103 protein-coding genes, 2 pseudogenes and 2 riboswitches (1 of these 107 running past the window's edge) are annotated in these 113,166 nt (G+C 72.2%); of the genes and pseudogenes, 54 read left to right on the forward strand and 51 right to left on the reverse strand.

All coding sequences use genetic code 11. The annotated features are described in order from the left end of the window. On the reverse strand, window positions 1–244 hold the 5' portion of the coding sequence (locus ABZ818_RS02030; protein WP_361409295.1) for a hypothetical protein. It extends 482 nt beyond the left edge of the window; only the first 244 of its 726 coding nucleotides appear in the window; it begins with the start codon at window positions 242–244; the stop codon falls past the left edge of the window. A 140-nt stretch (window positions 245–384) separates the two neighbouring features. Beyond that, window positions 385–747, reverse strand: coding sequence for an arsenate reductase family protein (locus ABZ818_RS02035; RefSeq protein ID WP_361409298.1), 363 nt, complete (start codon window positions 745–747; stop codon window positions 385–387). A 265-nt stretch (window positions 748–1,012) separates the two neighbouring features. On the opposite strand from ABZ818_RS02035, the gene ABZ818_RS02040 reads away from it, so the two are divergent. After that, window positions 1,013–1,327, forward strand: a complete 315-nt coding sequence (locus ABZ818_RS02040) for a hypothetical protein (RefSeq protein WP_361409301.1) — start codon at window positions 1,013–1,015, stop codon at window positions 1,325–1,327. A 58-nt stretch (window positions 1,328–1,385) separates the two neighbouring features. Here ABZ818_RS02040 and ABZ818_RS02045 read toward each other — a convergent pair whose 3' ends face one another. The 4 genes from ABZ818_RS02045 to ABZ818_RS02060 form a co-directional block, all read right to left on the reverse strand. Further along, on the reverse strand, window positions 1,386–2,570 hold the full coding sequence (locus ABZ818_RS02045; RefSeq protein ID WP_361409304.1) for a winged helix DNA-binding domain-containing protein: 1,185 nt from the start codon (window positions 2,568–2,570) through the stop codon (window positions 1,386–1,388). A gap of 120 nt (window positions 2,571–2,690) precedes the next feature. Beyond that, complete coding sequence (locus ABZ818_RS02050) at window positions 2,691–3,275, reverse strand: hypothetical protein (RefSeq protein WP_361409307.1); 585 nt, start codon at window positions 3,273–3,275, stop codon at window positions 2,691–2,693. A gap of 2 nt (window positions 3,276–3,277) precedes the next feature. Continuing rightward, window positions 3,278–4,201 (reverse strand): zinc metalloprotease HtpX, encoded by a 924-nt coding sequence (gene htpX / locus ABZ818_RS02055; protein ID WP_361409310.1) that lies wholly within the window; start codon window positions 4,199–4,201, stop codon window positions 3,278–3,280. Between the two features lie 188 nt (window positions 4,202–4,389). Next, complete coding sequence (locus ABZ818_RS02060; protein WP_361409313.1) at window positions 4,390–4,647, reverse strand: hypothetical protein; 258 nt, start codon at window positions 4,645–4,647, stop codon at window positions 4,390–4,392. 372 nt (window positions 4,648–5,019) lie between these two features. Here ABZ818_RS02060 and ABZ818_RS02065 point away from each other — a divergent pair, with 372 nt between their 5' ends. Continuing rightward, window positions 5,020–5,304, forward strand: a complete 285-nt coding sequence (locus ABZ818_RS02065) for a hypothetical protein (RefSeq protein ID WP_361409315.1) — start codon at window positions 5,020–5,022, stop codon at window positions 5,302–5,304. A 66-nt stretch (window positions 5,305–5,370) separates the two neighbouring features. Here the strand turns inward: ABZ818_RS02065 and ABZ818_RS02070 are convergent. Further along, window positions 5,371–5,525: pseudogene (locus ABZ818_RS02070) on the reverse strand (glycosyltransferase family 2 protein); the annotation flags it as partial. A gap of 129 nt (window positions 5,526–5,654) precedes the next feature. On the opposite strand from ABZ818_RS02070, the gene ABZ818_RS02075 reads away from it, so the two are divergent. Next, window positions 5,655–6,854 carry a PP2C family protein-serine/threonine phosphatase gene (locus ABZ818_RS02075; RefSeq protein WP_361409318.1) on the forward strand — a complete coding sequence of 400 codons (1,200 nt, stop codon included), beginning with the start codon at window positions 5,655–5,657 and terminating at the stop codon, window positions 6,852–6,854. Between the two features lie 180 nt (window positions 6,855–7,034). On the opposite strand, the gene glnA is transcribed toward ABZ818_RS02075, so the two are convergent. Then, entirely contained in the window at window positions 7,035–8,444 is a 1,410-nt protein-coding gene (gene glnA / locus ABZ818_RS02080; RefSeq protein ID WP_361409321.1) for a type I glutamate--ammonia ligase, read from the reverse strand. 208 nt (window positions 8,445–8,652) lie between these two features. Here glnA and ABZ818_RS02085 point away from each other — a divergent pair, with 208 nt between their 5' ends. Further along, a complete protein-coding gene (locus ABZ818_RS02085; RefSeq protein WP_361409324.1) occupies window positions 8,653–9,120 on the forward strand; it encodes an RDD family protein in 468 nt (155 codons plus the stop codon). 97 nt (window positions 9,121–9,217) lie between these two features. Here the strand turns inward: ABZ818_RS02085 and ABZ818_RS02090 are convergent, their stop codons facing one another. The 4 genes from ABZ818_RS02090 to lipB form a co-directional block, all read right to left on the reverse strand. After that, entirely contained in the window at window positions 9,218–9,919 is a 702-nt protein-coding gene (locus ABZ818_RS02090) for a DUF4191 domain-containing protein (protein WP_361409327.1), read from the reverse strand. 93 nt (window positions 9,920–10,012) lie between these two features. Next, a complete protein-coding gene (locus tag ABZ818_RS02095; protein ID WP_141361545.1) occupies window positions 10,013–10,213 on the reverse strand; it encodes a hypothetical protein in 201 nt (66 codons plus the stop codon). A gap of 273 nt (window positions 10,214–10,486) precedes the next feature. Further along, entirely contained in the window at window positions 10,487–11,452 is a 966-nt protein-coding gene (lipA, locus tag ABZ818_RS02100) for a lipoyl synthase (protein ID WP_361409330.1), read from the reverse strand. Between the two features lie 119 nt (window positions 11,453–11,571). Next, complete coding sequence (lipB, locus tag ABZ818_RS02105) at window positions 11,572–12,369, reverse strand: lipoyl(octanoyl) transferase LipB (RefSeq protein WP_361409333.1); 798 nt, start codon at window positions 12,367–12,369, stop codon at window positions 11,572–11,574. 244 nt (window positions 12,370–12,613) lie between these two features. Between lipB and ABZ818_RS02110 the strand changes: the two genes are divergently transcribed. Continuing rightward, the gene (locus ABZ818_RS02110; RefSeq protein WP_361409336.1) at window positions 12,614–14,104 is read left to right on the forward strand and encodes a regulator; all 1,491 of its coding nucleotides are present in this window, start codon (window positions 12,614–12,616) and stop codon (window positions 14,102–14,104) included. A 583-nt stretch (window positions 14,105–14,687) separates the two neighbouring features. Here the strand turns inward: ABZ818_RS02110 and ABZ818_RS02115 are convergent. Both ABZ818_RS02115 and ABZ818_RS02120 read right to left on the reverse strand, forming a co-directional pair. Further along, window positions 14,688–16,112 carry an NAD(P)/FAD-dependent oxidoreductase gene (locus ABZ818_RS02115; RefSeq protein ID WP_361409339.1) on the reverse strand — a complete coding sequence of 475 codons (1,425 nt, stop codon included), beginning with the start codon at window positions 16,110–16,112 and terminating at the stop codon, window positions 14,688–14,690. Between the two features lie 203 nt (window positions 16,113–16,315). Continuing rightward, the gene (locus tag ABZ818_RS02120; protein WP_361409341.1) at window positions 16,316–17,212 is read right to left on the reverse strand and encodes a TIGR01777 family oxidoreductase; all 897 of its coding nucleotides are present in this window, start codon (window positions 17,210–17,212) and stop codon (window positions 16,316–16,318) included. A gap of 71 nt (window positions 17,213–17,283) precedes the next feature. On the opposite strand from ABZ818_RS02120, the gene ABZ818_RS02125 reads away from it, so the two are divergent. After that, window positions 17,284–17,772: a GNAT family N-acetyltransferase gene (locus tag ABZ818_RS02125; RefSeq protein WP_361409344.1), complete on the forward strand. Its 489-nt coding sequence runs from the start codon at window positions 17,284–17,286 to the stop codon at window positions 17,770–17,772. A 46-nt stretch (window positions 17,773–17,818) separates the two neighbouring features. On the opposite strand, the gene ABZ818_RS02130 is transcribed toward ABZ818_RS02125, so the two are convergent. Then, window positions 17,819–19,003 (reverse strand): MarP family serine protease, encoded by a 1,185-nt coding sequence (locus ABZ818_RS02130; RefSeq protein WP_361409347.1) that lies wholly within the window; start codon window positions 19,001–19,003, stop codon window positions 17,819–17,821. 170 nt (window positions 19,004–19,173) lie between these two features. Between ABZ818_RS02130 and ABZ818_RS02135 the strand changes: the two genes are divergently transcribed. Further along, window positions 19,174–19,983 carry a peptidoglycan recognition protein gene (locus ABZ818_RS02135; RefSeq protein ID WP_361409351.1) on the forward strand — a complete coding sequence of 270 codons (810 nt, stop codon included), beginning with the start codon at window positions 19,174–19,176 and terminating at the stop codon, window positions 19,981–19,983. A 345-nt stretch (window positions 19,984–20,328) separates the two neighbouring features. Here ABZ818_RS02135 and ABZ818_RS02140 read toward each other — a convergent pair whose 3' ends face one another. The 7 genes from ABZ818_RS02140 to ABZ818_RS02170 form a co-directional block, all read right to left on the reverse strand. Then, on the reverse strand, window positions 20,329–20,847 hold the full coding sequence (locus ABZ818_RS02140) for a DUF4240 domain-containing protein (protein WP_361409610.1): 519 nt from the start codon (window positions 20,845–20,847) through the stop codon (window positions 20,329–20,331). 56 nt (window positions 20,848–20,903) lie between these two features. Next, window positions 20,904–21,890 (reverse strand): WYL domain-containing protein, encoded by a 987-nt coding sequence (locus tag ABZ818_RS02145; protein ID WP_361409354.1) that lies wholly within the window; start codon window positions 21,888–21,890, stop codon window positions 20,904–20,906. 77 nt (window positions 21,891–21,967) lie between these two features. After that, window positions 21,968–24,670, reverse strand: coding sequence for a pyruvate dehydrogenase (acetyl-transferring), homodimeric type (gene aceE / locus ABZ818_RS02150; protein ID WP_361409357.1), 2,703 nt, complete (start codon window positions 24,668–24,670; stop codon window positions 21,968–21,970). A 260-nt stretch (window positions 24,671–24,930) separates the two neighbouring features. Further along, on the reverse strand, window positions 24,931–25,554 hold the full coding sequence (locus ABZ818_RS02155; protein WP_361409360.1) for a GntR family transcriptional regulator: 624 nt from the start codon (window positions 25,552–25,554) through the stop codon (window positions 24,931–24,933). Window positions 25,555–25,771: 217 nt separating this feature from the next. Beyond that, complete coding sequence (sucB, locus tag ABZ818_RS02160; RefSeq protein WP_361409363.1) at window positions 25,772–27,532, reverse strand: 2-oxoglutarate dehydrogenase, E2 component, dihydrolipoamide succinyltransferase; 1,761 nt, start codon at window positions 27,530–27,532, stop codon at window positions 25,772–25,774. 62 nt (window positions 27,533–27,594) lie between these two features. After that, window positions 27,595–28,983, reverse strand: a complete 1,389-nt coding sequence (lpdA, locus tag ABZ818_RS02165) for a dihydrolipoyl dehydrogenase (protein WP_141361564.1) — start codon at window positions 28,981–28,983, stop codon at window positions 27,595–27,597. Between the two features lie 244 nt (window positions 28,984–29,227). Beyond that, a complete protein-coding gene (locus ABZ818_RS02170; RefSeq protein WP_361409367.1) occupies window positions 29,228–30,766 on the reverse strand; it encodes a leucyl aminopeptidase in 1,539 nt (512 codons plus the stop codon). A 271-nt stretch (window positions 30,767–31,037) separates the two neighbouring features. Here ABZ818_RS02170 and ABZ818_RS02175 point away from each other — a divergent pair, with 271 nt between their 5' ends. Continuing rightward, the gene (locus ABZ818_RS02175; protein WP_361409613.1) at window positions 31,038–31,853 is read left to right on the forward strand and encodes an endo alpha-1,4 polygalactosaminidase; all 816 of its coding nucleotides are present in this window, start codon (window positions 31,038–31,040) and stop codon (window positions 31,851–31,853) included. A gap of 10 nt (window positions 31,854–31,863) precedes the next feature. Here ABZ818_RS02175 and ABZ818_RS02180 read toward each other — a convergent pair whose 3' ends face one another. Next, on the reverse strand, window positions 31,864–32,646 hold the full coding sequence (locus ABZ818_RS02180) for an adenosylcobinamide-GDP ribazoletransferase (RefSeq protein ID WP_361409370.1): 783 nt from the start codon (window positions 32,644–32,646) through the stop codon (window positions 31,864–31,866). 75 nt (window positions 32,647–32,721) lie between these two features. Here ABZ818_RS02180 and ABZ818_RS02185 point away from each other — a divergent pair, with 75 nt between their 5' ends. Continuing rightward, window positions 32,722–33,489 carry a hypothetical protein gene (locus ABZ818_RS02185; RefSeq protein ID WP_361409373.1) on the forward strand — a complete coding sequence of 256 codons (768 nt, stop codon included), beginning with the start codon at window positions 32,722–32,724 and terminating at the stop codon, window positions 33,487–33,489. Window positions 33,490–33,507: 18 nt separating this feature from the next. Here ABZ818_RS02185 and ABZ818_RS02190 read toward each other — a convergent pair. The 3 genes and pseudogenes from ABZ818_RS02190 to cobT all read right to left on the reverse strand — a co-directional run. After that, window positions 33,508–34,152: pseudogene (locus tag ABZ818_RS02190) on the reverse strand (hypothetical protein); the annotation flags it as partial. Next, window positions 34,149–35,945 (reverse strand): phosphatidylglycerol lysyltransferase domain-containing protein, encoded by a 1,797-nt coding sequence (locus ABZ818_RS02195; RefSeq protein WP_361409376.1) that lies wholly within the window; start codon window positions 35,943–35,945, stop codon window positions 34,149–34,151. The pseudogene ABZ818_RS02190 and the gene ABZ818_RS02195, both read right to left, overlap by 4 nt. A gap of 380 nt (window positions 35,946–36,325) precedes the next feature. Continuing rightward, window positions 36,326–37,480 (reverse strand): nicotinate-nucleotide--dimethylbenzimidazole phosphoribosyltransferase, encoded by a 1,155-nt coding sequence (gene cobT / locus ABZ818_RS02200; RefSeq protein ID WP_361409379.1) that lies wholly within the window; start codon window positions 37,478–37,480, stop codon window positions 36,326–36,328. A gap of 143 nt (window positions 37,481–37,623) precedes the next feature. On the opposite strand from cobT, the gene ABZ818_RS02205 reads away from it, so the two are divergent. After that, the gene (locus ABZ818_RS02205; RefSeq protein WP_361409382.1) at window positions 37,624–38,706 is read left to right on the forward strand and encodes a class I SAM-dependent methyltransferase; all 1,083 of its coding nucleotides are present in this window, start codon (window positions 37,624–37,626) and stop codon (window positions 38,704–38,706) included. Window positions 38,707–38,752: 46 nt separating this feature from the next. Here the strand turns inward: ABZ818_RS02205 and ABZ818_RS02210 are convergent, their stop codons facing one another. Then, window positions 38,753–39,964 (reverse strand): bifunctional adenosylcobinamide kinase/adenosylcobinamide-phosphate guanylyltransferase, encoded by a 1,212-nt coding sequence (locus tag ABZ818_RS02210; RefSeq protein WP_361409385.1) that lies wholly within the window; start codon window positions 39,962–39,964, stop codon window positions 38,753–38,755. Between the two features lie 240 nt (window positions 39,965–40,204). Here ABZ818_RS02210 and ABZ818_RS02215 point away from each other — a divergent pair, with 240 nt between their 5' ends. Continuing rightward, entirely contained in the window at window positions 40,205–40,423 is a 219-nt protein-coding gene (locus tag ABZ818_RS02215) for a hypothetical protein (RefSeq protein ID WP_361409388.1), read from the forward strand. A gap of 37 nt (window positions 40,424–40,460) precedes the next feature. On the opposite strand, the gene ABZ818_RS02220 is transcribed toward ABZ818_RS02215, so the two are convergent. The 3 genes from ABZ818_RS02220 to ABZ818_RS02230 all read right to left on the reverse strand — a co-directional run bounded on the left by ABZ818_RS02220 (window position 40,461) and on the right by ABZ818_RS02230 (window position 43,650). After that, the gene (locus tag ABZ818_RS02220) at window positions 40,461–41,555 is read right to left on the reverse strand and encodes a trypsin-like peptidase domain-containing protein (protein ID WP_361409391.1); all 1,095 of its coding nucleotides are present in this window, start codon (window positions 41,553–41,555) and stop codon (window positions 40,461–40,463) included. Window positions 41,556–42,256: 701 nt separating this feature from the next. After that, on the reverse strand, window positions 42,257–42,967 hold the full coding sequence (locus ABZ818_RS02225; protein WP_361409394.1) for a methyltransferase domain-containing protein: 711 nt from the start codon (window positions 42,965–42,967) through the stop codon (window positions 42,257–42,259). An 83-nt stretch (window positions 42,968–43,050) separates the two neighbouring features. Further along, on the reverse strand, window positions 43,051–43,650 hold the full coding sequence (locus ABZ818_RS02230) for a DUF3043 domain-containing protein (protein ID WP_361409397.1): 600 nt from the start codon (window positions 43,648–43,650) through the stop codon (window positions 43,051–43,053). Between the two features lie 283 nt (window positions 43,651–43,933). Between ABZ818_RS02230 and ABZ818_RS02235 the strand changes: the two genes are divergently transcribed. The 5 genes from ABZ818_RS02235 (at window position 43,934) to ABZ818_RS02255 (ending at window position 50,477) form a co-directional block, all read left to right on the forward strand. Then, window positions 43,934–44,731, forward strand: coding sequence for a PspA/IM30 family protein (locus ABZ818_RS02235; RefSeq protein ID WP_172632992.1), 798 nt, complete (start codon window positions 43,934–43,936; stop codon window positions 44,729–44,731). Between the two features lie 56 nt (window positions 44,732–44,787). Then, window positions 44,788–45,066 (forward strand): hypothetical protein, encoded by a 279-nt coding sequence (locus ABZ818_RS02240; protein ID WP_361409400.1) that lies wholly within the window; start codon window positions 44,788–44,790, stop codon window positions 45,064–45,066. Between the two features lie 172 nt (window positions 45,067–45,238). After that, window positions 45,239–46,459 (forward strand): histidine kinase, encoded by a 1,221-nt coding sequence (locus ABZ818_RS02245; protein ID WP_361409403.1) that lies wholly within the window; start codon window positions 45,239–45,241, stop codon window positions 46,457–46,459. Continuing rightward, window positions 46,456–47,139 carry a response regulator transcription factor gene (locus ABZ818_RS02250; RefSeq protein WP_361409406.1) on the forward strand — a complete coding sequence of 228 codons (684 nt, stop codon included), beginning with the start codon at window positions 46,456–46,458 and terminating at the stop codon, window positions 47,137–47,139. The genes ABZ818_RS02245 and ABZ818_RS02250 overlap by 4 nt, the downstream gene beginning before the upstream one ends. A gap of 218 nt (window positions 47,140–47,357) precedes the next feature. After that, on the forward strand, window positions 47,358–50,477 hold the full coding sequence (locus tag ABZ818_RS02255) for an efflux RND transporter permease subunit (RefSeq protein WP_361409409.1): 3,120 nt from the start codon (window positions 47,358–47,360) through the stop codon (window positions 50,475–50,477). Between the two features lie 101 nt (window positions 50,478–50,578). On the opposite strand, the gene nadA is transcribed toward ABZ818_RS02255, so the two are convergent. Continuing rightward, window positions 50,579–51,772 (reverse strand): quinolinate synthase NadA, encoded by a 1,194-nt coding sequence (gene nadA, locus ABZ818_RS02260; RefSeq protein ID WP_361409412.1) that lies wholly within the window; start codon window positions 51,770–51,772, stop codon window positions 50,579–50,581. Between the two features lie 323 nt (window positions 51,773–52,095). Here nadA and ABZ818_RS02265 point away from each other — a divergent pair, with 323 nt between their 5' ends. Then, window positions 52,096–52,452: an iron-sulfur cluster assembly accessory protein gene (locus ABZ818_RS02265; RefSeq protein WP_006135694.1), complete on the forward strand. Its 357-nt coding sequence runs from the start codon at window positions 52,096–52,098 to the stop codon at window positions 52,450–52,452. Between the two features lie 119 nt (window positions 52,453–52,571). On the opposite strand, the gene ABZ818_RS02270 is transcribed toward ABZ818_RS02265, so the two are convergent. After that, entirely contained in the window at window positions 52,572–54,584 is a 2,013-nt protein-coding gene (locus tag ABZ818_RS02270; RefSeq protein ID WP_361409415.1) for a hypothetical protein, read from the reverse strand. A gap of 487 nt (window positions 54,585–55,071) precedes the next feature. On the opposite strand from ABZ818_RS02270, the gene ABZ818_RS02275 reads away from it, so the two are divergent. Then, complete coding sequence (locus ABZ818_RS02275; protein ID WP_141361600.1) at window positions 55,072–56,046, forward strand: carbohydrate kinase family protein; 975 nt, start codon at window positions 55,072–55,074, stop codon at window positions 56,044–56,046. A 124-nt stretch (window positions 56,047–56,170) separates the two neighbouring features. On the opposite strand, the gene ABZ818_RS02280 is transcribed toward ABZ818_RS02275, so the two are convergent. Continuing rightward, complete coding sequence (locus tag ABZ818_RS02280) at window positions 56,171–57,553, reverse strand: aminotransferase class V-fold PLP-dependent enzyme (protein ID WP_361409418.1); 1,383 nt, start codon at window positions 57,551–57,553, stop codon at window positions 56,171–56,173. Window positions 57,554–57,895: 342 nt separating this feature from the next. Between ABZ818_RS02280 and coxB the strand changes: the two genes are divergently transcribed. From coxB to ABZ818_RS02300, 4 genes are all read left to right on the forward strand, one after another. Then, window positions 57,896–58,855, forward strand: coding sequence for a cytochrome c oxidase subunit II (gene coxB, locus ABZ818_RS02285; protein WP_361409420.1), 960 nt, complete (start codon window positions 57,896–57,898; stop codon window positions 58,853–58,855). Further along, window positions 58,852–60,588, forward strand: coding sequence for a cytochrome c oxidase subunit I (ctaD, locus tag ABZ818_RS02290; RefSeq protein ID WP_361409423.1), 1,737 nt, complete (start codon window positions 58,852–58,854; stop codon window positions 60,586–60,588). Before coxB ends, ctaD begins: the two co-directional genes overlap by 4 nt. Further along, window positions 60,585–60,983 carry a cytochrome c oxidase subunit 4 gene (locus ABZ818_RS02295; protein WP_141361606.1) on the forward strand — a complete coding sequence of 133 codons (399 nt, stop codon included), beginning with the start codon at window positions 60,585–60,587 and terminating at the stop codon, window positions 60,981–60,983. The genes ctaD and ABZ818_RS02295 overlap by 4 nt, the downstream gene beginning before the upstream one ends. Window positions 60,984–61,134: 151 nt before the next feature. Further along, window positions 61,135–62,394 carry an Ig-like domain-containing protein gene (locus ABZ818_RS02300; RefSeq protein WP_361409426.1) on the forward strand — a complete coding sequence of 420 codons (1,260 nt, stop codon included), beginning with the start codon at window positions 61,135–61,137 and terminating at the stop codon, window positions 62,392–62,394. Between the two features lie 87 nt (window positions 62,395–62,481). Here the strand turns inward: ABZ818_RS02300 and ABZ818_RS02305 are convergent, their stop codons facing one another. Beyond that, complete coding sequence (locus tag ABZ818_RS02305) at window positions 62,482–62,883, reverse strand: hypothetical protein (RefSeq protein ID WP_225074338.1); 402 nt, start codon at window positions 62,881–62,883, stop codon at window positions 62,482–62,484. Between the two features lie 211 nt (window positions 62,884–63,094). On the opposite strand from ABZ818_RS02305, the gene ABZ818_RS02310 reads away from it, so the two are divergent. From ABZ818_RS02310 to ABZ818_RS02335, 6 genes are all read left to right on the forward strand, one after another. Further along, window positions 63,095–63,706 (forward strand): heme-copper oxidase subunit III, encoded by a 612-nt coding sequence (locus ABZ818_RS02310; RefSeq protein WP_100572299.1) that lies wholly within the window; start codon window positions 63,095–63,097, stop codon window positions 63,704–63,706. 62 nt (window positions 63,707–63,768) lie between these two features. Next, window positions 63,769–64,578, forward strand: a complete 810-nt coding sequence (locus tag ABZ818_RS02315; protein ID WP_361409429.1) for a c-type cytochrome — start codon at window positions 63,769–63,771, stop codon at window positions 64,576–64,578. Beyond that, entirely contained in the window at window positions 64,575–65,642 is a 1,068-nt protein-coding gene (locus ABZ818_RS02320; RefSeq protein WP_361409432.1) for a Rieske 2Fe-2S domain-containing protein, read from the forward strand. Before ABZ818_RS02315 ends, ABZ818_RS02320 begins: the two co-directional genes overlap by 4 nt. Continuing rightward, entirely contained in the window at window positions 65,639–67,276 is a 1,638-nt protein-coding gene (locus tag ABZ818_RS02325; protein WP_361409435.1) for a cytochrome bc complex cytochrome b subunit, read from the forward strand. The genes ABZ818_RS02320 and ABZ818_RS02325 overlap by 4 nt, the downstream gene beginning before the upstream one ends. A 147-nt stretch (window positions 67,277–67,423) precedes the next feature. Beyond that, window positions 67,424–68,488 (forward strand): anthranilate phosphoribosyltransferase, encoded by a 1,065-nt coding sequence (gene trpD / locus ABZ818_RS02330; protein ID WP_361409438.1) that lies wholly within the window; start codon window positions 67,424–67,426, stop codon window positions 68,486–68,488. Window positions 68,489–68,573: 85 nt separating this feature from the next. Next, a riboswitch (SAM riboswitch) is annotated at window positions 68,574–68,690 on the forward strand. Window positions 68,691–68,888: 198 nt separating this feature from the next. Continuing rightward, the gene (locus ABZ818_RS02335; RefSeq protein WP_361409441.1) at window positions 68,889–70,259 is read left to right on the forward strand and encodes an aminotransferase class V-fold PLP-dependent enzyme; all 1,371 of its coding nucleotides are present in this window, start codon (window positions 68,889–68,891) and stop codon (window positions 70,257–70,259) included. Between the two features lie 25 nt (window positions 70,260–70,284). Here the strand turns inward: ABZ818_RS02335 and ABZ818_RS02340 are convergent, their stop codons facing one another. After that, window positions 70,285–70,566, reverse strand: a complete 282-nt coding sequence (locus ABZ818_RS02340) for an Lrp/AsnC ligand binding domain-containing protein (RefSeq protein ID WP_100572304.1) — start codon at window positions 70,564–70,566, stop codon at window positions 70,285–70,287. After that, complete coding sequence (locus tag ABZ818_RS02345; RefSeq protein ID WP_361409444.1) at window positions 70,563–71,315, reverse strand: rhomboid family intramembrane serine protease; 753 nt, start codon at window positions 71,313–71,315, stop codon at window positions 70,563–70,565. The genes ABZ818_RS02340 and ABZ818_RS02345 overlap by 4 nt, the downstream gene beginning before the upstream one ends. A 154-nt stretch (window positions 71,316–71,469) precedes the next feature. Here ABZ818_RS02345 and ABZ818_RS02350 point away from each other — a divergent pair, with 154 nt between their 5' ends. The 5 genes from ABZ818_RS02350 (at window position 71,470) to ABZ818_RS02370 (ending at window position 76,902) form a co-directional block, all read left to right on the forward strand. Further along, window positions 71,470–71,709 (forward strand): hypothetical protein, encoded by a 240-nt coding sequence (locus tag ABZ818_RS02350; RefSeq protein ID WP_100572306.1) that lies wholly within the window; start codon window positions 71,470–71,472, stop codon window positions 71,707–71,709. A gap of 81 nt (window positions 71,710–71,790) precedes the next feature. After that, on the forward strand, window positions 71,791–73,140 hold the full coding sequence (locus tag ABZ818_RS02355) for an NYN domain-containing protein (RefSeq protein WP_361409447.1): 1,350 nt from the start codon (window positions 71,791–71,793) through the stop codon (window positions 73,138–73,140). Window positions 73,141–73,377: 237 nt separating this feature from the next. Beyond that, window positions 73,378–74,412 (forward strand): NlpC/P60 family protein, encoded by a 1,035-nt coding sequence (locus ABZ818_RS02360; RefSeq protein WP_361409450.1) that lies wholly within the window; start codon window positions 73,378–73,380, stop codon window positions 74,410–74,412. A 244-nt stretch (window positions 74,413–74,656) separates the two neighbouring features. Next, window positions 74,657–75,679, forward strand: a complete 1,023-nt coding sequence (locus ABZ818_RS02365; RefSeq protein WP_361409453.1) for an NlpC/P60 family protein — start codon at window positions 74,657–74,659, stop codon at window positions 75,677–75,679. A gap of 32 nt (window positions 75,680–75,711) precedes the next feature. After that, window positions 75,712–76,902 carry a hypothetical protein gene (locus tag ABZ818_RS02370; RefSeq protein WP_361409456.1) on the forward strand — a complete coding sequence of 397 codons (1,191 nt, stop codon included), beginning with the start codon at window positions 75,712–75,714 and terminating at the stop codon, window positions 76,900–76,902. On the opposite strand, the gene ABZ818_RS02375 is transcribed toward ABZ818_RS02370, so the two are convergent. Further along, window positions 76,890–78,140, reverse strand: a complete 1,251-nt coding sequence (locus tag ABZ818_RS02375) for a glycosyltransferase 87 family protein (protein WP_361409459.1) — start codon at window positions 78,138–78,140, stop codon at window positions 76,890–76,892. The genes ABZ818_RS02370 and ABZ818_RS02375 overlap by 13 nt on opposite strands. A 145-nt stretch (window positions 78,141–78,285) precedes the next feature. Here ABZ818_RS02375 and ABZ818_RS02380 point away from each other — a divergent pair, with 145 nt between their 5' ends. Further along, the gene (locus ABZ818_RS02380) at window positions 78,286–79,428 is read left to right on the forward strand and encodes a glycosyltransferase family 4 protein (protein WP_361409462.1); all 1,143 of its coding nucleotides are present in this window, start codon (window positions 78,286–78,288) and stop codon (window positions 79,426–79,428) included. A 12-nt stretch (window positions 79,429–79,440) separates the two neighbouring features. Here the strand turns inward: ABZ818_RS02380 and ABZ818_RS02385 are convergent, their stop codons facing one another. Further along, window positions 79,441–81,237, reverse strand: a complete 1,797-nt coding sequence (locus ABZ818_RS02385; protein ID WP_361409464.1) for an AMP-dependent synthetase/ligase — start codon at window positions 81,235–81,237, stop codon at window positions 79,441–79,443. A 241-nt stretch (window positions 81,238–81,478) separates the two neighbouring features. On the opposite strand from ABZ818_RS02385, the gene ABZ818_RS02390 reads away from it, so the two are divergent. From ABZ818_RS02390 to ABZ818_RS02415, 6 genes are all read left to right on the forward strand, one after another. Then, window positions 81,479–82,276 (forward strand): metallophosphoesterase, encoded by a 798-nt coding sequence (locus ABZ818_RS02390; protein WP_361409467.1) that lies wholly within the window; start codon window positions 81,479–81,481, stop codon window positions 82,274–82,276. A gap of 145 nt (window positions 82,277–82,421) precedes the next feature. Next, window positions 82,422–82,865, forward strand: a complete 444-nt coding sequence (locus ABZ818_RS02395) for an SRPBCC family protein (protein ID WP_361409470.1) — start codon at window positions 82,422–82,424, stop codon at window positions 82,863–82,865. 162 nt (window positions 82,866–83,027) lie between these two features. Beyond that, window positions 83,028–84,197, forward strand: coding sequence for an ArsA-related P-loop ATPase (locus tag ABZ818_RS02400; protein WP_361409473.1), 1,170 nt, complete (start codon window positions 83,028–83,030; stop codon window positions 84,195–84,197). Between the two features lie 57 nt (window positions 84,198–84,254). Further along, on the forward strand, window positions 84,255–84,836 hold the full coding sequence (locus tag ABZ818_RS02405) for a DUF5304 domain-containing protein (protein WP_361409475.1): 582 nt from the start codon (window positions 84,255–84,257) through the stop codon (window positions 84,834–84,836). Between the two features lie 140 nt (window positions 84,837–84,976). Continuing rightward, window positions 84,977–85,930, forward strand: coding sequence for an ROK family glucokinase (locus ABZ818_RS02410; protein WP_361409478.1), 954 nt, complete (start codon window positions 84,977–84,979; stop codon window positions 85,928–85,930). A gap of 99 nt (window positions 85,931–86,029) precedes the next feature. Then, window positions 86,030–86,788: an endonuclease/exonuclease/phosphatase family protein gene (locus ABZ818_RS02415; RefSeq protein WP_361409481.1), complete on the forward strand. Its 759-nt coding sequence runs from the start codon at window positions 86,030–86,032 to the stop codon at window positions 86,786–86,788. 60 nt (window positions 86,789–86,848) lie between these two features. On the opposite strand, the gene ABZ818_RS02420 is transcribed toward ABZ818_RS02415, so the two are convergent. Further along, window positions 86,849–87,601, reverse strand: a complete 753-nt coding sequence (locus tag ABZ818_RS02420) for a hypothetical protein (protein ID WP_361409484.1) — start codon at window positions 87,599–87,601, stop codon at window positions 86,849–86,851. Then, a complete protein-coding gene (locus ABZ818_RS02425) occupies window positions 87,594–88,373 on the reverse strand; it encodes an alpha/beta fold hydrolase (RefSeq protein ID WP_361409487.1) in 780 nt (259 codons plus the stop codon). Before ABZ818_RS02425 ends, ABZ818_RS02420 begins: the two co-directional genes overlap by 8 nt. Window positions 88,374–88,519: 146 nt before the next feature. On the opposite strand from ABZ818_RS02425, the gene ABZ818_RS02430 reads away from it, so the two are divergent. From ABZ818_RS02430 to ABZ818_RS02445, 4 genes are all read left to right on the forward strand, one after another. Beyond that, complete coding sequence (locus ABZ818_RS02430; protein ID WP_361409616.1) at window positions 88,520–89,314, forward strand: lysophospholipid acyltransferase family protein; 795 nt, start codon at window positions 88,520–88,522, stop codon at window positions 89,312–89,314. Between the two features lie 22 nt (window positions 89,315–89,336). Then, window positions 89,337–90,626: a DUF5931 domain-containing protein gene (locus tag ABZ818_RS02435; protein WP_361409490.1), complete on the forward strand. Its 1,290-nt coding sequence runs from the start codon at window positions 89,337–89,339 to the stop codon at window positions 90,624–90,626. Then, complete coding sequence (locus ABZ818_RS02440; protein WP_361409493.1) at window positions 90,623–91,300, forward strand: response regulator transcription factor; 678 nt, start codon at window positions 90,623–90,625, stop codon at window positions 91,298–91,300. The genes ABZ818_RS02435 and ABZ818_RS02440 overlap by 4 nt, the downstream gene beginning before the upstream one ends. Window positions 91,301–91,454: 154 nt before the next feature. Next, window positions 91,455–92,483: a 6-phosphofructokinase gene (locus ABZ818_RS02445; RefSeq protein ID WP_361409496.1), complete on the forward strand. Its 1,029-nt coding sequence runs from the start codon at window positions 91,455–91,457 to the stop codon at window positions 92,481–92,483. Window positions 92,484–92,562: 79 nt separating this feature from the next. Here the strand turns inward: ABZ818_RS02445 and ABZ818_RS02450 are convergent, their stop codons facing one another. Next, window positions 92,563–94,485, reverse strand: coding sequence for an anthranilate synthase family protein (locus ABZ818_RS02450; RefSeq protein WP_361409499.1), 1,923 nt, complete (start codon window positions 94,483–94,485; stop codon window positions 92,563–92,565). 121 nt (window positions 94,486–94,606) lie between these two features. After that, a complete protein-coding gene (locus ABZ818_RS02455; protein WP_358864531.1) occupies window positions 94,607–94,669 on the reverse strand; it encodes a trp operon leader peptide in 63 nt (20 codons plus the stop codon). 275 nt (window positions 94,670–94,944) lie between these two features. On the opposite strand from ABZ818_RS02455, the gene ABZ818_RS02460 reads away from it, so the two are divergent. The 3 genes from ABZ818_RS02460 to ABZ818_RS02470 all read left to right on the forward strand — a co-directional run bounded on the left by ABZ818_RS02460 (window position 94,945) and on the right by ABZ818_RS02470 (window position 97,971). Further along, window positions 94,945–96,093, forward strand: a complete 1,149-nt coding sequence (locus tag ABZ818_RS02460) for a glycoside hydrolase domain-containing protein (protein ID WP_361409502.1) — start codon at window positions 94,945–94,947, stop codon at window positions 96,091–96,093. A 96-nt stretch (window positions 96,094–96,189) separates the two neighbouring features. Continuing rightward, a complete protein-coding gene (locus ABZ818_RS02465; RefSeq protein ID WP_361409505.1) occupies window positions 96,190–97,542 on the forward strand; it encodes a class II 3-deoxy-7-phosphoheptulonate synthase in 1,353 nt (450 codons plus the stop codon). Window positions 97,543–97,701: 159 nt separating this feature from the next. Then, window positions 97,702–97,971, forward strand: a complete 270-nt coding sequence (locus tag ABZ818_RS02470; RefSeq protein ID WP_361409508.1) for a (2Fe-2S)-binding protein — start codon at window positions 97,702–97,704, stop codon at window positions 97,969–97,971. A 24-nt stretch (window positions 97,972–97,995) separates the two neighbouring features. Here the strand turns inward: ABZ818_RS02470 and bfr are convergent, their stop codons facing one another. Next, window positions 97,996–98,514, reverse strand: coding sequence for a bacterioferritin (gene bfr, locus ABZ818_RS02475; protein ID WP_361409511.1), 519 nt, complete (start codon window positions 98,512–98,514; stop codon window positions 97,996–97,998). A gap of 154 nt (window positions 98,515–98,668) precedes the next feature. Here bfr and ABZ818_RS02480 point away from each other — a divergent pair, with 154 nt between their 5' ends. After that, window positions 98,669–99,325, forward strand: a complete 657-nt coding sequence (locus ABZ818_RS02480) for a sulfite oxidase-like oxidoreductase (protein ID WP_361409514.1) — start codon at window positions 98,669–98,671, stop codon at window positions 99,323–99,325. A gap of 42 nt (window positions 99,326–99,367) precedes the next feature. On the opposite strand, the gene ABZ818_RS02485 is transcribed toward ABZ818_RS02480, so the two are convergent. The 5 genes from ABZ818_RS02485 to thiO form a co-directional block, all read right to left on the reverse strand. Next, the gene (locus tag ABZ818_RS02485) at window positions 99,368–100,258 is read right to left on the reverse strand and encodes a deoxyribonuclease IV (RefSeq protein ID WP_361409516.1); all 891 of its coding nucleotides are present in this window, start codon (window positions 100,256–100,258) and stop codon (window positions 99,368–99,370) included. 47 nt (window positions 100,259–100,305) lie between these two features. Then, complete coding sequence (gene pknB / locus ABZ818_RS02490; protein WP_361409519.1) at window positions 100,306–102,258, reverse strand: Stk1 family PASTA domain-containing Ser/Thr kinase; 1,953 nt, start codon at window positions 102,256–102,258, stop codon at window positions 100,306–100,308. A gap of 107 nt (window positions 102,259–102,365) precedes the next feature. After that, window positions 102,366–103,160, reverse strand: a complete 795-nt coding sequence (locus ABZ818_RS02495) for a thiazole synthase (protein WP_361409521.1) — start codon at window positions 103,158–103,160, stop codon at window positions 102,366–102,368. 3 nt (window positions 103,161–103,163) lie between these two features. Further along, complete coding sequence (thiS, locus tag ABZ818_RS02500) at window positions 103,164–103,364, reverse strand: sulfur carrier protein ThiS (RefSeq protein WP_225074304.1); 201 nt, start codon at window positions 103,362–103,364, stop codon at window positions 103,164–103,166. Continuing rightward, window positions 103,361–104,527, reverse strand: coding sequence for a glycine oxidase ThiO (thiO, locus tag ABZ818_RS02505; RefSeq protein ID WP_361409525.1), 1,167 nt, complete (start codon window positions 104,525–104,527; stop codon window positions 103,361–103,363). Before thiO ends, thiS begins: the two co-directional genes overlap by 4 nt. Further along, window positions 104,525–104,636, reverse strand: a riboswitch (TPP riboswitch). It overlaps the preceding gene by 3 nt. Window positions 104,637–104,689: 53 nt before the next feature. Between thiO and ABZ818_RS02510 the strand changes: the two genes are divergently transcribed. From ABZ818_RS02510 to ABZ818_RS02535, 6 genes are all read left to right on the forward strand, one after another. Continuing rightward, entirely contained in the window at window positions 104,690–105,109 is a 420-nt protein-coding gene (locus ABZ818_RS02510) for a hypothetical protein (protein WP_361409528.1), read from the forward strand. Window positions 105,110–105,138: 29 nt separating this feature from the next. Beyond that, window positions 105,139–106,368: an FAD-dependent oxidoreductase gene (locus tag ABZ818_RS02515; RefSeq protein WP_361409531.1), complete on the forward strand. Its 1,230-nt coding sequence runs from the start codon at window positions 105,139–105,141 to the stop codon at window positions 106,366–106,368. Between the two features lie 66 nt (window positions 106,369–106,434). Then, entirely contained in the window at window positions 106,435–106,800 is a 366-nt protein-coding gene (locus tag ABZ818_RS02520; protein WP_141361701.1) for a helix-turn-helix domain-containing protein, read from the forward strand. 140 nt (window positions 106,801–106,940) lie between these two features. Beyond that, window positions 106,941–107,606, forward strand: a complete 666-nt coding sequence (gene thiE, locus ABZ818_RS02525) for a thiamine phosphate synthase (RefSeq protein WP_361409535.1) — start codon at window positions 106,941–106,943, stop codon at window positions 107,604–107,606. Window positions 107,607–107,783: 177 nt separating this feature from the next. Beyond that, a complete protein-coding gene (metF, locus tag ABZ818_RS02530; RefSeq protein WP_361409539.1) occupies window positions 107,784–108,707 on the forward strand; it encodes a methylenetetrahydrofolate reductase [NAD(P)H] in 924 nt (307 codons plus the stop codon). A gap of 56 nt (window positions 108,708–108,763) precedes the next feature. Continuing rightward, on the forward strand, window positions 108,764–109,747 hold the full coding sequence (locus tag ABZ818_RS02535; RefSeq protein WP_361409542.1) for a hypothetical protein: 984 nt from the start codon (window positions 108,764–108,766) through the stop codon (window positions 109,745–109,747). 12 nt (window positions 109,748–109,759) lie between these two features. Here the strand turns inward: ABZ818_RS02535 and ABZ818_RS02540 are convergent, their stop codons facing one another. The 3 genes from ABZ818_RS02540 to ABZ818_RS02550 form a co-directional block, all read right to left on the reverse strand. Further along, on the reverse strand, window positions 109,760–111,256 hold the full coding sequence (locus ABZ818_RS02540; RefSeq protein WP_361409545.1) for an NAD(P)/FAD-dependent oxidoreductase: 1,497 nt from the start codon (window positions 111,254–111,256) through the stop codon (window positions 109,760–109,762). Window positions 111,257–111,344: 88 nt separating this feature from the next. Beyond that, window positions 111,345–111,962: a DUF4126 domain-containing protein gene (locus ABZ818_RS02545; protein ID WP_361409548.1), complete on the reverse strand. Its 618-nt coding sequence runs from the start codon at window positions 111,960–111,962 to the stop codon at window positions 111,345–111,347. A gap of 374 nt (window positions 111,963–112,336) precedes the next feature. Continuing rightward, window positions 112,337–112,966, reverse strand: coding sequence for a TetR/AcrR family transcriptional regulator (locus ABZ818_RS02550; protein ID WP_361409551.1), 630 nt, complete (start codon window positions 112,964–112,966; stop codon window positions 112,337–112,339). Window positions 112,967–113,166: the final 200 nt, after the last annotated feature.

A 113,166-nucleotide genomic window follows, 5' to 3' on the forward strand; every position in this document is an offset into this window, starting at 1 on the left:
TCCGCGCCTCGGACAGCGCGTCCGGGGCGGCCCGCTGGCCGTCGATGAACTTCTGGTTGTTGCCGAGGGCGGTGGCGAGCCCCTGACAGACCGTCGAGTCCGCGGCGGACAGGGTGCGCGGGGCCTCCGGCTGCGCGGCGTTGGACGTGGCGGCCAGGGCGAAGGCCCCGCCGCCCGCCACCGCCGCGGCCGTGACCAGCAGCGCGACCTTCTTCTTCGTGCTGACAGTGCGCCTACGCGACATGCGCGCCTCCTGAAGGGGTGGGGGAGCGTACGCCGCTAGGTACGAGATGCCGAACGAGGTTACTCAGCGGTTGCGGAACCAGTTGAAGTGATCTGTGTCACTTGGGAGTTGGCCAAGTAGCGCGCCGGGGCACGCGGCGCTCACCCGCGTCCGAGCGCGTCCCGTACCGCTTCCTCGCTCCGGGCCACGACCGCCGTGCCGTCGTCGGCCGTGATGATCGGACGCTGGATCAGCTTCGGGTGCTCCGTCAGCGCCGCGATCCAGCGCTCGCGCGCCCCCGCGTCCCGCGGCCAGTCCTTCAGCCCGAGTTCCTTGGCGGCGGCCTCCTGCGTCCGCGTGATGTCCCACGGCTCGAGCCCCAGCCGCCCGAGCACGTCCCGGATCTCCTGCGCGGTCGGTACGTCCTCCAGATAGCGGCGCACGGTGTACTCGGCACCCTCGGCATCGAGCAGCCCGACGGCACTGCGGCACTTCGAGCAGGCCGGATTGATCCAGATCTCCATGCGGCCACGGTACGCGAAGGACCCAAGGACCCAAGGGCCTCAGGACTCCGCGACCCGAGGACCCGCGGGAAACGGATGCGGGAAACCACCGTGGGGAACCGCCGCGGAAAACCCGTGGAAACCCGTCTCCCGCCTGCGTCACTCCAGCCCCGAAAGCCCTTGTGGCCAGGGGGTTTTGTCAGTGCCGCGCAGTAGAATTGAAGCAGTGTTCGAGAGCGTCGCCGGGGTCCCTTCGCGGCGCTCCCACCGCGACAGGAGGATGCCTGTGGCCGCTGCCGCACTGAAGCCGAAGCCGTTGCCGACCCAGTCCACCGCGAAGCGTCCCGTCCTGCTCGACCTCCCCTACGAACCCGTGGCGAAGCGGCCGTTGCCGCCGGGGCGTCCGCGTGAGTGGTACGTCATCCACAACCGCCGTCTGAAGGCGATGCGGCTCGCCATCGCCCTGCTCGACTCGGGCGTCTACATGCCGCACCAGGCCCGCGACGAGACGATCCGCTCCATCGCCGAAGTCATCGGCGTGCACCCACCGTCGAACACGACGTGCCACATGGTGCGGGCGCTGATGCGGTACTCGCGCTGACCCCGTGATGCCGGGCACCCCGCGCCCGCTGGGTGCCCGGCCCCACCCACGCCACCGCCTACGCCGCCAGCTCCTTCTCCAGCGGTGTGCGGAAGCGCGGTGTGACCCGCGTCGGGCCGAGCCGGTCTCCCAGCTCCCGCGCCTGCCGGGCGATCTCCGCCTCCGCGTCCGCGCCCACCCCTTCCCGGTCCAGGATCCGCCAGACGATCTCGCCGTCGGGGCGCTGGGCCCAGGCTCCGACGACCCGGCCGTTCCACCACACCGTCGGGCCGACGTTGCCGCTGCCGTCGAACAGGGCCGGCCGCAGCCCGGGCGCGAGGTACCAGTCCCGCTGCTGCCAGCCCATCGCCGTGGGGTCGAGACCGGGCAGCAGGGCCGCCCACGGTTCGGCCGGACCGGCCACCGGGGCGGCGTCGTCCTCGGTGACGTACGCCGTGCCCTCGTCCACCCTCACCTCGCGCGCCCCCGCCGCGGCCAGCGCCCGCCGCACGTCCGTCACCCGCCATCCCGTCCACCACTTCAGGTCGGCCTCGGTCGCCGGGCCGCAGGCCGCGAGCCAGCGGCGCAGCAGGTCGCGCTGGGCGCCGGCGACGTCCAGCTCGGGATGCTCGGGCGCGAGCGCCCAGCGGAACTGCGTGGACGTCCAGGAGCCGAGAGGCCGGCCCCGGACCACCTTGCCCTCCGCGCCCAGGACGCGCAGCAGCCGCGAGGAGACCGTGTGCACGCCCTCGTAGCTCTTCCCGGCCGCGTACGCGAACTGCTCCCGCAGCCGCGGCTCGTCCTGGGCGAGTTCGGTGGCCGTGGCCTGCCCGCGGCGGGCCAGCGCGGCCAGGGTCGACTCCTCGACCTCCTTCAGCCAGGCCGCGTCCGGGGCGCCCGCCTTCGCCATGTCCTTGATCAGGGCGGCGCGGGCGCGGGCGGCGACGGCGATGCCGGTCGAGGCGTGGACGACGGCGGTCAGCTCCGCCGGGAAGACGAAGACCGTGTGCCGCATGCCGTGCATCCGCACCAGTGTGCGGTCCTCGTACAGCGCGCGTTCGGTCTGCGGCACCGTTCCGGCGGGCTCCGCCAGGCGGGCGCCGACACCCAGGTACACCGTCGCCGGGTCCGTTCCGTGCAGTGCCACCAGCGCCCGGGCGACCTCCTCCGGCGTCCCCGCCCGCGTCCCGGGGGCCAGCCGGTGCCGCAGGGCCAGCCTGGCCCGCCGCTCCGCCACGTCGATGTACCGGGGCTCACCGCCCATGAGACCTCCGCCCGTAGTAGTGCCTGACGGCATCCTGCCCGACACCACTGACACCGGGCCCTCGTGCTGAGGAGTTCCGCAGGGCCCGAGGGGTCCCGCGGGATCGTTCACGGACGTCGTTCACAGGCCGGGGGCGCCCCACACCGGGAACCAGCGGCTCAGGTCCGGCTCGATGCGCAGGTCGTCGGCCAGGGTCGCCTTCACCCGGAGTTCCAGCGGGTTGTCGCGCCGCTGCGCCTGGCCGGCCAGCGGCGCGAACGGGTAGAAGGTGCCCCGCTTGTACAGGTACACCAGCGCCAGCCGCCGGTCGGCGTCGTCCTGGAAACCGGCCAGGGAGCACAGGAGCTGGGGGCCGAAGCCGTTGACCTCCATCGCGCTGTTCACCGCGTGCAGGTCGTTGACCAGCTCGGGCAACTGGTCGGGGGTGCGGCGGGAGACCAGCCAGGAGTAGCCGTAGGAGTCCTGGGACAGCTCCACGGGCGGCCCTCCGCGCTCGGCGTCGGCGTCCAGCAGGGCCTGGACCTCGCGGTGCGTCTGCTCGAAAGCGGCACCCTCGACGGTGGCGAAGCACACCGCGCCCTGCCCGGTCGGGGTGAAGCCGGCCGCCGCCTGAAGGGTGATGGCCGCCGACGGCAGCGCGAACAGCTGGTCCAGGTCGGGCAGGGCGGGTTTGGTACGGCCGAGCAGAATGTCCAGGAGCCCCATCCTCAGCCCGCCTTCCCCGGCGTCGCGGCCTCGCCCAGCTCGCTGGAGATCTGCGCCAGCTGCTCCAGCCGCCGCTCCAGGCTCGGGTGGGTGGAGAACAGCCGGGAGATGCCGGGCTCGGAGCCCAGCGCCGGCGTGAAGTAGAAGGCGTTGAAGGCCTGTGCGGTGCGCAGGTCCTCGGACGGGATCCGCCCGATGTCACCGGTCACCTTGGTGAGCGCGGCGGCCAGCGCCGAGGGCCGACCGGTCAGCAGCGCCGCCGCGCGGTCCGCGGCCAGCTCCCGGTACCGCGACAGCGCCCGGATCAGCAGGAAGCTGATCGCGTACACGGCCGCCGAGACGCCCATCACCATGGCGAACAGGGCGAGCGTGTTCTGGTCCTTGCGCCCGCGCCCGCCGAAGAGTTCCGAGTAGAAGGCGAACCGTACGACCAGGCCCGCGACCACCCCGAGGAACGAGGCCACCGTGATCACGGCGACGTCCTTGTGCGCCACGTGCGACAGCTCGTGCGCGAGCACGCCCTCCAGCTCGGCCGGTTCCAGTCGCCGAAGCAGCCCCGTGGTCACGCACACCACGGCGTTGTCCGGGTTCCGCCCGGTCGCGAACGCGTTCGGCATGTCCATGCTGGACACGGCGACGGTCGGCTTCGGCATGTCCGCCATGGCGCACAGCCGGTCGACCACCGCGTGCAGCTCGGGATACTCCTCCCGCTCCACCACCCGGCCGTGCATCGCGAACAGGGCGATCCGGTCGGAGAACCAGTACTGGGCGGCGAGCACGCCGGCCGCGATCACCACGACCAGCACCCAGGACTTCAGCAACACGATCAGCACGGCCACGAACGCCACGTACAGCAGCCCGAGCAGGAACAGCGTGACCCCCATGCGCACGGTCAGCCGTCGGTCGCTCCGGAAGCGGCTCTGCATCTTGCATCACCCCGCAGTCAAGGCACTCGTCCCGCCATCCAGTGTGCACCTGCGGATGCCCATGAAGCGGTCCTGATCGGCTCCAGGAGGGGCAAAAGCCGCCTGTGAGTCCGCGTGCGCGCGGGGTGAGCGCGAGCGGCCTCCCCGGCCCCGGAAGATTCGGAGGCCCCTCAGAAGACTTGGAGGACTCAGAGGCGGCCGTGCGTCTGCGCGTACCCGAGCAGCACGATCACCGCGGCGACGCAGCCGAGGACCACGACCGTGGATATCCACGAGGAGCGGCGCGGTGCGACCGGGTCCGGGTCGGCGCGGAACGGGACCGGCCCCGGCGGATTGTGCTTCCACCGCGCGGCGAGCATACGGGCACGGGCGGACGGCTCCTTGTGCTCGGCGGCGCGCGCCCACCGATGATCGAACTCCCGCTCAAGGTCGTCGTTCTCGGTCATCCCCGTTACCTCTCCGGTCCTTATCCGTCCTTGATACCGACGAGGAATCATCCCCTGACCACGGGAGTGCTGTGAAGCGATCGTCACTGTGAAGCGATCGCTCGAGATGCTGTGTGGTCGCCGGGAGGCTAGCCTCTATGGGTGAGGGCGGCGGTCCGGGAACAGGCCCGGCGTCGACCGAAGACCCTGCTCACGGGGCTGACAGCGCGACCGCGCGAGCCCCCTGCCTGTACTCGCGCCAACTCCTACGACCGCGCCGCCGAACCCTTTCCGGCTGCGGCCGCGGCCCTTCTTCTCGTGCCCGAAAACGCACGAGGGGGTGGAAAGGAAGGTATTTCCATGAAAGCACAGCGTGCAAGGCGTCTCCTCACAATGTCCGCAGTCGGTGTTCTGATGGCGGCCGGCACCGCCCTCGGCGCGGCGGGCACGGCCTCGGCAGCGACCCCGGCTACGACTCCGGCCCATCTCTCCACTGTCTCCACCAGCGTCAACCACGGTGGCGGTTGGGGTTGCGGTTGGTCCCGCTGGTGCGGCGGTGGCGGGTTCGGCCGCGGCGGCTTCTTCGGCCCCGGCTACGGCGGCTTCGGGGGCTACGGCGGCTACGGCTTCGGCGGGTACGGCTTCGGCGGCGGCACGGTGGTGGTCGTGGTCCGCTGACGGGCAACACGGCCAAGGGCCGCCTCCCGGTTCCCGGGGGGCGGCCCTCACCATGACGCCTGCCGATCGCCCCGGCCACTTCCGGTGGAGGAGTCCCTGAGTCCCGTTTCCGCGTGGAACCAACCGCGGCTGACGGCGCTCAGGGCGAGCAGGCGACCCGTGCCGCCCATCGCGAGTACCAGGTCACGTCGCATGCAGAGCGTGGCCGGGTGGACCTGCGCGAGCGGGTCCTGGGTGGTACCCGTGGTGACACGGAGCAGCTCTCGCCGCGGTCGCCTCGGGGGCGATCGTGCCTGACGCGAGAGAGGCCGGGACTGGTGTGAAACTGGGCGCGGAAGGTGGTGATCCCCGTGTCGTACCCACCGCATGCGTCCGCCGGTCCCGACGCCGCCGTCGACGAGAGTCGGCTGGAAGAGCTGATCATCGAGGCGCAGACGGCCCTGCCGTTCGAGTTGTCCGCTCTGGCGAACCGGTGCGCCTCGGCCCTCGGCCTGGACACCGCGCTGATCTACCTCGTCGACCTGCAGCAACGGCTGCTCATCCCACTCGACGAGGCCTTGGAGCCGCTACCGGTGGCCGACTCGCCGGCCGGCTGGGCGTACCGCACCATCTCCCCGCAGGTGGCCGACGCCGACCACGGCGTGATCGTATGGATGCCTCTGGTGGACGGCGCGGAGCGGCTGGGCGCGCTGGCGGTGCGGACCGCCGCGCTCGACGGGGTGCGTATCCGCCGCAGCCGGATGCTGGCCCATCTGTTCGCCATGCTGATCACCTCCAAGCGCGCCTACAGCGACTGGCTCGCCGCCCGCACCCGCACCGCGACCATGAGGTTGCCCACCGAGATGCTGCGGGCCTTCCTGCCACCCCACACCGTCGGCAGCCGCACATGCGTCTCGACCGCGGTCCTGGAACCGGCGTACGACATCGCCGGCGACGCCTTCGACCACTCGGTGGTCAAGAACGTGCTGCACACCATGATCCTCGACTCCATGGGCCACGATCTGGCCTCCGGCCTGACCACGTCGGTCGCCATGGCAGCGTCGCGGAACACCTGCCGCGGCGGTGGGGAACTGGCCGACGTCGTCGGCTCCGTCGACCAGGCGCTCGCCCGGTGGCTGCCCGACCATTTCTGCACCGGCGTGCTGTGCCGCCTCGACGCGGAAACCGGGGTGCTGCACTGGGTCAACTGCGGTCACCCGCCGCCGCTGCTGATCCGTGCCGAGCGGGTGTTCGACGGGGCGCTGGGCAGCCCCCCGCAGCCCCTGCTCGGCCTGGCCGGCGAACTCGCCCCGACAGCCCGGCAGGTACACCGGACGACACTGGAACCCGGCGACCACGTCCTGCTCTACACCGACGGCGTTGTGGAGGCACGCGGCACGGATGGACTGGAATCCGGCCTCGACCGGTTCACTGACTTCATCATCCGCTCCTCCGCCGCCGGTCAGCGCCCGGCCGAGGTACTACGGCTGCTCATCCACGACATCCTCGATCACCAGCCCAGCCGACTGAGGGACGACGCGACCATCCTGCTCTTCGAATGGCACCCGTAGCACCGGTAACGGATATTGCTCCGGTGTTCGGCGCCGCCGGCGCACCCGACACCCCGTCGGGTGGCGCAAGCGCGCTCCGAAACAAGGCCGTCGGCCGTGCCTCTCCGAACGGGGAAGAGCACGGCCGACGGCCCAAAGGCGGCCCAGGGGAGCAGAAACCCGCTCTGACCTGGGGCGATATCACACGTCGAAGTACAGCTCGAACTCGTGCGGGTGCGGGCGCAGCTGGAGCGGGGCGATCTCGTTCGTGCGCTTGAAGTCGACCCACGTCTCGATCAGGTCGGACGTGAAGACGTCGCCCTGGAGCAGGAACTCGTGGTCGTCCTCCAGGGCGTGGAGTACGGCCTCCAGCGAGGTCGGGACCTGGGCGACGTTGGCGTGCTCCTCGGGGGCCAGCTCGTACAGGTCCTTGTCGATCGGCTCGGCCGGCTCGATCTTGTTCTTGATGCCGTCCAGACCCGCGAGCAGCAGCGCCGAGAAGGCCAGGTACGGGTTGCCCGAGGAGTCCGGCGCGCGGAACTCCACGCGCTTGGCCTTCGGGTTGGAGCCGGTGATCGGGATGCGCATCGCGGCGGAGCGGTTGCGCTGCGAGTACACCAGGTTCACCGGGGCCTCGAAGCCCGGCACCAGGCGGTGGTACGAGTTCACCGTCGGGTTGGTGAAGGCGAGCAGCGCCGGGGCGTGCTTGAGGATGCCGCCGATGTAGTAGCGGGCGGTGTCCGACAGGCCCGCGTAGCCGGCCTCGTCGTAGAAGAGCGGCTCGCCGTTGCTCCACAGCGACTGGTGCACGTGCATGCCCGAGCCGTTGTCGCCGAAGATCGGCTTCGGCATGAAGGTCGCCGTCTTGCCGTTGCGCCAGGCGACGTTCTTCACGATGTACTTGAAGAGCTGGAGGTCGTCGGCGGCGGCGAGCAGCGTGTTGAACTTGTAGTTGATCTCGGCCTGGCCGGCGGTGCCCACCTCGTGGTGCTGGCGCTCCACCTTCAGACCGTTCTTCGCCAGCTCCAGGGAGATCTCCGCGCGCAGGTCGGCGAAGTGGTCGACCGGCGGGACCGGGAAGTAGCCGCCCTTGTAGCGGACCTTGTAGCCGCGGTTGTCCTCCACCGCACCGGTGTTCCAGGCGCCCGCCTCGGAGTCGATGTGGTAGAAGGACTCGTTCTCGGCGGTCCGGAAGCGGACGTTGTCGAAGACGTAGAACTCCGCCTCGGGACCGAAGAACGCGGTGTCGGCGATCCCGGTGGACGCCAGGTACGCCTCGGCCTTCCTCGCCACGTTGCGCGGGTCACGGGAGTACTGCTCGCCCGTGATCGGGTCGTGGATGAAGAAGTTGATGTTGAGCGTCTTGTCCCGGCGGAACGGGTCCACACGCGCGGTGGACAGGTCGGCCCGCAGGGACATGTCGGACTCGTGGATGGCCTGGAAGCCACGGATCGAGGACCCGTCGAAAGCCTGCTCCTCGTCGGGGTCGAACGCCTCCGCGGGCAACGTGAAGTGCTGCATGACGCCCGGCAGGTCGCAGAAGCGGACGTCGATGAACTTGACGTCCTCGTCCGCGATGTACTGCTTGGCCTCGTCGGCGTTCTGGAACATCCAGCTCCTCCTACTCCCGACCGTCCCGCCGGGGTGGTAGATCGTTGTGCGGCCGGTGCGGTGGCACACGCTGGGCTCGACCCTAGGGACGGGTGATTTCCCGGGCGTGACCCGTTTGTTTCGCTGAAGTTAACCGGCTCGGGTGGCGGTCGCGGTCGCGGACACCCCGCCGACCCCCCTGATTCCAGCGTCGCAGTACGGTGGTCGGGTGGACAACAGGCAAGCAATGGGATCATGGCTGTCCGGGCCGCGCGCGGCCATGGAGGACGCCGGCGCGGACTTCGGCTACCGGGGCCGGCAGCTGGGGCTGCCGGAGCAGGGGCCCGGCTCGATCGCCGGTCCGGGACGGCGGCTCGGCGCCCTGGCCTTCGACTGGGCGCTGTGCCTGTGGATCGCCTACGGCCTGATCACGCACGGCTACCACCAGGCCACGAGCAACTGGGCGCTGCTCCTCTTCCTGGCCCTCGGCATCCTCACCGTCGGCACCATCGGCTTCACGCCCGGCAAGCGCCTGTTCGGCCTGCGCGTCGTCGCCCTCGGCACCGGCCGTGTGCAGCCGCTGCGCGCCCTGCTGCGCACGGTCCTGCTGTGCCTGGCCGTTCCCGCCCTGATCTGGGACCGCGACGGCCGCGGTCTGCACGACCGGCTGGCGGGCACGGTGGAGGTGCGGATCTGACCGCGCGCTCGTACGGCGCTTGAGACGTCCCCACGACGACGGGGCGCCCGGAGTGGTCTCCGGGCGCCCCGTCGTCGTAGAAGGTGTCTGCGCGGGATCAGCGGGCCTTCGGGCCGCCCTTCGGCATCCGCATGCCCTTCGGCATCGGGCCCTTCGGCAGCGGCATGTTGCTCATCAGGTCGCCGAGGGCGCGCAGCCGGTCGTTGGTGGTGGTGACCTGCGGGCCGGTCAGCACGCGCGGAAACTTCAGCATGGTCGTGCGCAGCTTCTTCAGCGGGACCTGGCCGTCGCCGTTGCCGACGATCACGTCGTGCACCGGGACGTCCGCGACGATCCGGTTCATCTTCTTCTTCTCGGCGGCGAGCAGGGACTTCACCCGGTTCGGGTTGCCTTCGGCGACCAGCACGATGCCGGCCTTGCCGACCGCGCGGTGCACCACGTCCTGGCTGCGGTTCATGGCCACCGCCGGGGTGGTGGTCCAGCCGCGGCCCACGTTGTCCAGGACCGCCGCGGCGGCGCCCGGCTGGCCCTCCATCTGCCCGAAGGCGGCGCGCTCGGCCCGGCGTCCGAAGATGATCGCCGTCGCGAGGAAGGCGAGCAGCAGGCCCAGGATGCCGGCGTAGTACGGGTGGCCGATCGCGAAGCCGATCCCGAGAAGGACACCGAAGGTGATGATGAAGACACCCGCGAGTACCAGACCGATCTTGCTGTCGGCCTTGCGGGTCATCTTGTAGGTCAGGGCGATCTGCTTCAGTCGCCCGGGGTTGGCAGCCTCGGCTGCGTTGTCCTTCCTCGCCATGCCACGAAGTCTACGTGGCTCCAGGAGCGGCCCACGACGGCAGTGCCCGTACGGGCCCGGGGCGGCGGGCGGAAAGGGGTGGGTGAGCAGCGGTCAGGGGCCGACGGCGGGGAACTGGTCGAGGACGCGCTGTGCCTCGACGCGGTCCTTGGCCCGGCGCCGGTCCTCGAGGACGGAGTTCCAGGCGTTGCGGCGGGCGGTGCGCTGGCCGCTGCTCATGAGCAGGGACTCGACCGCACGCAGTGCGTCGGTGACGGACGGAATCGCGGTGGCGCGAACGTGCGCGGCCTGCATGGGAGGTCCCCCTCATGACGGCTCTTGGTGTACGGGCTGTGAGTCCAGGGTCACTGCTTGGTGTTACCAGGACGTGACCGGCCGGTCAAACACCGATGAAGCCTCGCGGCCGCGGGCCGAAAGGCTGACGCGGCCCTGACCGGGCCGCTCATCTGCGGCGACGGTCGGACCGCGTCGTATCGGCCACTACCGGGCAGTAGGCTCTTGTGCCCGATTTCACACACTCCTTCGCCCGCTTGTGGGACAGGGGTGGTGACGGAGGGTCAGCCGTTGTCAGACCGCCTGGGCGGCGACGTAGGCGCCCCGCTTCTCGACGGCCATCTGGTACAGCCGCCCGGCGCGGTAGGAGGACCGTACCAGCGGACCGGACATCACGCCCGAGAAACCGATCTGCTCGGCTTCCTCCTTCAGCTCGACGAACTCCTGCGGCTTGACCCACCGCTCCACCGGGTGATGGCGCACCGAGGGGCGCAGGTACTGGGTGATGGTGACCAGCTCGCAGCCCGCGTCGTGCAGCTGCTTGAGCGCCTCGACGACCTCCTCGCGGGTCTCGCCCATGCCGAGGATGAGGTTGGACTTGGTCACCAGGCCGAAGTCGCGGGCCTGGGTGATGACCTTCAGGGAGCGCTCGTAGCGGAAGCCGGGGCGGATCCGCTTGAAGATCCGCGGCACCGTCTCGACGTTGTGCGCGAAGACCTCGGGGCGCGAGTCGAAGACCTCGGCCAGTTGCTCGGGGACCGCGTTGAAGTCGGGGGCCAGCAGCTCGACCTTCGTACGGCCGCTCTCGCGGTCCGCCGTCTGCTGGTGGATCTGGCGCACGGTCTCGGCGTACAGCCAGGCGCCGCCGTCCTCCAGGTCGTCGCGGGCGACGCCGGTGATCGTGGCGTAGTTCAGGTCCATGGTGACCACGGACTCGCCCACGCGGCGCGGCTCGTCGCGGTCCAGGGCCTCGGGCTTGCCGGTGTCGATCTGGCAGAAGTCGCAGCGCCGGGTGCACTGGTCGCCGCCGATGAGGAAGGTCGCCTCGCGGTCCTCCCAGCACTCGTAGATGTTCGGGCAGCCGGCTTCCTGGCAGACCGTGTGCAGGCCCTCGCTCTTCACGAGGTTCTGCATCTTCGTGTACTCGGGACCCATTTTCGCCCGGGTCTTGATCCACTCGGGCTTGCGCTCGATGGGGGTCTGGCTGTTGCGGACCTCCAGGCGCAGCATCTTGCGTCCGTCGGGTGCGACTGCGGACACGACCGGCTCCCTGTAGCTTCGATTCTTCGGCGTACACCAGGGTACGCCCGTGCTTGTTGCGCCCCGTCGGTGAGGCCAACCTGCGGGCCTGGGGGATCATTCCCCCGGGCGGGCCCCGGTCAGGCGGTGGCCCTCTCGATCTCCCGCGGCTTCGGGTCCGCGTTCTCCAGGACGTCCCGCAGGTGCCGTTCGACGACCGGCAGCACCTCTTCGATCGTGACGTCGCGGCCGAGCTCGGCCGCCAGCGAGGCGACGCCTGCGTCCCGGATCCCGCACGGGATGATCTTGTCGAACCACTTGTTGTCCGGGTTCACGTTCAGCGCGAAGCCGTGCATCGTGACGCCCTTGGCGACCCGGATGCCGATCGCCGCGATCTTGCGGTCCTCGCGGCGCTGGCCGGCGTTGGAGGGCGCGTACTCCGGGCCGTTCAGGCGGGGGTCGAACTCGTCGTCGGCCAGGCGCGGGTCGAAGTCCAGGGACAGCCCGCCCAGGGCGGGCCGCTGCCCGACCGGGTCGCCGAGCACCCACACGCCGCTGCGGCCCTCGACGCGGGTGGTCTCCAGGCCGAAGTCCGCGCAGGCGCGGATCAGCGCCTCCTCGAGGCGGCGTACGTGGGCCACCACGTCCACCGGGCGGGGCAGCTTCTGGATCGGGTAGCCGACCAGCTGGCCGGGACCGTGCCAGGTGATCTTGCCGCCGCGGTCCACGTCGATGACGGGCGTGCCGTCGAGCGGGCGCTCGCTGTCCTCGGTCCGCCGGCCGGCCGTGTAGACCGGGGGGTGCTCCAGGAGCAGCACGGTGTCGGGGACCTCGTCCGCGAACCGGGCGGCGTGCACCCGGCGCTGCTCGTCCCAGGCCTCGACGTAGTCAACGGCCTCGACACCGAATCCCATGCGGACGAACCGCAGCTCACTCACGGCAAACGCCTCCCCGGAAAGTGGTAAGGCACGAAACGTGCCCACGTCACTGTACGTCCGGTCGGCACGCGTCAGCCCCGCAGGCAATCCTCACACGATCGGATGAATGGTGGTCGAACTCTGCGGTCAGTTGCTCACTCTCCGCTACATTCGCGCCGTTCATGAGGCCGTAAGGGCTGCTCACAGGCAATCCGGGCACCACGCGGCCGCGTGGCTGCCCGAGAGGCAGGAGACCGCACCGCAGATGACGGAACGACCCGCGCAGCGCACTCCCAACCGCCGGCTCGCCGCGCTCATCGCAGAGGCGGGGTTCTCCAACGCGGGTCTGGCCCGTCGCGTCGACCAGCTCGGCCTCGAACACGGGCTGGACCTGAGGTACGACAAGACGTCGGTCACCCGCTGGCTGCGCGGCCAGCAGCCGCGGGGCACCACACCCGCCCTCATCGCAGAGGTCTTCACCCGGCGCCTGGGCCGTCGCCTGACCGCGCAGGACCTCGGCCTGGACGCCTGCGCCCCGGTGTACGCGGGGCTGGAGTTCGCCGCCACCCCGGAGGAGGCCGTCGACATCGTCGGCGGGCTGTGGCGCAAGGACTGCGGCAGCCACGCCGAACTGCGCAGGATCGCCTTCACCCCGGCGGGTCTCGTCGTGCCCAGCCGGGACTGGCTGATCGGCCGGGCCGACGACCGGGTCGCCCGGGCGGAGGCACCGGCCACCCGGGTCCCCGCCCAGGGGCACCCGGACCGGTCCGCCCTCGTCGTGCCCGACCTCTCGGCGCCCGGCGTGCCACGGCAGCGCGGCCGGGCCGAACGGGGTCCGGCCGGGCGGGAGGCGGGCCTGAGGGTCACCGCCGGCGACATCGCCGCCCTGCGCTCGGTCGGCGAGCTGTTCCGCACCCTCGACGACCTGTACGGCGGCGGCCACGCCCGCCAGGCCCTGGTGCGCTACCTGGAGCACGAGTGCGAGCCGATGCTGCGCGGCACCTACGGCGAGCAGACCGGCCGTCGGCTCTTCGGGGCCGCCGCCGACCTGACCCGGCTGGCCGGCTGGACGTCGTACGACATCGCCGCGCACGGGCTCGCCCAGCGCTACTTCGTGCAGGCGCTGCGGCTCGCCCAGGCCGCCGGGGACCGGCCCTACGGCGCCTATGTGCTGGTCACCATGAGCCGGCAGGCCGTCTACCTCGGACACGGGCGGGAGGCCGTGCAGCTCGCACGGGTGGCCCAGCAGGGGCTCGGCGGCTCCGCCCCGCCCGCTGTGCAGGCGCTGCTGCACGCCGCCGAGGCGCGCGGGTACGGCGTGCTGGGCGAGGTGCGCGCCTGCACCGCGTCCCTGCTGCGCGCCGAGCGCTCCCTGGAGGCGGCCCGGCCCGGGGACGAGGTGCCCTCCTGGGCGCGCTTCGACGAGGCCCAGCTGGCCGACGAGTCCGGGCACTGCCACCGGGACCTCCAGCAGTACCGCGCCGCCGCGCAGCACGCCGAACGCGCCCTGCGGCTGCGCGCCCCGGCGCACGCCCGCAGCCGGCTGTTCTGCCGGGTGGTCCTGGCCACCGCGCGCCTCGGCCTCGGCGACCTGGATCAGGCCTGCCGCCTGGCCGCCGAGGCGGCGACCCAGGCCGCGGACATGCGCTCGGTCCGGGCGGTGGAGTACGTCAAGGACTTCGAACGCCGCCTGGAACCGTACAAGGACGCGACACCCGTACGCGGCTACCGGGACAGGGTGGCGGCGCTGGGTTGAGTTCTGGGGCGTGGCAGTGACGTTGGGCCGAGTCCCGGGATGCGGTGGCGGCGTCGGGTTCAGGTCCCAAGACAAGGGCAGGGGTGCCGGGCCGAGTCTCCAGGGCAGGGGGCGGTGTTGGGTTGAGCCCCTGGGACAAGGGCGCGGTGTTGGGTCGAGTCCCCGGAACAAGGTGTCGGCGCCGGGTTGAGTCCCCGGGGCGACGGCGGGGGCGTAGGGCCGAGTTCCGGGACAAGGGCGCGGTGTTGGGTCGAGTGCCCGGGACCAGGCGGCGGGGCTGGGTTGAGCCCCCCGGGGCGTGGCGGCGGTGTTGGGGCGAGTACCCGGGACCAGGCGGCGGCGTTGGGCCGAGTCCCCGGAACAAGGTGTCTGCGCCGGGTTGAGTCCCCGGGGCGACGGCGGGGGCGTAGGGCCGAGTTCCGGGACAAGGGCGCGGTGTTGGGTCGAGTGCCCGGGACCAGTTGGCAGAGCTGGGTTGAGCATCCGGGGCGTGGCGGCGGTGTTGGGGCGAGTCCCGGGACAACGGCAGTGGCGTTCGGTCGAGTCCCGGGACGGGGTGGCGGTGTCGGGCTGGGGCGTTCGTTCAGGCGGCGGCTTTCGGCTCCGTCGCTGTCGGGTCCGCCCGGTCGGTCGGGTGGCCGGCTCCCAGGTCGCCCAGGATCGCTGCGGCGGCCCGGTGGGCCGAGTGCAGCGCGCCCTGGACGGTGCTGGTGTCCCGGTGGTCGCCGCACACGTACAGGCCCGCCAGCAGCCGCACCGGGCGCCGCGGGTCGTGCGGGGGCCGCATCGCGGGGACGGCCTCGGGGGTGTGGTGCACGGCGAGCGTCTCCCAGCGGGCGGTGGAGGTGCCGTAGAGACGGGACAGATGGCGGCGTACGGCCGTGTCGACGTCGGCCGGGGGCACGCCCAGGACCGTCGACGACACCAGGGCGCGGCCGGCGGGCGCGCGGGAGGGGTCGACGCGGCTGACCACCGCCGTGTGCGCCACCGGGCCGCCGCGCTCCGCGTCGAGCAGCAGGTACCCGCCCGTCTCCGGAGGCTCGTCGGTCGTGTGGTGGACCACCGTCACCGGGTGGAAGTCCGGTACGCGCAACCCGGGCAGCAGCTCGGCGGCGGCGCGCGCGTCGGTGGCGACCAGCACGGCCCGGCAGCGGATCTCCCCGTGCTCGGCGGTGGTCACCGAGGTGGTGGAGACCGAGGTGGCCCGTACGCCGGTGTGCACGGTGCCGGGCGGCAGCGTGCGCGCGAGCAGCTCCGGCAGGACCTCGGCGCCGCCCTCCGGCAGGCACAGCCGGCCGGAGGCGAAGGAGTGCAGGGCCAGGTCCGCGCAGCGGCTGGACGTGGTGAGATCCGGGTCGCACAACAGGGCGGCGAGCAGCGGACGCAGGAAGCCGTCGACGGTGCGGGCGGGCAGGCCGCGGGCAGCCAGCGCCTGCTGGGCCGTCAACTCGGGGCGCGACAGCAGGCGTTCGACCGGCGTGGCGGCGATCCGGCCGAGCGCGGCGCGCAGCCGCAGCGGCGTGCCGATCCCGCGGCGGCCGGGCGGCGGACCGTCGAGGAACGGCGCGGCGGACGACCGGGGAACGGACGGCCGGGAGAGGGACGCACGGGCGAGGGACGACGGCCGGGGAACCGGCGGGCGGGGGGCGCTTGCCAGGGCGCGCACTACGTGAAGTGCGCTCCTTGCGCTCCCTCCGTGCGCCGGAGCGCCCGTACGGAGGTGCCGTCCGTCGCTGTGCAGCAGGACCCCTGGCGCGAAGGGACGCAGCACGAGCGCGTCGAGCCCCGGGCTCAGGGCCAGTTGGGGATACGACGTGTTCAGCAGCTGTCCGATCCGGTCGAGCCGGAACCCGTCGACCTTCTCCGTCGACATGCGGCCGCCCACGTAAGGGGCGGCCTCCAGGACCGCAGTCGTCACTCCTGCGCTGGTCAGTCGATGCGCTGCCGCGAGCCCGGCGACCCCGGCTCCCACAACGACGACGTCCGCCTGATACGCGGGCTCAAGCACGTGCCCCTCCTCGAGGTTGCGCGGCCGGTGGAGCGGTAATGCCCGCGACCGGCGTCAGGAATACCCGAGTTCGCGTCGAGATTAGGGCCGCGCCGGGTCAGGGGCAGTCGCGCATCGGCAGGGCACGGTCGCACGGCGGTCGCACACGGTCGAAAGGTGTTCCGCGCGCGATCGCAAGGTGGCACGACGAGCGGTCACAGGCGTCACAGCGCCGCGCGGACGGCGTCCTCGATCCCCGGAAAGGCGAACGAGAACCCGGACTCCAGCAGCCGCTTCGGCACCACCCGCGCGCTGCCCAGCACATCGCCCGCCATCTCCCCGAGCACCGCGCGCAGGACCGGCGCCGGCACGGAGAACAGCGTCGGCCGTTGCAGCACCCGGCCCATGGCCGCGGTGATCTCACCGTTCGTCAGCGGCTGCGGCGCGGTGAGGTTGACCGGCCCGGACAGGCTCTCGGTGTCCAGCAGATGGCGCAGCGCGGCCACCTCGTCGTGCAGCGCGATGAACGACCAGAACTGCCGCCCGTCTCCCATCCGACCGCCCAACCCGGCCTTGAACAGCGGGAACAGCCGTCCCCACGCCCCGCCCTCACGGGCCACCACCAGCCCGGTGCGGGCGAACACCGTCCGGACGCCCGCCTCCCGCGCGGGAGCCGCGGCCTGCTCCCACTCGACGCACAGCGCCGGCAGAAAACCGTCCCCGGGCGGCGCGTCCTCGTCGACGGCGCGCTCGCCGGTGTCGCCGTAGTAGCCGATCGCGCTGCCGCTGACGAACACCCGCGGGGGCGCGTCCAGGGAGGCGACGGACTCGGCGAGCGTCGTCGTGCCGAGCACCCGGCTGTCCCGGATCGCCTTCTTGTACTCCTGCGTCCACCGGTGGTCGCCCACGCCCGCGCCGGCCAGGTTGACCACCGCGTCGCACCCGGCGAGCCCCGCCGCGTCCACGTACCGGCCGACGGGATCCCAGCAGACCTCGTCCTCGCCGCGGGCCGAACGGCGCACCAGGCGCACCACCTCGTGCCCGTCCGCGACCAGGGACCGCACCAGGGCACTGCCGATCAGACCGGACGCGCCGGCCACCGCGATTCGCGAACGTTCCATGCGTCCATCCTGCCCGCCGGGCCGCGGAAATCCCGGCGGGCCGGTCCGGTCCGCGCCGTAGAGTGACCGTCATGCCGGTTCCCTGCATACGCCACGCCACATTCGACGACGAGGACGGTCTCGGCCGGCTCGACCGTGAGACCTGGTCCACGGCGCACGCGGTCACCCCGCCCCCGCGGCAGCCCTACGAGCCCTTCTTCACGCACCGGTCGGGACCGCGCGACCACCTGGTCGCCGAACTCGGCGGCCGGCTGGTCGGCTACATCCGTCTCGGCTTCCCCACCGAACTGGCGTCGAACGCGCACGTCCGGCAGATCCGCGGACTCGCCGTGGCCGAGGAGGCCCGCGGCAGCGGGGTGGGCCGCGCCCTGCTGCGCGCCGCCGTCGAGGAGGCCCGCCGCCAGGGCGCCCGCCGGATCACCCTGCGGGTGCTGGGCCACAACACCCCCGCCCGCAAGCTGTACGAGTCCGAGGGCTTCGTGGTGGAAGGCGTCCAGCCGGAGGAGTTCCACCTGGGCGGCGCCTACGTCGACGACGTCCTCATGGGCCGCTTCCTCTGAGCCGCGGGGCCCGACGGAAGGCCCTGAGTCAAAGGAAGGCCCTGAGTCACGAGGCCACCAGCCGGCCCGTGTCCACCGGCGCGGTCGCGTGCGCCGCCCGCTGTGCGTCCGGGGCGACCTCGGCCGCCGTCAGGACGTATCCCGTCTCGTTGTCGGAGGTGGAGCGGGCGAAGACCACGCCGAAGACCCGGCCGTCCGTGGTGAGCAGCGGACCGCCGGAGTTGCCGGGGAGGACCGTGGAGCGGATCGAGTAGATCTCCCGGGTGACCGTGCCGTTGTTGTAGATGTTCTGGCCCGTCGCCCGGATCCGGTTCGCGACCGTCGCCGCCTGGAGGTTCAGGTCGCCGTCCTGCGGATAGCCCGCGACCACCGCCGAGTCGCCGCGCCCGGCGGTGTCGTCGAACCGCAGCACGGGGGCGTCCAGCCCGGGGACGTAGAGCACGGCCACGTCCCGGTGCGGGTCGAACAGCACCACCCGTGCCTCGTACGACCGTCCGACGCCGCCGATCCGTACGGCCGGATCGTCGATGCCCGCCACCACGTGCGCGTTGGTCATCACATGCTCCGGCGCGTACACGAACCCGCTGCCCTCGCGGCCCTGGTTGCCCGCGACGCCCTCGATCTTGACCGTGCTGAACCGGGCGGCGTTCGTCGCGCTCTCCGTCACGCTGTCCCCGGAGGGCCGGGCGACGCCCGCCGCCGGCTCGTTCTCGAAGGGGTTGAAGACCTGCGGGAAGCCCGCCTCGGTCAGCGCGGAGGTGGCACGCGAGAACCAGGCCGGGGTGGTGTCCGGCATCGCGTTCTGCACGGCGCCCAGAAGCCTGGAGTCGCGTATCGCCGACGTCACCACCGGGGACGAGGAGGCGGCCAGGACGCTCGCCGCCACCCAGGCCACGATCAGCACCGCCACCGTGTTGGCGGCGGCCCCGCCGATGCCGTCGGCCACCCGCAGCGGCCCGCGGTCCAGTTCGCGACGCAGCCGCAGGGCCAGGCGGCCCGCCAGTTCGTGCCCCACCACGGCCGGCACCAGCACGGTGAGCACGGCGGTGACCGTCGCCGTGGTCGTCCCGCGCGTGACGAAGTCCATCACCCACGGCAGGATCCACACGCCGACGACGGCGCCGCCGACGAAACCGGCCAGCGAGACGCAGCCGGCCACCAGTCCCCGCCGGTAGCCGGACGCGGCGTAGACGAGGATCACCAGCACCAACAGCAGGTCGAGCAGGTCCACTCACGCCGCCTTTCTCCTCGGATCCACACATACGCGCGGGACGGGTCCAGTGATCCGGGGACCGGCCATGTGTACGTGTACCACCAGAAACGTCCTGGACCGGGATGATGGTTCCACCAGGTGGCAGAGCGCACATCGCGGACGGACCGGAATCGGCCGAGGGTGGGCTCATGCGTGTTGTGCGAAGCGCCGGGCGGGCGCGCGGCCCGCGTCCGGAGCGGCCCCGCCGCGCTCTCGTGGCGCTCCTGTACTGCCTGTCGGGCGTCGCCGCCGTCGGCGCGCTGCTGCTGTACGTGTCCGGCTCCGGACGGACGACGTCCGTGTCCGTGCCCGCCGCCGTGCCCCGTCCGGCGGCCCCGGCGCACGACGCGCCCCGGCCGCGGATCGTGCCCCGCTCGGCCTGGCTGGACGCCACCGTGCGGCACGCCCAGCCGCCCCCGCGCTACGACGACAAGGTCGTCGCCGTCTTCGTGCACCACACCGACTCGCCCAACGGCTACGCCTGCGCCGACACCCCGAGCGTCATCCGCCGCCTGTACGCCGGGCAGACCGGCGCCCGCGCGTGGGACGACATCGGCTACAACTTCCTCGTCGACCGCTGCGGCACGATCTACGAGGGCCGCGCCGGCGGAGTCGACCGCGCCGTCACCGGCGCCCACACCCAGGGCTTCAACCACCGTACGGCGGGCATCGCCGCCATCGGCACCTTCACGGCCGGGACACCCGTGCCGCGTGCCATGACCGACGCGATCGCCGCGCTGACCGCCTGGAAACTGGGCCTGGCCGGAGTCGACCCGCGCGGCAGCGTCAGCCTCGTCTCCAGCAACGGGCAGAGCCGCTACGCGTCCGGCGCCACCGTCCTGTTCCCCGCCCTGGCCGGCCACAGGGACGGCTTCAGGACCAACTGCCCCGGCGCCGCGCTGACCGTGCGCCTTCCCGCGATCCGCGAAGCCGCAGCCCACCTCCAGAGCCGAACCTGAGCCGCCCACCTGGCCTTCCCGGCCCACGTGGCCTTTCCGACCCACCCGGCCTTCCTGGGCTCCCTGGGCCTCTTGGCCCTCTGGGGCCTCTTGGCCCTCCCGGGCCTCCTGTGCCCCACAGGTCTCCCGGGCTTCCCGGGTCTTCGGGGCCTCTCGGCCCTCCCAAGCCTCATGGGCCTCTGGACTCTCTAGGCTCTCCTGGGCCTCCCGGGCCTCCCGCGCTTCCCGGGCCTCTGGACTCTCACAGGCCTCCTGGCCCTCCCGGGCCCCTCGGACCACCGCCCAAGACACCCCCGTGGGGGCTGTCACAGCAGGCCCGTGGGTGCCGGGAGTTGGTCGGAGGCGCTACTCACGGAACCGGTCCCACAACTTCGGATAGCGCTGGGAGAGCGCCCCGTCGTCCTCGAAGTCGACCGGGGTGCCCTCCGGTTCCGCCGGGGCGGCCGGGATGCCGAGGTCGGGGGCGACCGTGCCGGTGAGCTGCTCGTAGGCCTCGTCGGCCGCGTAGCCGAGTTCCTCGCCGTCGCCGTCGACCTCCTCGTCGAAGTCGTCCAGCAGCTCTGCGAGCGAGTCCGGATCGTGCAGGGCGCCCTCGAAGACCTCCCGGCCCTGGCCGATCAGCCAGCACCGGAAGAAGTCGAAGGCGTCGTCGCTGGCGCCGTCCAGGAGCACCCAGGCGGCGCCCCACAGGTCCCAGCGGTAGGCCCGGTTGTACCGGGACTCGAAGTGACGGGCGAAGTCCAGGACCACCTCGGGATCGCAGCCCAGCAGCCGCTCGACGAGCAGGTCGGCCTGCTCCTCGGGATCACCCTCGGCGGCCTCGCGGCTGCCGTCGATCAGCTCCCAGAACTCCGTCTCGTCCATCACGGCTCAAGCATCGGCCCTCGCGCCGGGGGGCGCACGCGGAATGCGGCGGACCGTCAGGGGCGGTACAGCGCGGCCAGCCGTTCGGCGTCGCGCGCGAAACGCTCCCGCAGCGCCTCGGGAGCCAGCACCTCGACCTCCGGCCCGAGCGCCGTGAGCTGGGTGTGGGCGACCTCTTCGGACTCCACCGGCAGGGTCACCGTCACCCACCCGCTCCCGTCGCCGCCGGCCGCGGCCTCGACGGCCTCCAGTGCCGCCCGGGCCGGCACCGGTCCCACGGCGTGCGTCAGCCGCCGCAGGCCCTCCTCGGACAGCCGTACCACCACCTCGGCCCGCAGGACGGACCGCGCGAACTGCGCGGCCCGCTCCTCCCAGAAGGCGGGCAGGTCGAAGCCGCCGTCCCGCTCGAAGCGCTTCGCCGCGCCGGCGTCCACGGCCGCGAAACGGTCCACGCGGTAGACCCGGAAGGAGCCGGGCCCCACGACCCGGGCGCACAGGTACCACACGCCCGCCTTGAGTACGAGCCCGTACGGCTCCAGTTCCCGCGCGACCTCCTGCTCGCCGCGCCGGTAGCACGCGGTGATCAGCCGGTCGTCCCACACCGCCTCCGCGACCACCGGCAGCAGCTCGGGCGTCCTCGGCTCGCGGAACCAGTCGGGCGCGTCCAGATGGAAGCGCTGCGCCGCCGTACGGGAGGCGTCGCGCAGGGAGGGGAGCAGGGCCGCGGACACCTTCAGCCGGGCGGCCGAGGCGGTGTCCTCAAGCCCCATCTCGCGCAGCGCCCCCGGAACGCCGCTGAGGAAGAGCGCCTCCGCCTCACCGCGGTCGAGCCCGGTCAGCCGGGTGCGGTAGCCGCCGACCAGCCGGTAGCCCCCGGCCCGCCCCCGGTCCGCGTACACCGGCACGCCCGCCTCCGACAGTGCCTGCGCGTCCCGTGTGACGGTCCGCTCCGACACCTCCAGCTCCCGGGCGAGCTCGGCGGCGGTCATGGCGGGCCGCGACTGGAGCAGCAGCACCATTTTGATCAGACGGGCGGCACGCATACGGCCATCATGCCGGGGCCACCGACGACGAAGGGGCACGGCCGCGGCCGTACCCCTTCATCGTCATGCGGTGTGCCTCACAGGCCGTACTTCTCCCGGGCCTCCTTGACCGCCGAGGCCTTCACCTCGCCGCGCCGGGCGAGCTGGGCCAGGGCGGCGGCGACGATCGACTGGGCGTCGACGCCGAAGTGGCGGCGGGCGGCGTCACGGGTGTCCGACAGACCGAAGCCGTCGGCGCCCAGCGAGGTGTAGTCCTGCTCGATCCACTGCGCGACCTGGTCCGGGACCTGGCGCATGTAGTCGGAGACCGCGAGGACCGGGCCCTCGGCGCCCTGGAGCGCCCGGCGGACGTACGGCACCCGCTCCTCGCCGCGCAGCAGTGCCGCGTCGGCCTCCATGGCGTCCCGGCGCAGCTCGCCCCAGGAGGTCGCGGACCACACGTCGGCGGCCACGCCCCACTCCTCGGCGAGCATCCGCTGGGCGTCCAGCGCCCAGTGGATCGCCGTGCCGGAGCCGAGCAGCTGGATCCGCGGCGCGTTCGCCGGGACCGTCAGGCCCGCCGACTCCGCCGTGTTGAAGCGGTACAGGCCCTTGACGATGCCCTCGTCGACGCCGGGGGCGGACGGCTTGGCGGGCTGCGGCAGCGGCTCGTTGTAGACCGTCAGGTAGTAGAAGACGTCCTGGTCCTCGCCGGGCTCGGCCTGGCCGTACATGCGGCGCAGACCGTCCTTGACGATGGCCGCGACCTCGTAGGCGAACGCCGGGTCGTAGGTCAGCGCGGCCGGGTTGGTCGCCGCGATGACCGGCGAGTGGCCGTCGGCGTGCTGCAGACCCTCACCCGTCAGCGTGGTGCGGCCCGCGGTGGCGCCGACCAGGAAGCCGCGGCCGAGCTGGTCGCCGAGCTGCCACATCTGGTCGGCCGTGCGCTGCCAGCCGAACATCGAGTAGAAGATGTAGAAGGGGATCATCGCCTCGCCGTGCGTCGAGTACGACGACGAAGCGGCGATGAAGTCGGCCATCGAACCGGCCTCGGTGATCCCCTCGTTGAGGATCTGGCCGTTCTTGGCCTCCTTGTAGTACATCAGCTGGTCGCGGTCGACCGGCTCGTACGTCTGGCCCTTGGGGGAGTAGATGCCGAGCGAGGGGAACAGCGACTCCATGCCGAAGGTGCGCGCCTCGTCGGGGACGATCGGCACCCAGCGCTTGCCTGTCTCCTTGTCACGGACCAGGTCCTTGACCAGGCGGACGAACGCCATGGTGGTGGCCACGCTCTGCGAGCCGGAGCCCTTGTCGAAGGCGGCGAACGCCTTGTCGGCGGGGGCGGGCAGCGGCGCGACCGGGTGGACGCGGCGGGCCGGGGCCGGGCCGCCGAGCGCCGCGCGGCGCTCCTGGAGGTAGCGGACCTCGGGGGAGTCGGCGCCGGGGTGGCCGTAGGGGACCTGGCCGTCGGCGAAGGCGCTGTCCGGGATGGGCAGGTCCAGCAGATCGCGCATCTGCTTGAACTCGTCCGCCGTCAGCTTCTTCATCTGGTGGTTGGCGTTCTTCGACGCGAAGCCCGTACCGAGGGTGTGGCCCTTGACCGTCTGGGCCAGGATCACCGTCGGGGCGCCCTTGTGCTCCAGGGCGGCCTTGTAGGCGGCGAAGACCTTGCGCGCCTCGTGGCCACCGCGCGAGAAGTGGAAGCACTCGATGATCTTGTCGTCGCTCAGCAGCTTCGCCATCTCGGCCAGCGCCGGGTCGGCCCCGAAGAAGTCCTGGCGGATGTAGGCGGCGTCGCGGGTCTGGTACGTCTGGATCTGCGCGTCCGGTACCTGGCGCAGCCGGCGTACCAGCGCGCCCGTGGTGTCCAGGGCGAACAGCTCGTCCCAGGCGGAACCCCAGAGCGTCTTGATCACGTGCCAGCCGGCGCCGCGGAAGAGGGCCTCCAGCTCCTGCACGATCTTGAAGTTGGCGCGGACCGGGCCGTCCAGGCGCTGGAGGTTGCAGTTGATGACGAAGGTGAGGTTGTCCAGGCCCTCGCGGGAGGCGAGCGTCAGCGCGGTGGTGGACTCCGGCTCGTCCATCTCGCCGTCGCCGAGGAACGCCCAGACGTGGGAGTCGGAGACGTCCTTGATACCGCGGCTGGTCAGGTACCGGTTGAACCGGGCCTGGTAGATGGCGGAGATCGGGCCGAGGCCCATCGATACCGTCGGGAACTCCCACAGCCAGGGCAGGCGGCGCGGGTGCGGGTAGGACGGCAGGCCGTTGCCGCCGGACTCCTGGCGGAAGTTGTCCAGGTGCTGCTCGGACAGCCGGCCGTCGAGGAAGGCGCGGGCGTAGATGCCCGGGGAGGCGTGGCCCTGGATGTACAGCTGGTCGCCGGAGCCGTCGCCCTCCTTGCCGTGGAAGAAGTGGTTGAAGCCGGTCTCGTACAGCCACGCCGCGGAGGCGAAGGTGGCGATGTGGCCTCCGACGCCGTACTTGCTTCCGCGGGTCACCATCGCCGCCGCGTTCCACCGGTTCCACGCGGTGATCCGGGCCTCCATGGCCTCGTCACCGGGGACGGCCGGCTCGGCGGCGGTCGGGATGGAGTTGACGTAGTCCGTCTCGAGAAGCTTGGGCAGGACGACGCCGGCGCCCTCGGCGCGCTCCAGCGTACGGCGCATCAGATATGCCGCACGGTGCGGCCCGGCCGCCTTGGCAACGGCGTCCAGGGAGGCCTGCCATTCGGCGGTCTCCTCGGGGTCGCGGTCCGGGAGCTGGTCGAGCTCGCTCGGCTGGATGGCGTTGGGGTCGGTCATGTCGCCGCCTTCCTCAGTCGAAGGGGGTTCCCTCATCGGTAAGGGTTCGGGGGTGCCCTAGGTCTTTGGCAGGACAGGGCGTGAGGCTCTGGTGGAAGCCCAGCGGAGACTCTAACTCCCTGATCGATGATCGATCAAAGGTTTCAAGCGTAAAACCCTTCGATTTCGAGAAAGTCGGCACCCGGTGCCTTGGAAACGGGCACGCGGTGCCGCTTTCTCGAAGGGTTTTCGCAGGTGAGCGTACAGGTGCTCGGCTGCCTTCAAGGCCGCGGCGCGCAGCCGAGAACGTGCGACTTGACCAGTTCGGCGATCCGCGGATCCCGCCGCTTGAAGGCCTGCACCAGCTCCTCGTGCTCCTCCGCGTACGACTGCTGGACCGTCCCCAGCCAGCGGATCGACAGCGCGGTGAACACCTCGATGCCCAGGCCCTCCCAGGTGTGCAGCAGCACCGAGTTCCCGGCCGCGCGGACCAGCTCGCGGTGGAAGGCCACCGTGTGCCGCACCTGACCGGTGCCGTCGGACCTGCGGTCGGCCTCGTACAGCGCCGCCACGTGCGGCTCCAGGGCCGAGCAGTCGTCCGCCAGCCGCTCGGCCGCCAGCTCCGCCGCGATGGCCTCCAGGCCGGCCCGGACCGGGTAGCTCTCCTCCAGGTCGGCGGCGGTCAGATTGCGCACCCGCACGCCCTTGTTCGGCGCCGACTCGATCAGCCGCAGCGACTCCAGCTCGCGCAGCGCCTCACGCACCGGCGTCTGGCTGACCTCCAGCTCGGTGGCGATCCGCCGCTCCACGATCCGCTCGCCCGGCTTCCAGCGCCCGCTGACGATCCCCTCCACGATGTGCTCGCGGATCTGTTCGCGCAGCGAGTGGACGACGGGCGCGGTCATGGAGGGCTCCTTCAAGGGGGGACCCACGGGCCCCCGGGGGGCGTTCGACGTTTAGACAATACGGCTGTCAGCGTCCGGCGGAAGGGCGCATACGGGCGCTTTCGTGCAGGTGAGACGAGACTTACACGCCGTCATGGCCAAGAAACGGCAAACGCGGCGCCCCCGTCCGGAAGGTTCCGGACGGGGGCGCCGTACTGCTGGGTCCCGGGTGACGGGATCAGAGGCCGAGCTCGACCTCGAACTCGCCCGCCTCCAGGATCGCCTTGACCGCCGTCAGGTAACGGGCCGCGTCGGCGCCGTCCACCAGGCGGTGGTCGTAGGAGAGGGTCAGGTAGGTCATGTCGCGGACGCCGATGACCGTGCCCTCCTCGGTCTCGATGACGGCCGGGCGCTTGACGGTGGCGCCGATGCCGAGGATCGCGACCTGACCCGGCGGCACGATGATCGTGTCGAACAGCGCGCCGCGCGAACCGGTGTTGCTGATGGTGAAGGTCGCACCGGACAGCTCGTCCGGGGTGATCTTGCTGGCCCGGACCTTGCCCGCCAGGTCGGCGGTGGCCTTGGAGATACCGGCGATGTTGAGGTCACCGGCGTTCTTGATGACCGGGGTCATCAGGCCCTTCTCGGAGTCCACCGCGATACCGACGTTCTCGGTGTCGAAGTAGGTGATGGTCCCCTCGGCCTCGTTGATCTTGGCGTTGATGACCGGGTGGGCCTTCAGCGCCTGGGCGGCGGCCTTGACGAAGAACGGCATCGGGGAGAGCTTGACGCCCTCGCGTGCCGCGAACGAGTCCTTGGCCTGGGCGCGCAGGCGCATCAGGCGGGTCACGTCGACCTCGACCACCGAGGACAGCTGGGCCTGCTCGTGCAGCGCCTTGACCATGTTGTCGCCGATGACCTTGCGGATCCGCGGCATCTTCACGGTCTGGCCGCGCAGCGGGGAGGCCTCCAGGACCGGGGCCTTCTTCGCCGGGGCGGCCGGAGCGGCCGCGACCGGGGCGGCGGCGGCCTTCGCGGCCTCGGCCGCGGCGAGCACGTCCTGCTTGCGGATACGGCCGCCGACGCCGGTGCCCTTGACGGTGGCCAGGTCGACGCCGTTCTCGGCGGCGAGCTTGCGCACCAGCGGGGTCACGTACGCGCCCTCGTCGGTCGGCTGGGCGGCGGCCGGAACCGCGGCCGGGGCCGGGGTGACCGGGGCGGGCGCGGCCGGCGCGGGAGCCGGGGCCGCGGTCTGGACCGGAGCCGGAGCCGGAGCCGGAGCCGGAGCGGCCGGGGCCGCGGGGGCTGCCGGAGCCGGGGCCGGGGCGGCGGCCGGAGCCGGAGCGGCCGGAGCCGGAGCAGCGGCCGGAGCGGCACCGGGGGCGCCGATCACGGCGAGCTTGGCGCCGACCTCGGCGGTCTCGTCCTCACCGACGACGATCTCCAGCAGCACACCGGAGGTGGGCGCGGGGATCTCGGTGTCGACCTTGTCCGTGGAGACCTCGAGCAGCGGCTCGTCGGCCTCGACGGAGTCGCCGACCGACTTCAGCCAGCGGGTGACGGTGCCCTCGGTGACGGACTCGCCGAGCGCGGGCAGGACCACGTCCGTGCCGGTGGCGCCGGCGGGGGCCGCCGGCGCCGCGGGGGCGGCAGCGGGGGCCGGGGCGGCCGGGGCCTCGGCGGCCGGGGCCGGGGCGGGCTCGGCGACCGGGGCCGGTGCCTCGGCGGCGGCCGGGGCCGGGGCCGCGGCGGGGGCGCCGGAGCCGTCGTCGATGACGGCCAGCTCGGCGCCGACCTCGACGGTCTCGTCCTCGGCGACCTTGATGGAGGCCAGCACACCGGCGGCGGGGGAGGGGATCTCGGTGTCGACCTTGTCGGTCGAGACCTCGAGCAGCGGCTCGTCGGCCTCGACGCGCTCGCCCTCGGCCTTCAGCCAACGGGTGACAGTGCCCTCGGTGACGCTCTCGCCGAGCGCCGGAAGGGTTACGGAAACCGCCATGGTTTCGGTTGCTCCTAACGAATTACGGAAGTCTGTGTCGTCGCGCCCGATGACGTGAAGCGTCAGTCGTGGGAGTGCAGCGGCTTGCCGGCCAGGGCCAGGTGGGCCTCGCCGAGCGCCTCGTTCTGGGTCGGGTGGGCGTGGATGAGCTGGGCCACCTCGGCCGGCAGCGCCTCCCAGTTGTAGATCAGCTGGGCCTCGCCGACCTGCTCGCCCATGCGGTCGCCGACCATGTGGACGCCGACCACGGCACCGTCCTTGACCTGGACGAGCTTGATCTCGCCCGCGGTCTTGAGGATCTTGCTCTTGCCGTTGCCGGCCAGGTTGTACTTCAGGGCGACGACCTTGTCCGCGCCGTAGATCTCCTTGGCCTTGGCCTCGGTGATGCCGACGGAGGCGACCTCCGGGTGGCAGTACGTCACCCGCGGAACACCGTCGTAGTCGATCGGAACGGTCTTCAGACCGGCCAGACGCTCCGCCACCAGGATGCCCTCGGCGAAGCCGACGTGCGCAAGCTGGAGCGTCGGGACCAGGTCACCGACGGCGGAGATGGTCGGGACGTTGGTGCGCATGTACTCGTCGACGAGGACGTAGCCGCGGTCCATGGCGACCCCGGCCTCCTCGTAACCCAGGCCCTGGGAGACCGGGCCGCGGCCGATGGCGACGAGCAGGACCTCGGCCTCGAACTCCTTGCCGTCGGCCAGGGTGACCTTGACCCCGTCCTGGGTGTACTCGGCCTTCTGGAAGAAGGTGCCCAGGTTGAACTTGATCCCGCGCTTGCGGAAGGCGCGCTCCAGCAGCTTCGAGGAGTTCTCGTCCTCGACCGGGACGAGGTGCTTCAGGCCCTCGACGATCGTGACGTCGGTGCCGAAGGACTTCCAGGCGGAGGCGAACTCGACGCCGATGACACCGCCGCCCAGGATGATCGCGGACTTCGGCACGCGGTCCAGGACGAGGGCGTGGTCGGAGGAGATGATGCGGTTGCCGTCGATCTGCAGGCCCGGCAGGGACTTCGGCACGGAACCGGTCGCCAGGAGGACGTGGCGGCCCTGGATCCGCTGCCCGTTGACATCGACGGAGGTGGGGGAGGACAGCCGGCCCTCACCCTCGATGTAGGTCACCTTGCGGGACGCGATGAGTCCCTGAAGGCCCTTGTACAGGCCCGAGATGACGTCGTCCTTGTACTTGTGGACGGCGGGCACGTCGATGCCCTCGAAGCTGGCCTTCACACCGAACTGCTCGCTCTCGCGGGCCTGGTCGGCGATCTCGCCCGCGTGCAGCAGGGCCTTGGTGGGGATGCAACCCCGGTGCAGGCAGGTACCGCCGACCTTGTCCTTCTCGATCAGGGCGACGTCCAGGCCCAGCTGCGCCCCGCGCAGGGCCGCGGCGTAACCACCGCTGCCACCGCCGAGGATCACTAGGTCGAAAACGGTGCTGGCGTCGTTCGCCACGTCACGTCCTCCATGCATGTGCGCCGTACGCCGGTCGTCGGTGACCGGCAGGCGGCTGGTGTCCGGCCGCTTGAGTTTCGGCCCTTCGGTGGGGGCCCTGTCCTGCCGACGCCCATCTTCGCACTTGTCGGGAGTGAACGAGACGCGGGGCTGGAGTGTGATACACCCCACGTCGCGTGGGCGCGAGCGGCGCCCACGCGGCACGGCCGTCGTCCGGCGGACCGGACGACGGCCGCGGGACGAATCAGCCGAGGTCGCCGGAGGCGGCGAGTTCGGCGAGACGCACGAGCGTGCGGACCGCCGAACCGGTGCCGCCCTTCGGCGTGTAGCCGAACGGACCGCTCTCGTTGAAGGCCGGGCCCGCGATGTCGAGGTGCGCCCACGTGATGCCCTCGCCGACGAACTCGCGCAGGAACAGGCCGGCGACCAGCCCGCCGCCCATGCGCTCGCCCATGTTGGCCAGGTCGGCGGTGGGGGAGTCCATGCCCTTGCGCAGGTGCTCCGGCAGGGGCATCGGCCACGCCGCCTCGCCGACCTCCTCCGCGGCCTCGTGGATGGCGGAGCGGAACGCGTCGTCGTTCGCCATGATCCCGAAGGTACGGCTGCCCAGCGCCAGCACCATCGCGCCGGTCAGCGTGGCCACGTCCACGATCGCGTCCGGCTTCTCCTGCGAGGCGGCCCACAGCGCGTCCGCGAGGACGAGTCGGCCCTCGGCGTCGGTGTTGAGCACCTCCACCGTCTTGCCGCTGTACATGCGCAGCACGTCGCCGGGGCGGGTGGCGGAGCCGGAGGGCATGTTCTCGGCCAGCGCCAGCCAGCCGGTCACGTTGACCTCGAGGCCGAGCCGGGCGGCGGCGACGACGGCGGAGAACACGGCGGCGGCACCGCTCATGTCGCACTTCATCGTCTCGTTGTGGCCGGCCGGCTTGAGCGAGATGCCGCCCGAGTCGTAGGTGATGCCCTTGCCGACCAGGGCCAGGTGCTTCTTCGCCTTGGGGCTCGTGTACGACAGCTTGACCAGCCGCGGGGCCGACGCCGAGCCGGAGCCGACGCCCAGGATGCCGCCGTAGCCGCCCTTGGCGAGCGCCTTCTCGTCGAGCACCTGCACCTTCAGGCCGTGCTCCTTGGCCGCCTCCTGCGCGGCGGCGGCGAAGGCGGCCGGGTTCAGGTCGTTCGGCGGGGTGTTGATCAGGTCGCGGGCGCGGTTGAGCTCCTCGGACACGGCGGTGGCGCGCTCGACGGCCGCCTTGTACGCCTTGTCGCGGCCCTTGCCGCCGAGCAGCACGGCCTCGCCGAGCGGCGCCTTGCCGTTGCGGGACTCGGCGTCCTTGCCGTTCTCCTTGTAGCTGTCGAAGGAGTACGCGCCGAGCAGCGCGCCCTCGCCGACCGCGGCGGCGTCGGCGGCGTCCGCGACCGGCAGCGCGAAGCCGGCCTTCTTCGACCCGGCGAGGGCACGGGCGGCCGCACCGGCGGCCCGGCGCAGCGCCTCGGCGTCGTAACCGGAGTCCTTCTCGGGCCGCGGGCCGAGGCCCACCGCGAGCACGAGCGGGGCCTTGAAACCGGACGGCGCGGGCAGCTTGGTCACCTCGCCCTCGGCACCGGAGGCGCCGAGGGTCCCCAGGACGCCGGCGAGCTTGCCGTCGTACGCCTCGTCGACGGCCTCGGCGCCCGGTGCTACGACCAGGTCCCCAGACTTCGATCCAGAGTCCTTGGCGACACCGACCACGATCGCGTCGGCCCGCAGGCCGGGCGCCGCGGTGGTGCTGAGAGTGAGAGCAGTCACGGTGGTGAAATCTCGCTTCCCTGTGAAAGGTGGTTGGCCGAATTCGGGTGGGTCGACCGGGCCCGACCATAAGTCCTTCGTACGGTGCGGTCTTCACCCGGGCAGGCAAACACCCGGCACGAGCCTACGCGCGTCACGGCGCCGACGGCGGTGGTGGGAGGCCCGGACCGCCGACCGGGCGGGCAACTTCCCTGCACGGCAATGGAATCGGCGATGATCGTCGGACGTACGTCCGTCACGGCACCCAGGAGCCCGCCCGTTGAGAGCACTGATCCCGCGCGTCCTCGCGCCGACTGCGGCACTCCTGCTGCTCGCGGGCTGCGCCGCCCACCAGGACCGCCCCGGCGGCGACGACGGCCGCGGTGACGGTGCCGGCCGCCCGGCCGCCGGGCGCTGGCAGCCGCGCCCGGGCACGAGCTGGCAGTGGCAGCTCAGCGGCCGTCTCGACACCTCCGTACCGGCCGAGGTCTACGACATCGACGGCTTCGACCACCCGGCGGCCACGGTCGCCCGGCTGCACCGCGAGGGCCGCAGGGTGATCTGCTACCTCTCGACCGGCGCTTGGGAGGAGTTCCGGCCGGACGCGGGGAGGTTCCCGGCCACCGTCCTCGGCCGGGGCAACGGCTGGAAGGGCGAGCGCTGGCTCGACATCCGCCGTACCGACGTCCTCGAACCCCTGATGGCGTCCCGCCTCGACATGTGCCGCGAGAAGGGCTTCGACGCGGTGGAGCCGGACAACATGGACGGCTACAAGAACCGCACCGGCTTTCCGCTGACGGCCGCCGACCAGCTCCGCTACAACCGCCTGGTGGCGAAGCTGGCCCACGACAGGGGCATGGCGGTGGGCCTGAAGAACGACCTGGACCAGATCCCGCACCTGGTGGCGGACTTCGACTTCGCGGTCAACGAACAGTGCGCCCAGTACGGCGAATGCGCCGAACTGGAGCCCTTCGTCGCGGCGGGCAAGGCGGTGTTCCACGCCGAGTACGAACTGCCGACGAGCCGCTTCTGCGCGCAGTCCCGGCAGCTGAGGCTCAGCTCGCTGCTGAAGAAGTACGAACTGGGGGCGTGGCGCCGGACCTGCTGAACCGCCCGGCTCAGCGCAGCGCCAGGACGACCAGCACCGTGGTGGCGGCCGTCTCGGCGAGCGCGCCGAAGACATCGCCCGTCACACCGCCGAAGCGGCGCGTGCAGTGGCGCAGGAGAAGTTCGGCGGCGGCCAGGGCGGCGACCACCGCCAGCGCCGTGAGCACACAGGCGTCGGCGCCGAAGAACGCGCCCGCCGCCGCGGCGGCCGCCGCCACCACGAGCGCCGCGCCGATCGCGCCCGGCACCGGGACCACCCCGGCGACCGCGGCCCCCAGCCCCTCCGGCCGGGCGGCCGGCACCCCGGTGCGGGCGGCCAGCGTCAGGACCAGCCGGGCGACCGTCGCCGAGACGACGGCGGCGAGCGCCCCGCGGGCCCAGGAGCCGTCGTAGGCCCGGGTCAGCGCGGCCACCTGGGCCAGCAGCACGAACACGAGCGTGATCACCCCGAAGGGGCCGATGTCCGACTGCTTCATGATCCGCAGCGCGTCGTCGGCGGGCTTGCCACTGCCGAGTCCGTCAGCGGTGTCGGCGAGCCCGTCCAGATGCAGTCCACGGGTCAGCGCGGCGGGCACGGCGACGGTGCCGACGGCGGCGAGCGGCGCACCGGCGCCGACGAGGAGCAGCAGCAGGCCCACGGCCGCCGCCGCCACACCGACCACGAGTCCGGCGAGCGGCGCGCAGAGCATCCCGCCGCGCGCCGCCTCGCGGTCCCAGCGGCTCACCCTGACCGGAAGGACGGTGAGGGTGCCGAAGGCGAACCGCGGCCCGTGCGGCGAGGGGATCCTGAACACGCGGGCAGACTACGGGACCTGCGCCGGCCCCCCGGCGGGCGGGCGGGCGACCGGCGAAGGCGGCACACTGCGTACATGGGCCACTGGCTGGAGCGGAACATCGTCGAACCCGGCAAGCTGCCCCTGCTCCTGACCCTGGCCGCCTTCGTCCTCACCTTCGTGGTCACCCGGGTGATCACCCGCCTGATCCGGGCCGGGAAGGGCCCCTTCGGCAACGTCAAGGCCGGCGGTCTGCACATCCACCACGCCGTGCCCGGTGTCGTCCTCACCATCCTCGGCGGTTTCGGCGTAGTGGCCAGCAGCGGCCGGCACGCCGCCGCGACGGCGGTCTTCGCGGTCGTCTTCGGCGTCGGCGCGGGCCTCGTGCTGGACGAGTTCGCGCTGATCCTGCATCTGGACGACGTCTACTGGACCGAGTCGGGCCGCAAGAGCGTCGAGGTCGTGGTGCTCACCGCGGCGCTGGTCGCCCTGGTGCTGGCCGGTTTCTCCCCGTTCGGCGTCAACAACCTGTCCCAGTCCGAGTTGCAGGACCGCGGGGCGGTCATCACGAGCGTGGTCGTGAACTTCGTCTTCTCCCTGGTCGCCCTGAGCAAGGGCAAGGGCCGCATCGCCCTCTTCGGCGTGATCATTCCGTTCGTCGCGCTGTTCGGCGCGATCCGTCTGGCCCGCCCCGGCTCCTACTGGGCCAGGCGCTTCTACCGCCACCGCCCGCGCGCCCTGGCTCGCGCCGGCCGGCGCGCCGCCCGGCACGACCGCCGCTGGTCCGGCCCCCGCCGGGCGTTCCAGGACTGGATCGGCGGCAAACCGGACCAGCGGCCGGCCCGCCTGCCCGGGCGCAGATGACGCCGGCGCGCGCGACACCCGGTGCCGGGCCGCCGACAGCGCGCACAGCAGCAGCACCCCCGCGATCGCCGCCAGGTGCTCCTTGCCGGCCAGGTTCTGCTTCAGCGCGACCTCCAGCGCCATGGCCGCGGTCACCGCGCCCGCCGTGACGTACGCCCCGTAGCGCCAGCCGACGTAGACCGCGAGGCCCACCACGGCCGCCGACGGGCCGGTGTCCACCACCTGCGCGTCCGTGCCGGGCAGGCCGAGCGGGTGGTGCGGGCCGAGGGCGACGCCCAGACGCGCGTACAGGGTTCCGGAGAGCGTGGCGACGTAGGCGACGGCGAGGGTCCGCAGCCGGCCCAGGCAGATCTCGGCGATGCCGAACACACACAGGATCTGCGCCAGCGCGCCCCACACCGGCAGGTCCAGCGCGGGCACGAACAGCGACAGGGGAGTGCGCAGCAGCGCGAGCCACAGCGGCTCCTCCGCCCTTACGGCCCCGAGGTGCTGCACCAGGCCGTGGCCCCAGGACTGGTTCTGCACCAGATGGAGCACCGCCGTCAGGCTCACCGCTCCGGCGGTCATCGGAACGGCCCGCAGGCGCCGCTTCGGCAGCGGCTCGCGCACGGTGGTGTACAGCAGCCCCCATTCTGCGCGCGCCCAGCGGGCCAGTGCCGTCATCCGTGCGTCTCCCAGTGCCCTCGGTGCAGCCACTTCGGCGGTTCCGGCGGCTCCAGGAACCCCTCCGCGCGCGCCGCCGCGAGGCCGATGCGCAGCAGGTCCGCGCTCTTCTCGAAGAGCAGGAACCGCGGCTCCCAGATGGGCCGGTACTTGGCGTTCGCCCGGTACAGCGACTCGATCTGCCACCAGCGGGAGAACAGTCCGAGCAGCGAACGCCACAGCCTCAGCACCGGTCCGGCGCCGAGGCGCGCCCCTCGTTCGAAGACCGAGCGGAACACGGCGAAGTTGAGCGAGACCTGGGTGATCCCGATTTCCCGGGCGCGGCGCAGCAGGTCGAGCACCATGAACTCCATGAGCCCGTTGCCGGCGTGCCGGTCGCGCCGCATCACATCGAGGGACAGCCCGTGCGGCCCCCATGGCACGAAGGACAGCAGGGCCCTCAGCTCGCCGTCGGCGTCATGGCACTCCAGCATCACGCACTGCCCGTCCCGCGGGTCGCCCAGCCGGCCCAGCGCCATGCTGAAGCCGCGTTCGGTGGGCCCGTCCCGCCAGTCGTCCGCCCGCTCGACCAGGGACGCCATCTCGTCCGCCGGGATGTCCTCGTGCCGCCGGACGCACACCGAGTACCCGGCCCGACCGACCCGGTTGTAGGCCTGCCGCACGGTCCGCATGGCCCGCCCCTCCAGGGTGAAGCCGTCGACCTCGACCACGGCCTCGTCGCCCAGTTCCAGGGCGTCGAGACCATGCCGCGCGTACACCGTGCCGGCCTCCTCGCTGGCGCCCATCACGGCCGGGCTCCAGCCGTGCGCCCGCGCCTCGGCCAGCCATCCCTCGATGGCGCCGGGCCAGGCCTCCGGGTCGCCGAGCGGGTCCCCGGAGGCCAGGGACACCCCGCCAAGGACGCGGTAGGCGACGGCGGCCTTGCCGGTCGGCGACCAGAACACGCTCTTGTCCCGGCGCAGCGCGAAGTAGCCGAGCGAGTCGCGCTCGCCGTGCCGCTCCAGCAGCCCCCGCAGCCGCCTCTCGTCGTCGGCGGTGAGCGGGTCGACGGCGCGGCGGGAGCGGAAGGCGGCGTACAGGACGGCGAGGACCAGGGCCGTGGACAGTACGTTGATCGACACGTTCACCCAGTTCGGGGTGTGAATGTCGGGGAAGCGGGCCTCGGAGGCGGCGACCGAGACCAGCCGCAGCGTGCCGTAGTGCCAGCGCTGGAGGTACGTCGAACGCGCCGCGTCCGGCGCCTGGTTGGTGACCGTCACCAGCAGCGCGGCGAGCAGTGAGGAGGCCAGCAGCCCGCCGAGGCCGACGGCGGCGGCGAGCCGCGGATTGGCGCGGTCGCCCTTGGCGTAGAACTCGCGGCGGCCGAGCAGCAGCGCGGCGACGAAGGCGGCGGTGAGGGCCAGGGAGATCCAGTTCTGCGCCGAGCGGCGGATCTCCGGGAACGTCATGGTGAACGCGAACAGCGCGAGGAACGGCCCGGACAGCGCCAGGTTCAGGATCCAGGCAGCCCGCTTGCGCCGCCGCATGGTGATGGCCAGGAACGCGGCGAACACGCCGGAGGCGAAGCCGGCGGTCAGCAGGTACGGCGTGAAGAGATCCTCCTGGTTGTGCCGCCGCACGTCCTGCCCCAGGGAGACCCACGCCGCGCTGAGGAAGTTGACGAACGCGACCGCCCGCAGGTACCAGACGGCGAACGCGGCCGCCCGCCGCGAGGCCCCGCCGCCCGGCCGTCCCGCCTCGGCCACGCGAACCGGGCCCTGCTCCTCACGCACGGCAATTCGGGCATCTCCCATGAACAGTGATCATATGGGTGTCTCCCCGACGGGCGTCCCTTTTCACCCGCCGTCCGTGCGCGACGCGGCCCGCTGTTGAAGGGTGCAGGGGCCCGCTGCGCGTGGGTGGCCGTCCGGTCCTTCGCGGCTGATCGCCGTGTTCCGGTGCGGATCCGGGGGCGACGTTGCGCCGCGGTCGGCGGTCGGCGGGTGACGGGCGACGGGCGACGGGGGTGCGTGGCTCGGTGCGTCGGGGTTGCGGCTCTGCCGGGCCGTGCCCGTGGTGCCCTGGCCGGTGTCCGGCCGGGGCGGGTTCCGTCTAGGGGGAGGAGGGGTGTCGGCGGTTCCGCCGGGGCCGTTACGAGCGCGTGTCCGGCCCGTGTCGTGGTCCGGACGTGCGGCTACTCCTCGGCTGCCTTCTCCTCGGCCTTGCCGTCTTCGGCTGCCTTCGCCTCGGGCGCCTTGTCCTCGGTCGCCTTGGCTTCAGAGTCGTCCGAGTCGTCGGTGTTCTCCGGGCGCTCGGGCAGCTCCGCGGCCAGTGCGGCGGCGCTCTGCACCAGGGGCAGCGCCAGCAGCGCACCCGCCCCCTCGCCGACCCGTACGCCGTGGTCCACGAGCGGCTCCAGCGCCATCCGGTCCAGGGCCTTGGCCTGGCCCGGCTCGCCGCTGGCGTGGCCGGCCAGCCACCAGTCCGGCGCCCGGAACGCCACCCGCTGCGCCACCAGCGCGCACGCCGCCGACACCACGCCGTCCAGGATCACCGGCAGCTTCCGCACCGCGCACTGCAAGAGGAAACCCGTCATCGCGGCGAGGTCGGCACCGCCCACCGTGGCCAGCAGTTGCAACTGGTCCCCGAGGACGGGCCGGGCCCGCCGCAGCGCGTCCCGGATCGCGGCGCACTTGCGCATCCACGCCAGGTCGTCGATCGGCTCGCCGCCCCGGCCGGTCACCACAGAGGCGTCCGTCCCGCACAGCGCGGCGATCAGCACGGCGGCCGGAGTGGTCCCGCCGACGCTGATGTCGCCCAGTACCACCAGGTCCGTACCGGAGTCGGCCTCCTCGTCGGCCACCGCCACACCCGCCCGGAAGGCGGCCTCGGCCTCGTCGAGGGTCAGCGCGTCCTCGACGTCGACGCGCCCGCTGCCGCGCCGCACCCGGTGCCGTACGACGTCCTCGGGCAGCGACTCGGGCGCGCAGTCCAGCGCCATGTCGACCACCCGCACCGGCACGCCGAGCCGCCGGGCCAGCACGGACACCGGCCGGCCGCCCTCCAGCACCGCCCGTACCAGCTGCTCGGCACTGCCCGCGGGGCGCACCGACACACCCAGTTCCGCGACCCCGTGGTCGCCGGCGAACAGCACCGCCTTCGGCCGTTCGACCGGCCGCACCGGTACGGCGGACTGCGCCGAGGCCAGCCATTCACCCAGGTCGTCCAGGCGGCCCAGCGCACCGGGCGGCACGATCTGACGCTCCCGGCGCGCCTCGGCGTCACGGCGCAGGCCGCCGTCCGGGCGCTCGATCAGATCGGTGAAGTCGTCGAGATTCAGCGAGCTCATTCGCCGAACAGTACCGGCCCTGATCCAACCGGGCGGCGCCACATCACCACCACACCCGTACGGCGTCTTTCCGGCCAAGATCCGGATCCCATACGTTCCCTTTGCAGTGACTTGTTCCGCAGTGACCCACCGGGAGCCGCCCCATGCCGCCCCTGCCGTACGCCCCGGGGTTCTACGACCCGCGCCGCCTCGCGTACGCCGCCGAACTCGCCCAGGGCACCGGCCGTTTCCAGGAGCCGCCCCGTGCGGACTGCCCGTGGTGCGGCTCCGGCCGGCTGCGCACCCGGCTGCGCGCGCCGGACCTGCTTCAGCACAAGCCGGGCACGTTCGCCGTCGACGAGTGCCTGGACTGCGGCCACGCCTTCCAGAACCCCCGGCTCACGGCGGCCGGACTGGCCTTCTACCACCGGGACTTCGACGAGGACGCCCCGGAGGGACTAGCTGCCCTGGTGCTCGCGGCCCGCCGCGGCCGCCGTCGGCATCGGTCCGACGCGCGCCTGATGAGCACCGTGGGGGAGCCGGAGAGCTGGCTGGACGTCGGCACGGGCCACGGCCACTTCCCCGGCGCGGCGCGTGAGGTGTTCCCGTACACCGCCTTCGACGGCCTGGACCCCACCCAGCGCGTGGAGCGGGCCCGCGAGCAGGGCTGGGTCGAGGAGGCCCATGTCGGGCACCTGGCCGACCCGCACGTCGCGGAGCGGCTGCGCGGGCGCTACGACGTGGTCAGCGTCTTCCACCATCTGGCCCATGTGCCGGACCCCCGCGCGGAGTTGCGGGGAGCCCTCACCGCGCTGCGTCCCGGCGGGCACCTGCTGATCGAACTGCCCGACCCGCACTGCGTGCCCGCCCGGCTGCTCGGCAGGTGGTGGCTGCCGCACGGCCAGCCGCGCCATCTGCACCTGCTGCCGCTGGACAACCTCCGTGCGGAACTGGAGTCCCAGGGCTGCACCATCCTCGCCACCGACCGCCGCACCCCGCACAGACCCAACGACCTGTCCGCGGCCGTCGCCCTGCTCCTCGCCCACGTGCTGCCCGCCGCCGAGGCCCCCTGGCGCGACAGCCCGCCCACCGGCCTCCCGCACACCCTGCGCACCGCCCTGACCGCCCTCGCCGGCACCCTGGTGGGTGCGGTGGCGCTCCTGGACCTCCTCCTCTCGCCCCTCCTGCGCCGCGTCCCCGGCCTCACCAACACCTACCGCGTCGTCGCCCGCCGCCCCCTGTCCTGACCGGCCTTCCACCCGGCCCTCCGCCCGGTCCGCCGCCTGAACCGGGTCAGCCGCGCAGCACCAGTGCCTGGCCGGCCACCACCAGCAGGACGTGCTCGCACTCCGCGGCGAACGCGGCGTTCAGGCGGCCGAGTTCGTCGCGGTAGCGGCGGCCGGAGGCGGTGGCGGGGACGATGCCCGAGCCGACCTCGTTGGAGACCGCCACCACGATCCGCCGGGTGGTGCGCAGGGCGTCGGTCAGGGCGGTCACCCGTTCGCGCAGGGCGTTTTCGCCGCCGCCCGCCCACTCGGCGTCGTCCCAGGCGCGGACGGAGTCCATCGCGTCCGTCAGCCACAGCGACAGGCAGTCGACGAGCAGCGGGGGGCCGTCCTGCGCCAGCAGCGGCACCAGGTCGCACGTCTCGGTCGTGCGCCACGAGCCCGGCCGCCGCTCCCGGTGCGCGGCCACCCGGGCCGCCCACTCGGTGTCCCCGCCGCGGGTGCCGCCGGTGGCCACGTACAGCACGCCGGGAAAGGTCTCCAGCCGCCGCTCGGCCTCCACCGACTTGCCCGACCGCGCCCCGCCGAGCACGAGCGTGCGCAGGGGCACGTCCGGTACATCTGGTTCGCCCTCGTATGCCCCGACCGCCATCGTCGTACCGTCCGGCACGGCCCGCGCCCCCGCCGCCGCGAGGCGCCGGCGCAGCTCCGGACCCGGCGGCACGTCGTGGTCGAGGTGGACCGCGACGACGTTCGTGGCCGGCCCCACCGCCCCGACCGCCCGCAGCTTGGCCAGCGCGTCGGGGCGCCCCAGCACGTCCGACAGGACCATGTCGTACGTCTCCGCGGAGCCCTCCTCCAGGCCGGCGGGCGCGCCGCCCGGCGGCAGGTACAGCAGCCGCCGCCCGTCCGGGCCGGTCACCGCGTACCCGGTGCCGGGGGCGTCCAGCGCCACGGCCCGCACCCGATGCCCCGTCAGCAGCGTCAGCTCCCGCCCGTCCGGCACCCGCCCCGGCTGCGGCAGCCCGGCCGGCACCTCGACCACAGGCCCGTCGTGCGGGTGGGAAAGCAGCACCTGCGCCACGCCGCCCAGCGAATGCCCCGCCCGCGCCGCCGCGAACGCCGCGCCGGGGGTCAGGTCCAGCAGCAGCACCCCGTCCACGAGCAGAGCGGTCGCCGCCCGCGCGTCGGCGCCGCGCGCGGTCGCGCAGGCCGCGCAGGGACAGTCGGGGCGGGGCAGTCCCGCGGGGGCACCGGTGCCGAGCAGAGTCACATCCACGGACCTGATTTTCGCCTGCCGCCGCGGGTCCCGCGCATCCGGCCGGGGTCTGTCCGGCGGATCGGGGCCCGGGGAGCGCGGCACTCGCCGCCGACCCGGGCGGGCGTGCCTGATCCGGTGTACCGGGGGGCATGATCCACCGCACGGGCGGGAAGCTCACGAGAGGCCCTAGGCTGCGGGCAGCGGGCCGGACCGGGTCCGGCCCGCGCTGTGCAGTGTGCTCACACCAGGGAGGCGTACATGGCGGCATGGACGTGGCGGTTCGAGACGGCCGACGGGACGGAGGTCCAGCCCGCGGTGCAGCCCGAGGAGTTCACCACGCAGGGCGACGCCGAGTCCTGGATCGGGGAGAACTGGAAGGCCCTGCTCGACGGCGGCGCCGACCAGGTGTGGCTGTTCGAGGACGCCAAGGAGATCTACGGTCCGATGAGCATGCACGCGGACGAGGCCTCGGCGTAGGCGGGCCGGGCGGCCGCCGGTGACCGGCCGCCCCCGCTCACTGCTCGCCCAGCGTCACGTCCACCGTCTTCTGGCTGCCGTTGCGCGAGAACGTCACCGTGGTCCGCTGGCCCGGCCTGTCGGTGGCGAGCGCCTCCGACAGCGAGGTGATGGTGGTGATGTCCTTGCCGCCGACCTTGGTGATGATGTCCCCGGACCGGATGCCCGCCCGCGCCGCGGCCCCGCCGGCCTTCACGTCCACCACCGCCACCCCGGCGGGCTCGTAGTCCGTGTCGACGACGGTGCGCCCGGTGATGTTGAGCGCGGCCCGGCCGGAGTTGACGACCTTGCCGTACCGCACGATCTGGCCGGCGATCGTCTTCACCGTCGACGCCGGGATCGCGAAGCCGATGCCGGGCGCCGCGCTGCCCCCGAGCTGCGGGTCGGCGGCGGCGAGGGTCGGGATGCCGATGACCTGACCGTTCAGGTTCACCAGCGCGCCCCCGCTGTTGCCCGGGTTGATCGCGGCCGACGTCTGCACCATGCCGGCGATCGTGGCCCCCGTGCCGCCGTCGCTCGCCTCGCTGACGGTGCGCCCGGTCGCCGACACGATCCCCTGGGTCACGCTCGACGACAGCCCCAGCGGCGAGCCCATGGCCAGGACGATCTGCCCGACCTCGACCTTCCCCGACTCGCCGAAGGTGGCCGCCCTCAGCCCGTGCGGCACCTTGTCCAGCTTGACGACGGCGAGGTCCTCGCCCGGGTAGGAGGAGACCAGCGTGGCGGTGAGCGACGACTCGCTGTTCGCCGTGGTCACGAGGAACGTCCTCCCGGTCCCTACGACGTGCGCGTTGGTGACGATGTGCCCCTTGTCGTCGTACACGACCCCGGAGCCCAGTTGGTTGCCGGACTGGATCTGCACGACCGACGGCAGTGCCTCCTTGATCACCCGCATGTAGTCGTTCTGCAGGTCGTTCGCCGAGGCCGCGGCGGGCCGGCGAGCGCCGACGGGGTCCTTGGACGTGGTGGCCGTCGCCTGCGGGTCGGCCGTGCTCTGGCACCCGGACAGCAGCGCTGCGCAGCAGACGAGGGCGGCGAGCAGAACGATCGGCCGCGGAGCACGGACGAGGGCATGCGCGGGGGAGACATCCATGCCCCGAGTCTCGCCGCGCGCTGCGCCCCCGGCTTGCGGTACTCGCCCGAACGAGCGACGGCCATCGGTGGTCGGCGATGCACCCTGCACGGGTACGGCCGGCGGTGCATCTCGCACGGGTGCGGCCGAGCGGTCTGGCGGCGTGCCCTCGCACGGGTGCGGCCGGTGGTCTGCCGCGCTCCCTGTACGGGTGCGGCTGGTGGTCTGCCGCGCTCCCTGTACGGGTGCGGTCGGTTGTCGGCGGCGTCCCCGCACGGGTGCGCTGGTCGTCAGTGGTCCACCCGGCACAGGCGCGGCTGGTGGTCAGGGCGCTCCCTGTACGGGTGCGGCTGGTGGTCTGCCGCGCTCCCTGCGTGGGTGCGGTCGGTTGTCGGCGGCGTCCCCGCACGGGTGCCTGGTCGTCAGTGGTCCACCCGGCACAGGCGCGGCTGGTGGTCAGGGCGCTTCCTGCATGGGTGCGGTCGGGGTGTCTGCGGTGGCCCTGTACGGGTGCGGCCGGTGGCCAGCTGCGCTTTCCGCACCGGTGCGGCCGGTTGTCGGCGGGCGGACCCTCGCGGGTGCGGCCGAGTGGCAGCCGCGCTCTCCGCACAGGCGCGGCTGCTCGTCAGCGGCGCCTCCGCACAGGGTGTGGCTCGTCGCCGGCGGCGCGCCCGTACGGGTGGGCGGTCGTTCGCAGTGCGCCCCGTACGGGTGCCGTGGAGTCAGCCGCGTACGCCGCACAGGTGCAGCAGGGCCGCCACCGCGCGGTAGGGGTCCGTCCGTCCGGCTCGTTCCTCGGCCGCCAGCAGTGTCTCCAGCGTCTCGGTGTCGGCCGGCGGCTCCGCGTCGTCGGCCGCCGTGTCCGTGAAGACGCGCACCCCGTACCAGGTGCGCAGCGGCGCCCCGATCCCGGCGAGGGTCGCCGTCAGGTGTGCGAGCCGGTCCGCCCGCACGTCCAGCCCCAGCCGGTTGCGGTACGCCGTCGTGTCGAACGCGGCCAGCGTCGACGGCCACTCGCCGGACAGTCCCGGGCGCAGCGCCAGCGCGTCGCCGTTGCGCACCAGCAGCGACAGCAGGCCGCCCGGCGCGAGCATCCGCGCCAGCCCCGCGAGCAGCGGGTCCGGCTCCTCGACGTACATCAGCACCCCGTGGCACAGCACCACGTCGAAACTGCCCGGCAGGAAGTGCACGCCGGTGTCCTGGCCGTCGCCCTCGACGATCCGCATCCGCGCCCGGATGCCCTCCGGCTCGGCGGCCAGCGCGGCACGGGCCACGGAGATCATCGTCTGGTCCCGTTCGAGCCCGGTGACCTGGTGCCCGGCCCGGGCCAGCCGCAGCGCCTGCGTGCCCTGGCCCATCCCCACGTCGAGCACACGCAGACGCTGCCCGACCGGGAACCGCCCGGCTATCTGCTCGTCGAGCTGCCGGGCCACCAGTTCCTGTCGTACGACGTCACGCAGCCCACCCAGTTTGTTCAGCCAGGCGTCCGCGGCACCCTCGGAGAAAGCGGTCGCGCTCAGGGCCGCTCCCCGCGCTTGACCTGCGGCTTGGGCAGCCGGAGGCGGCGCATCTGGAGGGAGCGCATCAGGGCGTAGGCGACCGCGCCGCGCTTGCCCTGGTCCGGGAAGCGCTCGTTCAGGCGCTTCCGCAGCCGGAAGCCGCTGACCGCCGAGTCCAGCACGATCAGGGCGATCACCACGAGCCACAGCAGCAGCGCGATGTTCTGCAGCGCGGGCACCCGGATCATGCTCAGCACCAGGATGACCACGGCCATCGGCAGGAAGAACTCCGCGATGTTGAACCGCGAGTCGACGAAGTCCCGCGCGAACCGGCGGACCGGGCCCTTGTCGCGGGCCGGCAGATAGCGCTCGTCACCGCTCGCCAGCGCCTGGCGCTGCCGCTCCAACTGGACTCGGCGCTCCTCGCGCTGCCGCTTCGCGGCATCCTTGCGCGTCATCGACGTGTTGGCGACACTGCGGCGCTGCGAGCGCGCCTCACTCCGCTTGGGTGTGGGGCGGCCCTTGGGAGCCTGCGGGTCGCGGGTCTGCTTGGAGACGCTCACCGGTGCCTTGTCGGCGACCGGGGTCTTCTCATCCTTGGCACGGCTACGGAACACAAAACCCAAGGGTAAGGGCTTGACCCGCATGGACCCCAGTCCCGCGGGGAACGATCCGGCAACACCGATCGTCTGTAGGGGGACAGAGGGGACGTCGCGACCGTCGTCGCCCGGTGGTCAGGGGGACACCTCCTCCCTGCGCCGGAGCGGCAGCGGACGCAGTCGTCCTCGGGGATGACCGTATCCGCTCCCGAACAGTGCGGTAATGGTCGCAGGGCCCGTACTGTGGGTTCTGTCGCAGAGCTGTGAGCTGGAGTCCGTCAGAAGGGGGCGCGCGAAGCCCATGAGCGGTGTCATGAAGCGTATGGGGATGATCTTCCGCGCGAAGGCGAACAAGGCCCTTGACCGGGCCGAGGACCCGCGCGAGACCCTCGATTACTCGTACCAGAAGCAGTTGGAGCTGCTGCAGAAGGTGCGGCGCGGTGTCGCGGACGTGGCGACCAGCCGCAAGCGTCTGGAGCTCCAGTTGAACCAGTTGCAGCAGCAGTCCGGCAAGCTGGAGGACCAGGGCCGCAAGGCGCTCGCGCTGGGCCGCGAGGACCTGGCCCGCGAGGCGCTCTCCCGTCGTGCCGCGCTCCAGCAGCAGGTGACGGACCTTCAGACGCAGCACGCCACGCTCCAGGGCGAGGAGGAGAAGCTCACCCTGGCGGCCCAGCGCCTGCAGGCCAAGGTCGACGCCTTCCGTACGAAGAAGGAGACCATCAAGGCGACCTACACGGCGGCCCAGGCGCAGACCCGGATCGGCGAGGCCTTCTCCGGCATCTCCGAGGAGATGGGCGACGTCGGCCTGGCCATCCAGCGGGCCGAGGACAAGACCGCCCAGCTCCAGGCCCGGGCCGGCGCGATCGACGAACTGCTCGCCTCCGGCGCCCTGGACGACCCCTCCGGGCTGGCCAAGGACGACATCCAGACCGAGCTGGACCGGCTCTCCGGTGGTACGGATGTAGAGCTGGAGCTTCAGCGCATGAAGGCGGAGCTGGCCGGCGGCTCGTCCGCGGACCGGCAGGCGATCGAAGGCGGCACGGGCGAGGGCCGGCCCCAGCAGCAGCCGCAGGACACCCCCCGCTTCGACAAGCAGTGAGCCGCGTCGAGGCACGCCATGTCACCGACAGCCGGGGCCACGCCTAGGAGGGCGACATGATCGTACGGATCATGGGAGAGGGACAGGTGAGGCTGGCCGACGGCCACCTCGCCGACCTGAACAAGCTGGACGACGAACTCCTGGCCGAGATGGAGAAGGGCGACGGCCCCGGCTTCCGTCGCACCCTCTCGGCCCTGCTGTCCAGGGTCCGCGAACTGGGCGAGCCCGTGCCGGACGACTCCCTGGAGCCGTCCGATCTGATCCTCCCCGCCGCGGACGCCACCCTGGAGGAGGTCCGGGACCTGCTGAGCGACGACGGCCTCATTCCCGGGTGAGGTCCGGTTGAGGCCCCAGTGAGGCCCGGGTGCGGCTCGGGCGAGGCCCGGTGAGGAAGGACAGCCTGTCCGGGGAGCACGGCAGCCCCCGGACAGGAGCCGTCCCCGGGACCGCACCGGCGCGGGACGCCTCCGTCCCCCCGCGGCACGCGACCCCGTACCGTTGTCAGGCGTGACCACCCTCGACCGCGCCCGATGCCGGCTGAAGGCGCACCCCCTCGCACTGGACGCGGCCCTCGCGGCCGGCGTCCTCGCGTGCATGGTGGTCGGCTCCTTCGTGGGACCGCGCGGCGACCACGTCGTCAGCTGGGGGGTACGCCGGCCCGAGCTGCTCAGCCTGGTCCTCATGGTCCTCGGCGCCGCCGCCCTCGTCTTCCGCCGCCGCGCCCCCCGCACCGTCCTCGCCGTCACCGGCACCATGTCCGTCATCGAGTTCGTCACCGGGGATCCCCGCGCCCCCGTCGCCATGTCCGCCGTGGTCGCCCTCTTCACCGCCGCGGCCGCCACCGACCGCCTCACCACCCTGCGCCTGGGCCTGACCACCATGACCGTGCTGACCGGCGCCGCCATGCTCGCCGGGCCGATGCCCTGGTACGCGCAGGAGAACCTGGCGATCTTCGCCTGGACCGGCATGGCAGCCGCGGGCGGTGACGCCGTCCGCAGCCGCCGCGCCTTCGTGCACGCCATCAGGGAACGCGCCGAACGCGCCGAGCGCACCCGTGAGGAGGAGGCCCGCCGCCGCGTCGCCGAGGAGCGCCTGCGCATCGCCCGCGACCTGCACGACGTCGTCGCCCACCACATCGCCCTGGTCAATGTGCAGGCCGGGGTGGCCGCCCACGTCATGGACAAGCGGCCCGACCAGGCCAAGGAGGCCCTCGGCCACGTCCGGGAGGCCAGCCGCTCCGCGCTCGACGAACTGCGCGCCACCGTGGGCCTGCTCCGGCAGTCCGGCGACCCGGAGGCCCCCACGGAACCGGCCCCCGGCCTGGACCGCCTCGACGAGCTCGCCGGCACCTTCCGCAGCGCCGGACTGCACGTCGAGGTCGCCCGCGCCGACCACGGCACCACCCTGCCGGCCGCCGTGGACCTGGCCGCGTTCCGGGTCATCCAGGAAGCCCTCACCAATGTGCAGAAGCACGCAGGCACCCGGGCGAAGGCCGAGGTCAGCGTCGTACGCGTCGGACCGCACATCGAGATCACGGTCCTGGACGACGGGGCCGGCGAGGCTGCGGGGCCGCAGGCGGGCGGCGGACACGGGCTGCTGGGCATGCGCGAGCGGGTCACCGCCCTGGCCGGCGCCCTCACCACCGGCCCCCGCTACGGCGGCGGCTTCCGCGTCCATGCGATCCTGCCGGTCGAGACCCGTACGCGTGCCCCGGGGGACCCCGCATGACGATCCGTGTCCTGCTCGCCGACGACCAGGCTCTGCTGCGCAGTGCCTTCCGGGTGCTCGTCGACTCCGAGCCCGACATGGAGGTGGTGGGGGAGGCGTCCGACGGCGCGGAGGCGGTACGGCTCGCCAAGGAGCAGCGGGCCGACGTGGTGCTGATGGACATCCGCATGCCCGGCACCGACGGCCTCGCGGCCACCCGCATGATCAGCGCCGACCCCTCCCTCGCCCAGGTGCACGTGGTCATCCTGACCACCTTCGAGGTGGACGACTACGTGGTGCGGTCGCTGCGCGCGGGTGCCTGCGGCTTTCTCGGCAAGGGCAGCGAACCCGAGGAGCTGCTGAGCGCCATCCGGGTCGCGGCGCAGGGAGAGGCGCTGCTGTCCCCGGTGGCCACCAAGGGCCTGATCGCCCGCTTCCTCGCGCAGGGCGACGCGGCGGACGACGACCGCGACCGGGCCCGCCCCACCCGGCTGGACGCCCTCACGGTGCGGGAGCGCGAGGTGCTCGTCCAGGTCGCCGGCGGATACTCCAACGACGAGATCGCCGAGCGCCTGGAGGTCAGCCCGCTGACCGTGAAGACCCATGTCAACCGGGCCATGGCCAAGCTGGGCGCCCGCGACCGGGCACAGCTCGTCGTCATCGCCTACGAGTCCGGACTGGTGCGTCCCAGGCCGCAGTGAGCGTCGCCGAGGCCGCGCCCGACCGGTACGGCTGGTACGGCTGGTACCTCCACGGGGGGAGCGCCGCGCACCCGCGCGTACTGCGCAGGGAGTAGGAGCCACGGGCGGAAATGGACCAGGGGGCTACGGATCGCCGTCCGCGCGTGCCCGAAGGTGTAAGGGTGGCGCTCCCTGCGCGCCCGTGCCGCCTGCCGCTCACAGAATAGAGACCCTGACCCATGTCCTGGCTGTCCAGATTCAGCCTCGCGCAACGGGCCCTGATCGGGCTGATGTCGATCGTCGCGCTCGTCTTCGGGGCGATCGCGATACCGCAGCTCAAGCAGCAGCTGCTGCCCAGCATCGAGCTCCCCATCGTGTCCGTGCTGGCGCCCTACCAGGGCGCGTCCCCGGACGTCGTGGAGAAGCAGGTCGTCGAACCCCTCGAGAACAACCTCAAGGCCGTCGACGGCATCACCGGCTTCACCTCCACGGCCAGCGAGGGCAACGCCGTGATCATGGCGTCCTTCGACTACGGCAACAACACCAAGCAGCTCGTCGCCGACGTCCAGCAGGCCGTCAACCGGGCCCGGGCCCAGCTCCCGAGCGACGTCGACCCGCAGGTGGTCGCCGGTTCCACCGACGACATGCCCACCGTCGTCCTCGCCGTCACCTCCGACAAGGACCAGCAGGCCCTGGCCGACCAGCTCGACAAGTCGGTCGTACCGGAGCTGAAGAACATCGAAGGCGTCGGCCAGGTCACCGTCGACGGCGTACGGGACCTCCAGATCACCGTCACCCCCGACGACAAGAAGCTCGCCGCGGCCGGCCTCGGCTCCGCCGCCCTGAGCCAGGCCCTCCAGGCGGGCGGCGCCACCCTCCCGGCCGGTTCCTTCGACGAGAACGGCGCCAACCGCACCGTTCAGGTCGGCGGCGGCTTCACCTCGCTGAAGCAGATCCAGGACCTGATGGTCGCCGGCGAGGGCATGGGAGCGGCTCCGGGCGCGAAGAAGCCGGTCCGGCTCGGCGACGTCGCCACCGTCAAGCAGGAGCCGGCCAAGGCCGACTCCATCACCCGCACCGACGGCAAGCCGAGCCTCTCCGTCGTCGTCACCATGGACCACGACGGCAGCGCGGTCGCCATCTCGAACGCGGTCGAGGACAAGCTGCCCGCCCTGCGCGAAGCCCTCGGCTCCGGGGCGAAGATCACCGTCGTCAGCGACCAGGGACCGGCCGTGGCCAAGGCCATCGACGGCCTGACCACCGAGGGCGCGCTCGGCCTGCTCTTCGCGGTCCTGGTCATCCTGGCCTTCCTGGCCTCGGTCCGCTCCACGCTCGTGACCGCGGTGTCGATCCCGCTCTCCGTGGTCCTCGCGCTGATCGTGCTGTGGACCCGCGACCTGTCGCTGAACATGCTGACGCTGGGCGCGCTGACCATCGCCATCGGCCGGGTCGTCGACGACTCGATCGTGGTCCTGGAGAACATCAAGCGCCACCTCGGCTACGGCGAGGAGCGCCGCGAGGCCATCCTCACCGCGGTGCGCGAGGTGGCCGGCGCGGTGACCTCCTCCACGCTCACCACGGTCGCCGTGTTCCTGCCGATCGGCCTGGTCGGCGGCATGGTGGGCGAGCTGTTCGGCCCGTTCAGCCTCACCGTCACCGCGGCCCTGCTGGCCTCGCTGCTGGTGTCGCTGACGGTCGTGCCGGTGCTGTCGTACTGGTTCCTGCGCGCACCCAAGGGCACGCCCGCCCAGGCCGAGGAGGCCCGCCGCCGGGCCGAGGAGAAGGAGGCCGCCAGCCGCCTCCAGCGCCTCTACGTCCCCGTCCTGCGCTTCGCCACCCGGCGGCGGCTGACCAGCGTGCTGATCGCGGTCGTCGTCCTGTTCGCCACCTTCGGCATGACACCGCTGCTGAAGACGAACTTCTTCGACCCCGGCGAGCAGAAGGTCCTCACCGTCAAGCAGCAGTTGAAGCCGGGCACCAGCCTGGCGTCGACGGACGCCGCGGCCCGCAAGGTCGAGCGCGAGCTCGCCCAGGTAGACGGGGTCAAGGACTACCAGGTGACGATCGGCTCCTCCGGCTTCATGGCGGCCTTCGGTGGCGGTACGGACACCAACCGGGCCTCCTACCAGGTGATGATCCAGGACTCCGCGTCCGCCGACGACGTGCGCACCCGCATCGAGGACCGCCTGCACAAGCTGTCCGGCGTCGGCACCACCACGATCGCGGCCGGCGCGGGCTTCGGCGACCAGGACCTGAAGGTGGTCGTCAAGGCGGGCGACGCCGACGCGCTGCGCCGGGCCGCCGAGCAGGTCCGCACGGCGGTCGCCGGGCTGCACGGCGTCACCGATGTCACCAGCGACCTGTCGCAGAGCGTGCCGCGCATCTCGGTGCGGGCCAACGACAAGGCGGCGGCGGCCGGCTTCACCGACCAGAGCCTCGGCATGGCCGTCACCCAGGCGGTCAAGGGCACCACTGCGGCCAAGGCGATGCTGGACGACACCGAGCGGAGCGTCGTCATCCGGTCGGCCAAGCCGGCGACGACCCTGACCGAGCTGAAGAACCTGCGGCTCGGCCCGGTGAAGCTCGGTGACATCGCGACCGTCAAGCTGGTCGACGGGCCGGTGTCGATGACCCGGATCGACGGTCAGCGCGCCGCCACGATCACGGCCAAGCCGACCGGTGACAACACCGGTGCGGTCAGCGCGGACCTTCAGTCCAAGATCAACTCGCTGAAGCTGCCCGCGGGGGCGACGGCCGAGATCGGGGGCGTCACCTCCGACCAGAACGACGCCTTCAAGAACCTGGGCCTCGCCATGCTGGCGGCGATCGCGATCGTCTTCATGCTGCTGGTCGCGACCTTCCGCTCGCTGGTCCAGCCGCTGATCCTGCTGGTCTCCATCCCGTTCGCGGCCACCGGCGCACTCGGCCTGCTGATCGCCACGGGCACGCCGATGGGCGTCCCCGCGATGATCGGCATGCTGATGCTCATCGGCATCGTGGTGACCAACGCGATCGTGCTGATCGACCTCGTCAACCAGTACCGCGAGCGCGGGTACGGGATCGTCGAGGCCGTGGTGGAGGGCGGCCGCCACCGGCTGCGCCCCATCCTCATGACGGCCCTGGCCACGATCTTCGCGCTGCTCCCGATGGCCCTGGGCGTCACCGGCGAGGGTGGTTTCATCGCCCAGCCGCTGGCCGTGGTCGTGATCGGCGGCCTGATCACCTCCACCCTGCTCACCCTGCTGCTGGTCCCGACGCTCTACGCCATGCTCGAACTCCGCAAGGAGCGCCGCGCGATGAAGCGCGAGGCGAAGCGGGCGGCACGCGAGGAGAAGGTGCTGGAGCCCGCCGGCGTGTAAGCACACCGCACAAGCGCACCGTGTGAGCACACGCGGAAGGCCCGGTCCACGCTCGTGGACCGGGCCTTTCCCGTACGAACCGCCGTGCGCGGCCGGGGCCGCTACGGCAGCGCCAGCATGCGCTCCAGGGCGAGCTTGGCGTGGCCTTCCGTCTCCTTGTCCACCTGGATGCGGTTGACCAGGTTGCCCTCGGCCAGGGACTCCAGGGCCCAGACCAGGTGGGGCAGGTCGATGCGGTTCATCGTGGAGCAGAAGCAGACCGTCTTGTCGAGGAAGACGATCTCCTTGTCCTCGGAGGCGTAACGGTTCGCCAGCCGGCGCACCAGGTTCAGCTCCGTGCCGATGGCCCACTTGGAGCCGGCCGGCGCGGCGTCGAGCTTGTTGATGATGTACTCGGTCGACCCGACGTAGTCCGCCGCGGCCACGACCTCGTGCCGGCACTCGGGGTGCACCAGCACGTTCACCTCGGGGATCCGCTCCCGGACGTCGTTCACCGAGTCCAGGCTGAAGCGGCCGTGCACCGAGCAGTGGCCCCGCCACAGGATCATCTTGGCCGCCCGCAGCTCCTCGGCGGTCAGTCCGCCGTTCGGCTTGTGCGGGTTGTAGACGACGCAGTCGTTCAGCGACATGCCCATGTCGCGTACGGCCGTGTTCCGGCCCAGGTGCTGGTCGGGCAGGAACAGGACCTTCTCGCCCTGCTGGAAGGCCCACTCCAGCGCCCGCTTGGCGTTCGACGACGTACAGATCGTGCCGCCGTGCTTGCCCGTGAAGGCCTTGATGTCGGCGGAGGAGTTCATGTACGACACCGGGACGACCTGGTCGGCGATCCCGGCCTCGGTGAGCACGTCCCAGCACTCGGCGACCTGCTCGGCCGTGGCCATGTCGGCCATGGAGCAGCCGGCCGCCAGGTCCGGCAGGACGACCTTCTGCTCGTCGGACGTCAGGATGTCCGCGGACTCGGCCATGAAGTGCACACCGCAGAACACGATGTACTCGGCCTCCGGGCGCGCGGCCGCCTCCCGGGCCAGCTTGAAGGAGTCGCCCGTGACGTCGGCGAACTGGATGACCTCGTCGCGCTGGTAGTGGTGGCCGAGCACGAAGACCTTGCTGCCGAGCTTCTCCTTGGCCGCGCGGGCCCGTGCCACCAGGTCCGGGTCGGACGGGGCGGGCAGGTCACCGGGGCACTCGACGCCGCGCTCGCTCTTCGGGTCGGCCTCGCGGCCGAGGAGCAGGAGGGCGAGCGGGGTCGGCTGGACGTCGAGGTCCTGGGTCTGGGCGGTGGTCACGACACGCACCCTTTCTACTTTTCGTCGAACTGACGCTATCTATGATAGCCGCTTCACGTCACTTTGACGATCGTCATAGTGTCCATGTGACGTGAATCCCGGCATCCGGCCCGCCCGCCCCGGCCTGAACCCGGTCGGTACCAGGTCCCGGCCCGGGCGGGCCCCGCCGGACCCCGTCCACGGGCCGCTGTCCGCTTTCCCACCCGTGTGCGAGCATGAAGTGGACGAGCCTGGAGCAGAGGAAAAGCACGCGCCCGGCCCGGAATGATTCCGCGGCCTTGCCGGTTGCACTCGTCGGCAAGCAGTCTCCGTACAACCCGGGAGAGATGTAGATGTCCGTATCGGACGAGACCACCACCGTCACCGACGGCATCATCCTGACCGACGCCGCCGCGTCCAAGGTCAAGGCCCTGCTCGACCAGGAAGGCCGTGACGATCTCGCCCTGCGCGTCGCCGTCCAGCCTGGCGGCTGCTCCGGCCTGCGCTACCAGCTCTTCTTCGATGAGCGTTCCCTCGACGGCGACGTGGAGAAGGACTTCGGCGGGGTCAAGGTCGTCACCGACCGCATGAGCGCCCCCTACCTGGGCGGCGCCACCATCGACTTCGTGGACACGATCGAGAAGCAGGGCTTCACGATCGACAACCCGAACGCGACCGGTTCCTGCGCCTGCGGCGACTCCTTCAGCTGATCGGGGAACGGTAGGACACAGAAGGCGGCGGCCCCTTCCACGGGTCCGCCGCCTTCCTGTTCTTCCTGTCCCGCAGGTCCGGGCAGATCCGCGCAGATCCGCGCAGGTCCCCGCAGACGTCAGCGGGCGAGCGAGGGCGCTCCCGGAAGCCGTGATCCCGGGCGCTCCAGGGGGATCGCCTGCCCGTCCGTGCCGACCACGTTGCGGTCGCCGAGCGGCCGGTCCAGGTGCACGGTGCGGTGGTACACCTTGGCGATCAGGATGCAGACCTTGTCCGACCACGCGGTCTCGGTCACCGTGACCGTCACCCGGCCGGAGCTCTCCCGCGCCGACGCCCGGTAGTCGGCGCACACCCCGCCCTCGAAGCGGACGGTCAGCTCCTCGCCCTCGGTGCTGTAGCCCGTCACCTTCACGTCACGCGTGACCCGGGCGCCGTCCGAGCCCCTCGGCTCCGGACTCGACTGCCCGGACGGCGGCGCCGACGAGGTCAGGTACTCGGGGGCGACGGCCGGGTACGTCACCGTGGTGCGGGCGCCCTGCCCGGCCGGTGCCTGCACCTCGAACAGCCAGGACGGGACGAGCACCCGCTGCCCCCCGGAGGAGTGCGCGGCCAGACCGAAGACCGCCTTGCCGATCGTGACGGCGTTCTCCGGGACGGGGGGCTTCGTGTCCGGGTCGGAGCCCGACGTTCCGCAGGGCGCCTCCAGACGGTCCTTGTGCGGTACGGGACTGGCGCAGCCGCCGATGCCCATGCGGTGGTCGGCCCGCGGGGCGGTGTTCATCAGGTCCAGCGCCCTGCGCGCACTCAGCACGGGGTAGGTGTCGCCCTTCACCGGCGCCTTCAGCTGACCGCTGCCGCCGATCACCTCGCCCTGCCGGCCGATGCTCAGGCCGGTCGTCCAGCCGTACGTGGGCAGTCCGCCGACCAGCGGATCGGCGTTGACGACCCGCTGGTCGCCCATGATCTGGGCCGCGTCCACCTTGGCGTCGTCCTGTCCCAGGGCCTTGAGCACCGGGGCCGCCGCCTTCAGCGCCGCCGCCGCGCTCACCGGGTGGACGGGCGGGGCCGCCGGGTCGTGCCCGCACAGCGCGCCCTTGCAGTCGTCGGTGCCCGGCGCGTACCGGCTGAACGTCCAGGACCCCGGCGCGGTCCGCTCGACGCGCAGGACCGGCCCGGAACCGTCCTTCCCGGACCCGACCCGCCACGCCTGGGCGTCGGCCACCGGTGTTCCGTCGACGCCGAGTGCCTCGGCGAGCTTGGCCACCTCGGCTTGGGTGACCTCGCCCCGTGCCCGGTACACCGGCGCGGAGCCGGGTCCGTCGGGCAGGGGCCCGGTGACCCGGTAGGTCGTGCCGTAGGGGTTGGGCTCACCGGGCGCGATTCCGTTCGTACCGCCGTCACCGTCGCCGGCGCCCGGGGCGGAGTACCCGTCGAGGACCAGCGGCCGCGGGGTTCCGTGCCCACCGGGCGCCGCCGCCCCGTCCGTACGCCCACCGGGATCCGCGGCGAGCACGACCCCGCCGCCGCCCACCAGCAGCACGGCGGCGGCAACGGAGGCGATCACCACAGGCGACCGCCCCCGGGCCCGCCTCCCACCGGGGTGGCCGTCGTGCTCCGAGGCTGCCGTGACATCCGGCACCTCAGGGACTCGCGAAGGCTTCGGGGCGTCGGGGGCCTGCGGGGTCTCCGTGGCATCGGCCGCCTCCGGGACCTGCGGGACATACGGGGGCTCGGGGGTCTCTTGCGACCCCTCATCCGAGCCCACCGAACCCTCCGGCTCCTGCGGGGCTTGCGCGCCACCCGGGCCCTGCGGGGTCTCCGAGACCTTCGCGCCATCCGAGCCGTGGGCCTCCTTCACGCCCTTCGACGCCTGCGTGACCGCGTCCCCGGTCCCGCTCGCCGACTCGGAACCGGCCCCGGCCTCGGGCTGCGACTGGGCTTTGGGTTCCGATCCGGTCTCCGGCTCGGGGTCGGGCCGGGCCTTGTCCTCGGACTCGCGTCCGGCGCCGGGCCCGGATCCGGCCTGGGACCCCGGACCCGAAGCCTCCGGCTTCGAGGTCTTCCCCTCGTCCGGGACTTCCTCGGCGGTGCCCGTGGACTCGTCGTCGTGGTCGGGTCGCTCGGTGTTCACCGCATCGCTCCTTCGGCTGCGCAAGTGCTGTTCCCGTGACCCTGACCGGACCCTGACGAAGCGGCGGCCGATGGGTCGTATCCCGCATCCCCCGGGAGGGGGACAGCGATGGGACGCGGCGGGGGAGCGCGCGGTTCCCTTCCGTACGCCGGTCGGGTCCCGTCCCTGCGCCGGCCGGGTCCCGGTCGGTACGCCGGTGGGGTCCCGGACGGGGAAACGGCGACCCGACAGTTGGACGGCGGCCCGGTCGTCCCGGACGTTGGACGGCGGCCCGGTCGTCCTGAACGGTGGAGCGGCGGCCCCATCGTCCTGGGCGGTGGAGCGGCGGCTCGGTCGACCCGGACAGTGGAACGGCGACGCGGGCGGGTGCCGCCTGGTGGGGGATATCCGGACGCGGTCCCGGCCGGGTGAGCGGCGGCGTGGGCGCCGGACGCCGGAGCGGGTAGCGTGAACTGTCAATCCCCCTGACTCCAGGAGCATCCCCGCCGTGCGCATCGCAGTCACCGGCTCCATCGCCACCGACCACCTCATGACCTTCCCCGGCCGCTTCGCCGACCAGCTCGTCGCGGATCAGCTGCACACGGTCTCGCTCTCCTTCCTGGTCGACCAGCTGGACGTCCGGCGCGGCGGGGTCGGCGCCAACATCGCCTTCGGCATGGGCCAGCTCGGCACCAGGCCGGTCCTGGTGGGCGCCGCCGGACCGGACTTCGGCGAGTACCGGGCCTGGCTGGACCGGCACGGCGTCGACACCTCCTCGGTCCGTATCTCCGAGACCCTGCACACCGCCCGGTTCGTGTGCACCACTGACGCCGACCACAACCAGATCGGCTCCTTCTATACGGGCGCGATGAGCGAGGCCCGCCTCATCGAGCTCAAGACCGTCGCCGACCGCGTCGGCGGTCTCGACCTGGTCCTGATCGGGGCGGACGACCCGGAGGCGATGCTCCGGCACACCGAGGAGTGCCGCTCGCGCGCCATTCCGTTCGCCGCCGACTTCTCCCAGCAGATCGCCCGGATGAACGGCGACGAGATCCGGATACTGCTGGACGGGGCGACGTACCTGTTCTCCAACGAGTACGAGAAGGGCCTCATCGAGTCCAAGACCGGCTGGGACGACGCCGAGATCCTCTCCCGGGTCGGCCACCGGGTCACCACCCTCGGCTCGCGCGGCGTGCGCATCGAGCGCGCCGGCGCGGACCCGGTCGAGGTCGGCTGCCCGGACGAGGAGCGCAAGGCCGACCCGACGGGCGTGGGCGACGCCTTCCGCGCCGGGTTCCTCTCCGGCCTCGCCTGGGGCGTCTCCCTGGAGCGCGCCGCCCAGGTCGGCTGCATGCTGGCCACCCTGGTGATCGAGACCGTGGGCACCCAGGAGTATCAGCTGCGCCGCGCCCACTTCATGGAGCGCTTCACCAAGGCCTACGGCGACGACGCGGCCCGCGAGGTCCGCGCCCACCTCGCCTGAGCCTGACAGTGCGTCGGGCGGAAACCGGAGGGCCTCAGAGGGACCCGGAGTTACCCGGCGAAACCCACGGAACCCTGCGGAACCCCAGAGGAACCCAGAGGAACCCAGAGAAACCCAGAGAAACCTAGGAGACCCGGCGGACGACGTAGGCCGAACCCTCGTCCGCCGGCTCCTCACCCACGTACTCCTGCCCGCGCATCTCGCACCACGCCGGGATGTCCAGCCGTGCCGCCTCGTCGTCGGACAGGACGCGCACCGTGCCGCCGACCGGTACGTTTCCGAAGACCTTGGCCAACTCGATCACCGGGATCGGGCAGCGCCTGCCGAGGGCGTCCACGACCAGCGCGTCCTCCCGCACGGCGGCCGGTGCCGCCCCGGCCGGCGCCCCGAGTTTCTCCCGCACTTGCGCCACCACACCCGGCAGGACGGCCAGGAACCGCTCGACCTCCTCCTCCGGCGTCCCGCCCGGCAGCGACACCCGCACGTTGCCCTCGCTCAGCACGCCCATCGCCCGGAGGACATGGCTCGGCGTCAGCGTGCTGCTCGTGCAGGACGAACCGGAGGAGACGGAGAAGCCCTCGCGGTCCAGCTCGTGCAGCAATGTCTCCCCGTCGACATAGAGACAGGAGAAGGTGACGACGCCGGGCAGCCGGCAGACCGGGTCGCCCACGACCTCCACGTCCGGCACCAGCCGCGGCACCCGCGCCCGGATCCGCTCCGTCAACTCCCGCAGCCGTACCGCCTCCTCGGCCGCCTCCGCCCGCACCGCCCGCAGCGCGGCCGCCGCCGCCACGATCGCCGGGATGTTCTCGAACCCGGCCGCCCGGCCCGACTCCCGCTCGTCCACCGGCCCGCGCGGCGCGAACCGCACCCCCTTGCGCACGACGAGCAGCCCGGTCCCGGACGGCCCGCCCCACTTGTGGGCGCTCGCCGTCAGCAGCGACCAGTCGCCGCCGACCGGGCCCCAGCCCAGCGACTGCGCCGCGTCCACCAGCAGCGGGACACCCGCCGCCCGGCACACCGCGGCCACCTCGGCGACCGGCTGCTCGGTGCCCACCTCGTGGTTGGCCGACTGAAGACAGGCCAGCGCGGTGTCCTCGCGCAGCGCCGCCTCGTACGAGTCCACGGCCACCGTGCCCTGCCGGTCGACCGGCACCCGTGTGACCGACCCGCCGTCCGCCTCGTGCGCCTCGGCGGAATGGAGCACCGAAGAGTGTTCGACCTCTGACACGATCAGGTGGCGTCCGACGCGGCGGCGGCCCGCCAGCGCCCCCGCGATCCCGCTGTGCACCGCCCGCGTCCCGGACGAGGTGAACGTCAGCTCGTCGGCCCGGCACCCCACCGCCTCCGCGGCCGCCTCCCGGGCCGCGTCCAGCAGCAACCGGGCCCGCCGCCCCTCCCGGTAGAGACGAGCGGGGTCGGCCCACCCCTCGTCGAGGGCGGCCAGCAGAGCCTGCCGGGCGACGGGATGAAGGGGAGCACTGGAAGCAGCGTCGAAGTAGGCCACACGTCAACGCTAAGCGCTCCGAAGGGACACGGGACAGCGCCGAGGTGCGGCTTCGTCGCGCGGGCACGCGAGAGCCCAACCCGCCCGCAGCCGCGACAAAGGGCGCATACATGCCTCATCGGGCGCCCCGAGCCCCTCTCACAAACCGGCCCACGCAGGGGTATCCCACCCCTTCGGGCTGACCCGCGGCGCGTATGGCACCCTCCCCGCGACCCGCCGGAAGGCGTCCAGTAGGGTTTGGTCCGCATAAACATCCAAACCCCTGCCCGACGCGGGGCCGCGACCGACCAGCGAGAAGGCCGCAGCCGAACAGCGCGGGCGAGACTCTCGGGAAGGCGCTACGTGAGTCCCAACGGCTCCGACCGCTCGCCGCGGCGCCCGATGCGGCGGAAGCTGCTGCAGGCACTGACTGCGGGCCTGGTCCTGGCGACCGCAACCGGTTGCACATACAAGGACTTTCCCCGGCTGGGTATGCCCACCCCGACCACGGAAGAGGCTCCCCGGATCCTCTCGCTGTGGCAGGGGTCCTGGGCGGCCGCGCTCGCCGTCGGCTGCCTGGTGTGGGGTCTGATCCTGTGGAGTGCTTTCTTCCACCGGCGCAGCCGCACCAAGGTAGAGGTTCCTCCGCAGACCCGGTACAACATGCCCATCGAGGCGCTGTACACGGTGGTCCCCCTCGTCATCGTCTCGGTGCTCTTCTACTTCACGGCCCGTGACGAGTCCAAGCTCCTGGACATCTCCAAGAAGCCGGACGTCACGGTGAACGTCGTCGGCTACCAGTGGAGCTGGGCCTTCAACTACGTCGAGCCCGTCGCCGGTTCGTCGGGCGACGCGAAGACCGACAAGAACCTGAACGCGATTCCGGACCGGTTCAAGGAGGACTTCCCGGCGAACGCCGGCGGTGTCTACGACTACGGCATTCCGGGCACGCGGAACCCGCAGAACGGCAACCCCGGTCCGACCATGTGGCTGCCCAAGGGCAAGACCGTCCGCTTCATCCTCACCTCGCGCGACGTCATCCACTCGTTCTGGGTGCTGCCGTTCCTGATGAAGCAGGACGTCATCCCCGGCCACACCAACTCCTTCCAGGTGACCCCCACCATGGAGGGCACCTTCCGGGGCAAGTGCGCCGAGCTCTGCGGCCAGGACCACTCCCGGATGCTGTTCAACGTGAAGGTCGTCTCGCCCGAGCGCTATGAGCAGCACCTCAAGGACCTCGCCAAGAAGGGGCAGACCGGTTACGTTCCCGCAGGCATCGCGCAGACGAGCCACGAGAAGAACCGGGAGACGAACAAGCTGTGAGCATCCTCAACGAACCTCAGGGTGCCGCGGCAGCTGAGGACTCTTACGAGAGCGAGCTGCCGGTCCGGCGCAGGCAACCGGGCAATCTCGCGGTGAAGTGGCTGACGACCACCGACCACAAGACGATCGGAACGCTGTACCTGGCGACGTCGTTCGCGTTCTTCTGCATCGGCGGCGTGATGGCGCTCATCATGCGCGCCGAGCTGGCCCGTCCGGGCATGCAGATCATGTCGAACGAGCAGTTCAACCAGGCGTTCACGATGCACGGCACGATCATGCTGCTGATGTTCGCGACGCCGCTGTTCGCCGGTTTCGCGAACTGGATCATGCCGCTGCAGATCGGCGCCCCGGACGTCGCCTTCCCGCGGCTGAACATGTTCGCCTACTGGCTGTACCTGCTCGGCTCGCTGATCGCCGTGGGCGGCTTCCTCACCCCGCAGGGCGCGGCCGACTTCGGCTGGTTCGCCTATGCCCCGCTGTCCGACGCGGTGCACTCGCCGGGCATCGGCGGCGACATGTGGATCATGGGTCTGGCCCTGTCCGGTTTCGGTACGATCCTCGGCTCGGTCAACTTCATCACCACGATCATCTGCATGCGCGCGCCGGGCATGACCATGTTCCGCATGCCGATCTTCGTGTGGAACGTGCTGCTGACCGCGGTGCTGGTCCTGCTGGCCTTCCCGGTGCTGGCCGCCGCGCTGCTCGCGCTGGAGGCGGACCGCAAGTTCGGCGCCCACGTCTTCGACGCGGCCAACGGCGGTGCACTGCTGTGGCAGCACCTGTTCTGGTTCTTCGGGCACCCCGAGGTGTACATCATCGCGCTGCCGTTCTTCGGCATCGTCAGTGAGATCATCCCGGTCTTCGCCCGCAAGCCGATGTTCGGCTACATGGGCCTGATCGGCGCGACGATCGCCATCGCCGGTCTGTCGGTGACGGTGTGGGCGCACCACATGTACGTGACCGGTGGCGTGCTCCTGCCGTTCTTCTCCTTCATGACCTTCCTGATCGCGGTACCGACCGGTGTGAAGTTCTTCAACTGGGTCGGCACCATGTGGAAGGGCTCACTGAGTTTCGAGACGCCGATGCTGTGGGCGACCGGCTTCCTGATCACCTTCGTCTTCGGTGGTCTGACCGGTGTGATCCTGGCCGCGCCGCCGCTGGACTTCCACATCTCGGACTCGTACTTCGTGGTGGCGCACTTCCACTACGTCGTCTTCGGCACCGTGGTGTTCGCGATGTTCGCCGGCTTCCACTTCTGGTGGCCGAAGTTCACCGGCAAGATGCTCGACGAGCGGCTCGGCAAGATCACCTTCTGGACGCTGTTCATCGGCTTCCACGGCACCTTCCTGGTCCAGCACTGGCTGGGCGTGGAGGGCATGCCGCGCCGGTACGCCGACTACCTCGCGGCCGACGGCTTCACCGCGCTGAACACGCTGTCGACGATCTTCTCGTTCGTGCTCGGCCTGTCGATCCTGCCGTTCTTCTACAACATCTGGAAGACGGCCAAGTACGGCAAGCCGGTCGGCGTCGACGACCCGTGGGGCTACGGCCGCTCCCTGGAGTGGGCGACCTCCTGCCCGCCGCCGCGGCACAACTTCCTCACCCTGCCGCGGATCCGCAGCGAATCGCCGGCGTTCGACCTGCACCACCCCGAGATCGCCGCGCTCGACCAGCTCGAGAACGCGGGTCACGGTGAGAAGGCCCTCGCTGGTGGCAAGGAGGCCGGCAAGTGAAGATCCAGGGCAAGATGTTCATGTGGCTGAGCGTCTTCCTGCTCATCACCGCCATCGTCTACGGCGTGTGGTCGAAGGAAGCGGTCGGCGCGACGGCGCTCTTCATGGCCTTCGGCCTGTCCATCATGATCGGCTTCTACCTGGGCTTCACGGCCCGGCGGGTCGACGTGGGCGCCCAGGACGACAAGGAGGCCGATGTCGCGGACGACGCCGGCGAGCTGGGCTTCTTCAGCCCGCACAGCTGGCAGCCGCTCGGCCTCGGCATCGGTGGCGCGCTGGCCTTCCTCGGCATCGCGGTCGGCTGGTGGCTCGTCTACTTCGCGGCGCCGATCATCATGATCTCCGTATGGGGCTGGGTCTTCGAGTACTACCGCGGCGAGAACCGCACCCAGTAACCAGCGCCGAGCATCGCTGAACACCAGGGAGTCCGGACTCTCCACCTGGAGAGTCCGGACTCCCTCTTTTGGATGACTTATTCCCTCGAAAATTCCCTCGGACGGGTGAGCCACCGTGCCGGAGGTGACGAAGCTACCTAGCGTGAGTGCCATGAGCACCACTGTGATTTCCCGCGGAGCGGGAGCGATCCTGCTGGTCACGGCCCTCGGCACGAGTGCCACCGCCTGCGGTTCGGACGGCAATCCGCTGGCTGCCTCCCCGTACGACGCTGCGGACCAGATCTCCTTCAGCGGCCCCACGGAAGCCGGGAAGAAGGCCGACCCGGACAAGCCCCTGGAAGTCACCGCTCAGGGCGAGGACGGGCGCATCACGGACGTCACGGCCGTGGACGCCACGGGGCGCCAGGTCTCCGGCGAGCTGGCCGCCGACGGCAGCCGCTGGCACAGCACCTCACCGCTCGCCGGGGGCGCCCACTACACGGTCCGGGTGAGCACCGAGGACGAGGACGGAAGACCCGGCCGCAAGGTCCTCACCTTCGACACGAACAAGCCCAAGGGCCAACAGCTCCTGAACGTCAAGTTCGGTCCTGAGGCGGGCACCTACGGCGTCGGCCAGCCCATCACGGCCGAACTCGACCAGCCGATCAAGGACAAGGCCCAGCGGGTCGTCGTCGAGCGCGCCCTCAGGGTCGACTCCAAGCCCGCCGTGCAGGGCTCCTGGTACTGGGTGAACGACAAGGAGCTCCACTACCGCCCGCAGGACTACTGGCCCGCCAACGCCACCGTCGAGGCGCACAGCAACCTGGAGAACGTCAAGATCAGCGACAAGCTGCGGGGCGGCGCGGCCAAGCCGCTGAAGATCACCACGGGTGACCGGATCGTGGCGGTCACGGACGCCGCCAAGCACCTGATGACGGTCTACAAGAACGACGAGAAGATCAAGGAGATCCCCATCACCACCGGCAAGCCCGGCTTCGCGACCCGCAACGGGATCAAGGTCGTCCTGGCCAAGCAGTACTACGTCCAGATGAAGAGCTCCACCGTCGGCATCGCCGCGGGCTCCAGCGATTCGTACGACCTGCCGGTGTACTACGCCACCCGCGTGACCTGGAGCGGCGAGTACGTCCACGCCGCCCCGTGGTCCGTCGGCTCCCAGGGAGCGGCCAACGTCAGCCACGGCTGCACCGGCATGAGCACCCCCAACGCCTCCTGGTTCTTCAACACCGTCCACGAGGGCGACCTGGTCCAGGTCGTCAACTCGACCGGCCACAACATGGAGCTCTTCGACAACGGCTTCGGCGACTGGAACATGCCCTGGCAGAAGTGGGTCCAGGGCAGCGCCATCGCCGCCGACGCCGACGGCGCCGGGGCGCAGACGAACAAGGCGCGGCTGACCCCGCAGAGCGTGTGAGACGCGGGACGACAGGGCCCCGAGGGGGTCACGGACGGCCCGCGGCCGCAAAGGGGCGGGTCGTCCGCCGGGCTCCGTTCAAGGGCCTCAGACGCCGCTCAGCGCCTTCTTGCGCAGCAGGGAGGCCAGAGCGGCGGCGAACTCCACCGGTTCCACCGGAAGCGTGACCGCGGCGTCCGCCCGGCTCCACGTGGCCAGCCACGCGTCCTGCGGCCGCCCGATGAGCAGCAGCACCGGAGGGCAGTTGAAGACCTCGTCCTTGATCTGCCGGCACATCCCCATGCCGCCCATGGGCACGGCCTCGCCGTCCAGGACGCAGACGTCGATGCCGCCCCGGTCCAGCTCCTTGAGGACCGCGGCGGGCGTGGCGCACTCCAGGAACTCCACCACCGGGGCGTCCGGAGCGGGCCGGCGGCCGCTCGCCAGCCGCACCTGCTCCCGGGTGTTGGCGTCGTCGCTGTAGACCAGCACCGTGGCGGTCGCCTGCATTGTTCCTCCGCGTCGTTGGTCGGGAAAAACCCGTCGGGAACTGTCGGGAACTTCCGGGTACCGATGGCGCGGATGCTACCCCCTTCAACTCCTGGTAGACAGCGGTTGGAACAGCCCTTCGAGGGGCCGTTCGGGCAGAGCACACCCCCAGGACACTCCGAACGGCACCCCCCGGGGTGAGGGCGGGATAAGCGACCGACATAATGTCGGCGTGGCGACAGCAACGACAGTAGAAACCGGGCACGCGCACCCGTCGGTCAACCGACCGAACCTCACCAGCGTCGGAACCATCATCTGGCTGAGTTCCGAGCTGATGTTCTTCGCGGCCCTCTTCGCGATGTACTTCACCCTGCGATCGGTGACGGGTCCGGCGCACTGGAAGGAGATGGCGGGCGCTCTCAACGTCCCCTTCTCGTCGGTGAACACCACGATCCTGGTGCTCTCCTCACTCACCTGCCAGCTCGGCGTCTTCGCCGCCGAGCGCGGTGACGTGAAGAAGCTCCGGGGCTGGTTCATCGTCACCTTCATCATGGGTGCGATCTTCATCGGCGGTCAGATCTTCGAGTACACCGAGCTGGTGAAGAAGGACGGCATCTCGCTGTCCTCCGACCCGTACGGCTCGGTGTTCTACCTGACCACCGGCTTCCACGGGCTGCACGTGACGGGCGGTCTCATCGCCTTCCTGCTGGTCCTCGGCCGTACCTACGCGGCCCGGAGGTTCACTCACGAGCAGGCGACCGCGGCCATCGTCGTGTCCTACTACTGGCACTTCGTCGATGTCGTCTGGATCGGACTCTTCGCCACGATCTACCTGATCAAGTAGCCGACGAACCGATCCAAGTCCGCAAAGCATCGACGCAGAAGATCCTGACACCGGGGTAATCCGTGAAAAAGCTCTCCGCACGACGACGCCATCCGCTGGCGGCGGTCGTCGTCCTACTCTTCGCGCTGGCGGCCACTGGGGGGCTGTACACCGCGTTCGCGCCCGCGAGCAAGGCGAAGGCCGAGGACACCGCCCAGTCCCTCACCATCGAGGAGGGCAGGAAGCTCTATCTGGTCGGCTGCGCCAGCTGCCACGGCACCGGTGGGCAGGGCACCACTGACGGTCCCAGCCTGGTGGGTGTGGGCGCGGCGGCGGTCGACTTCCAGGTGGGCACCGGCCGTATGCCGGCCCAGCAGCCGGGCGCGCAGATCCCGCGCAAGAAGGTCATCTACAACCAGGCCGAGATCGACCAGCTCGCCGCGTACATCGCGTCCCTGGGTGCCGGTCCCAACGTGCCGACGAAGAACCAGTACAGCCCCGAGGGCGCGGATGCCGCCAAGGGCGGTGAGCTGTTCCGCACCAACTGCGCCCAGTGCCACAACTTCACCGGCAAGGGCGGTGCGCTGACGCACGGCAAGTACGCACCTGACCTCACGGGTGTGAGCAACAAGCACATCTACGAGGCCATGCAGACCGGCCCGCAGAACATGCCTTCCTTCCCCGACACGCTGCTGACGGAGAAGAACAAGAAGGACGTCATCGCGTACCTCGACGCGGTCAACGGTGACGAGACCACGACTCCGGGCGGTATGGACCTGGGTGGCCTCGGACCGGTCACCGAGGGTCTGTTCGCCTGGATCTTCGGGCTGGGTGCCCTTGTCGCGGTCGCCGTCTGGGTCGCCGCTCGGACCGCAAAGGCCAAGAAGTCATGAGTAGCCGAGACATTCCTGAAGAGAACCTGCCCGTAGAGCAGGCAGCCCACGAGCACGGGCGCGGCGCGGTCTCCGTGGCGGACGAGCGGGCTCCGTTCGCCGACCCGGGACTGCCGCCCCACGAGCACCGGATCCAGGACATCGACGAGCGGGCCGCCAGGCGGTCCGAGCGCACCGTTGCCCTGCTGTTCACGGTGTCGATGCTGGCCACCATCGGCTTCATCGCCTCGTACGTGGCGATCCCGCACGACAAGTCGATCTTCGTCTTCCCGCTCGGGCACATCAACGCGCTGAACTTCGCGCTCGGCCTCACGCTGGGCGTGGCGCTGTTCGCGATCGGCGCGGGCGCGGTCCACTGGGCCCGCACCCTGATGTCCGACGTCGAGGTCGCCGACGAGCGTCACCCGATCGCGGCGTCCCCCGAGGACCGTGCGAAGGTCCACGCGGACTTCAAGCAGGGCGCCAAGGAGTCGGCGATCGGCCGTCGCAAGCTGATCCGCAACACGATGCTCGGCGCGCTCACGCTGGTGCCGCTGTCCGGCGTCATGCTGCTGCGCGACCTGGGCCCGCTGCCCGGGACCAGCCTGCGCCACACGCTGTGGGCCAAGGGCAAGCGCCTCGTCAACATGAACACCAACCTGCCGCTGCGTCCCGAGGACGTCTCGGTCGGCTCGCTCACCTTCGCGATGCCGGACGGGATGAAGGAGACGGACGAGGACTTCGCCAACGAGATCGCCAAGGCGGCCCTGATGATCATCCGGCTCGAGCCGGCCGACATCAAGGACAAGCGCGAACTCGACTGGGGCCACGAGGGCATCGTCGCCTTCTCGAAGATCTGCACCCACGTGGGTTGCCCGATCTCCCTGTACGAGCAGCAGACGCACCACGCCCTGTGCCCGTGCCACCAGTCCACCTTCGACCTCTCCGACGGTGCCCGAGTGATCTTCGGCCCCGCCGGCCACGCTCTGCCGCAGCTGCGCATCGGCGTGGACAGCGAGGGTTACCTCCAGGCGCTCGGCGACTTCGCGGAGCCCGTCGGTCCTGCATTCTGGGAGCGCGGATGAGTACATCAGCAGCCAACGAGTCCCGCTCTCGCGGGCAGGCACCGGCCGGCGAGAGGATCGCCGACTGGGCCGACGGCCGGCTCGGGATCTACTCCCTGGCCAAGGCCAACATGCGCAAGATCTTCCCCGACCACTGGTCGTTCATGTTGGGCGAGGTCTGCCTCTACAGCTTCATCATCATCATCCTCACGGGTGTGTACCTGACGCTGTTCTTCCACCCCTCGATGAGCGAGGTGGTGTACAACGGCTCGTACGTCCCGCTGCAGGGTCAGCTGGTGAGCGAGGCGTTCAACTCGACCATGCACATCTCCTTCGAGGTGCGCGGTGGTCTGCTCATCCGGCAGATCCACCACTGGGCCGCGTTGATCTTCCTGGCCGGCATGTTCGTGCACATGATGCGCGTGTTCTTCACCGGTGCGTTCCGCAAGCCGCGTGAGATCAACTGGCTGTTCGGCTTCCTGCTGTTCGCCCTGGGCATGTTCACCGGTTTCACCGGTTACTCGCTCCCGGACGACCTGCTCTCCGGCACCGGTGTCCGCTTCACCGAGGGTGCGATCCTGTCCATGCCGATCGTCGGCACGTACATCTCGTACTTCCTCTTCGGCGGCGAGTTCCCCGGTCACGACTTCGTGGCGCGGTTCTACTCGATCCACATCCTGCTGCTGCCCGGCATCATGCTGGGCCTGGTGGTGGCCCACCTGATCCTGGTCTTCTACCACAAGCACACGCAGTTCGCGGGTCCCGGCAAGAGCAACAAGAACGTCGTCGGCATGCCGCTGCTGCCGGTGTACATGGCCAAGGCCGGCGGCTTCTTCTTCCTGGTCTTCGGCGTCCTCGCGATGATCGCGGCGCTCGTGGAGATCAACGCGATCTGGGTGATCGGCCCGTACCGTCCGGACCAGGTGTCCACCGGCGCCCAGCCCGACTGGTACATGGGCTTCGCCGAGGGTCTGGTCCGCTTCATGCCGGGCTGGGAGGTCAACTTCTGGGGCCACACGCTCGTCCTGGGCGTGTTCATCCCGCTGGTCCTCTTCGGCCTGGTCCTGGCGGCGCTGGCGGCCTACCCGTTCATCGAGTCCTGGATCACCGGCGACAAGCGCGAGCACCACATCCTGGACCGCCCGCGCAACGCCCCGACGCGTACCGCGTTCGGTGTGGCCTGGATCACGATGTACATGATCACGCTGGTCGGCGGCGGCAACGACCTGTGGGCCACGCACTTCCACCTGTCGATCAACGCGGTCACCTGGTTCGTCCGGATCGGCTTCTTCGTCGGACCGATCATCGCGTTCGTCGTCACCAAGCGGATCTGCCTCGGCCTCCAGCGCCGCGACAAGGAGAAGGTGCTGCACGGTCGCGAGACCGGCATCATCAAGCGCCTGCCGCACGGTGAGTTCATCGAGGTCCACGAGCCGCTCAGCCAGGAGCAGCTCTACACGCTCACGGCGCACGACCAGTACGAGCCGGCCGAGATCGGCCCGGCGGTCGACGAGAACGGTGTCGAGCGCAAGATCAAGGGCTCGCAGAAGCTGCGCGCCAAGCTCAGCAACGCGTACTACGGCGAGGACAACCAGATCCCGAAGCCGACCGTCGAGGAGTACAGGGAGATCACGAGCGGTCACGGCCACCACTGATCACTGACCGCTGAGCGTCGCCACGCCACGGTCGAAGGGCCCCGTCCGATCCCCGGACGGGGCCCTTCGCGGTGTCCGGGGCTGGATAGGGTGGACCTGTTCGAGATTCGCGTCCCGCCGTACGGGACACCGACCCAGGAGCGGCATATGAACGCTGTGACCCCCGCTGGAGGCTCCACCGCGGCGGGCCGCTCCTGGCCCGCCCTGCTGAACGGCCTGCTGGACGGCCGGGACCTCACCGCCGACGAGACCGCCTGGGCGATGGACCTGATCATGCGCGGCGAGGCGACCGACGCGCAGATCGCCGGGTTCGTGGTGGCCCTGCGGGCCAAGGGCGAGACGGTGGAGGAGATCACCGGCCTGGTCCGGACGATGTACGAGCACGCCAATGTGATCGAGGTGCCCGGCGCGACCGTCGACATCGTCGGCACCGGCGGCGACGGCGCCAAGACGGTGAACATCTCCACCATGTCCTCGATCGTCGTGGCCGGCACCGGCGCCAGTGTCGTCAAGCACGGCAACCGGGCCGCGTCCTCCGCCTCCGGGGCCTCCGACGTGCTGGAGAAGCTCGGCGTCAATCTGGAACTGACGCCGCGGCGAGTGGCCGAGGTCGCGCAGGAGGCCGGAATCACCTTCTGCTTCGCGATCAAGTTCCATCCGGCGCTGCGCCACGCGGGCGCCGCCCGCGGCCAGTTGGCCATCCGCACGGTCTTCAACGTGCTCGGCCCGCTGACCAACCCGGCCAGGGTGCGGGCCCAGGCCGTCGGGGTGGCGGACCCGCGCATGGCACCGGTCGTCGCCGGCGTCTTCGCCGAGCGCGGCCACTCCTCCCTGGTCTTCCGGGGCGACGACGGCCTCGACGAGCTCACCACGACCGCCACCTCCCAGGTCTGGATCGTCCGGGACGGCACGGTGACCCAGGAGCGCTTCGACCCGCGGGACGTCGGCATCGAACTGGTGCCCGTGGAGGCGCTGCGAGGCGGTGACGCCTCGTACAACGCCGAGGTGGCCCGGCGCGTGCTGGACGGAGAGAAGGGGCCCGTACGGGACGCCGTCCTGCTGAACTCCGCGGCGGCGCTGGTGGCCCTGAGGCCGGGCCCGGGCACCTTCGCCGAACAGATCCGGGCCGGTATGGACCGCGCGGCGGAGTCGATCGACTCCGGGTCCGCCAAGCGCACGCTGGAGCGCTGGGTGACCGTCAGCAACGCCTGAGACCCGGGCCTCCCGTCGCAAGGCGCAGTCCACGATCCGGACTGCGCCTTGCGCGTGGAAGATCGTGTGGCAGGATGCTGAACCAGGTCATGAGTGACAGCCATGTGGCCCCGGCCGGCTGTCCGGCAACCCTCCGTCCGTGGCGGGGTGCCCCGGGTGAAGACCAGGCCGTAGGCAGCGAGGCCTACGGCAAGCGCGGACCCCTCGCACTCCTTCGAGTGGACACAGTCCAGGGGTCCTGGTCGACGAGGGAGCCTTCCGTGAGCAAGCGAATGCGCTAGGGCCTGTCGCCTTCGAGGCCGCAGAGCCCCGCCACCGCGCTTTCCCCCTTCACCCTTCCCCACGCTCGAGCCATGTCTGCTCGCGTGGTGATTTCGCCTGCTTTCACGGGAGTTCACCCATGTCCGTTTCCACCGTTTCCGCCGTCTCCGCCGACCAGTCCGTCTGTTCCCCGCTGCCCGTGCTGGGCCGGGACGTCACCGTTCCGCTCGTCACCGGCGGGGAGGTCACCTACGCGGCGCTCGACTACGCGGCCAGCGCGCCCGCCCTCCAGCGCGTCTGGGACGACGTGGCGGCGTACGCGCCCTACTACGGCAGCGTCCACCGCGGCGCCGGCTACCTCTCCCAGCTCTCCACCGACCTGTTCGAGAACGCCCGGAAGACGGTCGCGGAGTTCCTGGACTGCCGTGCGGAGGACCAGGTGGTCTTCACCCGGTCCACCACCGACTCCCTGAACCTGCTCGCCCGCGCGCTGCCCGCGGACTGCCAGGTCTTCGTCTTCGAGACCGAGCACCACGCCTCGCTGCTTCCGTGGCGGGACGCGCGGGTGACCTGCCTCGACGCCCCGCGCACCCCGGAGCGGGCCGTGGCGACCCTGGAGCGGGCCCTCGCCGGCCGCGACTCCCACGGCCCGGCCCTGGTGTGCGTCACCGGAGCCTCCAACGTCACCGGCGAGCTGTGGCCCGTACGGGAGCTGGCCGCCGCCGCCCACGCGCACGGCGCCCGGATCGTCCTGGACGCCGCCCAGCTCGCCCCGCACCACCCGGTGTCCGTCCGAGACCTCGACGTCGACTGGGTCGCCTTCTCCGGTCACAAGCTGTACGCCCCCTTCGGCTCCGGCGTCCTGGCCGGCCGCGCCGACTGGCTGCGCGAGGCCGAGCCGTACCTCGCGGGCGGCGGCGCGAGCCGTACGGTGGCGCGGCGCGCCGACGGGTCCGTGGACGTGAGCTGGCACGAGTCGGCCGCCCGCCACGAGGCAGGCTCCCCGAACGTCATCGGCGCCTACGCCGTCGCCTCGGCCTGCACGGCGCTGACCGAGGCCGGCTTCGACGACCTCGTCGCGCGCGAGCGGTACCTGATCCGCAAGGTGCGGGCGGGTCTCGCCGAGGTACCCGAGGTCAGGGTGCTGTCCCTGTTCGGCGACGACGCCCCGCGGGTCGGCGTGATCTCCTTCGTCGTGGCGGGCTGGAACAGCTCCCACTTCGCCGCCGCCCTCTCCGCCGAGTACGGCATCGGCGTCCGCGACGGCCTCTTCTGCGCCCACCCCCTGGTCCGCACCCTGCTGGGCGGCGATCCGCAGAGCCAGGGCGAGTGCGGCGCGCCCGAGGCCGCCCCGGGCGAGAAGTCCCTCAACGCCATCCGCGTGAGCTTCGGCGCGGGCACGCCCGACGAGCACGTGGACCGCTTCGTGGCGGCGGTGCGTGAGCTGGTCAGGGACGGCGCGAAGTGGACGTACCGCACGGAGGACGGCCGCTGCGTGCCCGCGGTGTGATCCGCGCGCTCAGGAGCCCGGGCGGTCAGGAGTCCAGCCCGATGGCGAACGCCGCCTCCAGGTCGTGCTGCGAGTAGGTGCGGAAGGCCACGTGCGTGTCCGTCCCCTCGACGCCAGGGATCTTGCTGATCCGCCCCGGGATGACCTCCGCCAGGTCCTCGTGCTGCCGCACCCGGACCATGGCGATCAGGTCGTAGGTGCCGGTGACGGAGAAGACCTCGCTGACCGAGTCCAGTGAGGCGATCTGCTCGGCGATCTCGGGGATCCGGTCCACGCTGGTCTTGATGAGGACGATCGCGGTGATCACGGCTGGTTCTCTCCCTCGGGGGCCGGAGCAGGGGCGGCCTTCACTCTAGTCTTCCGGCCGAACCAGGCCCACGCGCAGGCGAAGCCCAGGGCGAAGCCCACCACGTGGGCCAGGTAGGCGACCTGCGGTCCCTCGGTGGCGCGGCCGGCGGCCAGCCACTGGAGGGCCGCCCAGAAGGGAAGCACCACCCACGCGGGAAAGCGCAGCGGCAGGAAGAACAGGAACGGGAAGAGACTGGTCACCCGGGCGCTGGGGAACAGGTAGAGAAACGCGCCGAGGACCGCCGAGATCGCGCCCGAGGCCCCCACCAGGCTCTGTCCGGAGTCGGCGTTGGCGACCGCGTAGCCCACCAGGGCCAGGTAGCCGCAGCCGGCGTAGAACAGCGTGAACCGGACGCGGCCCATGCGTTCCTCGGTCATCGCACCGAAGACGTAGAGGAAGAGCATGTTGCCGAGCAGGTGCACCCAGCTGCCGTGCACGAACAGGGCCGTCGCGGGGGTGAGGGCGGCCCGGAGCGAGCCGGTGAACAAATCGTCGGGGATCACGCCCCACCGCCGGAAGTAGGCCCGCTGGGCGAGCAGCAGCGCGTCCCCCGTGCCGTAGGAGGGATTGAGGCCCGCCGCCGGGCCGGCCACGAAGATCAGACAGCACAGGACGATCAGGGCGCACGTCACCGGCGCCTGCATGCTCCGTACCGCCCTGGCCGCCCGGACCGTCCGGGCGGCCACCGTGAACCTGTTGCCGATCATGTGCACAGAGCATGGCGTAACCGGACGCAACCGCACAGACCGCCTCGCCGCCGTGGACGGACCGGCGCCGAGTAGCCGCCAGGCCGTAGGGTTACGTGCCACACGCCCAGGGAAGCTGGCGCGTCATGGACACAGAAGGAAGCGAACAGTCACGATGACGGTTCCCCTGCCGACCGCCACGACCCGGTGGCGCTGCACCCTGTGCGGCAACCTCACCCGCTTCGACGTGACCCGCTCGTCGAAGGTCGTGGAGTACGTCCACCTCGACCTGGCGGGAGAGCCGCAGGTCGAGGAGCGCGAGGTGGTCAGTGAGACGATCGAGTCGGTGCGCTGCCGCTGGTGCAACGCCGTGGACCAGGTGGAACTCGTGGACAGGCCGGGCGCCGGCTCCTGAGCGGAGTGGGCCCGCACAGGCGACCCCGCGGGGGTCCGTGAAGCGCAGAGGCATCGAGGCATTGAGGCATTGGGGTGACGGATGGTGGAGACACAAGGCGGGGGGCCGGGCGACGGCGCCGCCGAGGTGCTCGACCGTCCCCTGCCCGACGGAGTGCGCCGCCGGGTCGTCCAGATCGTCTCGGACGCCTTCGGCGCGCTGACGTTCGCCGAGCTGCCCGCGCAGCTGCGGCAGTATGCCCGGTTCACGCCGAGTCGCCGGGCGAAGTTCGCGGGCAACGCGATGGCGTCCGCGCTGGAGACCGATCCACTGTTCCGCCAGCGTATCGGCGAGAAGTTCAAAGAGGACCAGCCGGAGCTGTCGGGCGCTCTCGACTCCGGCTCGCCGCCCCCGGCCGCGGATCCGCTCGACGTGGCGGCCGCGGCCTACGTGCTGCGCCCGCCGGGCTGGGTGAAGCTGGTCGCCGCCGCGGGTGAGGAGGCCCAGCGGGCGGACGCCGAGCGCGCCGACGAGGAGAGCCGAGCCGAACTGGAGCGGCTGCGCGCCGAGCTGGCGGCTGCCCGCGAACAGACCCGCGCCGACACCGAGCGGCTGCGGGCCGAGCTGGACGCCGCCAGGAAAGAGGCCGAGTCGCTGCATCGCAAGCTGCGGGCCGCGCACAGCGACGTCAAGCGCGGTGAGGCCGCGCTGCGCAAAGTACGGGGCGACATCGAGGCCGTGCGGGCCGAGGGGCAGGCGCAGGTGTCGGCCGCCGAGAGCGAGGCCCGGCGGCTCAAGTCGCGTCTGGGGGAGGCGGAGGCCGCGCTGGAGGCGGCCCGCAGGGCGGCCCGCGAGGGGCGCAGCGTGGAGGACATGCGGGTCCGGCTGCTGCTGGACACCGTCCTCGACGCGGCCCAGGGGCTGCGCCGGGAGCTGGCGCTGCCGCCGGTGTCGGTGCGGCCGGCGGAGACCGTGGACGCGGTCGAGCCGGGCCGGATGACCCCCAAGGACATCGCCACCCGCGCGCTGTCCGAGCACGACCCGGCGATCCTCGACCAGTTGCTCGCCCTGCCGCAGGCCCATCTGGTCGTCGACGGCTACAACGTCACCAAGACCGGCTATCCGCAGATGCCGCTGGAGAAGCAGCGGCTCAGGCTGCTGGGGCAGCTCTCGCAGCTCGCCGCGCAGACCGGCGCCGAGGTCACCTGTGTCTTCGACGGGGCCGAGCTGGTCGCGCCGGTGCTCCTCGCGCCGCCGCGCGGTGTGCGGGTGCTGTTCTCCAAGCCGGGGGTCACCGCGGACGAGCTGATCCGTCAGCTGGTGCGGGCCGAACCGCCCGGCCGGCCGGTGATCGTCGCCTCGACCGACCGCGAGGTCGCCGACGGGATCGCGAAGGCGGGGGCGCGGCCGGTGGCCTCGGCGATGCTGCTGAAGCGGCTCTCGCGCGGCTGAAACCGGACGTAGGGAACGTAGGCCTCAAGCGCAACATACGGGAGCCATTCCCGAATTGACCGGAAGCGTCACGCAACGCAGGGTCAAGTGGTCCTCACTGCTGGTGAGTTATGGGCAAAGAATGAAGCGAGTGGTGGGATTTTCGGCCCGAGGATTTGAATTCATCACGATGAGGTCACTAGGGTCGAGCCTCGAACCTCCGAGCGGGTGATCACTCAGAAGAAGGAGCTCGCTTCCGTGGCGTCCCACCGTCGACCCAAGCAACCCAGCCGTGCGCGCGTGACTGTGCTCACCACCGTGGCGGCAGCGGCCGTAGCCGTCAGTGCCCAGGCCGCCAATGCCGCCCCGAGCGCGAAGCCGAGCAAGGACGAGGTCAAGTCCAAGGTCGACGAGCTCTACGAGCAGGCGGAGCAGGCCACCGAGAAGTACAACGGGGCCAAGGAGAAGCAGGAGAAGCTCCAGAAGGAGATCTCCACCATCCAGGACAACGTCGCCCGCGGCCAGCAGGAGCTCAACAAGCTCCGCGACGGCCTCGGTTCGATGGCCGCCGGCCAGTACCGCACCGGCGGGATAGACCCCTCGCTCCAGCTCTTCCTGTCCGCCGACCCGGACGACTACCTCGACAAGGCCTCCACGCTCGACCAGTTGAGCGGCCAGCAGGTCGAGGCGCTGAAGAAGATCCAGGACAAGCAGCGCGAGCTCACCCAGGAGCGGTCCGAGGCCTCCTCGAAGCTCAAGGACCTCGCCGCCACCCGCACCGAGCTGGGCAACAAGAAGAAGGAAGTCCAGGGCAAGCTCGCCGAGGCGCAGCGGCTCCTGAACAGCCTCACCGCCGCGGAGAAGGCCGCGCTCGCCGCCGAGCAGGCCAGGGCCAGCCGGGCCTCCGCCGACCGCGTGCAGCTGGGCAATTCCACCCCCGCCTCCGGCCGGGCCGGCGCCGCGTTCTCCGCCGCCCAGACCAAGATCGGCTCGCCGTACGTCTACGGCGCCACCGGCCCGTCCTCCTACGACTGCTCGGGTCTGACCTCCTGGGCCTACGCCCAGGCCGGTGTCGGGATCCCGCGCACCTCCCAGGCGCAGGCCAACGCGGGCACCCGGATCTACTCGCAGAGCCAGCTCCAGGTCGGCGACCTGGTCATCTTCTACGGCGACCTGCACCACGTCGGCCTCTACGCGGGCAACGGCCAGGTGCTGCACGCCCCGCGCACCGGCACCGTCGTGCGCTACGAGTCGATCAACAACATGCCCTTCCAGTTCGGCGTCCGCATCTGACGCCACCCCGGGAGCACGCCTCGTGCTCGCCCGAACGAGCGAATCCCGGCACCCCACGGTGACCCCGCGCCCCGCCGATGACCTGCGTCAGAGGCGGGGCGCCCGTGTGCGGTGCCCCCTCCGCGGCTTTGGCCGCCGTGTGTCCGCGCGGCTACTGTCTGGCGCGTTTCCCACCGGCCGGGCGCTCGGCGCCCCGGTCCCGGGAAGCGGTCAGTGTCCGCCAGTGGAGGGAGTACGGCTTCCCGTGGGGTCTCATCGCCGCCCGGCACCGTCCGGGTTCGACCGGGGCGCAGGTGCCGCGTTCTGCGTTCTGTCCGCCGCGGCCGCCGCCCTCGGCGCCGTTCCGGCCACCTCGGCCGTCGCCGCTCCGCACGGCGACGCCCGGTCCGAGGTCGACCGCCTCTACCAAGAGGCCGAGAAGGCGACCGAGGCCTTCGACAAGGCCGGCGAGCGCGCCGACCTCCTGCGCACCCGGGTACGCGACTTCCAGGACCGCATCGCCCGACGGCAGCAGCGCGTCAACGACCTCAGGGAGTCGCTGGGTTCGCTGGCCGGAGCCCAGTACCGCTCCGGCTTCGACCCGTCGATCGCCCTGCTGTTCTCCCGCGACCCGGCCGACTACCTCGACAAGGCCGCCACGCTCGACCGGATCACCGCCCACCAGGCCGGCGAACTGAAGGACCTGCGGCGGGCGCTGCGCGAACTCTCCCAGGACCGCGCCGAGGCCAACCGCGCCCTCGCCGAACTGGACAAGAACCGCAAGGCGGTCGCGACCCACAAGCGGACGGTCGAGCAGAAGCTCGCCAGGGCCCGCCGACTCCTCGGCTCCCTGTCCCCGTCGGAGCGCGAGGCCTACGAGCGGGCCTCCCGCTCCGGCCGCGAGGACATCTTCCCCGGCCTCGACGCCGGACCGGCCGCCTCCGCCCGCGCGGCCGCCGCCCTCGCCGCCGCCCGCTCCGCCCTCGGCCGTCCTTACATCTGGGGCGCCAACGGGCCCAGGGGATTCGACTGTTCGGGCCTGCTGCAGTGGTCGTACGCGCAGGCCGGAGTGCATCTGCCGCGCACCTCGCAGGAGCAGCGCAACGCGGGCCGGCGGATCCCGCTGTCCCAGGCCAGGCCCGGCGACCTGATCGTCTACCGCTCCGACGCCGGCCATGTCGCGATGTACGCGGGCGACGGCCGGGTGATCCACGCGCCGCATCCAGGCGCTCCGGTGCGCTACGACCCGGTGAACATGATGCCGATCTCGTCGGTCACCAGGGTCTGACGGCCGTCCCGGTGCCGCCGTACGATCGGGAAATGGCTGGTCGTGGGCGGGTGTCGAAATCCTCGGTGACGGTGGTGTGCCTGCTGCTCGCGTCCCTGACGGCCTGCGGCGGGCCGTCCGCGGCCGACACCGCGAAGGCGGAGGTGCAGCGGGTGCTCGACCGGCGGGCCGCGGCGGTCCTGCACCACGACGCGGCGGCGTACGCCGCCACCGGGGCCCGGGACCCGTACCCACGGCTGCGGGCCGTCCCGCTGACGGACTGGTCCTACCGGCTGAAGAGCCTGCGCCGCAGCGGCGACACCGCGGTCGCGCAGGCCGAACTGCGCTACCGGGTCACCGGGTACGACAAGGCGCCCGTCACCGCCGGGCGCATGCTGACCCTGTCCACCGGCGCCGACGGGAAGTGGTACGTCGACTCCGACCGGCCGGAGAAGAAGTCCGCCGAGCAGCTGTGGGACCAGGGCACGGTCTCGGTGGTGCGCGGGCGGCGCAGCCTCGTGCTCGGCGTCGGACACGGCGACACGGTCCTGCGCGGCTACGCGGGCCTGGCCGACCGCGCGATACCCGCGGTGTCGGACGCGTGGGGCACGGACTGGAGCCGGCAGGTCGTCCTGCTGGTCCCCAAGTCCCTGGAGGGCATGGCCGGACTGCTCGGCTCGCCCGCCTCCAACTACCGCGGGATCGCCGCCGTCACCACCGGCGAGACCGGGGGCGCGGGCCGGGCGCCCGCGGACCGGATCATCGTCAACCCCGCCGCCTACGGCATGCTCGGATCGCTCGGCAGGCAGGTCGTCCTCACCCACGAGACGACCCATGTCGCCACCCGCGCCCACACCAACGCCGCCACCCCGCTGTGGCTCTCCGAGGGCTACGCCGACTGGGTCGGCTACCGCGGTACCGGCCGCCCCCCGGACCAGGTCGCGCCCGAACTGCGGCGCGCCGTGACCGACGGGGGTGTTCCCGCCGCCCTGCCGTCCGACGAGGACTTCGGGTTCGCCGGCGATCCGTCCCGGCTCGCCCGGGCCTACGAGAGCGGCTGGATGGCCTGCCGCATGATCGCCGACCAGTGGGGCGAGCGGCGCCTCGACGACTTCTACCGCTCCGTCGGCGCGCACGGCACCCGCGAGGGCGCGGTCGAGAACGCCCTGCGGAAGGTCCTCGGCACCACCCTGGACGGGTTCACCGAGCAGTGGCGCGCGTACCTCGTGCGTCAACTGGGCTGATCGAGCCGGGCGGTGGGCCGGGCGGCCCGGTCCGGCGGCCGCGTAAGGGGCGCGGCGGTGACCGTCGAGCGCCACAGGGCCCGGCAGGCGGTCACGCCCGCGGCCACCAGCAGGCCGTTGCGCAGCAGCAGGAGGGTGACGCCGAGGCTGTCGCTCGCGACGACGTGCGTGAAGTACACCGGGAACTCCAGGGCCGTCACCGGGGCCGCCGCCAGGACGAGGCCGGCCGGCAGCCGCATGCCGTCGTCCGGGAAGCACAGGCAGACGGCGGCCAGCCCGATCAGCCACACCAGGTACTGGGGGCTGAGGACCCGGCTGGTGACCGTGAACAGCAGTACGGCCGTGAACGCGGCCTGGGCGGCTGTGTGCGGGCGGAAGCGGCGGGCCCGCAGCCGCCACAGCAGCAGCCAGCCGAAGGCGGCCGCGGTCAGGGCCAGGGACGCGGTGCTCACCACGTCGGTGTACGGGCCGACGAACTCCAGCGAGCCATAGGTGAGCAGCACCTGTCCGTTCCAGCCGAAGTACCGCGCCACGTGGAGGACGAGCGCGGCCGGCGACTCCACCTCCAGGCCCCGGTCGCGCTGCGCGGTCACGAAGGACAGGGCGTCGGGCATGGTGAGCGCGAACAGCGAGGCGAGCGCCGCCGCGGTCACCGCCGCCGCCGTCCAGGCGCGGCGCCCGGCCGCGCCCCGCAGGCCCGGCAGCAGCAGGACCGGCCACACCTTCAGCAGCGCCCCGAAGCCGGCCAGCGCGCCCATCGCACGCGGGTGGCGGAGGCCCGCGAGCAGCGCGGCCACGGCCACCGCGGTCACCATCACGTCGTAGCGCGCGTACAGGATCGGGCCGAGCAGGGGCGTGCCCGCCGTCCAGACCCAGGCACCGCGCAGCGGCCGGCCGGGCCGCCGCCCGGCGTACAGCAGCAGGCACAGCACCGCCAGGTCGGCCAGCAGGGCCAGCACGTGGAAGGCCGCGGTGTAGCCGAGGAAGGGCAGGGCGGCGGGGGAGAGGATCGCCAGCGCGGCGCCGGGTGGGTACTGCCAGGTGACGTCGTCGACGGGGAAGCCACCCTGCCGCAGCACCTCGTACCAGCCCCGGTAGATCACCGACACGTCCGCGGTGACGTCTTCCGCCCCCGCGAGCACGAACACCTTGAACACGAAGAGCACCAGCACGGCCCGACTGGCGCCCCAGACGACCAGCACCCCGGCGAGCCTCCGCCGGGTACCTGTCCCGTCCACCTCGGTCCTCTCCCGTGAGCCCGACCGGTCCGTCCGGTACGCGCGGTTCCTGCTGCGGGGCACATGATCTCCCGGATGGTCGGTGCGGGGCGGGTGGCATGGCCGTGGCCGGGCGTCCCGGTCGCGTTCGGTAGGGTCGGCCGGTGTGCGTAAGACCCTCATCGTGACCAACGACTTTCCGCCCCGGCCGGGTGGTATCCAGGCGTTTCTGCACAATATGGCGTTGCGGCTGGACCCGGAGCGAGTGGTCGTCTACGCCTCCACCTGGAAGCGGGGCCGGGAGGGTGCCGAGGCGACGGCCGCGTTCGACGCGGCGCAGCCCTTCACCGTCGTACGCGACCGCACGACGATGCTGCTGCCGACGCCGGGCGCGACCCGGCGCGCGGTCGGGCTGCTGCGCGAACACGGCTGCACCGCGGTGTGGTTCGGGGCGGCGGCGCCGCTCGGGCTGATGGCGCCGGCCCTGCGGAGGGCGGGCGCCGAGCGGCTGGTGGCCACCACCCACGGGCACGAGGCGGGGTGGGCGCAACTGCCAGCAGCGCGCGGACTCCTGCGCCGCGTCGGGGAGTCGACGGACACCATCACCTACCTCGGCGAGTACACCTGCTCCCGGATCGCCGCCGCGCTGACGCCCGAGGCGGCCGGCCGGATGGTGCAACTGCCCCCGGGCGTGGACGAGAAGGTGTTCCACCCCGGCTCGGGCGGTGACGAGGTGCGAGCCCGGCTCGGGCTCACCGACCGGCCGGTGGTCGTGTGCGTCTCACGGCTGGTCAGGCGCAAGGGACAGGACACGCTGATCCGGGCCATGCCCCGGATCCTGGCCGCCGAACCGGACACTGTGCTGCTGATCGTCGGCGGCGGCCCGTACGAGACGGAACTGCGCGCCCTGGCGGCGCGGACCGGGGTGTCCGGCTCCGTGCGCTTCACGGGCGCGGTGCCCTGGGCCGAGCTGCCCGCGCACTACGGCGCCGGCGACGTCTTCGCCATGCCCTGCCGCACCCGGCGCGGCGGACTCGACGTCGAGGGGCTCGGCATCGTCTACCTGGAGGCGTCCGCGACCGGGCTGCCCGTCGTCGCCGGGGACTCCGGCGGCGCCCCCGACGCGGTGCTCGACGGCGAGACCGGTTGGGTCGTGCGCGGCGGCTCCCCCGAGGAGGCCGCCGACCGCGTCGTCACGCTCCTGGGAGACGCCGAACTGCGCCGCCGCATGGGGGAGCGCGGACGCTCCTGGGTCGAGGAGAGGTGGCGGTGGGACCTGCTGGCCCAGCGGCTCCAGGAACTGCTGTAGGGGAGCGGCGCGCTACTTGGCGTAGAGCGCCTCGATCTCGTCCGCGAAGTCCTGCGCCACCACGTTCCGCTTGAGCTTCAGCGACGGGGTGAGGTGACCCGAGTCCTCCGTGAGCTGGGAGGGCAGGATGCGGAACTTCCGCACCGACTCCGCCTTCGACACCGCGGCGTTGCCGTCGTCGACCGCCGCCTGGATCGCCGCGTTCAGGTCCGGGTCGTCGCGCAGCGCCGCCGCCGTGGAGTCCGCCGGCTTGCCGTGCTCGGCGCACCAGCGGCGCAGGAACTCCTCGTCGAGGGTGACCAGCGCGCCCACGAACGGCCGCCCGTCGCCGACCACCATGCACTCCGCGACCAGCGCGTGCGCGCGGATCCGGTCCTCGATCACGGCCGGGGCGACGTTCTTGCCGCCCGCGGTGACGATGATCTCCTTCTTGCGGCCGGTGATCCTGAGGTAGCCGTCCTCGTCGAGGGTGCCGATGTCACCGGTGTGGAACCAGCCGTCGGCCAGCGCCTCCCGGGTCGCGCCGGGGTTGTTCCAGTACTCCTTGAACAGGTGCTCGCCGTGCAGCAGCACCTCCCCGTCGTCCGCGATGCGGATCACCGAGCCGGGCAGCGGCTGGCCGACCGTGCCGATCTTCTGCCGGTCCCAGGGGTTGAAGGCGGTCGCCGCGCAGGACTCGGTCAGGCCGTAGCCCTCCAGCACCGTGAAGCCGATACCGCGGTAGAAGTGCCCGAGGCGCTCGCCGAGCGGGGCGCCGCCGGAGATGGCGTACTCCCCGCGCCCGCCGAGCACCGCGCGCAGCTTGCTGTAGACCAGCTTGTCGAACACCTTGTGCTTGATCCGCAGCCCGAGCGAGGGGCCCGAGGGGCTGTCCAGCTCCTTGCTGTAGGCGATCGCCGTGTCGGCCGCCTTGTCGAAGATCCGGCCCTTGCCGTCCCCCTGCGCCTTGGCGCGCGCCCCGTTGTAGACCTTCTCGAAGACCCTCGGGACACCGAGGATCAGCGTGGGGCGGAACGCGGCCAGCTCGTCGGTGAGGTTCTTGATGTCCGGGACGCAGCCCAGCTTGATCGGCGCCATCATCGGGGCGACCTGGACCAGCCGGCCGAAGACGTGCGCCAATGGCAGGAAGAGCAGCACCGAGCACTCGCCGGTGCGGAACAGCGGGCGCAACCGCTCCACGACGTTGCCGCACTCGGCGAAGAAGGCGCGGTGGGTGAGTACGCAGCCCTTGGGCCGGCCGGTGGTGCCGCTGGTGTACACGATGGTCGCCGGGTCGTCGGCCTTCGCCAGCGAGCCGCGCTCCTCCACCATGGCGTCGCTGATGTCCCGCCCGGCCCGGCCGAGCTCCTCGATCCCGCCGTCCTCGATCTGCCAGACGCTCTTCAGCGCGGGCAGCGTGTCGCGCACCGCGTCGACGGCGGCGGCGTGCTGGTCCAGCTCCACGACGCAGGCGGTCGCGCCCGAGTCGCCGAGGATCCACCGCACCTGCTCCGGCGAACTGGTCTCGTACACCGGCACGGTGACCGCGCCCGCGCTCCAGATCGCGAAGTCCAGCAGTGTCCACTCGTAGCGCGTACGGGACATCAGGCCCACCCGGTCGCCGGGCTGGATGCCGGAGGCGATCAGGCCCTTGGCGGCGGCGTGCACCTCGGCGAGGAAGGCCCGTGCCGTGACGTCCCGCCAGGCGCCGTCCACCTTGCGCGCGATGACGGCGACGTCGGGATGCTGCGCGGCGTTTCTGCGGACGATATCGGTCAGATTCCCGTCCGCAGGGACCTCGTACAGAGCCGGAAGGCTGAACTCGCGCAAGACTGCTGCTCCTCATAGGGCGCCGGCGCCACGACGTTGTTGAAATCCAGAAACGACTGGACGGGCCGGACGTTACCCGTCGGTATGCTTCTTCGACAGGGGGACCCGGCGAGATGTTCGCTGCGTCACACGGATCGATGTTCCCCTGCGCACAGTAGTCGACCCGCCGAATGACCGGCCAGTAACGCCGTTTCCGGCCGCCACTGTTCACGTATGCCACGCCCGCCTACGCTTGATCGTCATGGCACCCACACCGGCCCGTCACGGCAGAACGCGCATCCATGTGGTCAGCGACGTGCACGGCAACGCGCGCGACCTGGCCCGGGCCGGAGAGGGCGCCGACGCCCTGGTGTGCCTCGGCGACCTGATCCTCTTCCTCGACTACGCCGACCACTCGCGCGGGATCTTCCCCGACCTGTTCGGCGTGGAGAACGCCGACCGCATCGTCGCGCTGCGCACCGCCCGCCGCTTCGCCGAGGCACGCGAGTTCGGCGCCCGGCTGTGGGCGGGCATCGACGGCGACCGGGTCACGCTGATGGAGCAGGCGGTGCGCAAGCAGTACGCGGAACTCTTCGCCGCGTTCCCCAGCCCGACGTACGCCACCTACGGCAACGTCGACATGCCGGCCCTGTGGCAGGAGTACGCACGCGAGGGCACCACCGTGCTCGACGGGCAGCGGGTGGAGATCGGCGGCCGTGTCTTCGGCTTCGTCGGCGGCGGCCTGCGCACCCCCATGCGCACCCCCTTCGAGATCGGCGACGAGGAGTACGCGGCGAAGATCGAGGCGGTCGGCGAGGTCGACGTACTGTGCACGCACATCCCGCCCGAGGTGCCGGAACTCGTCTACGACACCGTCGCGCGCCGCTTCGAACGGGGCAGCCGCGCCCTGCTGGAGGCCATCCGCCGCACCCGGCCCCGGTACGCCCTCTTCGGCCATGTCCACCAGCCGCTGGTACGGCGGATGCGGATCGGCGCGACCGAATGCGTGAACGTGGGGCACTTCGCCGGGAGCGGCCGGCCCTGGGTGCTCGAATGGTGAGCGTTCCGGCCGATCGCGCAGGTGGGGGTGGAGTCCGGCGGTCGGGCGCGCGGTAGCCTTCACGCTGCACACACATGCGCACGAGGAGCGCACCACCGGCCTCACCCGGCCGCACTACCGGCCCGCATCTGGAGGAGCCACGGCGATGGCGGAACACACCAGCTCGAGCATCACGATCGAGGCGCCACCGGCCGAGGTCATGGAGGTGATCGCCGACTTCGCCCGCTACCCCGACTGGACCGGCGAGGTGAAGGAGGCCGAGGTCCTCAAGACCGACGACCAGGGCCGTGCCCATCAGGTCCGCCTCGTCATGGACGCGGGCGCCATCAAGGACGACCAGACCCTCGCGTACACCTGGACCGGTGACCACGAGGTCTCCTGGACCCTGGTGAAGTCCCAGATGCTGCGCTCCCTGGACGGCTCCTACGTCCTCAGGCCCGCGGGCGTGTACGCCACCGAGGTGACCTACCGCCTCACCGTCGACGTCAAGATCCCGATGCTCGGCATGATCAAGCGCAAGGCCGAGAAGGTCATCATCGACCGCGCGCTCGCGGGCCTGAAGAAGCGCGTGGAGTCGGGCGAGAAGTAGGGCCCGAACGGCCCGCGGGCGCTCCCGCGCCGACAGCGGGGACGCACCCGCGACACGCGTCGCAGGGCGCCTGCCGCGAGGGAGCCGCAGGGCGCGCCGCCGACACCGGCGGAGGGCGCCCGTGGGCGACCGAGCCGTCAAAGCCAGCTACCGTTCAACGTCATGCGCACCCTCCTGATCACGGGTCCGGGCGGCAGCGGCCGTACGACCGTTTCCGCCGCCACCGCCCTGACCGCCGCCCGTGACGGCGTCGACACCCTCGTGCTCAGCGCCGACCGTACGGACTCCCTCGGCGCGGCGCTCGGGGTGCCGACGGGTGCGGAGCCGGCGCCCGTCGCGCCGCGGCTGACCGCCTGGCGCCCCGACGCGGCGGCCGGCTTCCGGGCCGACCTCACCGCCTTCCAGGACCGCGCGGGCAACGTACTGGACCTCCTCGGGGCCTCCCGCCTGGACACCGAGGAGGTCACCCCGCTGCCGGGCGCCGAGGAACTCGCCCTGCTGCGCGCGCTGCGCGACGCGGCCCTGTCGGAGCGGTTCGAGCTGCTGGTCGTCGACCTGCCTCCGGTGCCGCAGGCACTCGCCCTGCTCGCGCTGCCCGAGGAGCTGCGCCGCTATCTGCGCCGGCTGCTCCCGCCCGAGCGGCAGGCGGCCCGCGCCCTGCGGCCGGTGCTCGGCCGTCTCGCCGGTGTCCCCATGCCGGCCGAGTGGCTGTACGAGACGGCGGCACGCTGGGACGTCGAACTGGCCGCCGTGGCCGCGGTCCTCGCCGACCGCGGCACCCGCGTACGCCTGGTCGCAGAGCCCGGCCCGGCCGGCGCCGACGCGGTCCGGAGCGCCGCCCTGGGCCTGGCCGTGCGCGGGCTGGCCGTGGAGTGCCTGGTCGCCGGCCGGGTCCTGCCGGAGACCGCCGCGGACTCCTGGCTCGCCGGGCCGGTCGCACAGCAGCGCAAGACCCTCGACGAGTGGCGGGAGACGTACGCCGTCCACTCGGCCGCCCACCTGGGCCGGGACCCGCGCGGCCTGGACGATCTCGCCGCCCTCGCCGTGCCCGGCGCGAGCCCGGCGAGCGAGCCGGTCGAGTGGCCCGTGACCGACCGGCTCGCCGAGGACGGGGTCCTCGTGTGGCACATCCCGCTGCCCGGCGCCATACGCGAGGAACTGGACCTCATCCGGCTCGGCGACGAACTCGCGCTCACCGCCGGGCCGTTCCGCCGGGTCGTACCGCTGCCCTCGGCGCTGCGCCGGTGCACCGTCGACGGGGCCGCCCTGCGCGACGGCGAGCTGCGGGTCCGGTTCGCGCCGGACCCCGCGCTGTGGCCCCGCGAGAGATGAAGCGCGTACCGCCGTTCGGGTAACGTCGTAGGGACGAACCGTAGTCAGGAGTCCGCCATGAGCGAAGAGCGCCCACCGTCCGACGCCGCTCGGGACGACGCCGCTCAGGAGGAGCCCGGCGGCCGCGGGGACACCCCCCGTTCGAGCGCAGCCGGGAGTGCGGGGGAGCGGCGCGCCACGGACGCCGACGCGTGGTCCACGGCCTGCGCGGAGGACCTCGCCGCGGAGCAGGCCCGCCGCCGCGGGCGGTACGGACCGCCGCCGGGCTCGGCCGCCGAGGAACTGCGCAAGTTCGTCGACACCGTCGCCGACAGGCTGTCGTCGCTCCAGGCGCCGCTGCTGGGCGCCCTCGCCGGACCTGCGGCCGAGCAGGTGGTGCGGCAGATGGTCCAGCAGGCCAAGGCGGCCGTCGAGCCGGTCGTGGAGCGCAACCCCGAGGTCTTCGAACACCTGGCGGCGGCCGGCGGCGAACTCCTCGCCGCGTACCGCTCGGCCGTCGAGTCCCAGGAGCGTCGCTGGACGTCGTCCGGCACGGGCGAGTCCCCGCGGGACGAACTCGGCGAGCCGGACACCGGCTCCGACGACCGCCGCGACCCCGGTGAGGGCACCGGCGGCGGCGAGCGCATCGACCTGGACTGACCGGACTGACAGGACTGACAGGACTGACAGGACCGACCGACCGGCCGGACGACTTGGACCACCGTCCGGACGACGCGAATCCGACGGCAGGGCCTCGGGTACGGTTGCCGTAGCGGGGCTCGACCGGAACTGAGGGATTCATGGGACTCACCATCGGCGTCGACATCGGCGGCACGAAGATCGCGGCCGGCGTGGTCGACGAGGAGGGCAACATCCTCTCGACCTTCAAGGTGCCGACCCCCGGTACGCCCGAGGCCATCGTGGACGCCATCGCCTCGGCGGTGGAGGGCGCACGCGCGGGGCACGAGATCGTCGGTGTGGGCATCGGCGCCGCCGGATACGTCAACCGGCAGCGCTCCACGGTCTACTTCGCGCCCAACATCGACTGGCGCAACGAGCCGCTGAAGGAGGAGGTCGAGGCGCGCGTCGGCCTGCCGGTCGTCGTGGAGAACGACGCCAACGCCGCGGCCTGGGGCGAGTACAAGTTCGGCGCCGGCAAGGGCCACCGCAACGTCATCTGCATCACGCTCGGCACCGGCCTGGGCGGCGGCATCGTCATCGGCAACAAGCTGCGCCGCGGCCACTTCGGCGTGGCCGCCGAGTTCGGCCACATCCGGATGGTCCCGGACGGCCTGCTGTGCGGCTGCGGCTCGCAGGGCTGCTGGGAGCAGTACGCCTCCGGGCGCGCCCTGGTGCGGTACGCCAAGCAGCGCGCCAACGCCGCCCCCGAGAGCGCGGAGGTGCTGCTCGCCCTCGGTGACGGCACCCCCGACGGCATCGAGGGCAAGCACATCTCCGTGGCCGCCCGCCAGGGCTGCCCGGTGGCCGTCGACTCCTACCGCGAGCTGGCCCGCTGGGTGGGCGCCGGCCTGGCCGACCTGGCCTCGCTGTTCGACCCGTCCGCGTTCATCGTCGGCGGCGGTCTGTCCGACGAGGGCGAGCTGGTCCTGGAGCCGATCCGCAAGTCCTACAAGCGCTGGCTGGTCGGCGGCAACTGGCGTCCGGTCGCCGACGTCCTCGCCGCCCAACTCGGCAACAAGGCCGGCCTGGTGGGCGCCGCGGACCTCGCCCGGGAGCCCGACCCGATCATGTAGTGCCGGTCGCACCCCGCGCGCGCCCACCGTCCCCGTCCGGCCGGGACCGGTGGGCGCCGCCGTACCGGAGCCGTACCGTGGCCGAGCCGGCCGCGGCGTATGTTGATCGTCATGCTGCTGCCCAACTCCCGCACGGAGTCCGATGGTTCCGCCGTCATCCGCGTCCTGAGCCACAACATCCGGTCGATGCGGGACGACACCGAGGCGCTGGCCCGGGTGATCCGCGCCTGCGCGCCCGATCTCGTCCTCGTCCAGGAGGCGCCGCGCTTCTTCCGCTGGCGCAAGAAGCTGGCCCGGCTCGCCGCGGCCTCCGACCTGGTGGTCCTCACCGGCGGCGCGACGGCCGCGGGCCCGGCGATCCTCTGCTCGCTCCGGGCCGTCGCGGAGCGCACCGAGGACGTACTGCTGCCGCTCATCCCCGGGCTGCACCGGCGGGGCCTCGCGACGGCGGTCGTCCGGTTCGGGAGCGCCCGGCTCGGTGTCGTCAGCTGCCACCTCTCGCTCGACGCGGACGAGCGGTACGAGCAGGCCGGCGTGCTCCTGGACCGGCTGGCCGCGATGGGCGTGGAGCACGCGGTGGCGGGCGGCGACCTCAACGAGCGGCCGGACGGGCCGGCGTTCCGGCGACTGGCCGACTCGCTCCAGGACGGCTGGGCCACCGCCCCCTGGGGGGCGGAGGACACCTGGACGTCCGCCGATCCGCACCGGCGCATCGACGCGGTCTTCGCCACCCGCGGCGTCGAGGTCCTCGGCTGCGGGGTGCCCCTCGGCCTGCCCGGCGTGACGGAGGCGGACCTGAGGGCGGCCACGGACCATCTACCGGTGCTGGCCGCCCTCAGGGTCCCGGCGCTTGCCTAGGGCCTAGGGCCGGGGGCCGGTTCGCGGGGCCGGCGGCCGGTCGGTCGCCGGCCCCGGGTCTCAGACCACCGCCCCGCGGCCCGGGTCGTCTTCGTCGTCGTCGCCCGGCTTCATACGCATCACCAGCGTCGCGAAGCCGCCCAGGAAGCCGCCTATGCCGAGCAGGGTGAGCCACCACGTCATGTCCCAGCCGAACAGGACGGCCAGCAGGAGCAGGACGGGCCCGCCGACCACCGCGAGCCAGGCGAACTTCGCGGTCGGGTCGGCGGAGGGCAGCGGGGGCGGCTCCGGCGGGACGAAGTGGCCCTCGTCGTCCTTGTCGAAGTCGTCGTCGGACGGTTCGGCGAGCGAGTAGTCGCGCGGCCCGGCACCGGGGTTGCCGACACCGGGAGCGAAGGAGACCGATCCGCCCAGCCGGCCGGCCGGGCCCTCCTTGCTCGCCTCGTCCTTGCCGTCCTCGTCGCTCTTGTCGCCCTCGGCGTCCTTGCCCTTGCTGTCCTTCCTCTCCTTCCACAGCTTCTCGTCGGGTGTCCCGGGGTCCGGCGGCAGCGCCAGATCCTCGATCGACCGGAACGGCCTGGAGCCCGGCGGGTCCGGCGGCTCCTCGCCGTACGCGGCGACGATCGCCGCCCACGCGGCCGCCTCGTCGAAGGCGGCGTCTTCCTTCCCGGCGGGCACACCGGGCTCGGCGCGCTGCTCGGCCTTCCCGGCAGGTTCGGCCGGCCCGACGGGTCCGGCAGGCGTGACCGGTTCGGCCGGTTCCACCGGCTCGCGGCCGTCGAGGTCCTCGCGGTCGGAGTCGTGCTCAGCCACCTGCCGTCGTCCCTTCCTTGCCGACACTGGGTGCGAGCCGGCCGACGAAGGCGTAGCTCTCCTCGAAGATCCGGTTCGCGTCATGGTCCAACGTCGCGACGTGGTAGCTGTGTTCCAGCAGGACCTCCGTGACGTCCGTGGAGGAGACCCGGCCGAGGATCCGGGCCGAGTCGACCGGCGGCACCACATGGTCCTGCGGGCTGCGCAGAAGCAGCAGCGGCTGGGTGACCTGCGGCAGCTCGCCGTCGAGCATCCGGAAGAAGTTCCTGAGCGAGTGCGCGGCGTGCAGCGGCACCCGGTCGTACCCCAGCTCGGCGGCGCCCTCCAGCGCGATGTCGCTCGCGATGCCCTTCGTGGTCCGTACGACATGGCGGGCCACCGGCAGGGCGTACGCGGACAGTCCGTGCACCTTGTTGGCCGGGTTGACGACCACGACGCCCGCGACCGCGTCCCCGTGCCGGGCGGCCAGCCGCAGCGCCAGCGCGCCGCCCATGGACAGTCCGGCCACGAACACCCGCGCGCAGGACTCGCGCAGGACACGCAGCTCGCGGTCCACCTCCGCGTACCAGTCCGGCCAGCCGGTGAGCTGCATGTCCTCCCAGCGTGTGCCGTGCCCGGGCAGCAGCGGGAGCGAGACGGTCAGACCGCGCTCGGCGAGGTACCGCCCCCAGGGGCGCAGGGACTGGGGGGAACCGGTGAAGCCGTGGCAGAGGAGGACGCCGACCTCCCCGCCCTCGTGGCGGAACGGCTCGGCTCCGGGGAGCACCGGCACGTTGCTCTCCTGTGGTCGTCGATTGCAGGTACTTCACCGTACGCGACCGCACTGACACCGACCAGGGCCGTCGGTCCCACAGGCCGTACCCGGCGGTATCGTCTGATCGACACACACAGGAAGGCACTCGGTTGTTCTACGGCACGATGAAGGTCGCCATCGGCGGGCCGTTGAAGCTCGCCTTCCGGCCCTGGGTGGAAGGCATGGAGAACATCCCGGCCGAGGGCCCCGCCATACTGGCGAGTAACCACCTGTCCTTCTCGGACTCCTTCTTCCTGCCTTCGGTGCTGCACCGCAAGGTCACCTTCATCGCGAAGGCCGAGTACTTCACCACGCCCGGTGTGAAGGGCCGGCTGACGGCCGCGTTCTTCAAGGGCGTGGGCCAGCTCCCCGTGGACCGCTCCGGGTCGCGCGGCGCGGGCGAGGCGGCGGTGAAGAGCGGCATAGAGGTGCTGGAGCGCGGCGAGCTGTTCGGCATCTACCCGGAGGGCACCCGTTCGCCCGACGGTCGCCTCTACCGCGGCAAGCCGGGCGGCCTGGCCCGCGTCGCCCTGGCCACCGGAGCGCCCGTCATCCCGGTCGCCATGATCGACACGGAGAAGATCCAGCCTCCCGGGAAGGTCGTCCCCAAGCTGATGCGCCCGGGCATACGCATCGGCAAGCCGCTGGACTTCAGCCGCTACCAGGGCCTCGCGCACGACCGTTTCGTGCTGCGGGCGGTGACGGACGAGGTCATGTACGAGATCATGAAGCTCTCCGGCCAGGAGTACGTCGACATCTACGCGACTGCGGCCAAGCGGCAGTTCGCGGAGGCGGCCAAGGCCGAGAAGGAAGCGGCGAAGGCGGCGGGGAAGGCGGCCGACAGGGCTCAGGAGGCGGCGAAGGCGTCGCCCGGGCCGGCCGGGACGGAAGAGGCCGAGAAGGAGAAGCAGGCGAAGTAGGGCGAACCGCCAAGGGGGGGACATGCCGAAGCGGCAACGCGTGATGAGGATGTCGGTCGAGCAGCCGCTGTGGCGCGCGCTCGCCGGATACCGGGTGCTGACCATGCTCTACGCGGTCGGCCTGTTCGCCACCGGCTACGGCCGGTTCCCGCGCCCCTGGGTCGCCATCGCCTACTACTGCGTGCTGTCCGTGTGGACCCTGGCCACGCTGCCCAAGGTCGCGAACGCCGCGAGCTGCACCAAGCGCTTCCTGGCCGCCGACCTCGCCCTGGCGCTGACCGGCATCCTCCTCACCCCCGTCGCCGACGCCCCGGCGCGGATCGCGGACGGCGGTCCGACCCTGCCGTCGATCTGGACCGCCGGCGCCGTCCTCGCCTTCGCCGTCAAGGGCGGCTGGCGCTGGGCCGCCGCCGCCTCCACCGCGGTCGCCGTCGCCAACCTGGTCGAGCGCGGCTCCCCGGCCCGCGACACCGTGCACAACGTGATCCTGGTCTGGGTCGCCTCCATCGCCATCGGCTACGTCGTTGAGGTCGCCCGCGCCTCCGAGCGCACCCTCGCCCGCGCCCTGGAGATCGAGGCGGCCACCCGCGAACGGGAGCGCCTGGCCCGGGACATCCACGACGGCGTGCTCCAGGTGCTGGCCATGGTGCAGCGACGCGGCGCGGTCATCGGGGGCGAGGCCGCCGAACTGGGCCGGCTGGCGGGTGAGCAGGAGGTGGCGCTGCGCACCCTGGTCTCCAGCGGGCTGGCCCCGGTCCCCGGGGCGTCGAGGGACACGTCCGGAGATACGGCCGGGGCCGTGGACGTCCGGACCGTCGACGAGGACACGGACGACGACGCCGACGCGCCCGTCGATCTGCGCGCGCTGCTCGCCCCGTACGCCGGTGCCCGGGTCAGCCTCGCCGAACCGGGCGCCCCGGTGCCGCTGCGGGCCGCCGCCGCCCGCGAGGTGGCCGCCGCCGTCGGGGCCGCGCTGGACAACGTCCGCCGGCACGCGGGCGAGGGCGCGCGGGCCTGGATCCTGGTCGAGGACGAGCCGGAGTCGGTGATCGTGACCGTGCGGGACGACGGTCCCGGCATCCCCGAGGGGCGGCTCGCCCAGGCCGAGGGGGAGGGCCGGCTCGGAGTGGCCCTGTCGATCCGGGGCCGGCTGCGCGACATCGGTGGCACCGCCGAGCTGATCTCGGTACCCGGCCAGGGCACCGAGGTCGAACTGAACGTACCCAGGAACACGAACACCACGAACGACAGCGGGCACACGAAGAGCGCCAAGGGCGCGCCGTGGACACGGGGGAAGGCAGAGAGCCGATGAGCACGGAGCAGGGCCCGATCAAGGTGATGGTGGTCGACGACCACCCGATGTGGCGCGACGCCGTGGCCCGCGACCTGGCCGAATCCGGCTTCGAGGTGGTCGCCACCGCGGGCGACGGCGAGCAGGCGGTGCGCCGCGCCAGGGCCGCCGCGCCCGACGTGCTCGTGCTCGACCTGAACCTGCCCGCGAAGCCCGGGGTCCAGGTCTGCAAGGAACTCGTCGGCGCCAACCCGGCGTTGCGCGTGCTGGTGCTGTCCGCGAGCGGTGAGCACGCCGATGTGCTGGAGGCCGTGAAGTCGGGCGCGACGGGCTACCTGCTGAAGTCGGCCTCGACCCAGGAGCTGCTGGACGCGGTGCGCCGCACGGCAGTGGGCGACCCGGTGTTCACACCGGGGCTCGCGGGCCTGGTGCTCGGCGAGTACCGGCGGCTGGCCGCCGAGCCCGCGCCCGCCGCGGACGCCGACGAGCCGAAGGCGCCCCGGCTCACCGACCGCGAGACCGAGGTACTGCGCCTGGTCGCCAAGGGCCTGAGCTACAAGCAGATCGCCGAGCGCCTGGTGATCTCCCACCGCACGGTCCAGAACCACGTCCAGAACACCCTGGGCAAGCTCCAGTTGCACAACCGGGTGGAGCTGGTGCGGTACGCCATCGAGCGCGGGCTCGACGGCGAGTAAACCCGCGTACCCGCGGCAGCCACCCTTTCGAGTGGATTCGCCTTGATCAACTACCCGACAATTCAGAGGAATTGACTCTCCGCCCCATGCCGAAGTGACGTGCGTCACCATTAGCGTGACCTTCACCAGGCAACCGCGGCGAAGGGACTTTTCCATGCGGGTCGGAGTACTGACCGGAGGCGGCGACTGCCCCGGGCTCAACGCCGTCATCCGGGGCATCGTCCGCAAGGGCGTGCAGGAGTACGGCTATGACTTCGTCGGCTTCCGGGACGGCTGGCGGGGCCCCCTCGAGAACGACTCCATCCGTCTCGACATCCCCGCGGTGCGCGGCATCCTGCCCCGCGGCGGGACCATCCTCGGCTCCTCGCGGACCAACCCCCTGAAACAGGAGGACGGCATCCGGCGGATCAAGGACAATCTCGCCAAGCAGGAGGTCGAGGCGCTCGTCGCGATCGGTGGCGAGGACACCCTCGGCGTGGCCGCGCGGCTGAGCGACGAGTACGGCGTGCCCTGCGTGGGCGTGCCCAAGACCATCGACAACGACCTGTCGGCCACCGACTACACCTTCGGCTTCGACACCGCGGTCGGCATCGCCACCGAGGCGATCGACCGGCTGCACACCACCGCCGAGTCCCATATGCGGGTCCTGGTCTGCGAGGTGATGGGACGTCACGCAGGCTGGATCGCCCTGCACTCCGGCCTCGCGGGCGGCGCGAACGTCATCCTCATCCCCGAGCAGCGCTTCGACGTCGACCAGGTGTGCGCCTGGATCACCTCCCGCTTCAAGGCGTCGTACGCCCCGATCGTCGTCGTCGCCGAGGGCGCCATGCCCAAGGACGGCGACATGGTCCTGAAGGACGCCTCGCTCGACTCCTTCGGGCATGTGCGGCTGTCCGGGGTCGGCGAGTGGCTGGCCAAGGAGATCGAGGCACGCACCGGGAAGGAGGCCCGGACCACCGTCCTCGGGCACATCCAGCGCGGCGGCACGCCCAGCGCCTTCGACCGCTGGCTGGCCACCCGGTTCGGGCTGCACGCCGTCGACTGCGTCCGCGACGGCGACTTCGGCAAGATGGTCGCCCTGCGCGGCACCGACATCGTCCGCGTCCCGATCGCGGAGGCCACCGCCAAGCTGAAGACGGTCGACCCGACGTTGTACGAGGAGGTCGGGGTCTTCTTCGGCTGACCCGCCACCGGCCTCCCGCAGACCGCGCCGAGGGCGCCGTCGACCTGACCGGCGGCGCCCTCGGCGCGCGCGCACCCGGTTACCGGACGGGCCGCGGCCCGGAGGGCGTGCCGGCGCCGTGCAACTGCTCGGCCAGCAGCGCGCCGACGATCGCCTGGCCGTTCAGCGTCAGCACGGACTCGGGGTGGAACTGCACCGACGCGAACCTGGCGGACCGCAACGCGTGCACCTCACCGGACGCGCTCCGGCTGACCTCGATTCCGTGCGCGGACAGCTCGGCGTGCGCCTCGTCGTCGCAGTGCGCCACGTAGCTGTTGTAGAAGCCCACGGTCTCGGCCCGGCCGAACAGGTCGATCCCGGTCTGGGCGCCCTGGTGGGGCACCTCCTTGCGGACGATCTCCAGGCCGAGTTCGGCCGCGATCAGCTCGTGTCCGAGGCAGACCCCGAGAACGCCGTGCCGGTGCCCGGTGAGCACCTCCGCGGTCAGCGCGCGCAGCAGCCGCATCTTCGGGTCGTCCCGATCGCACGGGTCGCCGGGTCCGGGGCCGAGGACGACCGGCCCCTGGTGCGCGAGCACGGCCGCGCGCAGTCCGGGATCGTCGTAGCGGCGCACGGTGACGGTCAGTCCCGACGACCGCAGCACGTGCGCGAGCATCGCGGTGAAAGTGTCCTCGCCGTCCACGACCAGGGTGTGCCCGGTGAGCCCCGGCGCGCTTCCCCCGGCCTCCGACTGCGCCCGTGCGGCGGAGCCCCCGTTCTGCATCCGCAGCCAGAACGGCGCGAGCAGGGCGCGCCGCCCGTCCAGCGCCGCCCGCACCCGAGGGTCGTCGGCGAGCCGGGGCTGCGACCGCTCGGCGCGCGGCCGTGCGGGCCGTACGCCCAGCGCCGCCAGTACGCCCGCCGCCTTCGCGTGCGTCTCGGCGACCTCGCCCGCCGGGTCCGAGCCGCGGACGAGGGTGGCGCCGACCGGCACGCGCAGCCGGCCGCCGGCGTCGATGTCGGCGGTGCGGATGAGGATGGGGGAGTCCAGGGTCTGGGCGCCACCGGAGTCGCGGCCGAGCAGGGCGAGGGCGCCGGCGTAGTAGCCGCGCCCGCCGGTCTCGTGGCGTTCGATGACCCGGCAGGCGTTCTGCACCGGCGACCCGGTGACGGTCGCGGCGAACATGGTCTCCTTGAGCACCTCGCGCACGTCCAGGGAGGACCGGCCGCGCAGCTCGTACTCGGTGTGTGCGAGGTGCGCCATCTCCTTCAGGCGCGGGCCGACGACCACCCCGCCCATGTCGCCGACGGTGCACATCATCTTGAGCTCCTCGTCGACGACCATCGACAGCTCCTCGATCTCCTTGCCGTCGGCGAGGAAGCCCAGCAGGTGCTCGGGCGTCGGCCCCTCGGCCGGGTAGCGGTACGTCCCGCTGATCGGGTTCATCACGACCGTCCCGCCGGACATGCGCACATGCACCTCGGGACTGGCGCCCACCAGCGTCCGGTCCCCGGTGTGCACGACGAACGTCCAGTACGCCCCCCGCTCGCCCTCCAGCAGCCGCCGGAACAGCGCCAGCGCGTCAGCCCGCCCGAAGCCCGGGACCTCCCCCTCGTACGTCCGCCGGATCACGAAGTTCGCGCCCTCGCCCGCGCCGATCTCCTCGCGCAGCACCCGCCCGACGATCTCCGCGTACTCCTCGTCGCCGACGTCGAAGCCGCCGCCCTCGACGCGCACCTGGTGCGCGGGGAGCTGCGCCAGGGCCTCGGCGAGCGGGAGCTTGCCCGTCTCCTCAGGAGTCAGCACCAGCAGCGGGGTGCCGTCGTCGCGGACGTCGAAGCCGCGCTCGCGGATCTGCCGGAACGGAACGAGCGCCAGGCCCTCGTCGGGCAGGTCGGCCAGGCGGTCGCGGGCGGTCACCGGGCCGAGCAGCACCTCGACCAGGTCCTGGTCGTGCCCCGGGGTACGGCGGCGCAGCAGGGCGAAGGGGCGGGGGTCGTGCAGCAGCCGTGCCAGATCCATGGGTTCCTCTTCCGTCGATGCCGGTCGGTGCCGGTCGATGTGGGCGAGGAACGGTCAAGGCGCCGGAAACGCCGAAGGCCGCCCCTCGGGCGGCCTTCGCGAAGTTGTGGGATACGCGCAGTCAGCGGGCCGCCGGAGAAGCGGTCCACCACCAGTTCTGGTTCTGGGTCGAGTGCGCGAACATGCCCGGCACCCTACCGCATCGGGTCGCCGCGCGGCCCCGTCCGGCCCGCGGCGGCCCTCGGCGGGCGTGTCGCCCGTACGCAGCACAGGCCGGTTTCCGGCGACCGCGCGGGGTGGAAGGAGGGTCCGCGTCGACCGTGTGCCGCTCGTGCCCCGGCGTCCGCCGCGCGCTCGGGCCCGACCGAGGAGTACGCCATTCCCGCACTGCGATCGCTTCACCCGGCACGGCCCCGCCTCCGCCCGAGGCGTGCGCTGACCGCGCTGAGCGCCTGCGCGGTGCTCGCCGCCGCCGTGCCGGCCGCCGCCCGGCCGGTGGCCGACGACGCCACGAAGACCGTCAGCTACCGCGGTCACACGTTCACCGTCCCGGCCGGCTGGCCCGTCGTCGACCTCGAACAGGAGCCGACCGCCTGCGTCCGCTTCGACCGGCACGCCGTCTACCTCGGCACCCCCGGCGAGCAGCAGGACTGCCCGGCCCGCGCCGTCGGGCGCACCGAGGTCCTCTGGGTGCAGCCCGCGGTGGCGACGAAGGCCTCGGTGACCGAGGACCGCACGTCCCGCGTCTACCGGGCGACCGCCACCAACGAGGGAATCTCCATCACGGCCCCGTACGGCGAGGACCGCGCGGAGATCCAGCGGGTGCTGCGCAGCGCAGGACTGCCCGTCGCCACCGCCCGCGCCCGGGAACCCGCCCGGACACCGGCCGCGGGCGCCGTGCCCGCCGACGCGACCGCGTACCAGGGCAGGGGCTTCGACACCTGCACCGCCCCGAGCCAGAGGGCCATGAACGCCTGGAGGACGGGCTCGCCCTACGGGGCCGTCGGCGTCTACATCGGCGGGGTCAACCGCGCCTGCGCCCAGGCGAGGCTGACCTCCGAGTGGGTGCGGACGCAGTACGCGAACGGGTGGCGCTTCTTCCCGCTCTACGTCGGCCGGCAGCCCACCTCCGGCGCCGGCAGCTGCCGGAACTCCTGCGCGTCGATCACCGATCCGGTGCCGCAGGGCAAGGAGGCCGCGGAGGACGCGGTCGCCCAGGCGGTGGCGCTCGGCTTTCCCAAGGGGTCGGTGCTCTACAACGACCTGGAGCAGTACGCGACGGGCGGCGCCCTCACCACGCGCGTACTCGGCTACCTCGAGGCCTGGACCGAGCGGCTGCACGAACTGGGCTACCGGTCCGGCGCGTACGGCAGCGTCTCGTCCCTGGTCGCCGACCTGGTCGGCAACGCCGGGAAGGCCACCCAGCCCGACGTGATCCACTTCGCGCACTGGAACAACGAGAACACCACCCTCCACACCGCCATCCCGGCCGACCTGTGGGCCGGTCACCAGCGCATCCACCAGTACGCGGGCAACAGGACCGAGACGTACGGCGCGGTCACCATCAACATCGACCGCGACCAGCTGGACGTCGGCACCGGCGCCTGAACGGCGCCAGGCGGGGCGTCCCGCGAGCGGGCGCCCTCCGTCTCATTGGATGAACGGAGGAAGGGGCCCGCCGGACGACCCCGTAATCTTGATGGCGTGACCGTGAACGCTAAGACCAGCGCGAGCGCTGGCAACACCTGGCGAGACCTGCCCGCGGTGCAGCAGCCCGAGTACCCCGACCCCGAGGCTCTGCGCGCAGTGATCGCGGACCTCGAGTCGTATCCGCCGCTCGTCTTCGCGGGCGAGTGCGACCAGCTGCGCGCCCGGATGGCGGCCGTCGCCAAGGGAGAGGCGTTCCTCCTCCAGGGCGGCGACTGTGCCGAGGCGTTCGACGCGGTGTCCGCCGACCACATCCGCAGCAAGCTCAAGACCCTGCTCCAGATGGGCGCCGTGCTGACGTACGCCGCCTCGGTGCCGGTGGTCAAGGTCGGCCGGATCGCCGGCCAGTACTCCAAGCCGCGCTCCAAGCCGACCGAGACCCGCGACGGCGTGACCCTGCCGACCTACCGCGGCGACTCCGTCAACGGCTTCGAGTTCACCGAGGCCGCCCGCGTCCCGGACCCCGAGCGGCTGAAGCGGATGTACCACGCGTCCGCCTCCACGCTGAACCTGGTGCGCGCCTTCACCACCGGCGGCTACGCCGACCTGCGCCAGGTGCACGCCTGGAACCAGGACTTCGTGAAGTCCTCGCCGTCCGGCCAGCGCTACGAGCAGCTCGCGCGCGAGATCGACAACGCGCTGAACTTCATGCGGGCCTGCGGCACGGACCCGGAGGAGTTCAAGACCGTCGAGTTCTTCGCCTCGCACGAGGCGCTGCTGCTCGACTACGAGTCGGCGCTGACCCGCGTCGACTCGCGCACCGGGCAGCTGTACGACGTCTCCGGGCACATGGTGTGGGTCGGCGAGCGCACCCGGCAGCTGGACCACGCGCACATCGAGTTCGCCTCGCGCATCCGCAACCCGATCGGCGTCAAGCTGGGCCCGACGACCACGCCCGAGGAGGCGCTGCGGTACATCGACCGCCTCGACCCCGAGCGGGAGCCGGGCCGGCTGACGTTCATCGTCCGCATGGGCGCCGACAAGATCCGCGACCGGCTCCCGGAGCTGGTGGAGAAGGTCACGGCCTCGGGCGCGGTGGTGGCCTGGGTGACCGACCCGATGCACGGCAACACCTTCGAGGCGGCCTCCGGTCACAAGACCCGCCGCTTCGACGACGTGCTCGACGAGGTCAAGGGCTTCTTCGAGGTGCACAAGGGGCTCGGCACGCACCCCGGCGGCATCCATGTGGAGCTGACCGGTGACGACGTCACCGAGTGCGTCGGCGGCGGCGACGAGATCTTCGTCGACGACCTGCACCAACGCTACGAGACGGCCTGCGACCCGCGTCTGAACCGCAGCCAGTCCCTGGACCTGGCGTTCCTGGTCGCGGAGATGTACCGGGACCAGTGAGGCGCGCGCCCCTCGCGGGAGCGGGAACGTGAAGTGGGGCGCGGATCACATTGGGATCCGCGCCCCATCCCCTTTCCGGGGCATTCGTGCGGTGAGTAAGGTTAGGTTTGCCTCACCGAGAAGTTCGGGACGGCACCATCGAACCGATCCCGGCGGGAGGTGAACCGCGTGTACGTGTGCAGTTGCTTCGGTATCACCGAGCAGCAGGTCAAGCAGCACGCGGACAACGGCGCCTGCACTCCCCGCAAGATCGCCTCCGCCTGCAAGGCGGGCACCGACTGCGGCGGGTGCGTACGCCGCATCCAGGCGCTGCTCGGCCGCGGCACCTGCCCGCGCCGCGAGCTGATCGACCAGGGCGGCCCGGCGCTCGCGCCGCTCACGGGCGGGGCTTCCGACGCCCGCCCGAAGGAGCTGGGCGACGCCGCCTAGTACTGACGGCTGCCGACGGCCGCCTCAGGAGCTGGAGAAGCCATGTGTGCCGGGGCCCGACGGGTCCGGCTGGCTCTGCTCGACGACGGTCGCGAGGTAGAGCGCTTCGCCCAGCTTGTCGACGAGCTCCAGCTGGGTGTCCAGGTAGTCGATGTGGTGCTCCTCGTCGGCGAGGATGGCCTCGAAGATGTTCGCCGACGTGATGTCGTCCTTGTCGCGCATCAGCTGCACGCCCCGGCGCAGCCGGTCGATGGCCTCGACCTCGATCTGCCGGTCGGCCCGGAACATCTCGGCCACCGTCTGCCCGACCTGGACGTGGAAGAGGCGCTGGTAGTTCGGCAGGCCGTCCAGCAGCAGGATCCGGTCGGTCAGGAGCTCCGCGTGCCGCATCTCGTCGAACGACTCGTCGCGGGTGTACTTGGCGAGCTTCGTCCAGCCCTTGTGGTCCTGGATCTTGGAGTGCAGGAAGTACTGGTTGATCGCGGTGAGCTCGGCGGTCAGCTGCTCGTTGAGCAGTTCGATCACCTCGGGGTCGCCTTGCATGGCGGCGGGGCTCCTTCCGGACGTCTCTGGGCCGATCTCGCGCATGATTGCATCGGCGTACACGGCCGTCCAGTAAGTGCATGCTTAGTGCGAGTTGCCCGAATCGCCCCCGGGCTGGTCATGTGCACCCTCTCCGGTCTGTCAGGATGGAGTCATGGGTCAGCCGGTGGAACGCGCGTCAGGAGACGCGTCTGGAGCAGTGCCGACGGGAGCGGCACAGCCGGAACTTCCGCCGGGACAGCGGCTCCAGCGCGGCTGGCCGGTCACGCACTACGGGCCGGTGCCCAAGTTCCGCCCCGAGCGCTGGGACTTCCGGGTCTTCGGCGCCACCGCCGACGGCGAGAAGCACTGCTGGACCCACGAGGAGTTCACGGCCCTGCCGTACACCACCGTGGTGGCCGACCTGCACTGCGTCACGAAGTACAGCATGCTCGGCGCCGAGTGGGGCGGCATCCCCGCGCGCACCGTCCTGGACATCGCCCCGCCCGCGGCGAACGTCACCCATGTGATGGTGTGGGCGGAGTACGGGTTCAGCTCCAACCTGCGCCTGTCCGACTTCACCTCGGAGCGCACCCTCTTCGCCACCCACAAGGACGGCGAACTGCTCACCGCCGAGCACGGCTTCCCGCTCCGCCTGATCGTCCCCCACCTGTACGCCTGGAAAGGCCCCAAGTGGGTCCGCGGCGTGGAGTACATGACCGCCGACCGCCGCGGCTTCTGGGAGGAGCGCGGCTATCACAACCTCGGCGACCCCTGGAAGGAACAGCGCTACTCCTACCAGGAGGAACCGGGAGACGGGCCGGAACTCTGACGCCCGCCCCGGCGGCCGTCCCGGTGCCTGCTCACACCTTCCTCACCCGTCCCTGAGCCGCTTCAGGCGCTCCACGTCCGCCGTGTGGCCCTCCTTGCCGCCCGGGGTCTCGATGATCAGCGGGACACCCTCGGTGGCGGGATGGGTCATCAGGGCGCGGAAGGGGTCCTCGCCGATGTGGCCGGCGCCGATGTTCTCGTGCCGGTCCTTGTGCGCGCCGGCCACGTCCTTGGAGTCGTTGGCGTGGATCAGCCGCAGCCGGCCCTCCCCGACCGTCTTCACCAGCAGGTCCAGCGTTCGGTGCATGCCGTGCGGGCCGGTCAGGTCGTGCCCGGCGGCGAAGATGTGGCAGGTGTCCAGGCACACGCCCAGCCTCGGGTGGGCGTCCAGCGCCTCGAAGTACGGCCCGAAGTCCCAGGTGCGCGAGCACAGCGAGGCACCCTGGCCGGCGGTGGACTCCAGGAGCAGATACGGGTCGTCGTCGTGGCTGAGCTCGTCGAGCAGCGGCAGCATGTGCTCCCGCACCTGCTTCAGCGCGACGGACCGGTCCCGGCCGCCGGTCGCGCTCCCGGTGTGCACGACGACGCCCAGCGCGCCGATCTCCCGACCGCGCCGCAGCGAGTGCCGCAGCGACTCCACCGACCGTTCCACGGTCGCCTCGGTGTGCGAGCCGAAGTTGATCAGGTAAGGGGCGTGGACGTACGCCGGGACCGACTGCTCCGCGCAGGCCGCGCGGAACTGCTCGTCCTGCCGCGGGTTGCCCGCGGGCGTGGCCCAGCCGCGCGGATTGGCGACGAAGACCTGCACGGTCTCGGCCCCGAGGTCATGGGCGTAGGACAGGCCCACGGAGTGCAGTCCGCCGGCGACGGGCACATGGCCGCCGATCGGGTTGCGGGAGGGACCGGGGAGGGGGCGGGACCGCTGACTGCTCACCCGTTCAGGGTGTCACGTGCCCGGCGGCCGGTGGCCGCCGGGCCGCCTCACCGGATGGTGATCGTTATCGTCGAGCCCTTCGGCGCCCGGTCTCCGCCCTTCACCGACTGCTTCTTGACGGTGTCGCCGAACAGCCCGAGCAGCCCGCGGTCCTCCTGCACCTGGAAGCCGGCCTTCTGCAGGGTGTTCTTCGCGTCGCCGACGCTGTTGCCGGTCACGTCCGGCACCTCGACCATCTCCGGGCCCTTGGACAGCGTCAGCGTGACCGTGTCGCCCTCGGCGGCCTGGCTGTCGCCCGCCGGGCTCTGCCGGGCGACCCGGCCCTTGTCGTACTCGGAGTTGACCTGCTCGGAGGAGATCCGCACCTTCAGGCCGGCGTCCCGAAGCTCGGACCGCGCCTCGTCCAGGTCGTCGCCGGTGACGTCCGGCACGTCCACCGCGTGGCCCTTGCTGACGGTGAGCGCGATCGCCGAGCCGGCCCGCCGCTCGGTACCCGCCTCGGGGTCCGTGCCGATCACGACGTCGCGGGGGACGTCGTCGCTGAACTCCCGGCTCACCATGCCCGGCTCCAGGCCCTCCTTCTTCAGCAGGGTCCGCGCCTCGCCCAGCCGGTGGCCCTTCAGGTCGGGCACCCGCACGGTCTCGGGCCCGTCGGAGACCGTGAGCGTCACCGAACCGTGGCTGCGGATCCGGGCGCCCGCCCGCGGGTCGGTGCCGATGACCATGCCGCGCCCGACCGTGTCGCTGTAGGCGTGCTCGACCCGGTCGACGCCGAGGCCGGCCTCCTTGAGCCGCTCCCTGGCCTGCGCCTCGGTCTTCGCCAGCAGCGGCGGGACCTTCGTGAACTGGCCGGAGTTGATGTACCACACGCCCCCGCCGGCCCCGAGGACCAGCAGGACGGCGACGACCACCGTGAGCAGCGTGCGCCGGGGCGACCCGGGGCGCCGCGCGCCGGTCGGCGGCGGTGCGGGCGGGGGAGCCTGAAGGCGGCTGGTGCGGTTGAGGGCGGCCTCGGACGGCGTGCCGTCCCCACCGGTCCCGCCGTCCCCGCCGCGGATCCGCGTCGTCAGCGCGCGCGGGATGACGCTCGTACGGTCCTCCGCGTTGTCGTGCTCCGCGGTGAGGGCCTGGGGCGGCAGCGCGTCCAGCTGGTCCTGGGCGAGCGCGGACCGCGCCTCACGGACCCGTGCGAGCAGCGCGACCGCGTCGTGCGGCCGGATGTCCGGGGTGCGCGCGGTGGCCTCCGCGACCAGTTCGTCCAGCTCGAAGGCCAGTCCCGGCACGGCGGCCGACGGGGGCGGCACGTCCTCGTGGAGGTGCTGGTACAGCACCTGGGCGGGGGACTCCCCCTGGTGGGGCTTGCCGCCGGTCAGCATTTCGTACAGCACGACCCCGCACGCGTACACGTCGACCCGGGGGTCGGCGGTGCCGCGCTCGATCTGCTCCGGCGCGAGGTAGGAGACGGTGCCGAGGACGGCACCGGTGGTGTTCGTCACCGTGTCCACGGACCGGACCAGCCCGAAGTCGGCGACCTTGACCCGGCCGTCGTCCCCTATCAGGACGTTCTCCGGCTTCATGTCGCGGTGCACGAACCCGGCCCGGTGCGCGGCCCCCAGCGCGGCGAGCACCGGCTCCAGGATGTCCAGCGCCGCGCGCGGCTGGAGCGCCCCGCGCTCGCGCAACACGTCGCGCAGGGTGCAGCCGGCCACGTACTCCATGGCGAGGTACACGTACGACCCGTCCGTGCCCTGGTCGAAGACCTGCACGACGTTCGGGTGGGCCAGCCGCGCGACCGACTTGGCCTCCCGGATGAACCGCTCCACGAACGAGCCGTCGGCCGCGAGCGCGGGGTGCATCACCTTGAGCGCGAGGACCCGGTCCAGGCGGGTGTCCAGGGCCCGGTAGACCGTGGCCATCCCGCCGACGGCGATCCGCGCGTCGACGCGATAACGGCCGTCGAGCACCTGCCCGACGAGAGGGTCCTGAAGGGTCGTATCCACGCAGGCGAGTCTACGAGCCGCCACGGACACACTCGGATTTCGGACGCTGTCGCGGCAGGACTGAAGCCGACCTGTGACGCGGCCCACGCACCCGTGAGAGGAGGCGCCTAGAACGCGGGCCGCTCCGGGTCCAGTCTGGCCAGGCCCTCCGCCGGGGACGACGCCTCCGCGAAGTGCCGCTTGGGGATCCGCCCGGCCAGCCGGGCCAGCCGCCCCGCCTCCACGGCGGACCGCATCGCCGCGGCCATCATCACCGGCTCCTGCGCCCGCGTCACCGCGGAGGCGAGCATCACCCCGGCACACCCCAGCTCCATGGCCAGCGCCACGTCCGAGGCCGTACCGGCCCCGGCGTCCAGGATCACCGGCACGCGCGCGTGCTCCACGATCAGCTGGAAGTTGTGCGGGTTGCGGATGCCGAGCCCGGACCCGATGGGCGAGCCCAGAGGCATGATCGCGGCGCAGCCCGCGTCCTCCAGCTTCCGCGCCAGCACTGGATCGTCGTTCGTGTACGGCAGCACCGTGAAACCGTCGTCGACCAGCGTCTCCGCCGCGTCCAGCAGCTCGATCGGGTCCGGCAGCAGCGTGCGCTCGTCGGCGATGACCTCCAGCTTGACGAGGTCCGTGCCCAGCGCCTCCCGCGCCAGCCGGGCGGTGAGCACCGCCTCACCCGCGGTGAAGCAGCCCGCCGTGTTGGGCAGCACCCGGATCCCGAGCGACTCCAGCACCGACAGCACGGAGCCGTGCACCGAGGGGTCCACCCGCCGCATCGCGACCGTGGTCAGCTCCGTGCCGGAGGCCGTGAGCGCCCGCTCCAGCACCTCCAGGCTCGGCGCGCCGCCGGTGCCCATGACCAGCCGGGAGGTGAAGGCCGTACCACCGAGGACGAAGGGATCGTCGGCCATGGCTCAGCCTCCCTGGACGGCGGTCAGCACTTCGACGCGGTCGCCCTCGGCCAGGGCCGTGGACGACCACCGCGCGCGCGGGACGACGGTCTCGTTGAGGGCGGCGGCCACCCCGGAGGGCGCCGCGCTCAGGGTCCGTACGACGGTGTCGAGGGACGTGCCGGGCGTGACCCGGCGGGGCTCGCCGTTGACGGAGATGTTCATACGGGCTGCTCCGTGAGTGCCGTGGCGTGAAAACGCCTGGGGGAGAAGGGACGCACCTCGTCCGGCAGCTCGCCGGTGGTCAGGACGTGCGCCATGGCGTCACCGGTGACCGGCGTGAGCAGCACGCCGTTGCGGTAGTGCCCGGTGGCCAGCAGCAGGCCGTCCAGCCCGGTCGGGCCGAGCAGCGGTGCGTTGTCGGGGGAGCCGGGCCGCAGTCCGGCCCGGGTCTCCGTGAGCGGCAGCTCGGTGATCCCGGGCACCAGCTCGTGCGCGTCGCGCAGCAGCTCGTACACGCCGCCCGCCGTCACCGTCGTGTCCCAGCCCAGCTCCTCGCTCGTGGCCCCGACGACCAGCTCGCCGCTGAGCCGCGGCACCAGGTAGACCTGGCTGCCGCGCACCACGGCCCGCACGGTACGGCTCAGGAACGGCGCGTACCGCTTCGGCACCGCCAGCCGCAGCACCTGCCCCTTCACCGGCCGCACCGGTGGCAGCACGTCGTCCGGGACGCCCGCGAGCCGTCCGCTGTGGCTGCCCGCGGCGAGCACCACCTGGTCCGCGGTCGGCGCGGTGCCGTCGCGCAGCACACAGCCCGTGGCGCGGTCGCGGGCGACGGTGAGCCGCTCGGCCCAGCCGCGGTGGAAGACCACGCCCGCCCGCTCGCAGGCCGCGACCAGGGCGCCGGCGAGCCGCCGCGGGTCGATCTGGTGGTCGCCGTCCACCCGCAGCCCGCCGCGCACGCCCGGCGCGAGCATCGGCTCGAGCCGGCGGCACTCCCGTCCGGACAGCCACTCGGAGTCCAGGCCCGAACGGCGCTGAAGGTCGTGCAGTTCCCGCAGGTGGGCGCGGTCGTCGGCGTCCAGCGCGACCGCGAGGGTGCCGCAGCGGCGGTAGCCGAGGTCGTGGCCGGTCAGCTCGGTCAGCTCGGCCACGAAGTCCGGGTAGCGGCGGGCGGAGGCCAGGTTGAGCCCGAGCAGGGTCTGCTCGCCGTAGTGCAGTTCGGTGACGGCGGCCAGCATCCCGGCGGCCACCTGTGCGGCCCCGCCGCCCGGCTGGGGGTCCACCACGGCCGTGGCGAACCCGCGCTGCGCCGAGCGCCAGGCCGTCACCAGCCCGATGATGCCGCCCCCCACGACGAGGACGCCTGACGTACGTGGCAACGACATGGGCGTCCAGCCCCTCCCTTCGCCGGCATGACCCGGATCAGGTTCGTACGGTCGGAGGCCGCCAGCCTCCCTCTCAGCCCGGTGCGTCCGGGCTCCCGCGAGTGCTTGTACGGTGGCCACCCTAGCCCGCAGAGCATTGCCCCGGTAAGGGAGCCTCCCGCCATGACCCGCCCGCCCGTCTCCCGCCACGACTCTCGGGCGGGTGGCTCCGCCCGGCCCTCTTCCTCGCTCGACGGCCGCGTTCTCGCCCCGGTCGCCGACCAGGCCCCGGGCCAGGTGGGCACGCGCACCCGCTTCATGTATCACGAGCGGAACGGGGAGATCTGGGCCGAGTACGCGGGCGGCGACGTCGTACGCGGCCATTTGGTGGGTACCAGGGAAAGTGACCGGCTCGACTTCCGGTACGTCCAGCTCAAGCAGGACGGGACCACCTCCTCCGGGCACTGCGTGTCGACGGTGGTCGAACTGCCCGACGGGCGGGTGCGGTTGGAGGAGACCTGGCGCTGGGAGTCGCAGCCCGGCAGTGGGACGAGCGTGGTGGAAGAGGTTGTGGAGCAGGTCACCTCGCACGCTCCTGACTGACGGTTTGTCAGGTGACTTATGGTGATCAGGTGAGCGACCAGACGCAGGAGCAGGGCACAACAGGGCCGCGGCGCGTGGTCGTCGCGGGCGCGGGCATGGCCGGCGTGCAGACCGCGGTCGCCCTGCGCGAGCAGGGCTTCACCGGCACCGTGACACTGATCGGCGCCGAACCCCACCAGCCCTACGACCGGCCGCCGCTGTCCAAGGCCGTCCTGCTCGGCAAGGCCGAGGGCTCCGCCTTCGACATCGACTTCGAGGCGCTCGGCCTCGAACTGCGGCTCGGCTGCGACGCGCTGGCCGTGCGGCCCGACCCGCATGTGCTGGAGACCTCGGCGGGGCCGGTGCCGTACGACGTGCTCGTCCTGGCCACCGGTGCCGAACCGATCCGGCTGCCCGGCGTGGAGGGAGTCCCCGGGGTCCACCTGCTGCGCACCCTGGACGACGCCGAACGGCTGCGGCCGGTGCTCACCGAGCAGCACGACATCGTGGTCGTCGGCGCGGGCTGGATCGGCGCCGAGTTCGCCACCGCCGCGCGTGAGGCGGGCTGCGCCGTGACCGTCGTGGAGGCCGCGGACCGGCCGCTCGCGGGGGCGCTGCCCGCGGAGGTGGCCGCGCCGATGACCGCCTGGTACGCCGACAGCGGCGCCGAACTGCGTACCCGCGCGCGCGTGGAGCGCGTCGAACCCGGCGCGGTGGTGCTCGACGACGGCACGCGGCTGCCCGCGGGCGCCGTCGTGGTCGGCATCGGCGCGCGCCCCGCCACCGGCTGGCTGGCCGGCTCGGGCATCGAGCTGGGCCGGCACGGGGACGTCCTGGCCGACGACCACCTGCGCACGTCCGTGCCGGACGTGTACGCCGTCGGCGACTGCGCCTCCTTCCCCTCGGGACGGTACGGCGAGCGCCTGCTGATCCACCACTGGGACAACGCGCTCCAGGGCCCGCGCACGGTCGCGGCCGACATCGTCGGCCTCACCCCCGTGGTCTACGACCCGGTGCCGTACTTCTGGTCCGAGCAGTTCGGGCGCTTCGTGCAGTACGCCGGCCACCACACGTCGGCCGACACCGTCGTCTGGCGCGGCGATCGCACCGGACCTGCATGGACGGTCTGTTGGCTCCGCGAGGGCCGGCTCGTCGCTCTGCTGGCCGTCGGCCGACCGCGGGATCTGGCGCAGGGGCGGCGGCTGATCGCGTCCGGCACGCCCATGGATGCGCGGCTGCTGGCGGACCCGGCGAAGCCCCTGAAGACGGCGACGGCGTGAGGCACGCGGCCCCGGGTGGACGGGCCTGGCTTCCGAGTGTCAGTGGCAGATGGCACGCTTGTTTCCGTGACCGAGATTGACACGAAGATCGATGCTCTCGTCCCTGCCTGGCTCACCCTTCCCGACATCGCCGAACAGCTCGGCGTCGAGGTGACACGTGTGCGTCAGCTGGTCAAGGAGGGCCAGCTCATCGCCGTACGCCGGGGTGAGAACCGCGCACTGCACGTCCCCGCCGCCTTCATCGACGGCGACAAGGTCGTCAAGGGCCTGTCCGGCACCCTGACGCTCCTGAGGGACGACGGCTTCACGGTCGAAGAGATGATCGAATGGCTGTTCACCCCCGACCCGACCCTGCCGGGCACCCCCGCCCAGGCCCTGAGTGAGAACCGCGGCACAGAGGTGAAGCGCCGCGCCCAGGCCCTCGCCGTCTGACCCGGCCATCCGCCTGCGCACCCGGCCCCGGCCTCCGGCCGGGGCCTCGGTGTTCCCGCAGGCCGGGCCGGCGGGGCGGGTAGGGTCCGTCCGAGTGGTCGGACGAGCCACCCAACCGACGAGCCGGGGGGAACCCGCGTATGCCTGAGACCGCCGCCATGGCCGACGCCCGTGACCGGCTCGGTGACGCGCGCCTGTATCTGTGCACGGACGCCCGGAGGCGGCAGGGGGACCTGGCCGAGTTCCTGAACGCGGTGCTGGCGGCGGGCGTCGACATCGTGCAGTTGCGGGACAAGGGCATGGAGGCCGGGGAGGAGCTGGACCGGCTGGCGGTGTTCGCCGACGCCTGCGCCCGGCACGGCAAGCTGCTCGCGGTCAACGACCGGGCGGACGTCGCCCACGCGGCCCGTGCCGATGTGCTGCACCTGGGGCAGGGGGACCTTCCCGTGCCCGCCGCCCGCGCGATCCTCGGCGACGGCGTCCTGATCGGCCGGTCCACGCACGCCGAGGACGAGGCCGCCGCCGCGGCCGTGCAGGACGGCGTGGACTACTTCTGCACCGGACCCTGCTGGCCCACGCCCACCAAGCCCGGCCGTCCCGCACCCGGCCTCGACCTGGTCCGGTACACCGCCTCGCTCGGCACCGGCCGGCCCTGGTTCGCCATCGGCGGCATCGGCCTCGGCAACCTGGACCAGGTCCTGGAGGCCGGCGCCCGCCGTGTCGTCGTGGTCCGGGCGATCACCGAGGCCGACGACCCCGGAGCGGCGGCGGCCGAGTTCGCCGCGCGGCTGAGGCAGGCCGGATAGGGGGCGGCGCGACACGGCCGGACGCGGCGGCCGGTCGTCTCATTACCCGGACAGTCGACCCGGCCCGACTCGCTCATTTCCGGCCCCGTTGTCCGAAGGGTGGACAAGAAGCCGACAATTCACGCAAATTTCCGGGGCTCGGTTGGGAGTCCGCCGCGCCCTGGATAGCCTGCCAGTATGGCCCTCGGAACCGCATCCACCAGGACTGATCGCGCGCGCACCGTGCGTGACATGCTCGCCACCGGCAAGAGCACGTACTCCTTCGAGTTCTGGGCGCCGAAGACGGCGAAGGGCGAGCGCAGCCTGTGGAACGCGCTGCGCAGGATCGAGGCCGTCGCCCCCGACTTCGTCTCGGTGACGTACGGCGCCGGCGGCTCCACCCGCGCGGGCACGGTGCGGGCGACCGAGCAGATCGTGTCCGACACCACGCTCACCCCTGTGGCGCACCTCACTGCCGTCAACCACTCCGTGGCGGAGCTGCGCAACATCATCGGCCAGTACGCCGACGCCGGGATCCGCAACATGCTCGCCGTGCGCGGCGACCCGCCCGGCGACCCGATGGGCGAGTGGGTCCCGCACCCCCGCGGACTGACGTACGCCGCCGAACTCGTCCGGCTCATCAAGGAGTCGGGCGACTTCTGCGTCGGCGTGGCGGCCTTCCCCGAGATGCACCCCCGCTCCGCCGACTGGGACACCGACGTCGCGCACTTCGTCGACAAGTGCCGTGCGGGCGCCGACTACGCCATCACGCAGATGTTCTTCGATCCGGAGTCGTACCTCCGCCTGCGCGACCGCGTCGCCGCGGCCGGTTGCGCGACACCCGTCATTCCCGAGATCATGCCGGTCACGAGCGTGAAGATGCTCGAGCGGCTGCCCCAACTCAGCAACGCCGCCATCCCGGACGACCTCAAAGAGCGGATCCGCGCGGCGGAGGACGATCCGGCGGCGGTACGCTCCCTTGGGATCGAGTTCGCCACCGAGTTCTGCGCACGGCTGCAGGCCGAGGGAGTGCCCGGGCTGCACTTCATCACGCTCAACAACTCCACGGCGACGCTGGAAATCTACGAAAACCTGGGTCTGCACCACCGGCCGCGGACCTAGACCGGCCGCACCCGCGTACGACACACTGCGTAGCGGCCACTGGGAGAGGGGCGTACATGGGCTGGACGGTCCTCTACATCGCGTTCGGCATCGTCGCGCTGTGGCTGCTGGGCGAGGTGCTGCTGCAGTACAAGGCGCGGTTGCGCTGGCGGCTGCTGGCCTTCGCCGGCTTCCTCTGCGTCGTCCTCGGGGTCCTGATCCCGTCCGTCGTCGTGATCGGTCTGGGCGCGGCCGCCTTCGCGGTGGGCCAGACCTACGTCACGCTGTCCTTCCGGCGCGGCTTCGCGGCGGGCTGGGCGGTCAACCGTCCCGGCGCCGAAGACGGCAAGCCGCGCCGCCGCGGCAAGGCCGAGCACCAGGACCCGACCCTGGAGGTCTCCGACCTCGAGGTGTCCGACGGCGAGACCGGCACCATGCAGGCCCTGCCCGGCCACGACGGCCTGTCCTACGGCCACGGCGACGACGACGGCGACGACGTCTTCACCCCCGCCCGAGCGACCCAGCCCGCGGTCGCCGAGGCCACCGCCGTGTACGAGCCGCAGCCCCTGCCCGACGACACCGGTTCCTACGGCGTCTACGGAGACTCGGCCCACCGGGGCGGCACGCAGTCGCCCTATCCGGGGGCCGGCCCGACCCAGGACCAGTACGCCACCGCGGCCCAGGGCGCCGACCAGAGCCACACGTACGACTACTCCGGCTACGGGCAGCAGGGTTACGGCTACGACGCCTCCGGCCAGCAGCAGTACGCCGCCTACTCCGACCCGTACGCCGGCACCCAGACCTACGGCGGCGGCTCCTACGACACCGGCTACGGCGGCCAGCAGGACTACGGCCAGCAGGGCTACGGCACCCAGGACGCCTACGCCGGCGGCTACGGCGGCGAGACCCCGGCCGGCGGGGTGTGGGTGCCGCAGCAGCGCACCGACGAGTCCTACGGCGGCGAACTCCCGCAGGAGCAGCAGCAGTCCTACCCGTACCAGGGCAACAACCACGGTCAGCCGCAGCACGGCACGGGCTTCGACGAGCAGTACCGCTTCTGAACGCTCGCCGGCTCACTGGGAGCCGCGGAACTCCGGTCCTTCCACGATCAGCCCGGCCACCAGCGCCCCCGACATCCCGGCGTGCGGCAGCCCGCCCCCGGGGTGCGACCAGCCGCCGACGGTGAACAGGCCGGCGAGTCCCGTGGTGTTCGCCGGGTGCAGCAGGCGCCCCCGGGCGCCCGCGAGCGCCGGCGCGGGGACGGCCCCGCCCTCCGCGCCCGTCACCCGGGCGATGTCGGCCGGGGTGCGCACCTCGTGCCAGAGCAGGCGGTCGCGGAGCCCGGGTATCGCCCGCGAGGCGACGGCGATCATGCGGTCGGCCTGCTTCTGCGGATCCGCGGAGGCGGACGCCGGGACCGTCGCCGTGAGCGTGACCGCCTCGTGCTCCGGGTCCGGGACCAGCGCAGGGTCGCCGGGGCGCGACACCGCGACCGTGGGCCGCGCGGGCAGCCCGGGGGCCGTACCGAACAGCGCGTCGAGTTCGGCCGCGCGGTCGTCGGTGTGCACGACGGTCCGGTGGGCCGTCCCCTCGGGGCGGCCCCCGCGCAGCGCCAGCAGCACGGTCAGGCGGCTCGGCGCACCGGGCTGCGGCGGCACCTCGCCCGCACCCCGCAGGGCCGTACCCCGGGCCATGCCGTCCAGCAACCGGGGAGGCACGCCGGCGACCACGAACTCCGCCTCGGCCACGGTCCCGTCGGCGAGCTCCACGCCCGCCGCCCGGCCATCCTTGCCGACGATCCCCGTGACCTCGGTGCCGAGGGCGAACTCGACCCGGCGGGCCAGGCACCGCTCGTACACCGCGCGCGCCAGTTCGCGCAGACCGCCGCGCACGTACCAGGTGCCGAAGGCGTGGTCCAGGTACGGCAGTACGGCCGCGCTCGCCGGGGCGGTCCGCGGATCGAGGCCGTACGCGAGCGCGTGGCTCTCCAGGAGGGCGGCCAGGCGCGTGTCGCGCAGCTCCCAGGCACCGACCTCGGCGAGCGTGCCGGCCTGCCGGGTGCGCAGCAGGCGCTTGTGCGGCACCGCCGGGTAGGGCTCACGCTCGGCCAGCACCTGCCAGTTGGGCCACAGCGGCTCCTCCAGGAGCGGGCGGCGGGCGCGGTCCCAGGCCTCGCGGGCCCGCACCAGGAAGTCGCCCCAGCGCCGTCCGGCGCCCGCGCCGAGGGCTTCGTCCAGAGCGGCGACGACGCCCGCGCGCGAGACGTTCGGCAGGGACACCGCGGTGCCGTCAGCGAAGACGTGCCGCGCGGACGGGTCCACCTGGACCAGCTCGACGAGGTCCTCCAGCGGCTCCTTGCCGGTCTTGACGAACAGATCGCGGTAGACCGCGGGCAGCGGGAGCAGCCCGGGGCCGGTGTCGAAGGCGAAACCGTCCCGCTCGAAACGGCGCAGCGCGCCGCCGTACGTCTCCGTACGCTCGTACACCGTCACCCGGTGGCCCGCGACGGCCAGCCGGGCGGCGGTCGCCATCGCGCCCATCCCGGCGCCGATCACCGCAATCCGTGCCATGAGCGCGACTTTATCGACCGCCACCGACAATCCCGGCCACGGGGGCGTTGACCAGCGGCTTCCCGGATGCGCGGGACCGCGGGCGCGGTCAGCCCGGCGGTGACCCCGCCTCGGCCGCGAGGCGGCGTTTCTCCTCCCGGCGCTGGGCCCGGCGGCGCAGGAAGCGGCGGATCCGGGAGACCAGGAAGGCGACGATCACGGCCCCGGCGAGCAGCAGGACGCCCGCGACGACCGCCGCGGCCACCGGATGGAAGATCGCGAAGGTGACCAGTCCGGCCACTCCGAGGTCCTCGGCCAGGCTCACGACCATGTTGCTCACGGGCTCGGGGGAGGTGTTGACCGCCATCCGCGTCCCGGCCTTCACCAAATGGCTGGCCAGCGCCGTACCGCCGCCGACCAGGCCCGCCGTGACGTCCGACAGCGAGCCGCTCTGCCCCGCGAGCAGCGCGCCCACCCAGGCCCCGGCGACCGGGCGGATCACGGTGTGCGCCGTGTCCCACACCGAGTCCACGTAGGGGATCTTGTCGGCGACCGCCTCCAGAAGGAACAGCACGCCCGACGCGATCAGCACCTCCGGCCGCTGCAGGGTGCCGGGGACGTCGTCGCTCAGTCCCGTCGCGCCGAACACACCGAGCAGCAGCACCACCGCGTACGCGTTGATGCCGCTGGCCCAGCCGCTTGTGAACACCATGGGGAGTACGGACACGGAGGCGATCGTAGCCAGCGGGCCGCCCGGCGTCCTGGGTGCGGGCACGCAGGACTGAGTATCCGTACCTAGCAAGCGAGATGAGTACGCGCACGGATGGGCCGCGGACCGCGCGGACGAGAGAGTGGGGAGCACGGAAGGGGGCACGGCGCCGGCACCGCCGACACGGGGCGGCGGAACGGCGCGGCCCTCGACCGCTCCTTCCGCCGGCCCAGGCCGCCGGGAGCGAGGTACGGGGGAGCCCGGGGGAAACGACCGGACGGGGCTCGACGGGGGTAAGGGAAACGCCGGTGCGCGGTGGCCCGCGGGGGACGCGGCCAGGGCGCACCGGCGTTTTCGCGCGCCCGGCCCGAGTGCGCCCGGCGGCCGCGGCCTCAGAGACGCCCGCCGACCCGTCCCTGAAGGAGCCGGGACAGCGCCGCGTGCACGTCGTCCAGGGAACGCTGGGGCTGGAAGGACTTCCAGTCAAGCGCGGCCACCAGCACCATGCCGACCAGCGCGGCCGCGGTCAGCGGCACGTCGAGGCCCTCGCTGAACTCCCCGTGTGCCATGCCCTCGCGCAGCACGCCCTCGACGACCGCGACCGCCTCCTGCCGCACCACCAGGAGCGTGGACTGCCAGGACCGGTTGGTGCGCCACAACTCGGCCACGTAGAGCTGGGTGAAGGCCGGGTAGCGGTCGATGAAGACGAGCCCGGCGCGGACCATGGCGTCCAGGGCGTCCACCCGGCTGCCGCCCTCCCGGGCCGTCCGCTCGGCCGCCTCGCGCAGGGAGGCGGTGAGCAGTCCCACGCCGTGCCGCAGCAGCTCCTCGAAGAGGACGGACTTGCTGGCGAAGTTGTAGTAGACCGTGCCCTTGGCGACCCCCGCCCGCTCGGCGATCTCGTCCACCGTGGTGGCGGAGAACCCCTGCTCGGCGATGAGGGTCACGGCCGCCTCGTAGAGCTTCTGCCGGGTGGCCTCGCGGCGGGTACGGCCGCCCGGCGTGGCGCTGCTGCGTTCCATGGCCCTGATTGTCACAGGTCGGCACCTCCCGGAGGGCGCGGAAGAGGAGGCCGGCGGGGGGGGGGGGGGGGGGGGCCCCCCCCCCCCCCCCCCCCCCCCCCCCCCCCAACACAACAAAAAAAAAAAAAAAAAACAAAACACAACAACCCACCCCCCACCCCACACACACCCCCCCCCACCCCACCCACCCCCCCACCACG

Source organism: Streptomyces sp. NPDC047453 (assembly GCF_040643155.1).
GTDB lineage: Bacteria > Actinomycetota > Actinomycetes > Streptomycetales > Streptomycetaceae > Streptomyces.

Bases quoted from the DNA above. Each gene is read 5' to 3' on its own strand.
- ABZ818_RS02035 (WP_361409298.1), bottom strand. From the start codon at position 747: ATGGAGATCTGGATCAATCCGGCCTGCTCGAAGTGCCGCAGTGCCGTC.
- ABZ818_RS02045 (WP_361409304.1), bottom strand. From the start codon at position 2,570: ATGGGCGGTGAGCCCCGGTACATCGACGTGGCGGAGCGGCGGGCCAGG.
- ABZ818_RS02050 (WP_361409307.1), bottom strand. From the start codon at position 3,275: ATGGGGCTCCTGGACATTCTGCTCGGCCGTACCAAACCCGCCCTGCCC.
- htpX (WP_361409310.1), bottom strand. From the start codon at position 4,201: ATGCAGAGCCGCTTCCGGAGCGACCGACGGCTGACCGTGCGCATGGGG.
- ABZ818_RS02060 (WP_361409313.1), bottom strand. From the start codon at position 4,647: ATGACCGAGAACGACGACCTTGAGCGGGAGTTCGATCATCGGTGGGCG.
- ABZ818_RS02065 (WP_361409315.1), top strand. From the start codon at position 5,020: ATGTCCGCAGTCGGTGTTCTGATGGCGGCCGGCACCGCCCTCGGCGCG.
- glnA (WP_361409321.1), bottom strand. From the start codon at position 8,444: ATGTTCCAGAACGCCGACGAGGCCAAGCAGTACATCGCGGACGAGGAC.
- ABZ818_RS02090 (WP_361409327.1), bottom strand. From the start codon at position 9,919: ATGGCGAGGAAGGACAACGCAGCCGAGGCTGCCAACCCCGGGCGACTG.
- ABZ818_RS02095 (WP_141361545.1), bottom strand. From the start codon at position 10,213: ATGCAGGCCGCGCACGTTCGCGCCACCGCGATTCCGTCCGTCACCGAC.
- ABZ818_RS02110 (WP_361409336.1), top strand. From the start codon at position 12,614: ATGACGGAACGACCCGCGCAGCGCACTCCCAACCGCCGGCTCGCCGCG.
- ABZ818_RS02120 (WP_361409341.1), bottom strand. From the start codon at position 17,212: ATGGAACGTTCGCGAATCGCGGTGGCCGGCGCGTCCGGTCTGATCGGC.
- ABZ818_RS02125 (WP_361409344.1), top strand. From the start codon at position 17,284: ATGCCGGTTCCCTGCATACGCCACGCCACATTCGACGACGAGGACGGT.
- ABZ818_RS02135 (WP_361409351.1), top strand. From the start codon at position 19,174: ATGCGTGTTGTGCGAAGCGCCGGGCGGGCGCGCGGCCCGCGTCCGGAG.
- ABZ818_RS02140 (WP_361409610.1), bottom strand. From the start codon at position 20,847: ATGGACGAGACGGAGTTCTGGGAGCTGATCGACGGCAGCCGCGAGGCC.
- ABZ818_RS02145 (WP_361409354.1), bottom strand. From the start codon at position 21,890: ATGCGTGCCGCCCGTCTGATCAAAATGGTGCTGCTGCTCCAGTCGCGG.
- aceE (WP_361409357.1), bottom strand. From the start codon at position 24,670: ATGACCGACCCCAACGCCATCCAGCCGAGCGAGCTCGACCAGCTCCCG.
- ABZ818_RS02155 (WP_361409360.1), bottom strand. From the start codon at position 25,554: ATGACCGCGCCCGTCGTCCACTCGCTGCGCGAACAGATCCGCGAGCAC.
- sucB (WP_361409363.1), bottom strand. From the start codon at position 27,532: ATGGCGGTTTCCGTAACCCTTCCGGCGCTCGGCGAGAGCGTCACCGAG.
- ABZ818_RS02185 (WP_361409373.1), top strand. From the start codon at position 32,722: ATGGGCCACTGGCTGGAGCGGAACATCGTCGAACCCGGCAAGCTGCCC.
- ABZ818_RS02195 (WP_361409376.1), bottom strand. From the start codon at position 35,945: ATGGGAGATGCCCGAATTGCCGTGCGTGAGGAGCAGGGCCCGGTTCGC.
- cobT (WP_361409379.1), bottom strand. From the start codon at position 37,480: ATGAGCTCGCTGAATCTCGACGACTTCACCGATCTGATCGAGCGCCCG.
- ABZ818_RS02205 (WP_361409382.1), top strand. From the start codon at position 37,624: ATGCCGCCCCTGCCGTACGCCCCGGGGTTCTACGACCCGCGCCGCCTC.
- ABZ818_RS02215 (WP_361409388.1), top strand. From the start codon at position 40,205: ATGGCGGCATGGACGTGGCGGTTCGAGACGGCCGACGGGACGGAGGTC.
- ABZ818_RS02220 (WP_361409391.1), bottom strand. From the start codon at position 41,555: ATGGATGTCTCCCCCGCGCATGCCCTCGTCCGTGCTCCGCGGCCGATC.
- ABZ818_RS02235 (WP_172632992.1), top strand. From the start codon at position 43,934: ATGAGCGGTGTCATGAAGCGTATGGGGATGATCTTCCGCGCGAAGGCG.
- ABZ818_RS02240 (WP_361409400.1), top strand. From the start codon at position 44,788: ATGATCGTACGGATCATGGGAGAGGGACAGGTGAGGCTGGCCGACGGC.
- ABZ818_RS02250 (WP_361409406.1), top strand. From the start codon at position 46,456: ATGACGATCCGTGTCCTGCTCGCCGACGACCAGGCTCTGCTGCGCAGT.
- ABZ818_RS02255 (WP_361409409.1), top strand. From the start codon at position 47,358: ATGTCCTGGCTGTCCAGATTCAGCCTCGCGCAACGGGCCCTGATCGGG.
- ABZ818_RS02265 (WP_006135694.1), top strand. From the start codon at position 52,096: ATGTCCGTATCGGACGAGACCACCACCGTCACCGACGGCATCATCCTG.
- ABZ818_RS02300 (WP_361409426.1), top strand. From the start codon at position 61,135: ATGAGCACCACTGTGATTTCCCGCGGAGCGGGAGCGATCCTGCTGGTC.
- ABZ818_RS02305 (WP_225074338.1), bottom strand. From the start codon at position 62,883: ATGCAGGCGACCGCCACGGTGCTGGTCTACAGCGACGACGCCAACACC.
- ABZ818_RS02320 (WP_361409432.1), top strand. From the start codon at position 64,575: ATGAGTAGCCGAGACATTCCTGAAGAGAACCTGCCCGTAGAGCAGGCA.
- ABZ818_RS02325 (WP_361409435.1), top strand. From the start codon at position 65,639: ATGAGTACATCAGCAGCCAACGAGTCCCGCTCTCGCGGGCAGGCACCG.
- trpD (WP_361409438.1), top strand. From the start codon at position 67,424: ATGAACGCTGTGACCCCCGCTGGAGGCTCCACCGCGGCGGGCCGCTCC.
- ABZ818_RS02335 (WP_361409441.1), top strand. From the start codon at position 68,889: ATGTCCGTTTCCACCGTTTCCGCCGTCTCCGCCGACCAGTCCGTCTGT.
- ABZ818_RS02345 (WP_361409444.1), bottom strand. From the start codon at position 71,315: ATGATCGGCAACAGGTTCACGGTGGCCGCCCGGACGGTCCGGGCGGCC.
- ABZ818_RS02350 (WP_100572306.1), top strand. From the start codon at position 71,470: ATGACGGTTCCCCTGCCGACCGCCACGACCCGGTGGCGCTGCACCCTG.
- ABZ818_RS02355 (WP_361409447.1), top strand. From the start codon at position 71,791: ATGGTGGAGACACAAGGCGGGGGGCCGGGCGACGGCGCCGCCGAGGTG.
- ABZ818_RS02370 (WP_361409456.1), top strand. From the start codon at position 75,712: ATGGCTGGTCGTGGGCGGGTGTCGAAATCCTCGGTGACGGTGGTGTGC.
- ABZ818_RS02390 (WP_361409467.1), top strand. From the start codon at position 81,479: ATGGCACCCACACCGGCCCGTCACGGCAGAACGCGCATCCATGTGGTC.
- ABZ818_RS02395 (WP_361409470.1), top strand. From the start codon at position 82,422: ATGGCGGAACACACCAGCTCGAGCATCACGATCGAGGCGCCACCGGCC.
- ABZ818_RS02400 (WP_361409473.1), top strand. From the start codon at position 83,028: ATGCGCACCCTCCTGATCACGGGTCCGGGCGGCAGCGGCCGTACGACC.
- ABZ818_RS02405 (WP_361409475.1), top strand. From the start codon at position 84,255: ATGAGCGAAGAGCGCCCACCGTCCGACGCCGCTCGGGACGACGCCGCT.
- ABZ818_RS02410 (WP_361409478.1), top strand. From the start codon at position 84,977: ATGGGACTCACCATCGGCGTCGACATCGGCGGCACGAAGATCGCGGCC.
- ABZ818_RS02415 (WP_361409481.1), top strand. From the start codon at position 86,030: ATGTTGATCGTCATGCTGCTGCCCAACTCCCGCACGGAGTCCGATGGT.
- ABZ818_RS02430 (WP_361409616.1), top strand. From the start codon at position 88,520: ATGAAGGTCGCCATCGGCGGGCCGTTGAAGCTCGCCTTCCGGCCCTGG.
- ABZ818_RS02435 (WP_361409490.1), top strand. From the start codon at position 89,337: ATGCCGAAGCGGCAACGCGTGATGAGGATGTCGGTCGAGCAGCCGCTG.
- ABZ818_RS02440 (WP_361409493.1), top strand. From the start codon at position 90,623: ATGAGCACGGAGCAGGGCCCGATCAAGGTGATGGTGGTCGACGACCAC.
- ABZ818_RS02445 (WP_361409496.1), top strand. From the start codon at position 91,455: ATGCGGGTCGGAGTACTGACCGGAGGCGGCGACTGCCCCGGGCTCAAC.
- ABZ818_RS02450 (WP_361409499.1), bottom strand. From the start codon at position 94,485: ATGGATCTGGCACGGCTGCTGCACGACCCCCGCCCCTTCGCCCTGCTG.
- bfr (WP_361409511.1), bottom strand. From the start codon at position 98,514: ATGCAAGGCGACCCCGAGGTGATCGAACTGCTCAACGAGCAGCTGACC.
- ABZ818_RS02480 (WP_361409514.1), top strand. From the start codon at position 98,669: ATGGGTCAGCCGGTGGAACGCGCGTCAGGAGACGCGTCTGGAGCAGTG.
- ABZ818_RS02495 (WP_361409521.1), bottom strand. From the start codon at position 103,160: ATGGCCGACGATCCCTTCGTCCTCGGTGGTACGGCCTTCACCTCCCGG.
- thiS (WP_225074304.1), bottom strand. From the start codon at position 103,364: ATGAACATCTCCGTCAACGGCGAGCCCCGCCGGGTCACGCCCGGCACG.
- thiO (WP_361409525.1), bottom strand. From the start codon at position 104,527: ATGTCGTTGCCACGTACGTCAGGCGTCCTCGTCGTGGGGGGCGGCATC.
- ABZ818_RS02510 (WP_361409528.1), top strand. From the start codon at position 104,690: ATGACCCGCCCGCCCGTCTCCCGCCACGACTCTCGGGCGGGTGGCTCC.
- thiE (WP_361409535.1), top strand. From the start codon at position 106,941: ATGCCTGAGACCGCCGCCATGGCCGACGCCCGTGACCGGCTCGGTGAC.
- metF (WP_361409539.1), top strand. From the start codon at position 107,784: ATGGCCCTCGGAACCGCATCCACCAGGACTGATCGCGCGCGCACCGTG.
- ABZ818_RS02535 (WP_361409542.1), top strand. From the start codon at position 108,764: ATGGGCTGGACGGTCCTCTACATCGCGTTCGGCATCGTCGCGCTGTGG.
- ABZ818_RS02540 (WP_361409545.1), bottom strand. From the start codon at position 111,256: ATGGCACGGATTGCGGTGATCGGCGCCGGGATGGGCGCGATGGCGACC.
- ABZ818_RS02550 (WP_361409551.1), bottom strand. From the start codon at position 112,966: ATGGAACGCAGCAGCGCCACGCCGGGCGGCCGTACCCGCCGCGAGGCC.